The organism is Rhodanobacter sp. C03 (assembly GCF_002001175.1).
Taxonomy (GTDB): Bacteria; Pseudomonadota; Gammaproteobacteria; order Xanthomonadales; family Rhodanobacteraceae; genus Rhodanobacter.
Genome location: NZ_MUNT01000001.1, coordinates 1,266,914 through 1,377,755, shown reverse-complemented (window position 1 = coordinate 1,377,755; position 110,842 = coordinate 1,266,914). Strand labels below are relative to the sequence as shown.

The following is a 110,842-nucleotide window of genomic DNA, read 5'->3' as shown; positions in this document are numbered from 1 at the left end:
ACGATAACTTCTAGCTCGATAGCTATCGGATTTGACGAGCTTGTTACGTTGGTCAATAGGTATTTGTCTGCATACCGGCAAGATGCCTAACCATTCGTTCAAGGCGGACGGCTTCGCCGCCGCTTAAGTCTAGCGTTAGCCTTCAGAGACAAGCAGAGGTACTCCGTGGAGCCTTTTATATCTGAGCTGCTCAACGCGTTGGGCAAGAGCATCGACTCTACGGATGTTCAAGCATTGATTCGGCGCTACGAACTGACAGATGAATACAGCGACCCGCCTTTCCGTCACTATGTTGGATCGAGTGCCCAAGGCATCGATTTGCTCTTTGAAGATGGTCACCTTATTGCCGTACAAATTTTCACAGAAGCGACCAAGGACTTCGCGGCATTTGAAGGACCGCTACCATTCGGAATTCGCCGAGACATGAGTCAGTTACAAGTACATGAGCTACTCGGCCAAGCGATCGAGGCGGATGAATTCGACAGCAAGTTCGCTGTTTCGAGCACAGGGGCAAAATTAGTAGTCAATTACGGGGGTGCTCTTTCGGTGCGGTATTTGAATATCCTGGCGCCGAAGCAAGCCTGACGAAAAACAGGCTAACAATTCGCTCAAGGCGGACGGCTACGCCGCCGCTTAACTCCAGCGTCAGGCCACAACGTGAGATTCATATCAACTTTGTGCAAACAGCTAAATTACCGGCCACAAGGCCATCACTGAAAAGGAGAACACTGTGAACGAGTCCGTTCGCCTCAAGTACCTCCGAATTGCGTTGGTATTAGTTGGTATCACATTTATCGCTGGCATCTATCTGTTGATGATTGTCTGGCCATCCGGCTGGACATGGCACACCGGTCATTCCGATTACCCCCTGATGATCGTGGGAATTTACGCAACGCTCGGCGTATTTTTGCTTCTGGCTTCCCGCAATCCTCTGGCTCATCTCAGCCTCATTTGGTTCACGATCTGGTCAAGCGTCGTGCACGGCGCAATCATGGCTTTCCAAGCATTGGCCAGCCCCATGAATCACGGTCATCTCATGGGAGATGTTCCTGCGCTTTTCATCGTGGCGGCCGTACTCGCAGTGCTGACCCCCAGAGGCCAGAACGCGGTTCTTCGTCAAGCGGCCTAACAGTTAAATCAAGCCGAACCCGCTTCGCGAGTCGGCTTGATTCAAGCGCCAAGCCACGGGGGGACACCCACATGAAGCGTACGTGGACAATCATTGGGGTCGGCAATGTGGCTGGCAGCTTCAAATGGTACCAGTCGCTCTTTGGCCAACCGGCGACAGCTCCGGCGCATGACGACTTCGGGCAAATCCTCGATTCGGATGGCACGGTTTTGCTCTGCCTTCACGAGTGGGGTGCCCACGGGCATCCTTCCTTGTTGAGCCCCGATCACGGGAAGCCTGGCAACGGCCTCATCCTGTTTTTCCGTGTGGACGATTTGGACATGGCGCTGCCAAGGGCACGCGCGCTCGTCAATAGGCTTGAAGAGGAGCCCCACATGAATCCGAACACAGGAACCATGGAGTTCTCGCTCCGCGATCCGGACGGGTATTACGTCATGATCAATGCACTCTCCGCGGTCTGACTATTCATTCAAACCGACGCCGCTTCGCGGCGAGGTTCAACTGCAGCCCACGTCCCAGGTGCAACGATGTCGACATTGAGTAATGCGTTTACGTTTCGGGGCGGTTGTCACTGCGGTCAGCTCCGTGTGGCCTTTTCAAGCGCACTGGATCCGGCAAGCATTATTCCTCGAGCCTGCGACTGCTCGTTCTGTCAAAAGCACGGTGCCGCCTACGTTTCCGATCCGGCTGGGCAACTGTCCGTCATCATGCAGAACCCAGATGCGCTGCGTCGGTATCGGCAGGGATCAAATACTGCCGAATTCCTGCTCTGCGATCGATGCGGCGTGCTGGTCGCCGTCGTCTTTGAGCACGATGCTCGCATTTACGGAGCTGTCAACGCACGATCCCTGGAAGGGCCAACCGGCTTTGGGTGCGCGGTCCCGGCTTCGCCGCAACTGCTGGCCCCTGGCGAAAAGGTCGTTCGATGGTCGCAACTGTGGGTTCCGGATGTCGAGCTGGTCACGTCTGGCACCTGACCATTCGTTCAAGGCGGACGGCTTCGCCGCCGTCTGGCTCCGGCGTCAGGTGTCATTGGCAACCTTCCAACCCGGCGGAGACGAATCATGAAGTCACCACCTTTGACTGCCACGTCTGATTCAAATATCGAAAAGCGACTTGCCGAATTTATCGACAAGTTCGATCCTGCCAACGCCAGACTCATCCGGCAGTGTCGAGTCGAGCTTCGCAAGCTCATGCCCGCAGCCATCGAGTTGGTCTACGACAACTACAACTTTTTCGTCATCGGCTACTGCACCACTCCGCGGGCTTCCGATTGCATCGTTTCCATTGCAGCGGCAGCCAACGGAGTCGGCATTTCTTTCTACCAGGGTGCCACGCTGGCCGATCCGGACAGGTTGCTCCAGGGCAGCGGAAAGCAGAACCGCTTCATTCGTGTGCCCAGTGTCAAAGCCCTGCGCTCACCCGAGGTACTGGCACTTATCAACGCGGCCATCGCACAAACCAAGGTCCCACTTCCGCCCAAGAGCGCGGTGCGTACAGTCATTCAATCGGTTTCCGGCAAGCAGCGCCCGCGGCGCAAGCCTGCAGATGCCACATAACCGCTCGGTCTGGCGGGCCGCTACGATGTGTCACCGTAAACTACCAGTCCACGCGGCAGTGGCCGCTTGCCTCAAGCGCCAGGCCTCACAACCAACCATCTGATCGGGGGAAGCCATGGGCACGACCGTTTTCGATGACTTGAAAGTGCACGTGAAATTCAAGCTCTCCGCACTCTGGGCAGCCTTGATGTTCTGCTACATCTATGGGGACTACTTTGGACTCTATGTGCCTGGAAAGCTGAAAGGCATGTTGGCGGGTGCCGGGCCAATCGGGCCGGTGAGTCAGGGCACCTTGGTAGCCACTGCGGTTTTATTGGCGGTTCCAGGCATCATGGTTTTTCTTTCGCTGGCGCTGCCGCCCAAGCTGAATCGCTGGCTCAACATTGTCCTGGGCACGTTCTACATTGTGATCATGCTCATGACCATGCCAGGGACATGGTCGTTCTACATGCTCTTGGGCATCATCGAGATCGTACTCGGCGCATTCACCATCTGGTACGCGTGGAACTGGCCAAAGCGAGTCGCGACATGATGCCAGTGAGGCCTGACAACTCGTTCAAGACGGACGGCCATGCCGCCGCTTGATTACTGCTACTGGTGCCGCACCACTTAAAGAGGCTGCCATGCATTCATCTCGTCTTTGCGCTCTTTTAATCGATTGCCGTGTATCGGATGTTGATCAGGCCGCCAGGTTCTGGGCCGATGCGCTGGGCCGCGAGATAGATTCCGGCCATCCAGGGACTCGCGGCAATTACCGCATGCTGGCAACACCTCCCGACGAACCTATTGTCCAGATTCAGCGCGTCGAGCATGAGAGCCGGGTTCACATCGACATCGAGACCGACAACATCCCCGCAGAAGTGGCACGACTGGAAGCGTTGGGAGCACACGTGGTTGATCGCCTGGAACGCTGGGTGGTGATGCAGGCTCCGACCGGGCAACGGTTCTGTGTTGTACGCGTTCAACGCCCGGGATTTCCAAAGAACGCCACACGCTGGGATTGAGGAGTTCTTGCCGTGATGAAAGCGGTGCCCAATAAAAACCACTCCCTGTTGTGGTTCGGCCCCATCGCCGCCCTGCTCCTTTTTACGGGCATTTTTGCAATCGGGTTGATGACTCCGGGCTACAGCCACATCCGGCAAACCGTCAGTGAACTGGGAGAAGCTGGTTCCCCAGGACGGATCGTCTTCAGCGTCCTGCTTTCGATCGTCGCGGCATGTCTGATTGTCTTCGCTGGCGGTGTCGCTCGCACGCTCCGGGAGGCGGGATATTCCACGCTTCCCGCATACTTTGTTGGCGCCATGGCCATTTCTGCAGCGGGCGTAGGGATCTTTGCCTACCCGCATCCGCTGCATAATGTCTTCGGCATGTCCGAACTGGCTGGTTATCAAGCGCCACTCGTGGCCGCACTGGTTTGCAGAACAGCTTCGAACGCAAGACAGCTCACCAGGTTTTCGATCGTCATGTACGCTCTGGTCATGTTGGCCATTGCAGCCAACCTGACAACTTTGGATCGGCATGGAGATCTCTGGGCACACATCCGGCCGTTTTACGGCGTTGTGCAACGACTCCTTTTCGCAGCATGGTTTTTCTGGTGTGCAGGATATGCGGCGCTGCTCATGCGTATGCGTCGGCCGGGCTGACGCGTCATCCTCCTTGCCGTTTCGGATGAACTGAATCGAGGTCACGGATATGGAAGACACCAAACGACGGCTGCTCTGGCATGGCATGTTGCTGTTCCTGTTCGGCCTGCTCACAGGCCTGGTAGAACAGAAATTCGACAATCCGCGCATGGGCCTCGCTGCACATCTGGAAGGGATCATGAATGGAACCTTCCTGGTGGCGCTGGGCGCGGTCTGGGCGGAAGTACGACTGTCGCCGCGATTGAAGACTGTGGCGTACTGGAGTGCGCTGTATGGCACCTATGCGAATTGGGCAGTTACCACTTTGGCGGCGATGTTTGGTACGGCGGCCATGTCTCCGATTACCGCCGCAGGCCACAGTGCGCAGCCGTGGCAGGAAAGCTCCGTGACGTTTGGCTTCATGAGCGTCGGCATGGCAATAATTGCCTCATCCGTCCTCATCTTGAGGGGTCTGCGGCGGACTGCGGTACGGTGATCGCGGTAACCCTCGAAGCGAGGAAGCGTGCCGACCGCCCTTCATCGCCACAAGCAGCCATGGCCGACGGTGTGGCTCAAGCGAAAAACATTCAATCAGCGCCTTTATCGGAGTCGTCATGGATCGCCAGAAAAACTACTGGTTTCCCGCCAAGCGCTACGGCTGGGGATGGAGCCTGCCAACATGCTGGCAAGGTTGGGCAGTTCTCGTCGCCTACGCCGGCTCGGTGGCGCTGATCTTCCATTTGCTGCCACCGGCCACCCACCATGCCGCCTTCCTGGTCGGCATGGCAATCTCAACTGCCGTGCTTGTCATCGTGTGCTGCCTCAAGGGGGAGCCACCCGCATGGCACTGGGGGAATGATGATCGCGGCTGACATTTCCTCCACAGGCGCGCCCCTGCCCTGAGCTGGCGGGCCGGCATCTTCAGCCGACTACTCCGCACAGTTTTTCCAGCAACTCGGCCTGCACGTTGCGGGCAGGCTCGCCGCTGGCCACTGGCGGCCGCAGGTACTGGCCGTCGGCCTGCAGCAGCAAGGCGCTGGTGTTGTCGCCGAGGTAGAGATCCAGTGTATTGCGCACGCGTTGTTGCAGTTTCTTGCCTTCGAGCGGGAACGCGGATTCGACGCGGCGATCGAGGTTGCGTTCCATCAGGTCAGCGCTGGACAGATACAGCTGCCCCTCGCCGTCGTTGGCAAACCAGTAGACCCGGCTGTGTTCGAGGAAACGGCCGATGATCGAGCGCACGCGGATGTTTTCGGAGACGCCTTCCACACCGGGACGCAGGCAGCAGACGCCGCGCACGATCAGATCGATCTGCACGCCGGCGATGCTGGCCTTGTACAACGCACGGATCACCTTCGGTTCGGTCAGTGCGTTGACCTTGATGATGATCTGCGCGGGCTTGCCGGCGGCGGCGTGCGCGGTCTCGCGCGCGATCAGTTCGAGCAGCGCCTTCTTCAGTGTGAACGGCGCATGCAGCAGCTTCTTCATGCGCAGCACCTTGCCCATGCCGGTGAGCTGGCTGAACAGCTTGTGCACGTCCTCGCACAGCGCCTCGTCCGAGGTGAGCAGGCTGTAGTCGGTGTACAGCCGAGCGTTGCCGGTGTGGTAGTTGCCGGTGCCCATGTGCGCGTAACGCACCAGTTCGCTGCCTTCGCGGCGCTGGATCAGCATCAGCTTGGCGTGCGTCTTGATGCCGACCACGCCGTAGATCACCATCGCGCCGGCCTGCTGCAGGCGCGAGGCAAGCGTGAGGTTGGACTCCTCGTCGAAGCGTGCGCGCAGCTCGACCACCGCGGTCACTTCCTTGCCGGCGCGCGCCGCGTCGACCAGCGCATCGACGATTTCCGAATTCGCGTTGGTGCGATACAGCGTCTGCTTGATCGCCAGCACCTGCGGATCCTTTGCTGCCTGACGCAGAAAATCCACCACCGGCGAAAACGATTCGTACGGATGCAGCAGCAGCACGTCCTGCTTGCCGATCACCTGGAACAGATCCTCGACGTGCTTGAGCACCTTCGGCAGCACCGGCGTGAACGGCGGATATTGCAACTTCGGATAACCCGCCTCGCTGGCGATGCGGAACAGCCGTGCCAGGTTCACCGGGCCGTTCACCTCGTACAGCTCCGACTCGGCGAGGCCGAACTGCTTGAGCAGGTAGTCGGCCAGATCCTTCGGGCAGTTGTCGGCCACCTCCAGCCGCACGGCGTCGCCGAAGCGGCGCGAGTACAGTTCGCCACGCAGCGCCAGCGCCAGATCCTCGACATCTTCCGGATCGAGCGTGAGGTCGGCGTTGCGGGTCAGCCGGAACTGGTAGCAGCCGAGTACGGTCATGCCGGGAAAGAGTTCCTCCGCATGCGCATGGATCATCGAGGACAGCAGCACGTAGTTGTCGCCACCCTCGCAAATTTCCAGCGGCAGGCGGATCAGCCGCGGCAGCACACGCGGGGCCGGTACGATGGCCAGGCCGGAATCGCGCCCGAACGCATCGATGCCGTCCAGCCGCACGATGAAGTTGAGGCTCTTGTTGACCAGCAGCGGGAACGGATGGGTCGGGTCGAGCCCGATCGGCGTGATCAGCGGCGCCACCTCCTCGCGGAAATAACGGCGCACCCACAGCTTCTGTTTGTGCGTCCACTGCGTGCGGCGCACGATGCGGATGCCCTGCCCGGCCAGCTCCGGCAGGATGCGCTCGTTGAGGATCGCGTACTGCCGCTCGATCTGCTTGTGCGCGATCTCGCTGATCTCGGCCAGCGCGCGGCGCGGCGGGATGCCGTCCGGCCCGATCAGCTCGTGATCCAGCGCGATCTGGCCCTTCAGGCCGGCGACGCGGATTTCGAAGAACTCATCCATGTTGCGCGAGAAGATCAGCAGGAACTTCAGCCGTTCCAGCAGCGGCGTGCGCTCGTCCAGCGCCTGGTCCAGCACGCGGATGTTGAACTGCAGCTGGGACAGTTCGCGGTGGATGTACAGCCGGCTGTCGTTGAGATCCACCGACGGCGGTGCTGGCAAGACATCGTTGGCGGCCGGCGCCGAGGTATCGGTCGGTGAAGTCTCGCGAATGATGCGGCTGTTCATCGGTACAAATCCAGGATCCGGTCGGAAAGGTCGCGCGTGCGGAAGGCAGTTATAGCAACAGGCATGCTAACTCCCTGTCGACGCAGTCAGGCGCATATGACAGCGCAAGTGGGTACCTAGCCCAGCTTGCCAGCCTACTTTGACAACGCAGTGACCGTACCCGCGAGCAAACCGAGCATGCGTTCAAGCGTCGACCATGCCGTGGGCCATACGCTCGTGCGACGCCAGATAACGACTTGGCGCGGCGCCCAAAACCCGCCGGAACGCCGCGGTGAATGCGCTGGCGCTGCTGTAACCCAGCTCGACCGCGACCTGGGTGATTGATTCGCCGCCGCCCAGCCGGGTCAAGGCCGTCAGCAGGCAGGCCTGCTGGCGCCAGGCACTGAAACTCATGCCGGTCTGCTGACGGAACAGCCGGGTGAAGCTGCGGCGGCTCATGTCGGCCTTGTGTGCCATCGCGTCGATGTCGATTTCCAGCGCCGGCGCAGCGATCAGGGCACGGCACAGTCGGGCCAGTCGTGGATCGCGCGGCAACGGCGTGTTCAGCGCCAGCGTAGGCATCGCCGCGATCTCGTCCAGCAGCAGCGCCATCACCCGGCCATCGCGCCCCTCCAGCGCGTACTCGGCCGGCAGATCCACCGCCTCCAGCAGCAAGGCATGCAGCAACAGCGAAACGCCGATCACCCGGCAATGTCGCGGCAGCTGCGTGGAAGCCTCATCTCTCACATAGGCACTGCGGGTGGATACGGTGCCGCTCATGCGCACCTCGTGTGAAACGCCGGCCGGAATCCACAGCGCACGACGCGGCGGCACCACCCAGCTGCCTTCGTCGGTGATCACGGTGACCACGCCGGTGGCTGCGTACAGCAGCTGGCCACGCTTGTGGGCATGACGTGGCAGCACGTAATGCGGCGGATAGTCGTTGCCGGTAAGCACGACATCGCGTGGGGTGTCTTCGTAATGGGTGACGCGTGTGTTGCGCATGATGAGCGGCGGATTGGCCCGAATTCGACGAAAGTTGACCCACCGATGCATGCGGGCCGATGTCGACCACTCTAAAGTGGCGCTCCTGGCGATGCAATACGCGCCAGCCCTTCTCCCATCCCCGAGAGTTTTCCATGGATACCCGTGTCGACGAGGCGGCCCTGCCGGCTCAGTCAACAACCCCACCGATGGCGCAACCTGCACATCACGCCGAGGGCACCGCCTTCGGCGTGCTTGGCGGCATCAGCTTCGCGCACATGCTCAACGACATGATCCAGTCGCTGCTGCTGGCGATCTACCCGCTCCTGAAAAGCGATTTTCACCTGAGCTTCGCCCAAGTCGGTTTGATCACGCTGACCTACCAGCTGACCGCCTCGATGCTGCAGCCGCTGGTCGGCATGGTCACCGATCGCAAACCGATGCCGTACTCGCTGCCGGTCGGCATGGGCTTCACCCTGTGCGGCCTGTTGCTGCTGGCAGTGGCACCGAACTTCCCGATCCTGTTGGTCGCCGCCGCGCTGGTCGGCACCGGCTCGTCGGTGTTCCACCCGGAATCCTCGCGGGTGGCACGGATGGCCTCGGGCGGCCGGCACGGCCTGGCGCAGTCGCTGTTCCAGGTCGGCGGCAACACCGGCGCGTCGCTGGGACCGCTGCTGGCCGCGTGGATCATCGTGCCGCACGGGCGCGGCAGCGTGGCGTGGTTCTCGCTGGCGGCCCTGCTCGCGATCGTGGTGCTGCTGCAGGTCGGACGCTGGTATGCGCAGCATCATGTCGCGCGCAGCAAGTCGGCGGCGCGGCACCTGACGGTGGTGGCGCTGTCGCGCAATCAGATCATCGGTGCACTGGCGATCCTCGGCCTGCTGATCTTCTCCAAGTATTTCTACCTGGCCAGCCTCAGCAGTTATTACACGTTCTACCTGATCCACAAGTTCGGCGTATCGGTGCAGAGCGCGCAGGTGCACCTGTTCGTGTTCCTGTTCGCGGTGGCGGTCGGCTCGCTGATCGGCGGTCCGATCGGCGACCGCATCGGGCGCAAATGGGTGATCTGGGTATCGATTCTCGGCGTAGCGCCGTTCACCCTGCTGCTGCCGCACGCAAACCTGATGTGGACCGGTGTGCTGACCGTGATCATCGGTCTGATCCTGGCCTCGGCGTTCTCGGCGATCCTGGTCTACGCGCAGGAACTGATCCCCGGCCGCGTCGGCATGATCTCCGGGCTGTTCTTCGGTTTCGCCTTCGGCATGGGCGGTATCGGTGCGGCCGTGCTCGGCGGGCTGGCGGATGCGCATGGCATCGAATACGTCTACCGGTTGTGTGCGTATCTGCCGTTGATGGGGTTGATCACGGTGTTTCTGCCGAATATCGAGAAGCGGGCACGCATCTGAGATTTGTTGCGGGAATGACTTCGGAGCGCCTCGGGCCAACCCGTTTTTGTTGCCACCCGCCCGTTTGTCGTCATCCCGGCGAAGGCCGGAGGAGCTTTTCAACAGCGAAGCTGGTCATCGCTTTGCAGCGGTGGCATCGGGCACCCATGGCTGCTGATCCAGCATCGCCATGATGCAGCCAACTAATTTCGCTATGGCAAAGCGATTCCGGCCTTCGCCGGAATGACGATAGTGGGAGGTTTCAGCGTGCGCCAATAACCACCGGCTCCGGCTCCAGCTGTACGCCGAACTTCTCGCGCACACCGTCCATCACCCGCTGCGCCAGCGCCCACAGTTGCGGCCCCGTCGCGTTGCCGTGATTGACCAGCACCAGCGCATGCCGGTTGGAAATGCCGGCATCGCCTTCGCGGATACCCTTGAAACCGGCGGCTTCGATCATCCAGGCCGCGGATACTTTGCAACGGCCGTTAGGTTGCGCCCACACAGCCAAGCCGGGATGCTCACGCTTGAGCGCATCAGCCAGCGCAGCGTCGACGATCGGATTCTTGAAGAAACTGCCAGCGTTACCGATGACCGATGGGTCGGGCAGCTTGCTGGTGCGCAGGTGCACCACCGCTTCAGCGACATGGAACGGTGCAGGCTTGTCCACGCCCATCCGCGCCAGCTGTTCGTTGATGCCGGCGTAATCGGTGCGCAGTGGACGGTTGCGCGGCAACACGAAGCGCACGGCGGTGACGATGTAACGCCCCGGCTCGTGCTTGAACAGCGAGTCGCGGTAGGCGAACGCGCAGGTCGCATGATCGAGCGTCACCACGCGGCGTTCGTGAATATCCCACGCTTCCACACTTTCAATGAACTCGGCCACTTCGCAGCCGTAGGCGCCGATGTTCTGGATCGGCGCGGCGCCGACGGTGCCGGGAATCAGGATCAGGTTTTCCAGGCCGGCGTAGCCCTGGCCCAGGGTCCAGCGCACGAAGTCGTCCCAACGCTCACCGGCGGCCACGGCGATGCGTGCACTGTCGCCGTCGCTTTCCACTTCCACGCCGCTTGTGGCAAGCGTTTCGACATGGACGCCACTTGTGGCAAGCATTTCTTCTACAAAGACGCCACGGGTTGCCATGGCCAGCACGGTGCCGTCGAAATCGCCGGTGAACAACATGTTGCTGCCCTCACCGAGCACCAGCAACCGGTCGTTGCGCACGGCCGGGAAGTCGAGCAGCTCGGGCAGCTTGCTGGCATCGCGAATCTCCGCCAGCAGCTTCGCCCGCGCGGCCACGCGCAGCGTGTTGCGATTGGCCAGCGAGGCGTTTTCGATGAGCGTATAGCCGCCCATGTCGACCTGTTCAACCGGCATGGGCATCTTCGCGCTGGCGACGGATTTCGTTGACGCATTCGGCGACCAGCTGTGGCCCGCGATAGATCAGGCCCGAATAGACCTGCACCAGCGAGGCACCGGCGTCGAGTTTTTCGGCCGCGTCGCTGCCATCGAGGATGCCGCCTACGCCGATCAGCGGAATGCGTCCCTGCAGGCGCCTGTGCATGCCAGCGAGTACGGCGGTGGAGCGCTCGAACAACGGCTTGCCGGACAGTCCGCCGGTTTCGCCACCGTGCGGATCGTCGGCGACAGCGGTGTGGTCGATCGTGGTGTTGCTGCAGATCACGCCGTCGATGCCAGTGCGCAGCAGCACCTCGGCAATCGCATCGAGTTCTGTCTCGGTCAGATCCGGCGCGATCTTCAGCAGCATCGGCTTGCGCTGACCATGCTGCGAGCCGAGCCGCTCCTGTGCCTCGCGCAGCACCGAGATGAAGCGCTGCAGCGTGGCCTCTTCCTGAAGATCGCGCAGGCCCTGGGTATTCGGCGAAGAAATATTGACGGTGATGTAACTGGCGTGCTCGTAGACGCGGGTGAGGCAGGTCAGGTAGTCGTCGACCGCCTTCTCGTTCGGCGTCTCCTTGTTCTTGCCGATGTTGATGCCGAGCACGCCGTGATAGCTGGACTGCTGCACGTTGCGCACCAGCGCTTCGACGCCGCCGTTGTTGAAGCCGAGCCGGTTGATGATCGCCTCGTGCTGCGGCAGTCGGAACATGCGTGGCTTGTCATTGCCTGGCTGCGGCAGTGGCGTCACCGTGCCCACCTCGATGAAGCCGAAGCCGAGCGCATCCAGCGCATCAAGATGTTCGGCGTTCTTGTCGAGGCCAGCGGCGAGACCTACCGGATTCGGGAACGTGATGCCGAACGCCGTGACCGGCAGGTCGGCCGGCGGCCTGGCAACCCAGTGCGCGAAGTTACTGCGCTGGGCCACGCCCAGCCCGTACAGGGTGAGGTGGTGCGCGGTCTCGGGATCGAGCTTGAACAGCAACGGGCGCAGGTAGTCGTACATGGTCAGGCTATATGTCCGGCAAAGATGCGGGTGTCGTAATCGAAGCTTACCGTGCCGTGCTCGGCGCAGGCGTCGAACAGATCGCGCAGGGCGTGCAGCATCGGCTCATGTTTGGGGTGACCGGCCTGCGGCGCATAGGACGAGGACATCAACCTGCCCCGCAGTGCCTCGAAATCCAGCCGCTGGCCATGCTCGAAGCTGGCGCTGCCGCAATAGCCCGCACCAAACCAGGTGCGCATCCGCGCATCGTCGGCATAACGTTCGGCCACACTGGTGTAGTCGGTGCCATACATCTGAAGCAAGTCCTCGTAACCTTCGAGGAAGCGCGTGCCTGTCAGCCAACGCGAGTTCCACCAGATCGCCGCCAGTCCACCCGGCCGCAGGATGCGCGCGAACTCACGGCGCGCCGCGTCCTCATCGAACCAGTGGAATGCCTGCGCCACTACAACCAGATCCACGCTGGCATCGGCGAGCCTGCTGGCGGCAGAACTGCCATCGACGGCATCGAAACCTGCGTATGCCTGCAGCCAGTGTTCGGCGGCAGCACGCATCTGTGCGTTCGGCTCCACCGCCGTCACGCGATAGCCCGCATCGAGAAACATTTTCGATGAGATACCAGTACCCGCGCCGATATCGGCCACCCGCCAATCGGCGTCGACGCCCTGCTTGCGCTGCAACCAGTCGAGCAAGGCCGATGGATAGTCCGGCCGGTAGCGCACGTAGTCGTCGACGCGATCGCTGAAACGCGCGGTGGAGTGCAGATCACTCATGCCATCGACTCCGCTTCACTCAGCCATTGAGCATCTGGCCGCCATCGACGGCCAGGGTCTGTCCGGTGATCCAGCCGGCCCAGGGCGAAGCGAGGAACAGTGCCACGTGCGCGACTTCCTCCGGTGTGCCGTAACGGCCGAACGGAATCTTCGCCAGCACGGCGGCATAGCGCACCGGATCCTCATGCCTGCAGCGATCCCACATGCCGTCGGCAAACTCGATCGAGCCGGGAGCGATGGCGTTGACGCGGATGCGCTGCGTAGCCAGTGCCAGTGCCTGCGACATGGTGTAGTGGCTCAGCGCGGCTTTCATCGCTGCGTAGGACGGGCCTGCCGGACGCGGGCGCAGCGCTGCGATGGAACTGGTGTGCAGGATGCTGGCGCGCACCGATTTCGCCAGATACGGCTGCGCCGCCCGTGAGGCACGCACGGCAGCCATCAGGTCGACATTGAAGTCGGCCAGCCACGCTTCATCGGTGTCGCCGAAACCGTAACCGCTGGCGTTGTTGACCAGCACGTCGATGCCGCCCATGGCGGTGGCTGAAGCTTCCACAAAGTCATGGATGGCTGACGCTTCGGCCAGGTCGCAGCTCTGTACATGCACGTCGGCACCGAGCGCAGTGATTTCATGTGCCACTTTGTCCAGCGCTGCGTGGCCGCGCGCACAAACCGATATCGCCGCTCCGGCCGCGGCGAATGCCAGCGCGATACTGCGGCCGATGCCTTTGCTGCCACCGGCGATGACCACACGGTAACCGCGAAAATCAAACGCTGTGTTCTGCATGAGGGCCGTCATGAAAACACATGCCAGTGCGGCCCAAGATGCAGGAACATGGCACCGAAAAGCAGCATCAGTACGACGACCGCGATGATCGCGATTGCCAGATGGATATAGCCAAGTACCAGCCCGGCGATGGCCATGCCATCACCTTCGATGAGGGTGCCCGCAGGAGCGCGCCGTATCTCGCTGCGTGCCAGGTGACCGCAGATGACGGCCACGATCGCGCCGATGAAAGGCAACAGGCACCAGGAAAGAATGCCGAAAACCAGACTCACCACCGCCAGCGTGCTGGTGCTGGAAGCGGGACGATACGCAGGTTGATAGCTCATCGTCGCTGCACTCGCTATGGAAACCGAGAAGGGTGCCGCACCGTATTGCTATCGATCACGGGTGGCAACACCACCCGTGATCGATGTGGATCACTTACAGATCGAATTTGATGCCCTGGGCCAGCGGCAGCGCGTCCGAATAGTTGATGGTGTTGGTCTGGCGGCGCATGTAGACCTTCCATGCATCCGAACCGGACTCGCGACCGCCGCCGGTTTCCTTCTCGCCACCGAACGCGCCGCCGATCTCCGCACCGGACGTGCCGATGTTGACGTTGGCGATGCCGCAATCCGAACCGGCCGCCGACAGGAACTGCTCGCCCGCGCGCAGGCTGTTGGTGAAGATCGACGAGGACAGGCCCTGCGGCACGTCGTTCTGCATGTCGATCGCGTCGTCCAGCGTCTTGAACGGCATCACGTAGAGGATCGGCGCGAAAGTTTCGGTCTGCACGACTTCATGCGAGTTCGCGATGCCAGTGACGATCGTCGGCAGCACGAAGTTGCCCTTGCGATCGGTCAGCGCCGCGCCGCCGGTGGCGATCGTGCCACCCGCGGCCTTGGCCTTCTCGACGGCGGCAAGGTAACCCTGCACCGCTTCGGAGCTGTTGAGCGGACCCATCAGCGTGGTCGACAGGTTCGGATCGCCGATCTTGCCCTCGACCTGCTGGTACGCCTTGACCAGGGTCTCCAGCACGTTCTGGTAGATCGACTCGTGCACGAACAGCCGGCGCGTGGTGGTGCAGCGCTGGCCGGCAGTGCCGACGGCGCCGAACACGATGCCCGGGATCGCCAGCTTCAGATCGGCGCTTTCATCGAGGATGATCGCGTTGTTGCCGCCCAGCTCCAGCAGCGAGCGGCCCATGCGCTGCGCCACGCGCTCGCCGACCATGCGGCCGACCTTGGTCGAGCCGGTGAAGCTGATCAACGGGATGCGCTTGTCGTCGACAAACGCCTGCGACAGATCGGTGCCGGCATCGTTGAACAGGAAGAACAGATCGGGGAAGCCGCCGGCCTTCAGCGCTTCGTTGCAGATGCGGATGGTGGCGACCGCCGACAGCGGCGTCTTCGGCGACGGCTTCCAGATGCAGATGTCGCCGGCGATGGTGGCCAGCATGGCATTCCACGCCCACACCGCGACCGGGAAGTTGAACGCGCTGATGATGCCGACCAGGCCGAGCGGATGGTACTGGTCGTACATGCGGTGGCCCGGGCGCTCCGAATGCATGGTGGCGCCGTACATCATGCGGCTCTGGCCCACCGCGAAGTCGGCGATGTCGATCATCTCCTGCACTTCGCCGTCGCCTTCGGGCTTGATCTTGCCCATCTCCAGCGCGACCAGCGAACCCAGCGCATCCTTGTGCTTGCGCAGCGCTTCGCCGCACAGGCGCACCGCTTCGCCACGCGCCGGCGCCGGCGTCGTGCGCCATACCTTGAAGGCGGCCTGTGCGCGCTTGACGATCACTTCATAGTCGGCGGCGCTGGACGCATGCACGGTACCGAGCACTTCGCCGTTGGCCGGGTTCACCGGCTGCAGCGCACCGGCGTCGGTGGTCTTGGACCACTCGCCCTGGCCGAGGTACGTACCGGACTGCTCGCCGTGGAGGCCGAGGGCATTGAGGATGGCGTGGGACATGGTGTCTCCTGGACTTGCATGGCGACAGGGCGCCATGGGGAATGGTAAACCGCCATTCTAACAGGGCGGCGGGGGACGCTCACAGTTGGGGGAGACACCGCCCCCACGATCCATGCGAAAATCCCGCCGCTGCCCTCGTAGCTCAGTTGGATAGAGCGGTCCCCTCCTAAGGGACAGGTCGGACGTTCGAATCGTCTCGAGGGCACCATTGATGAAGCACAAAGGCCGGCCATGCTGGCCTTTGTGCTTTCCGGTTCAGGAACTGCACGACAGCATCGAGCAGCCGGCCTTGTGCCGAGCCCAATCCGGACGCTTCTGCGCAAACGCCTCGCGGCCGGGCTGGTCGTCGTACGGATGACGCATCACGTCGAGCAGTTCGGCAATACCGCCGGGGTCACCCTGTTCGGCTCGGTCGATCGCCTGCTGCGCCAGATAATTGCGCAGCACATAGCGTGGGTTCGCCATGCGCATGCTCGCCCGACGTTGTTCGGTTGATTGTGGATCGGTGGCAAGACGGGCGACATAGCGGGCCAGCCAGTCGTTGAGTGCCGGCTCCGCTTCACGTCGTTTCGCTTCGTCGTAAAACGCATCGTTGAACAGCTCTGGCGTCGGTGCCTGTACGTCGATATCGGCCAACGCACGAAACCACAGTGTCATGTCGATCTCGGCTTGCTGCAGCAGCGTTTGCAGCGACTGCATCAGCGCCACGTCGTCATCGCGGCATTCGCTCAGACCGAGCTTGACGGCAATATTCCTGCGGTCGGCAGCCACATAAGCCGCCGCGTAGCGATCCAGTCCAGCCTGCAACGGCTCGACGCCGGCAAACAACGGTGCCAGCGCGCCGGCGAGGCGGCTCAGATTCCACCACGCCACATTTGGCTGCTGGCCAAAGCGGTAGCGGCGACGTTGCGCGTCGGTGGTGTTCGGCGTCCATTCCGCATCGAAGTTGTCGACCCAGCCGTACGGACCGTAGTCGATGGTGAGGCCGAGGATCGACATGTTGTCGGTGTTCATCACGCCATGCACGAAACCGACGCGCATCCAGTGCGCGATCATCGTGGCGGTGCGCTCGCACACTTGCGCGAACCACTCCGCATACAACGCTTCGCCCTGGCCGCTCAACTCCGGAAAATCACGGCGGACGGTGAAGTCGACCAGCTGCTGCAACAGCGCGTTATCGCCACGCGAGGCCGGCAATTCGAAATTTCCGAAGCGGATGAACGAAGGCGCCACGCGGCAGACGACCGCGCCGCGCTCCGGTTTCGCGTGGCCGTCGTAGAACATGTCGCGCACGACCAGCTCGCCGGTATCCACCAGACTCAACGCGCGCGTGGTCGGCACACCGAGGTGATGCATGGCCTCGCTGCACAGGAACTCGCGCACCGACGAGCGCAGCACCGCGCGCCCGTCCGCACCGCGCGAATACGGCGTCAGTCCGGCGCCTTTCAGCTGCAGCTCCCAGCGCTCGCCCGCGGCGTTGATCGTCTCGCCCAATGAAATCGCGCGTCCGTCGCCGAGTTGTCCAGCCCAGTTGCCGAATTGATGCCCGCCGTAGTTCGCCGCATACGGCTGCATGCCATCGAGCAACGTATTGCCGCTGAACAGCTGCGCGAATTCCGGCGCGGCGACCTCGGCCTCGCTGAAGCCCAGCGCCGCCGCCATCTCGGCCGAATATGCCAGCAGTTGCGGGGCCGCGACCGGCGTCGGGTCGACGCGTGAATACAGCGCCGCTTCAACCTGACGCAGGTGCGCGCCCAGCTCCGGATCAGCGGGCAGGTCACGCACGAATGCGTTGTCGAAGTGGAGATTGAACATGCTGCAACCTTGATGGGCCGATTGAGCTTATATCCGGGCGTGTATCGCCGCACACAAGGGCTGGACACGTTGTGATCCGCCTTGTCTGTAGGAAATTCTGTAGGAGCGACTTCAGTCGCGACGCTTCTTGTTTCATGAAGGAAGAGCGATCGCGACTGAAGTCGCTCCTACAGGGGGCGGCGCACGCCAACCGCATGGCGCTATAGTCGGCGCCGCCAGCCACCGCGAGAACCGCATGAACGACACACCGCCTGACAGCCTCAATGCCGACGCACTGCCCGAGGATGCACCCTACCTCGTCGCCACCACACGCTGGCTGGAGCGCGCGGTGATCGGGCTCAACCTGTGTCCGTTCGCCCGTGCGCCGCATGTGCAGGGCAAGCTGCGCATGCGGGTCAGCCACGCCCGCGATGCCGATGCGCTGCTGGATGACCTGTGCGGCGAACTGCAATCGCTCAACGCGCTGACGCCGGACGAATGCGAAACCGGCCTGCTGATCCATCCGTTCGTGCTGACGGATTTTCTCGACTACAACGACTTCCTCGATGTGGCCGATGCGGCGGTGCAGACGCTGGGGCTGGAAGGCGAATGGCAGGTGGCCAGCTTCCATCCGGACTACCAGTTCGCCGACAGCGCGAAGGACGACGTCGAGAACTTCAGCAACCGCTCGCCCTACCCCACGCTCCATCTGTTGCGCGAATCGAGCATCGAGCGCGCGATGGATGTGATGAGCGATACCGACAGCATCTACCGGCGCAATATCGAGACACTGCAAAAACTCGGTGTCGATGGCTGGCAGGCGTTGTGGCGCGACGCGAAGGGTTGAACGCGCCTGCTCGCAACGTGCAGTTCACATTCGCGTCGGGCGAAGCTGTCATGCTGACGAGTGAACAATCTCCCCGATCCCTACGCGGAAAGCGTCGATCCGAGCGTGCAATGCACGACCTGCGAAGCGGTCTGTTGCCGCCTCACCGTGGTGCTGATGCCCGAAGATCATGTGCCGACCTGGCTGATCCATCGCGACGAGCGTGGCCTGGAAACCTTGGCCAAAGGTGAGGACGGTTGGTGCGCTGCGGTCAATCCGAATACGTCGGGTTGCACGATCTACGCGGATCGCCCGGTGATCTGCCGAAAATTCGCGATGGGCAGCCCGAGTTGCCGCGACGAGCGGCACAAGTGGTTCGGTGACGCGATTCCCACCGCGGTGCATATGCTGTAGCGCTGCGTAGGGCGGGCACTGCCCGCCGTTCTGTGTCACGTCGTAGATCAAGAGCCGGCGGGCAGTGCCCGCCCTACGCGGCGAAGATCAACGCGATCTCGTCGGCATCGAGCGCACGCCATTCACCCAGCGGCAACTCGCCCAGGGTGAGTCCGCCGACCGAGATGCGCCGCAGCGTCTCGACGTGATTGCCGGCGGCGGCGAACATGCGACGTACCTGGTGATAACGGCCTTCGGTGACGGTGAGTCGCGCATGCCGCGGACCCAGCACCTCCAGCGATGCCGGCGCCAGCGGCTCCTTCTCGGTTTCCAGCATCACGGTGCCGCTGGCGAACAACGCGCCTTCATCGCCATGCAGATCCTGCGCCAGCGTGGCCTCGTACACCTTGGTCACCTGCGCCTTCGGCGAAATGATCCGGTGCAGCAATGCGCCGTCGTCGGTGAACAGCAGCAGGCCTGTGGTATCGCGATCGAGCCGGCCCACGCTGGACAGTACTGGCGTGCGCACGTTGTAGCGCGGTGGCAGCAGGTCATACACCACGCGACCAGGATCCTTGCGTGAGCAGGTGACGCCGAGCGGCTTGTTCAGCATCAGCATCAGGCCCTGCGGCGGATCGAGCGGCTCGTCGTCGACGCGGATGTGCTCATGCGGCACCACATCATCGGCGTACAGCACCTCACCATCGGCATCGGTGATGCGGCCGGAGCGGAACAACTGGGTCACATCCTTGCGGCTGCCATAGCCCAGGTTCGCGATAAGTTTGACCAGTTTCATGACTTGACCCGTTTCATTGCTGCACTCCACTTGCCTCGATCACCTTGAAACCCTCTTGCACCACCACGCTGCGTACCTCACGAAAGCGCGCCGTCAGTATCGCCTCATACGGCAGATGGCGATTCGCCACGATAAACAGCCGCCCTGACGGTTGCAGCGCGTCGGCCGCGCTGTTGATGAACGCCTGCCCCAGTGCCGGCAGATCGGCACGCCCCTGATGAAACGGCGGATTGCTGACAATGGCGTCGTAGCGCTGCGGCAGGCCGCGGGTCACGTCATGCCAGTGCACCGACACTGCCAGTTCGCGTCCGCTTGCATGCTGCGCCTTGACCAGATTGATCCGCGCCGGCTCCAGTGCGCGTGCCTCGGCTTCGTACAGGTCGATCGCAGCGACGTTCGGGCAGCGCGCGATGACCTGGCTGGCAAGATAACCGTAACCGGCGCCAAGATCGGCCACGCGGCCATGCAGGTCATCCGGCAGATGCGTGGCCAGCAACGCCGAGGCGCGATCGATGCGATCCCATGCAAACAGGCCGGGACGGCTGACGTAGCCATCGACGATCACGCGCGGCGCATCCAGCGCCAGCCATTCGCCCAGCAAGGTTTGATCGATCCCAGTCGCGTTCGGCGTGCTCCAGAACACCCGGCATTTGTGCTTGGACAGGTGTTGCACGGTGCCGGTCAGTTTAGCCAGATCCGCCTCGCCCGACTTGGCACCTTCGGCGTTCGGCATCGACGCCAGTACCGTGCCGCCCGGCGCCGTGTGGCGCAGCGCACGGGCGAACAACGCGCGCGCCTCGTCGCGCTGCCGCGGCGGCAGCACCAAGACCAGCGGAAACACTTCATCGGCTGCCGGCTCGCCCACGCGCAGACCGTTGCGCCCCAGCTCGTCGGCAAACGGCATGAAGCTCTGCTCACACAACCAGCCGGGCTGCGCCATTTCGCGCAGACGCACGCCCGCGCGCGCGCGCAGGAACAGCACGCGGTCGTCCGCCTGCAGCTGCAACTCCGACGATTCGAACGGAACAAACAAGGCCGCCAGCGCCGCCTCCGGCGCGGCCGCGAAAAAACCGGCAGCAGTCACGTCATTTCTTCAGCCATGAAACAGTGGCGGCATTGTACGTGGTGACCCGTCTGGATACTCGAAAGCTGTAAGCCTCTGCAACTGTCGTGGCATGCTTCAGGGAACCGGATACTGACGCCACAGGGAAAGCCATGAAGCACTGGAAAACTCTACCGATTCTGCTGTGTGCCTTGTTGTTCGTATCCGCAGCACGAGCACAGGAATCGCCACCCAAGGCCCAGACCCGCTGCGGCTGGTTCGACAATCCGACGCCAGGCAACGCCTCGCTGTTCGATCGCGATGGCGAATGGGTGATCGGCATCCAGGGCGGTCACCAGGCCGAGGGCGACTGGCCCGAATTCAGTGACGCCCAGTGAGTCGACACCAACGGACACCATGGGCATGGCTGCGCCTGCCTCGACGTCGTGGTCTCGGCGCACTCGCACGAGATCATCCGTATCGCGGCAGCCCGCGCGAAGGCCCTCAAGATCTGCCGCAACGACCATGCGTTGAAGGAACCGGACTGACACCCGAATCGGGCGCCCCGGATGGGGCGTGCTGCCGCCTTCGCATCGACAGGCGACGGCATGCATGCCGCGCCAGCTCAGCTGCCGCTGTGTGCGGTTACCGCATCCATGACCCGCGCCGAATACACCATCGCGGCGCCGGCATTCATCGCCACGGCCACACCAAGTGCCTCGGCGATTTCCTCGCGGGTGGCGCCGTGCTTCAGCGCCTCACCGGTATGCACGGTGATACAGCCATCGCAGCGGGTGGTGACGGCCACCGCCAGCGAAATCAGCTCACGCGTTTTGGCGTCCAGATGACCGGTTTTCTCGCCGGCACCGGACAGGGTCTGGTAACCCTTCAGCGTATCCGGGCTCAGCTTGCCGATTTCACCAATGCGCCCGATCAATTCCTTGCGGTAACCCAGCCAATCCAACATGGAAGTCTCCTCGCTGACGTGGCGACCGGACGCCGTGCCCGGCCGTGGTCGCCCATAGTGCGCCAGCGTGTCTGCGTTGGGTATCGGCGAATCAGTGTATGCCGACAACCGTCGAGGCAGCGGCCGGCAACTCCTCCAGCATCTGTGTGGTCAGCGGCTGGTAACCACCGTCGAAATGATGGCTGCCCTTCTTGGCGTGGACAGTTACCCAGGTCGGCAGGCCCGGTTCATCGCAAATGCTGTCGTCGCTGTCATCCAGGCCGTAGTAGCACACTGTCGGCGGCTGTCCCTGCAGTGCCTGCAACGGCGGCAGCGTATCGTAATGCCGGATCGGATTGACGTACTGCAGCAACGTCTTGACGTGCTCCTTGAACCAGCCCTGCTTGATCATGTAACCCTCGAGCTCGATCTCGAAAGTCGTATCCCGACTCGGTGACAGCAGCACCAGCTGGGTGATCCGCGCACGATTGGGCGGGCTGAGCTTGTCGATGATCGTTGGCAGCACATCAGCACCGAACGAGAACCCGACCAGCCAGATCCGTTTCTTTCCCCACGCGTCGGCGTATTTCGTCATCAATGCATCGAGCTGCTGCGCCGACTCTGCCGGCGTGCGCTCGCGCCAGTAGTACTTGAATGTGTTGACGCCGAGCACCGGAATGCCGCGATCGATGAACGCGATGCCCAGACGCCGGTCCAGATCGGCCCAGCCGCCGTCGCCGGAATAGATGATCGCCATGACATCGTCCTTGCCGGCCGGCGCTGCCACGCTGATGCTGCTGACCGGCAGCACCACGGTGGCCTGCTCCAGGCTGATGCGCGACCACGGGCTCCAGATCAGCAGGGCGCACACCAGGCCAATGCCAATGACAGCCAGCGTGATCCCTATCCTGCGTTTCATCGGCGCACCACCCCTGAAAGTCCGCCGGAGATCAGGCTGGCCACATTGGTCAGGATCATCGGCAACGCAATGCCGCCTGGCACCGCCATGTAGCGCGGCTCCCATTCCGGATCGAATTTGTTCTTGTAACGCTGCAGCCCGCGGAAGTTGTAGAAGCGCTCGCCGCGGCCGAACACCAGCGCACCGAAACGGTTCCACAGCGGTGCCTGACGCCGGTTATGCAGCCCGGCCAATGGCGCCATGCCGAGGTTGAACCATTGGTAGCCTTCGTCGCGCGCCCACTGCATCAGTTCCACGAACAGGTAATCCATGATGCCGCCCGGGCCATCGGGCACATGCCGCATCAGATCCACCGAGGCCTCCTGTTTGGTCTCGTTGAGGAACATGTTCGCGAACGCCACCAGCCGGTCACCCTGCCATACCACCGCCATCGGCGTGCGCACCAGATAGCGCGGCTCGAAGGCGCCGAGCGAGAAACGCTTCTCGCGCACATTCTTGTCGCGCAACCATGCGTCGGAGACTTCCTTCAGTCGTGGCAGCAGCGGCGCCACCGCCTCGGCCGGCACGATCTCCAGCCGCAGGCCGTCGCGGGTCAGCTTGTTCACCGTATTGCGCAGCACCTTCCTCGATTTGCCGTCGAGATTGAAGCTGTCCAGCCGCACGCGGGCCTCCTCGCCGATCTTCAGCAGGTTCAGGCCCACTTCCAGATACAGGTCCAGATCGGCCGGGTTCACCTGATAGAACACCGGCCAGCCACCGGCGTGTTCGCACTGTTCGAGGAACGACCACACCAGCTCGCGCCGGGCATCCTCGTCGATGCCGACCGGATCGCCCATCGCCACCCAGCTGCGACCTTCGGTATCGAACATCACAAAGGCCTTTTGATCCTGGCCGAACAACAAGGTCTTGTCGCCCATCAAGGCCAGATGCGCCTGCGCGGAAGGACATTGCTTGATCAGCGGCAACGCCTGCGCCAGCTCGGCCTCGCTGGGCGGCTCGTGTTTCAGCTTCTGCGGGCGGATCAGACTGGCCAGCGCAAACAGCATGCCCGCCGCTGCAGCCGCAACCAGCGCACGTAGCGCTCGTGGTGCACCGCCCTGATGAAGGCTGAATTCCCACCACAGGTCGCTGCTGTACTCGACATGCTTGTAGCTGAAAAACACCAGCCACGCCGCACAGCCCAGGATCGCCACGATCGCCACGATCCAGCCGATCGAGAAGCTGGTGCTGAACAGCGAGGCACGCCGATAGAACAAGCGGTGCGCCGGCGCCAGCGCCATCGCGAGCAAGGTGAGCAGGGTCGCCTCCTCGTAATCGATACCTTTCAGCAGCGAGAACACCGCGCCAGCCAGCAGCAACACCAGGGTCAGCCAGTAAGCCGCATCCAGCCGGCGCTGCAGACCGCGGGCAAGGATCAGCAGCAGCATGCCGATCACGCTGGCCAGCAGATGCGACACCTCCAGCACGGACAGCGGCAGCACGTCGCGCAGGATCGCCATACGTGCGGGGAGCGCGCGGGTCGCGCCGGAGAACAGCAGCACCGCACCGGAAACCAGGGTCAGTCCTGCGAAAAACGATGGCAGCAGGCCGGTGAACCACGGCGTCAGCAGGGATTTCTCGCGCAGGCCGCGCGCCTCGCGCTGCAACACCAGTACGGTGGCCGTACACAACGGCAGCAGGTAGTAGATGACGCGGAATGCCGCCAGTGCGCCGAGGATCGGCGCGGCCAGCGCCTCGTTGCCGGTGGCGCCGAAGCCGGCCAGCATCACCGCCTCGAACACGCCGAGGCCACCGGGCACGTGGCTGATCAGGCCGATGATCTGGGCAATCACGAAGATCGCCAGGAAGTGTCCGAAACCGTTGTTCAGCTCGTCCGGCATAAGGATGTAGAGCACGGCCGCCGCCAACCCCCAGTCGAACGCACCGACCAGGATCTGCCGCAGCGCGGTGGTCGGTGTCGGCAGGCTCACGTGCCAGCGCCACAACCGCAACGGCCGGCGCAGCACACGACCAGCCACCAGCCATGCCAGCGGAAGCAGGGTCAGCAGGATCCCGAACAGCTGGCTGAACCCCGCCAGCGGCAGATTCGGCGGCAGCGGCACCAGCAGCAGGGTCACGCCCGTCAGCGCCAGCAGACCCAGCCAGAAACTGGTGGTGCAGAACAGCACTACCCTGGCCACCTCACCGGTGGACAGGCCGTTCTGGATATAGAAGCGGTAACGGATCGAACCGGATACCAGCAGCGACATGCCCACGGCATTGCTGAACGCATAGCTGATGAAGGAGATCAGGGTGACCCGTCGCCACGACAGCCGCCGCCCGATCGAGGCCAGCGCAAAGCGGTCGTACAGCGTCATCACCGCATAGCCCAGCAAGGTGAACAGTGCGGCCAGCAACAGGCGCGTGCGCGAAATGCTCTGCACGTACTGGCGCACCTGGTGATAGTTCACTTCCTTGGCCAGCAGGTGCAGCGCCCACAGCGCGAGGCACAGCATGCCCACCGACAACAGCGGCCCAGCGAGCCTGCGCAGCAACACTGTGCGCTGGCTCGGTGGCGTCAGGGCATCCCCGACGTCTTGAACCTGCTCGACCTTTTCCTGCTCCACGCGACGACAAACTCCCTGGTAAAGATCGACTAGGTTGCCACATTGAAGCTGACTGGCAATCCGCGGCGAGGTGCGGAACCGTCTTTCAGGTGCTGCATGGCCCGGCGGCCGCTCCAGAGCGACCTCCCGCCGGGCATCACGCGCTATGCGTTCGTCGACCCCTGTCCCAGGCGACCGACCCAGCGGTACAGCAACACCATCACTGCAATGAACGCCAAGCCACCGACCCACAACGCCGGACCGTGCGCGAACGCATCGCCTACCAGGTCGAGCGGATAGTCCTTGCCGGAAAACGCGACGCCGGCGGCGATCGCCACGCCGAGCAAACCCTCGCCGACGATCATGCCGGAGGCGAGCAGCACGCCGAGTTGCTTGGTCGCCTCGGGGTTCTTCGACGTGCGGTCGGCGCGACGGTCGAACCACCAGCCGGCGACCGCGCCGACCACCACCATCAGCGTGCTCTGAGTCGGCAGGTAGATGCCCAGGCCCACCGCGAGCGGCGACAGATGCGCGGACTTGGTCGTGCGGCGCAGTACCTCGTCGATGATGATCATCACCACGCCAATCGCCCCGCCGATCTCGATCAGGCTCCAGTCGATGTTGTTCTTGATCACGCCCTGCGCCAGCGCCGAGATCAACCCGGCCTGCGGTGCGGGCAGTGCATTGGGCCGCTGCGGACCTGGCGCACCGACGAAGCCATAGGCGTGGTTGAGCAGGTCGAGGATCGGCGGAATGATTGCGGCACCGGCAATCACGCCGATCACCAGCGCCCATTGCTGCTTGGACGGCGTCGCATCGACCAGTTGTCCGGTCTTGAGGTCCTGCAGGTTGTTGTTGGCGATCGCCGCGGCGGCAAACACGATCGAGGTGATGAACAGGGCAAACGCCACCAGCGCGTTCTCGCTGCCGGCCGGCAGCGTCGAGCGGATGCCGAACACCAGCAGCAACGCCGCGCTGATCACCACGATGATGCCGATGCCCGACAGCGGGCTGTTCGACGAACCGATCAGGCCAGCCATGTAGCCGCATACCGCGGACACGAAGAAACTCATCAGCACCACGAAGATCAGGCCTGCCACCACCAGCGCCACCACGTGATCGCCCAGTCCATGGCCGGCGGTCGTCGCGAAGTTCGCGATCAGCCAGCCGATCGGCAGCATGCACACCAGCGAGATCAGGCCGACCTGTCCGATCGGGATGTCATGCTCGGTACGCGGCAACGAGGCGGCATTGCCGGCACTGCGCACGCGCGAAGCTGCCATGGCGGAGGTCAAGCCCGTGATCACCGGTTTGACCAGCTTGGCCAGGGTCCAGATCGCCGCCACGCCGATGGTGCCGGCGCCGACGAAGCGCACCTTGTGGCTCCAGGTCGCGTTGGCGAGATCCGCGATCGAGCCGGTCAGCGGCATCAGCGCGGAAAAATGCGGCACGCCCCAGCCCCAGCCGATCAGGGCGCCGACCAGCATCGCAATACCGACCCACAAGCCGACCAGGTGGCCGATACCGAACAACGCGAACGAGAGGAAGAAATCGAAGCCGGTCACGCCACCCTTGTCGCCACCGACACGGAAGTAGTGCACCACGTCGCCCGCAAATACCCGCGTCGCGACCACTACCGCAAACACCGCCGAGACGATCGAACCCCACAGCACGGCAAGCAGGCCGGCGCGATTCGATTCGGCCGCCGCCTCCGCGCTGATACCTTCGCCGCCGCCGGCACCGACCTTCAGCACTTCGGCACAGGCCACGCCCTCGGGATACGGCAGGTCGGAATTGGTCACCAGCGCGCGGCGCAGCGGTATCGAATACATCACGCCGAGGATGCCGCCCAGCGCGCAGATCGCGAACGAGGTCCAGTAATTGAAACCGGTCCACCAGCCGATCAGGATCAGGCCGGGCAGCACGAAGATGATCGAGGACAAGGTGCCGGCCGCCGAGGCGACCGTCTGCACGATGTTGTTCTCCTGCATCGTGGCGCCCTTGAAGTAGCGCAGGATGGCCATCGAGATCACCGCCGCCGGGATTGACGTGGCGAAGGTCAGGCCGGCCTTGAGGCCGAAGAACACGTTGGCCGCGGTGAATACCACGGTGATCACGACGCCGATGATCACGCCGCGTACGGTCAGTTCGTTGCGCGGCGTCGCGCTGGACATGGGCTGTGCACTCACGAATGGTTCTCCCCGACTGGATGCTGCTGCGGAAGATAGCGTGGAATGGCAACACGTGGTTACCCTTGACACGACAGGCTGAATCCCGACCGGACCCACGCACAAGCGTCAGAAGCCCAGTCGGCTCTCGAATCGCCGTGGCTCGCCGGACAGCGGATCGACAAACGCCAGGCTGTGCGCGAGCAGTTTCAGCGGATGCTGATAATCGTCATCGGCCTTTTCCGCCAATGTCGGATAAAGCGTGTCGCCCACGATCGGTGCACCAAGCGCGGCCATGTGCACGCGCAGTTGGTGCTTCCTGCCGGTGACCGGATGCAGCGCATAACGCCAGATGTCGCCGCCGCGTTCGATCGGCTCGATCCGCGTCTCGCTGTTCGGCTCGCCGTCGATCTCCTGCATGCGGAAGAACGGCTCGCCCGCGACGATGCGCGAGCGGTGCAGCAGCGGAAACGCCAGCACAGGCAGTGCCGGCGCCCATGCCTCGTAGCGCTTGTCGATCCGCCGTTCGCGGAACAGCGCCTGATATGCAGCACGACTGGCCGGGTTCGCGGAAAACAGCACCAGACCCGCGGTAAGCCGATCGATCCGGTGCAGCGGTACCAGGTCGGGATTGTCCAGCCGGCGAATCAGCCGTCGCAGCAAGCTCTGCTCGACAAAGCTGCCAGCCGGCGTCACCGGCAGGAAATGCGGTTTGTCCGCCACCACCAGATGTTCGTCCACATGCAGCACGGTTTCGACAAACGGGATCGGCAGCTCGTCCACGACTTCGCGGTAATAGTGGATGCGCAAGCCTTCCCGATACGGTGTGTGCGCCGTGATCGCGACACCCTGCCCGTCCAGCACCCGGCCACGCGCAATGCGGTCCAGCCATTGCGCGCGATTGATCGCGGCGAACTGCGCACATAGCCCATCGAGCACCGTCGACCAGGCACCGGCGGGCAGGTGCACGGTGCTGGCATCGGGATCGCGGGCGAAGGATGGGATGGGCGGGCTCATGGCTCCTGCCAGTCTAATGCGCGTCGTCAGGCTGCCTGTCGTCGGGAACGCGTAGAATGGTCGGCTGTTGTCTCAAGGCACCCCCATGGCCCTCAACTCCACCATCTACAAGGTCGAACTGCAGATCAGTGACATGGATCGGCATTACTACGCCACCCATGCGCTGACCCTGGCGCGGCATCCGTCGGAAACCGAGGAACGCCTGATGATGCGGCTGCTCGCGTTCGCGCTGTACGCGGACGAGCGGCTGGAGTTCGGCAAGGGCATCAGCGACGAGGATGAGCCAGCGTTGTGGCGCAAGGCCTACACCGACGAGATCGAGCTGTGGATCGAGGTCGGCCAGCCGGACGAGACACGCATCCGCAAGGCCTGCGGCCGTTCACGCCAGGTAGTGGTGATCAGCTATGGCGGCAACATGGCCGAGATCTGGTGGAACAAGGTCGGCGCATCGCTGGGTCGCAACAAGAACCTCACCGTGCTCGACATTCCGGCCGCTACCGTCACCGGACTGGTTGCCCTGCTGCAGCGTGGCATGCGCCTGCAGTGCCTAATCCAGGACGGTCAACTGCAGCTGATGAACGATGCCGATGCGGTAGCAGTGGATCCGTTGCGCCGCATGGCACCTGCCGAAACGGTGAGCTGACCCTGCTTCGTCGCGAACAAGGCGATCGCCGCTCGTGCCGTCACCATTTACCGGATAATCCCGATCCGAACCTGATCCACCCTCTATCCCGGAGTCATTCCATGCGCTGGTTGCTGTCCCTGCTCGCCGTCTTCGCCCTCGCCGCCTGTACCGCCGCCCCGCCGGCGCAAGCCACTGGAAGCGTGGACAAACTCACCGTGATCGACCAGAAGGTCGGCACCGGCGCCGAGGCGAAGGACGGCATGAAGGTGTTGGTGCATTACACCGGTTGGCTGTACGACGACAGCGCCAAGGGCAAGCACGGCAAGAAGTTCGACAGCTCGCGCGATCACGGCGAGCCGTTTTCCTTCATGCTCGGCCAGGGCAGCGTGATCGCCGGCTGGGATCAGGGCGTGGCCGGCATGCATGTCGGCGGCAAGCGCATCCTGTTGATTCCGGCCTCGCTTGGCTATGGCGCGAATGGTGCCGGCGACGATATTCCGCCGAACGCATCGCTGGTGTTCGAGGTGGAGCTGCTGAAGGTTGGTGACTGACCGACCCCATTGTTGTGTAGGAGCGACTTCAGTCGCGGTGCTTTTGGGATGTTGCGCGAAGAGCCATCGCGACCGAAGCCGCTCCTACAGCTCCTACAACAGCAGGAGGACGATCAATCTTCCTGCGCGGCTGCCTCGCGGCCCTGCTGGCGGATGATCGCTTCCTCACGGGCATCGATGATCGACTGCATCACGCTGTCCACATCGGCGATGCTCTCGTCAAACTCGAAGTGGCCGGTGAGTTCGCTGTCCGGGTGCAGCTCGCCCAGCTCGAACAGCGCCCACATTTCCTCGCCGTAATACGTATCCAGCAGTTCCGGCGCAAAGCGCGACAGGCTGATCGTGATGTTGCCCACGTCCCGGCGCAGCATCGCCCGCGCCGAGTTGTTGCCGGAGGCGCTGACCGCCTGCGGCAAGTCGATGATCACCGGACCTTGCGGCCCCACCAGCACGTTGTATTCGGACAGGTCGCCGTGGATCAGGCCGACGCAGAGCATCCGCGCCACTTGCTGCATCAGGAAGCGGTGGTACTCGCGCGCGGTCTCGGCCGACAGTTCCACTTCGCCCAGCCGCGGTGCGGAATGGCCGTCCGCATCGGTAACCAGTTCCATCACCAGCACGCCACTGAAGTAGCCATATGGCTTCGGCACCCGCACGCCGGCGGCGGTGAGCTGGTATAGCGCATCGACCTCGGCATTCTTCCAGGCGGCCTCGGCTTCCTTGCGGCCAAACTTGGTTGCCTTGCCCATCGCACGCGCCTGCCGGCTGCCGCGTACCTTGCGCCCTTCCTGATACTGCACGCGCGCCTGAAAACTGCGCTGCGCCATGTCCTTGTAAACCTTGGCGCAGCGGATGTCCTCGCCCGAGCGGACGACGTAGACGGAAGCTTCCTTGCCGCTCTTCAGCGGTCGCAGCACCTGGTCGATCACGCCTTCGTCGATCAGATCCTGCAGGCCCTTGGGGGTTTTCATGCGTGGGAGAGCTTCTGCGATTCGTGGAATAACGCCCATTATGGCCGATCGGCGGCCTTGCCCGGTCTTTCGCGGCGGCGTCCGGTCAGTTCGCCGCCAGCAAGCGATCCCGCGCCGCTGCAGCGATCTCGAACGAATGCCGTCGCGCCGCATGCTCGAACACATTGGCCGTGATCAGCAGCTCGTCCGGTTGGTGCCGGGCGATGAAGGCCTCGACGCCATCCTTCACGGTACCGGCATCGCCGACCACCGCACAGGCCAGCGCACGTTCAACCATCAGCTTTTCCGGCGGCGTCCAGTACGACTCGATATCGTCGATCGGCGGCGGTATCAGTCCCGGTCGGCCACGCCGCAGGTTGATGAAGCTCTGTTGCTGGGTGGTGAACAGCCGGCGTGCCTCGGCATCGCTGTCGGCGCCGACCACGTTGATGCCGAGCATCGCGTACGGCTGCGACAGCTGTGCCGATGGCCGAAAGTCGCGCCGGTACAGCGCCAGCGCCTCATCCATCGCGTCCGGTGCAAAGTGCGAGGCGAATGCGAACGGCAGGCCGAGTTGCGCCGACAACGTGGCGCTGAACAGGCTGGAGCCAAGCAGCCACACCGGCACCTCGATACCGGCACCGGGCACGGCGCGCACCTGCTGACCGGACGTGGCCGGCTCGAAATAGCCAAGCAACTCGACCACGTCGTGCGGGAACGCATCGGCGCTGTCGAAGTAGCGACGCAGCGCCTTCGCGGTGGGCTGATCGGTACCCGGCGCCCGACCCAGACCCAGATCGATCCGCCCCGGATACAGCGACGCCAGCGTACCGAAGGCCTCGGCCACCTGCAGCGGCGCGTGATTCGGCAGCATGATGCCGCCGGCGCCGACACGTATCGTCGAGGTGCCACCGGCCACGTGGCCGATCAGCACCGCCGTCGCCGCGCTGGCGATGCCGGGCATGTTGTGGTGTTCGGCCAGCCAGTAGCGCCGGTAGCCGAGGCGTTCGCCCAGCCGGGCCAGATCCAGCGTGTTGCGGAACGCCTGGGCGGCATCGCTGCCTGCGGTGACCGGCGCCAGGTCGAGGATGGAAAAGGGGATCATGTCGTGGTCTCGCTTTAACGAAGCCCCTGATCTGGGGGCTGTCATACCAATTGCCACCGTCCCAAGTCATGTAGGAGCGACTTCAGTCGCGATCGCTCTCCCTGCATGAAACCAGAAGCGTCGCGACTGAAGTCGCTCCTACAAGTCGCCCTACGGTTGCGGCGGCAGGCGTCTACAATGAGCCACCCTCGCTCCATGGCACCTCGATGACCGAACCGGTTCGCCTCGCCAAACGTGTCGTCGCGCTGACCCAGTGCTCGCGGCGCGAGGCCGAGCAATACATCGAAGGCGGCTGGGTGCGCGTCGACGGCATCGTGGTGGAAGAGCCGCAGTTCATGGTCGATACGCAGACCGTCGAACTCGATCCCGGCGCCAAACTGATTGCCACCGAACCGGCCACCCTGGTGCTGCACAAGCCAGTCGGCTACGACGCTGGCAGCGGCCCGAACCCGGCCAGCGCGCTGGTCACGCCGGAGACGCGATCACCCGACGATGCTTCCGGCGTGCGTCCGCTGAAGCGCCACCTGCAACGGCTGACCATACCGTTGCCGATGCCGACTCACGCCAGCGGCCTGCTGATCTTCACCCAGGACTGGCGCGTCACTCGCAAGCTCACTGAAGACATCGACCGGGTCGAACAGGAGTTCGTGGTCGATGTCGAGGGCGAACTGATCCCGAACGGTCTGGCCCTGCTCAACCACGGCCTGCGCTTCAACAATTACGCGATGCCGCCGATCAAGGTCAGCTGGCAGAGCGAGCAGCGCCTGCGCTTTGCGTTCAAGGTGCTGCAGCCGACCCAGCTCGAACCGATGTGCCAGGCGGTCGGCCTGAAGGTACTGGCGATGAAACGCCTGCGCGTGGGCCGTATCCCGCTGGCCAAACTGCCGCCCGGTCAGTGGCGTTATCTGGCTCCCGACGAACGCATTTGACGATACCCGGCGACGGCAACGGCATGTCTGGACTCTGCACAATGAGCACTGGATCGGCTTAAACTTCACCGCGCGTCATGCGTACCACATCACCTGATCAGACCACGGAGAACATCATGAGCAAGGGCATGGATTCAAAGAAAAGCGAGAAGAAAAAGCCGGCCAAGACCATGAAGGAAAAAAAGGCCGCCAAACAAGAAAAGAAAAAGAGCAAGTAATTGCCTCGCCTGCTCAGGCCAATACCGTTCAGACGAATGCGTGCCGGGCTGGAGCTATGCCACGCCCGGCACGGGATCGACACCAGGCCGATCAATACTGACCCATGTAATCACGCTTGCCGATCTCGATGCCGTTGTGGCGCAGCAGCGCATACGCGGTGGTGACGTGGAAGAAGAACTGCGGCAGACCGTAGCTCAGCAGATAAGCCTGCCCGTTGAAGCGGCGCTCCTTCGGTGTGCCAGGCCGTATCACAATCTCGCGCTGTGCAGCACCTTCAAACTGCGCTGCACTCAAACCGCCGACGAAATCGAGGCTGCGTGCAATCAGCCCGCGCAGTTCCTCGAACGTCTGCTCGTTGTCGTCGTACTTCGGCACCTCGGCGCCAGCCAGCCGCGCCGACACGCCACGCGCGAAATCGCAGGCGATCTGCACCTGCTTGCTCAGCGGGAACATGTCCGGGAACAGACGCGCATCGGTCAGCGCCCTTGGCTCGATGTTCTTTTCAGCCACATGCGCCGCGGCCTTGGCCAGGATCGCATCGAGACTGCCGAGCATCTGCTTGAAGACGGGAATGGAGCTGGTGTAGGTGGCGTCGGTCATGAGCTTTCCTGTGAGATGTCGATAAGTTATCGGCACAGTGTAGTCCCGGTTACCACATCGCCGATGCGGGGCTTCACATGCAGCTCATTCCATCACGCGAAACACCAGGCTGCAGCAGGTCACCGCACCTTCGGCCTTCTGCAATTCGGCGACCTCGACCCCGGTGACCTCGAAGCCGGCCTCAAGCAGCCGCTGCTGCGTGCGCGGAAAACTTGCCGGCATCAGCAGCGCGTCGCCAATGCGCAGCACGTTGGCGGCATGCGGTTCGCCGGGATCGACCTCGATGATGCGAAAGCTGGCAAACAGCTCGCGATCTACCCAATCCGGTTGTAGCAGCAACGTATCGTCGGCGACTTGCGTGACAGCGGATTTCAGATGCAGGCAGCCACGCGTCGGCACACCCCGCACGGCGTAGCCATGGCCGGCCAGCAACTCGCGCAACTGCGCGATGCCCTCGGCGTTGCTGCGCGCCGACTGGCCAACATATAACGTGCGACCAAGTCGCAGCACATCGCCGCCGTCGAGCGTACCCGGTGCATCGATCACCAGCACCGGCCGATAACGGCGCAGCACCTCGGCGACGCTGGGCACCTCGGCCCGGCGTGACAGCGCGCCGGGCCGGGTCAGCACCGCGACTTCGTCCAGCACGATCGCCGTGTCCTCGACGAAGACCGCGTCGGGCAGGTCCGGCTCGGCCGGCAGCGTCAACAGGCGGCAGCCGAGCGCCTCCAGCGCATGCTGGTAATCGTGATGCTGCGCGCTGGCACGCGCCACGTCGATCGCCTCGCGCGGCACATACGACAACTCGCAGTTGCCGAGGGTGGGGCTGACTTCACGGGTGACGGCAATCCACATGGCGAGTCCTTGGACGGTGCAATTCAGGAGTGACGAACACGCCAGGCGGCCAGCGCAGCCTGGTAGCGTTCAAGTGCGTCCGCGTAAACGTCATACACACAATGCACGCACCCCTCACCACAGCAATCGGCGGCGTCCGGCTCCGCCGGAGGCACCGGCGGCGGATCCGCGGAATCCTGCGCCAGCGAAGTGGATTCAGTGGGACTCACGGTGTTCCTGCCTGCATCGCGCCTGCGGCGGGTACGCCGCCTCGATGACCGATGGTGCCGCCAATCGCCGTCACAGCTCAAGCAGGCCGCGTGGTGAGCGCACCCGGCACGCGATGATTCCGGCGGTAGTTACTTCGCCACCGGCTTGCGAAAGCGGTAGATGAACTGGTCGGTATGGCCGCGTATCGACTTGTCGAACACCTTGATGGTGTGCGGATCGGCCGGATTGCGCAGCGCCTTGCTTTCACCGTCGAACACGAAGCCGGCCGCTTCCACCTGCTTCTTCACGATCGCCGGATCGATCCGGTGCAGCGTGTCGGTGTCGGCCATGCCGGAGCCTGTCGGAGCCACGTGATCGATGATCACCCACAGGCCACCAGGCTTCAGCGCGTCGAACACCTGCTTGTTGAGTACCGCAGGATCGACCTGCCCCATGAACTTGTCCGGATAGTCGTGATAGTTCTGCGAGGTAAACACCAGGTCGACCGGCTCGGGCGAGCTCAGCTGGTTCGCCGGCTGGGTCAGCACGCTGACGTTGGCGTAGTGCGGATCGGCAGCAAGCTTGCTCGAACCGGCCACATCGTCGGCATCCTCTTTCGCGTACTCATTCGGCCACACCGTATAGACGTGTCCCTGCGGTCCCACGACGGCACTGAACACACGCGTGAAATAGCCGCTGCCGGGAATCAGTTCCAGCACTTTCTGGCCCGGCTTGACCTCGGCAAATGTCATCACCGCCGTGATCTTGCGGCGGCCATCGTTGGATACATCGGCCTGCCGCGCGGGGTCACCGACCGCCCTGGCCACCACGGCAGCAGCGGCACTGGAATGCATGTTCGAAGTCTGGGCAAGCGCTACCGAAGGAAGCGCGAGGGCAATCAACACAGCAAGAACAGTCGGACGCATGACGTACTCCGCTCATGGACAAGGTGCCGCCGATTGTGCGCCCAAATAACCTGCGCGGCCCTGTGCCGCTTGGCATGGTGCAGTGAACCGGCTCGAGTCTCATGCTGGTTCGCAAGGCTGTATGCGCGCCGACACCTGACAGTGGCTGCTTATGCTGGTAAACAGGCACAATCGCTTTGCCGAAACGAAGACAGGAGCATCCATGCTGTCGCTTCACAGAGGAGTTCCCCTGGGCTGTGCGCTGCTGCTGAGCTGCGCAGCCACCACGAGCCATGCGCAATCGGCTTCGCAGTGGCAGGCTCGCCAGATCGAGGCCTCGCGCCAGTCCGAGCAGATCATGCAGGACGCCAACAAGCGCAAGAGCCTGCTGGCCCAGTATCAGGTGATGCGCTATGCCTATGCCGGCAACAAGGACGCTGCCTTCCATGTCATCTTCGGCCAGTACCTGAGCTGGTATCAGACCTTCATCGGCGACTACCCGGACGCCGCGGTCAGCTTCTCGATCAGGCAGCCGGCGGCGCCGGATGACCGCCCCTCACCGCTGGACAACTCCGACTACACCGCCCGTCCCGCGCTGGAGGCCATTCCCGAACTGGCCAAAAAATACCGTGCCGTGTTCTTCAACGAGGCGCACAACATACCGCTCACCCGTACACTGACCGTGCAGCTGCTGAGCAAGTTGCGTGCAGAGGGCTTCAACTATTTTGCCGCCGAAACGCTCTACCAGACCGACACCGGGTTGCAGGCACGCGGCTACCCGATCAAGGACAGTGGCTTTTACACCGAAGAGCCGATCTGTGCCGAAATGGTCCGCACCGCACTGAAGCTCGGCTTCAAGGTGATCGCCTACGAAGCACTCTCCAACGCCACTGGTGACGCGCGCGAAGCCGAACAGGCGCGCAACCTCTACAAGCAGGTGTTCAAGCAGGATCCGAATGCGCGACTGGTGGTCGATGCCGGTTATGCGCATATCCAGGAATCGGGCGTCTACCTCGGCGGCTCCTCCATGGCCGAGCATCTGCACAAGCTTTCGGGTATCGACCCGCTTACTGTGGAACAGACCATGCTGTTTCCGCATCAGTCTGGCGATGATGACCATCCTTATTACTCTGCGGTCATGCGAAAGCTGAAGCCGAAGATGCCGCTCGTGTTCCTGGACAAGAACGGCAAGCCCTGGTCGCTGCGCCAGGGGTATGACGTCAGCGTGTTCTTTCCGCCACAGGAAATGCAGCATGGACGGCCAACGTGGCTCAGCCTCGGTGGCCTGCGCGTGCCCTTTTTCATCGCCGGCGATCGCTGTGCACGCTCGTATCCATGCCTGGTAGAGGCGCGATATGCCGACGAAGGCGATGAGGCGATCCCAGCCGATCTGATGGTGCTCGATCCCGTGCCTCTGAATGCCGTGGAAGATGAACGCATTCGTTTCCACCAGGGCGCGCCTGTCAGCGATCTTTATCTGCGGCCGGGGAAATACAAACTGACCTACAGCGATCAAGACGGCCATCAGCTGTTCCGGCAGGACATCACCGTCCCGGACGGAAATCAAGCCACGTCATCCGACCACTCCGATCTGCCACAGGCATCGCCAAAGCCCGGGACTGCCACGAGTTCGGCGGGTCCGTAGGCTTCCGCTCGATCCTTCGATGGCCAAGGCCCAGGCGCACCGTGGACATCACTACTGTCCTGGGCAAGTTTCATGATCTGCGCGTATAACCAAGCGGATGCAGCCTGACGGGCAATGTCCAGCCCGATCAGCGCCGCGATCCGCTCGATGATCAACCGATGGGGAGCGATATCAGATGACCCGATGGAAAATCCGCCCGCTGCTGACACTGGCTGGTGTGCTTGCCACCTTCATGACTGCCGCTGCCACCGACCAGGGCAGTCACGACGATGGCGGCATGCTTGGCTTCGCTCCCGCCAATGCCACCGCGCAGCAAAGCCTGGAACAGCGCTTCGACGCCCAGCTCGATCCCGCCGATCAGCGCAGTTGGCTCAAGCAGATGTCGTCCGAGCCCAACCAGGTGGGCTCACCGCACGACAAGGCGAATGCCGAGTTCATGCTGGCGAAGTTTCGCGAATGGGGCTGGGATGCGCACATCGAGACCTTCAGCGTGCTCTACCCCACACCGAAAAAGGTGGCGCTGGAGCTGCTCGGGCCACACCCCTATACCGCCGTGCTGAAGGAGCCGGCTGTCGCCAGTGATGCCACCTCGGGCGCCGAGGGTGCACTGCCGCCGTACAACGTCTATGGCGGCGACGGCGACGTTACTGCAGCACTGGTATATGCCAACTACGGCATGCCGGACGACTACAAGGAACTGGCCCGCCGCGGGATCGACGTGCGCGGCAAGATCGTCATCACCCGCTACGGCGGCGGCTGGCGCGGCCTGAAACCCAAGCTCGCGCAGGAACACGGCGCGGTCGGCTGCCTGATCTATTCCGATCCGCACGACGACGGCTATGCCCAGGGCGACACCTATCCGCAAGGCGGTTGGCGCCCGGCGCAGGGCGTGCAGCGTGGTTCCGTGGCGGACATGCAGCAGTACCCGGGCGATCCGCTGACGCCCGGCATCGGTTCCACGCCGGGTGCCAAGCGGCTGGCGCTCAAGGACGCGAAGACGATCCTGAAGATTCCGGTCTTGCCGATCTCCTACGCCGACGCCACGCCACTGCTGCAGTCGCTGACCGGACCGGTGGCCCCGGCCGGCTGGCGCGGCTCGCTGCCGTTCGCCTATCACGTCGGCCCCAGCACGGCCAAGGCGCACCTCACCGTACTGTCGGACTGGGGCCAGAAACCGGTCTACGACGTGATCGCCACACTCAAAGGCTCCACCGAACCTGACCTGTGGATCGTGCGCGGCAACCACCACGACGGCTGGGTGTTCGGCGCCTGGGATCCGCTCGCCGGCAACGTCGCCCTGATGGCCGAGGCCAAGGCGATCGGCGGCCTGGTCAAACAAGGCTGGCGGCCACAGCGCACGCTGGTCTACGCCAGCTGGGACGGCGAGGAGCCGGGCCTGCTCGGCTCGACCGAATGGGCCGAGACGCACGCCGCCGAACTGCAGCAGAAGGCCGTGCTCTACCTCAACTCGGATACCAACGGCCGCGGCTTCCTCGATGCTGGCGGCAGCCACTCGCTGCAGCACCTGGTCAACCAGGTCGCGGCTGGCGTGACCGATCCGGAAACCCACGCCAGCGTGCGCGAACGCATGCGCGCGCACATGCTGGTCGACGGCTACGGCAAGGACGCGAAGCCCGAGGCCAAGGCGAACGCCAAGCTGGCAGCCGCGGGTGGCGACGTGCCGATCGAGGCACTGGGCTCCGGCTCCGACTACAGCGCGTTCCTGGAACATCTGGGCATCGCCTCGCTCGACCTCGGCTTCAGCGGCGAGGATGACGACGGCGGCATCTACCACTCGCGCTACGACTCGTTCGACCACTACGTGCGCTTCGGCGATCCCACCTTCGAGTACGGCGTGGCCCTGTCCAAGGTGGCCGGCCACATCGTGCTGCGTACCGCCGACGCCAACGTATTGCCGCTGCGCTTCGGCGATTTCAGCAGCACGCTCGATCGCTACGTGGGTGAATTGCACAAGCTGGTCGACGACACCCGCAAGGCCACCGAACAGCAACACCAGCTGCTGGATCTGCACGCGTTCACGCTCGATGCCGACCCGACCCGACCGCTGGCACCACCCGCACGCGACTCCGACGTGCCCGCGATCAATCTGGCCCCGCTGGACCAGGCCGCGAAACAACTCAAGCAGAGTGCGCAGGCATTCCAGGCTGCGTACGCCAGGCGCGCCAGCACCGGCTTCGATATGCCAGCCCCGCAACAGCAGCAACTGAACCAGCTGATGGGCAGCCTGGAGCAGGCATTGACCGATCCTGCCGGCCTGCCCGGCCGCGCCTGGTTCAAGCACTTCATCTACGCGCCCGGCATGCTCACCGGCTATGGCGTCAAGACCGTGCCCGGCGTGCGCGAGGCGATCGAGGCACGCCGCTGGGACGAAGCCAACCACTACGCCGTGCTCACCGCGAAAGTGCTTGACCGTTACCGTACACAACTCGACCAGCTGACCGCGCTGTTGAACCGATAGTCGCGAGAGCTGGCGTCAGGTTCGACCCAAAAGGGCGGCCCATGCATGGGCCGCCCTTTTGTCGATTGTTGCCTCGGCCAACCTGGATCGCTATAAATGACCCGGGGATACGACCGCGCATGAGGTGTGGTCGTGCATCATGACAGGGGAATCAGATGATGGATTTGCGACGCTGGATCATTGCGTTGTTGTTGCTGTGCGTTTCCGTTCTGCATGCGCAGGCGGTTTCACTTGCCGATCTGGCACGCCATGATCAATACAAGAGCGTCAAGATTTCCCCCGACGGGAAGTACCTGGCGGCGACTGCGATTGTCAAAGGCCAGACCGTAGTGGCGTTGATCCGTCTCGCCGACAAGAAGGGCAATCTCGTCAGCCCGCGCGAAGGGGATGACGTCATCGACTTCTGGTGGGCTTCGCCCACACGTGTGCTGTATACAGTGGGCACGCGCCAGGGTGGCTACGACTCGCCGCTGGCCACCGGCGAACTGTTCGGGGTCGACGCAGACGGCGGAAATCCGAAGTTGCTGTACGGCTATCGCAACAACAACATGAGTACCGGTTCGCACATTCAGAAGGCAGTCGCCGATCGCGGGTTCGGCGAATTCATAGCCTCGATTCCAGATGACCCCAACCATGTGCTGGTCGCGGTCAGCTCCTGGGATGCCGCCGGCACGGAAGGCATGCTACCCGTCCTCTACCGCATGGACGTGCGCGACGGTGGCATGGCACGCCTGCTTAACGCGCCGGCTCGCAACATGGAATTCGTCGCTGATCATCAGGGGCACGTCCGTTTTGCCTACGGTGAAGACGTCAACGGCAACGTCAAGGTGTACGCGCATCCGATCAATGGCGACGGCTGGCAGGTGGTGTCGAAACCCGATGACGAGCGGGCCTACCCGTGGGCGTTCAGTCGCGACGACAGCGTGGCGTACTTCACCTGCAAGGCCAGTGGAGGTGGATTCGGCATATGCAGCTGGGATCCGGCGAAGAACACCTGGACAACGGTCTGGAGCAACCCGAAGGCCTCCCCGAACGGCTTCGTCTACGGCATGGCTAAAGACGACATCATCGGAGTGAGCTTCATGGACGGCCGCCCGGGCATGTCCTTGTTCAATAGCCAGTCGGCAGACGCGACTACCCTGATCGCGCTGATGAAACAGCTGCCAGGCGAAAGCGTCCGGTTCGTTTCCGGAACCCTCGACGGCAGCCTCAGCGTCGTGCTGGCCGAAGCCGATGCCGATCCCGGCACGTTCTATCTTTACGACCGCAGTACCAACAAGCTGACTGGTTTGCTGGCGCGCGCATCGTGGATCAATCCGGAACAGATGGCCGGCAAGCAGCCGTTCGAATTTGCTGCGCGCGACGGCCTGGATCTGCACGGCTATGTCAGCTTTCCGCCGGGCAAGGAGAACGCCAAACACCTGCCGATGGTGGTGTTTGTCCACGGCGGACCCTACGGCGTAAGCGACAGCTGGGAATACGACAGCTATGTGCAGGTGCTGGCGACCCGCGGCTACGCCGTGCTGCAGGTGAACTATCGTGGTTCCGGTGGCTATGGCTACAACTTCGAGCAAGCTGGCTGGGGTGAATGGGGCGGCAAGATGCAGGACGATGTCACTGATGCCACTCATTGGGCGATCGCCCAGGGCATCGCCGACCCGCAACGGATCTGCATTTTTGGCGGCAGCTACGGCGGCTACGCGGCACTTGAGGGTGCGGTGAAGGAGCCTGATCTGTACAAATGTGCGATCGGCTATGTCGGCGTCTATGACCTGGCGCTGATGTACAAGCGCGGCGATATCCCGCAGTCCACTTCCGGCGAGAATTATCTCCGGCGCGTCCTCGGCGACGACATGAACGTATTGGCGCAACGCTCGCCGATCAATCAGCTTGATCACCTCAAGGCCAAGGTCATGCTGGTCGTCGGTGGTGAGGATCGCCGCGTACCATCGATCCAGGGCAGCAATCTGCACAATGCACTGCTGAATCGCCATGTCGCGCACGTATGGATGGACAAGCCCGGCGAGATGCATGGCTTCTACAGCGAGGCCAACCTGACCGAGTTGTATACGACGCTGGTGCAGTTCGTCGGTTCCAGCATTGGTCCCGGCGTGACTAAATAATGCGCGCGCAGCCTCGCACTGAACCGGCATGGATCAAGCTACGAGACAGCTCTAGCAGAACATGCCGGCGTATCAGGCGCTTACAGTAAACGCGCCAACACAGGTCTCAACAGGCCGACTACGCGATGTGATCGAGTAAAGGTGGCGACCGCATTGTCACCACAGGGGAAATATGGCGATGGTTTTGCGACACTGGATTGTTGCGTTGTTGTTGCTGCTTTTTGTCGCCGTGCTGCGCGCCGAACCAGTGTCATTAGGGGAACTGGCACGACACCCGGCAAGCCAGGACGCAAAAATTTCCCCCGATGGGAAATACCTCGCTGCCACCGCCGTGGTGGAGGGGCACAATGCGTTGGTGCTGCTCCCTGTCGCAGACATGAAGGCCGGCCGTGTTATCCGGCCCAACAAGAATGACGACGTCACCGATTTCTGGTGGGCTTCATCTACTCGCGTGGTATTCACCACAGGCAAGTCGAGTGGTGGCTATGACGCGCCTCTGGACTCCGGACTGCTGCTTGCGATCGACGCCGATGGTGGCAACACGAAGGTACTCGGATCTGCCAGATTCATTGCCACGATTCCGAACGATCCGGACGAGATACTGGTTGCAAGCCTCAAGGCCGGGACGGTGCGCGATGATGCAGCCAACAAACTGGCCTATTACCAGCCTTGGCTCGTCTCCAGGATGGATGTCCACAGCGGCAACATGGTGAGTATCACCACGGCACCCGGAAATATCTCGGAATTCATTGCCGATCACCAAGGTCGCGTTCGTTATGCCATTGGCGAGGATGCCAATGGCAAGAAAAGGGTGTTCAAGCATCTTCCTGGCAGCAACGGCTGGAATGAGATGCAGAAGGCCGAGCAGGACCAGTCCTATCCACTGGCGTTCAACAACGACGACAGCGTTGTGTACTTCAGTTGCCCCACCGCCGGTGGTGGATTTGCTGTATGCAGCAGTGATCCAATGGACGTCTCCCGGGAAACCGTCTGGAGCAACCCGACAATTTCAGCAACAGGGCTTTTGCGCGGCATGGCCGGTGACATCATCGGCGTGGATTTCGTGGATGGCCGTCCCGGTGCTGCACTGTTTGACAGCAATTCGGCTGACGCGAAGACCTTGGTCATGCTCATGCGGCAATTTCCGGGAGAAAGCGTCCGCTTCATTTCCGGAACTCGCGATGGCCAGCGCAGTATCGTATACGTCTATGCCGATGCTGATCCGGGCACGTTTTATCTGTACGACCACCAGGCCAACAAGCTCACCTCGCTACTGCCATGTGCTCCGTGGATCGATCCTACCCAGATGGCTGGCAAGCAGCCGATCGAATTTGCCGCACGAGACGGGCTGAAACTGCGCGGTTATGTAAGCTTTCCACCAGGGAGAGAAAGCGCGAAACACTTGCCGATGGTGGTGTACGTTCATGGTGGACCGTTCGGAATCTACGACACTTGGGATTTCGACCCTATGGTGCAGGCCATGGCGACACGCGGCTACGCCGTACTGCAGGTGAACTTCCGTGGCTCCGGTGGGCTTGGTGACAAGTTCATGGCCGCCGGATATCGCGAATGGGGCGGCAAGATGCAGGACGACGTCACTGACGCCACGCACTGGGCGATTGCGCAGGGCATCGCCGACCAGCAGCGCATCTGCATCTTCGGCGCCAGCTATGGCGGCTATGCGGCGCTTGAAGGCGCCGTCAAGGAACCGGATCTCTACCAATGTGCCATCGGCTACGTTGGCGTCTACGACCTGGCGCTGATGAGCTACCGTGGCGACGTTCCGCAGTCGGTCGATGGCGAAAGGTTTCTTGAGAAGACCCTCGGCAACGATACCAGCGCATTGGCCCAACGCTCGCCCATCAACCAGCTCGATCGGCTCAAGGCGAAGGTGATGTTGGTTGTCGGCGGCAAGGACGAGCGCGTGCCACCCGTTCAGGGCCGAAACCTGCATTCGGCCCTGCTGAAACGCAATATCCAGCACGAGTGGTTGTACAAGCCCAATGAAATGCATGGCTTTTACGACGAAGCCAACAACACCGAGTTGTACACGAAGCTGGTGCAGTTCCTTGCTGCCAGCATTGGTCCCGGTGTAACCACCACCCAGGCTAACAGCGGTAGCAGCGCAACCGTGCACTGACCTCGGCTGACACCATGCGATCCAGTCGAGCTCGACTGGATCGCATCTGCAGCACAATGCGCGTCGTCGCAACACGCTGCAGCAGGATAGGCAAACGGCAACGCTGACATGGCCGGGTATGCCTACCCAACTGATGGGCTACACGCAATCATCCCCGTTCTGGCAAAGTGCAGCGATCCGTTGCCTGCGGTCCGAGGGGAATCCAATCATGCGCGTGTCCATCCGGCTTTCACTTGTCACTCTGCTGGCGCTCGCTACGACCAGTGTTCTCGCGACAACCGATCCGAGCGGGTCGATGGGCTACGCCCGCGACCCTAGCCAGCCGATCGATCAGGACTATACCGACCAGATCCTCAAGTTCACCACCGACCCCTCGTTCAACTCGCCGCTGACCGATTACCTGCCCGCCTCGGCCAGCGTGCCGACGCCGGAGAAAGTGCTCGGCCATATTTCCGGCGCACCGAACTACCTGCCCTACTCGGCCGATGTCTACCGCTACTTCCGTGCGCTGGCCGCGGCCAGTCCGCGGGTGAAGGTGTTCACCATCGGCAAGACCGAGGAAGGCCGCGAGATGATCGCGGTGGCGATCGCCGACGAAAGCCTGCTGGCTGACCTCGACGCCAACAAGGCACGCCTGGCCAAGCTCGGCGATCCGCGCAGCATCAACATGGACGACGCCACCGCCGACCAGCTGATCGCGCAATCCACGCCGGTCTACTACATCACCGGCACGATCCACTCCACCGAGACCGGTGCGCCCACCGCGCTGATGGAACTGGCGTATCGCCTCGCAGTGGACAACGCACCGTACATCCAGCACATCCGCTCGCACGTGATCACGCTGATCACGCCGGTGGTCGAAGTGGACGGCCGCGACCGCCAGGTGGATCGCTACAACTGGCATCTGGCGCATCCGGGCGAGAACTACCCGCCGCTGATGTACTGGGGCCACTACGTTGCGCACGACAACAATCGCGACGCGATGGCGATGACGCTGAACCTCACCCGCAACGTGGCGGACACCTATATCGGCTGGCATGCGCAGGTGCTGCACGACCTGCACGAATCGGTGCCATTCCTGTACGACAACACCGTGGGCGACGGCCCGTACAACGCATGGATCGATCCGATCCTCACCGGCGAGTGGCAGCAGCTGGGCTGGGACAACGTGCAGCAGCTGACCAAGTTCGGCATGCCCGGCGTGTTCACCCACGGCGACTTCGATACCTGGAGTCCGGGCTACCTGATGTTCATCGCCGCCATGCACAACGGCATCAGCCGGCTGTACGAGACGTTCGGCAACGACGGCGCCGATACGGTCAAGCGCATCCTCGATCCAGCCGACTACCAGCGCACCTGGTACAAGCCGAACCCGCCGCTGCCTGAAGTCACCTGGTCGCAGCGCGACAACAACAACTACGAGCAGACCGGCCTGCTCACCGCGCTGAATTATTTCTCCGGCAACAGCCAGCTGTTCCTGAAGAATTTCTACTTGAAGAGCAAGCGCTCGATCGAGAAGCCGCAGGAAGCCGGTCCGGCCGCCTACGTGTTCCCGGCCGACGACAAGCGCACCGGTTCGCAGGCGCAGCTGCTGCGCATCATGCAGCTGCAGCATGCCGAGGTCAGCCGCCTGTCGGCGCCGGTCACGGTGACCCTGCCCGCGTCCAAAGGCGACGACGGCAAGGCCACCAAGGCCAGCTCGCGCACGTTTGCCGCCGGCAGCTACGTGGTGCGCATGGACCAGCCGTATTCGCGCATCGCCGACACGCTGCTCGATCGCCAGTACTGGTCGCCGAAGGATCCGCAGCAGCATCCCTACGACGACACCGCCTGGTCGATGGGCGACCTGTTCGACGTGCAGGTCGTGCGCGTGACCGACAACACGATCCTCAAGGCGCCGATGGACTCGGTCGGCCAGCCGGTCACGGTGCCGCAGGGGCTGGCCGCGATCGACATGTCCAGCGGGAAACTGCCGCGTATCGCGCTGATGCACACCTGGCTGGATACCCAGACCGAGGGCTGGTGGCGCATGGCGCTGGACAAGCTGCACGTGCCGTACAGCTACATCAGCACGCAGGACGTGGCCAAGACCAGCGACCTGCGCGCGAAGTACGACGTGATCCTGTTCGGCCCGATCGGTGGCGTCACGGCACAGCAGATCGTCGACGGCCTGCCGATGTGGGGCAACCCGATGCCGTGGAAAACCACCAAGCTCACGCCGAACATCGGCCACATCGACAGCACCGATGACATCCGCCCCGGGCTCGGTGCCAGCGGCCTCGCCAACCTCAAGCAGTTCGTAAGCTCCGGCGGCCTGCTGATCACCTCGGAGGACACCGCGAAATTCGCGATCGACACCGGCATGGCGCCGGGCGTGTTCGTCACGCCCACGCACAACCTGAAAGTTGTCGGCAGCGTGCTGCAGGCGAACTTCGTCGACCGCAAGAGCCCGATCGCGGCGGGTTACACCAGCGACGACCTCGCTCTTTACAGTGCAGTCGGCCAGTCGTTCACAGTGTCCAACCTGGTCATCGGCGACAACGGAATCCCCAGCGCAAAAGACTTCCAGCGTCCGACCGGACGCGGCGGTCCGCACGACACCGACACGCCCGAGGGCCGTGCCTCGGTCGAACCGCCGGCCCTGCCTGAGGCCAAGCCGTGGCAGGCGCTGCCGTTGAACGCCGAACAGATGCGCAACAACCCGTGGGTGATCCCGGCTGAGCAGCGTCCGCAGGTGATCTTGCGCTACGCCGACGCCGGTCACCTGCTGATTGCCGGCCTGCTCGATGGCGGCGACGAGATGGCCGAACGCGCCGCGGTGGTGAATGCCCGTTACGGCAAGGGCCACGTGCTGCTGTTCGCCAGCAATCCGATCTGGCGCGGCGAGACCATTGGCAGCTATCCGCTGGTGTTCAACGCCATCGTCAACTACGACCGGCTGGATGCTCAGACGTCAAAACCCTGATGCGACTGCAATCGTGTTGTGTCGTCTGAAGATGCGATCCTGCATCCCGTGACGAGCATGGGGTATGGTGCGATCAGTATCCACGGACGCTAGACTTGATCGAAGTAACCATGGGGAGCACACGGATGAAACGATGGTTGATGGGGCTGTTCTGCGTCTTGATGGCATGCGCGACCTGGGCCGAAAGTCCGGCGGAAGTCCGCAAGCAGGCCGAGGCGAGCATGCTGGTTACCGGGTCGATTGAAGTCATGCCGGACGGCAGCGTCCAGGGCTATACCCTCGATCATGCTGACCAGCTTCCGCCCATCGTCGTCCAGATCCTCCAGCAAAACGTGCCCACCTGGAAGTTCAAGTTCGACGATCAGCAGACAGTTGCCGTGAAGGCGAAGATGAGCTTGCGTCTCCTCGCCAAACGCGTCGACGACACCCACGATGCGATCAGCATCTCAGCCGCCCAGTTTGGTCAGGACGACAAGGTTCCCGGCGAAAGCATCAGCTACAAGACGAGGTTGCCGCCCCGTTATCCTGGCCTCGCCTTGCACTCGGGAGTCTCCGGCACGGTCTATCTGCTGCTGCGCGTCGGCAGAGACGGCCGAGTCGAGGATGCCGCGGCCGAGCAGGTCAACCTGACGGTCTACGCCAGCGGTCGTGACATGCAGTTGTTCCGCGACAATCTCGCCAGAGCCGCAATCACCGCAGCCAGGGAATGGACCTTCAACACTCCGACCATCGGCAAGCATGTCGCCGACGATTACTGGGTGGCGAAGGTGCCGGTCAATTTCGACATACGTCCACGTGGCACCTATAAAGACGTGCCGTACGGCAGGTGGCAATCCTATGTGCCGGGACCGCGCCAGCTGGTGCCGTGGGTCGAAAAGAAAAAGCTGCTGACCGGGGCCGCGGATGCGGTGCCTGATGGTGGCCTCTACCAGATCAACCAGGGCTTGCAGCTGACCACCCCGCTCAGCGGCGCCTGATTCCCGTATCCGAACCGGACAACGCCACCTGCGAAAACTGGCATCTCGTGCGCCGGTTTTCGCAGGTCATCCGATCAGGCCGTGTGAACGTCGACTTCGCCGGTGCCGGCTTACCCATAAATTCGTAGAAACCATTCAGACCGTAGTTGTGGATGGTCACGCGCTCATGCGGCGTGTTCCCGCGTGACGTGGGTTGAATGGTTGAACGTGGTATCGGTTTCGAACGCCCGCCACCACGGTGCCTGCAGAATGGAATCGGGTCGCACGGTTTCGCCCGGACGCGGCTGTACCAAGTGCACGCCCTGCTCCGCCGCCAGCGCGCGGGCGCGCTCGGCCGGCTCGTCCCAACGGTGCATGGCGAGATCGAACGTGCCCCAGTGCACCGGCATCATCGTGCGGCCGCGCACCAGTTGATGGGCAGCGATCGATTGCTCCGGCTGCATGTGCACGTCCGGCCATAGTTCGTTGTACGCGCCGCATTCGATCAGGGTGAGGTCGAACGGCCCGTAGCGTTCGCCGATCTCGGCAAAGCCCGCGTGCATGCCGGTGTCGCCGCTGAAGAACAGCCGCTCATGCGTACCCAGCACGGTCCACGATGCCCACAGCGTCGAGTTGCCATCGCGCAGGCCACGGCCGGAAAAGTGCTGCGCCGGCGTGGCAGCCAATGTCAGCGGGCCGAATGCCGCTTCCTGCCACCAGTCCAGTTCCACCACGCGTCCTGCTTCAATGCCCCAGGCGATCAGGCGTCGGCCCACGCCGAGCGGCGTGTAGAAACGCCCGACCTTGCTGGCCAGCGCGCGGATGGTGTCGCGATCCAGATGATCGAAGTGATCGTGCGACAACAGCACGGCATCGATCTGCGGCAGTTGCGCCACGGTCAGCGCGGGCGGCGTGAAACGCTTTGGCCCCGCGAACGGCAGTGGCGAAGCACGTTCGCTCAGCACCGGATCGGTAAGCAGACGCAGGCCGTCGATCTCGATCAAGGTGGTGGAGTGGCCGAGCCAAGTCACCTGCAGTGCCTGCGAAGCCGGGCCGCTCAGCACGTCCGCACGCACCGGCGTCACCGGCAGCGGGCTGCGTGGCTTGCGCCGGATGCCTCGATTTGCCCAGAACTCGCGCATCACCGCGCGCAGGCTGCCGGCGCGGGTGTCGGCTACATTGCGGAAGCGGCCGGCGCGCCAGGCAGTGGAACCGGCGTAGCTCGCGCCTGCAGGCGTACGACGCGCTGTCATGCGCCACGCCACAAGCGCGAGGCCAAGCACGGCAAGGATGAGAAGACCGGCTGTCATAAGACCAGTTGCCATCACGGGAAACTCCGTCAGCAAGTAAACGATGCCGTATACTTTATGCGACCACGCGAAAAAAGTAAACTGTTCCGTATACTTTCAGGAAGACCCGCCCTTGAACCGCAGCCTCAACAAGCGCACCGCCATGCTTGATGCCGGCATCGCCGAACTCGCCGAGCAGGGGCTGGCTGGCGCCAGCATGGAATCCATCGCCGGCCGTGCCGAGGTGTCCAAGCGCACGCTGTACAAGCACTTCCCGTCCAAGGACGCGGTGTTCGAGGCGGTACTGGCGCTGCTGATCGAGCGTGTCGACCCGCTCGGCAAACTGCATTACGACAAGCAGCGCGATTTCGCCGAGCAGCTGCGTGAGATCGCCGAACAGGAAATGCAGCTGATCTGCGATCCGGACTTCGTGCGGCTGAGCCGCGTGCTGATGGTCGAATGCATGCGCTCGGAAGAGCGCAGTCTGAGCCTGATGGCGCAGTTCGGCGAAAAGGAGAATGGGCTGTTCCGCTGGTTCAGCGAAGCCGGCGACGCCGGCAAGCTAGGCAAGCTCGACCCGCGTGCTCTCGCCGACCTGTTCGTGGCGATGCTGAAGTCAAGCGTCTACTGGCACTCGGTGATCGCCTGGCAGCCGGCACCGAACAAGGCCACGCAGAAGCGCGTCATCGACGAGGCCTGCCTCACCCTGATGAGCCGGCTGCAGCAGGTCCGCTCGCGCTGAGCGGGCCTGCTTTTCCCCTTGCTGCGGGGAGCGGGCGCCGGCACGGCGGCCAGCACCTTCCATCATTTCGTCGCGTTGGTGCCGGCTTTGTCGTGCGGCATCATCGCCTCGCGCTTGGCGCGAAACGGGCTGTCGGGATACCACGTCGGCCACACGCCGACCTGGCTCAGGTGCTGACCCAACTCGTACAACGCCTGGGTATCCTCGAGGATGCCGGAGTAATCCCAGTCCGGATTGAACACGTCGTTCGGCGTGTGATAGTGGTGCGCCGTATAGTCATCCGCCCCCTTCTGTCCGGCCGCCTTGCCGCCATCGAGCAGATCAAGTCCCGAGCTGGCCAGCATCGCCGGCACGCCGGCCTTGGCGAAGCTGAAATGATCGGAGCGAAAGTAGAAGCCGTTCTCCGGCGTGGTTTCCGGCGAGGTCACCCGGCCCTGCGTCTTCAGCACATCGGCCAGCATGTCCTCGAGTTGCGACTGGCCCTTGCCGATCACTGTCATGTCATGGGCACGGCCGATGATTGGCAGTGCATCGACCGCGATATCGGCCACCGTCTTGTCCAGCGGGAACACCGGCTTGGCTGCGTAATACTGCGAACCGAGCAGGCCCGACTCCTCCATCGTGGGCATGAAGAACAGCACGCTGCGCGGTGGCGGCGTTTGTTGATGGGCGAACGCATCGGCCAGCTCCAGCAGCATGGTCAGGCCGGTGCCGTTGTCGATCGCGCCACTGAAAACCTGATGCCCTTTGCGCGTGGGATCGGTGCCCAGGTGATCCCAATGCGCGGTGTAGATCACCGCCTCATCGGGCTTCGTGCTGCCCTTGACCATCGCCACCACATTCTTCGATTCGAGGTGGCCGATCTTGTTGCGCAGGCTGATCGATGCGGTGGCGTCCAATGGCACCGGTTTGAAGCCCGGCTGCGCCGCGGCCTTTTCCAACTGGCCAAAGTCGAGGCCGGCATCGGCGAACAAGCGCGTGGCGGCATCGCGGGTCAGCCAGCCGGCCACCGGCAGCCGCGGTGACGGATCCACGCTGGCCGGCAGGCTCAACTGCGGCCCGCTGCCGCTGTTCTGCAGCACGCTGAACGGGTAGCCGGCCGCCGCGTCGCTGGTATGCACGATGAAGCACGCGGCCGCGCCCTTCAGTGCCGCCTCCGCATACTTGTAGGTCCAGCGGCCGTAGTAAGTCATCGCGCGGCCGTTGAACAGTTTGGGATCACCGGTGGCGAAGCCGGGATCATTGACCAGCACGATCACCGTCTTGCCCTTCAAGTCGACGCCCCGGTAATCGTTCCAGTGCCAGTTCGGCGCATCGACGCCGTAGCCCAGGAACACCACCGGCGAGTTCTTCAGATCGACCTGGGCCTTCGCCTGCAGCGTCTCGGCCATCATGTCGGTGCGATAGGCGAACTTCGCCGGCTTGCCGTGCGCCGTGATGTCCAGCGTCACATCGGTATTCAACAACTGGGTGGAATCCGCCGGCACCGCCTGATACCAGGAACCGTGGTTGCCCGGCTGCAGGCCCATGCGCTTGAACTGCTCGACCAGCCAGTCCGTGGTGCGCTGGCCGCCGATCGTGCCGGGCTTGCGCCCGCCGAACGCATCCGAGCTGAGCGTCTTGTCGAACAGCGCGAAATCGGCGGCATTGATCTGCGGCGCCAGCGCGACCTCGACGGACGTCGGCTGGGTGGAAGTCGCTGGCGTCGCCGCCATCAACGAGCCTGCGCCGGTAGCCAGGGCGAACAGGAAAACGGTGGGCATGGCGCGCATCGGAGGACTCCAGCAGCCGGGGGACAAGCCGCTGTTTTAGCGCGACCATCCGCTGCTGTCCACGCATGTCGCCCGTGTCAGCGCGAACTCAGCTCGCCAAACTCATTGCCGAATGGTCAACCACGCTGACCCGGTTGCGGCCTTCGCGCTTGGCCCGGTACAGCGCCTCGTCGGCGTGGATTAGCATCTGACGCAGTTCGTAACCGGAATGCGCCACGCTGGAAACACCGAAGCTGGCGGAGATGGGAATGCCGGGAGCGTCCTCGCCCGCGGAAGCGGTGGCGATCGCCACGCGGATCTGCTCGGCGCGCACGAGAACCTGTTCCAGCGTGCACTCCGGCAGCAGGATGCCGAACTCCTCGCCACCGAGGCGGCCGAAGATGTCGGTCGAACGCAGATAGGTCTTGCACGCCTCGACCGCACGCAGCAGCACGCGATCGCCCACCGCATGGCCATGGGTATCGTTGACGGCCTTGAAATGATCCAGATCGATCAGAACAAGACAGGCACCACGTGATGATTTCCGGCAGTACTGCAACTGCAGCTCGGCCTCGTTGACGAAATGCTGGCGGTTGAAGATGCCGGTGAGACCATCGCGCCGGGCCAGTTTCATGAAGCGCAGCTGCGAGCGCTTGATCTTGTAGGTCCAAAAGGCGATCGACGCCAGCACGAGCAGCAGCAGCACGATATACAGCCGGCTGGCTACCGCGGCCTTTTTGGCGAGCGCCTGTTGCAGCGAGAGGATCTGGTTCTGCTTGTTCAGCGTGTCGATCTGCAGCTTTTTCGCCAGCAACTGCTGCTTGACGGTCTGGTAGGCCAGCGCCTTCGCACTGACCTCGTTCAAATAGCCCTTGTCAGCCGCCGTGTATTTTTCGTGATAGGTCAACGCGGCATCCAGGTCACCCTGCTGTTTGCTGATCAGATACAACAATTCATAGGCGCTGGTCCGCGACTTGGTGAACTCGTGCTTGACGCCACCATCAACCGCGGCGTGTGCGTACTGTTGCGCCAGCGCAGTCTCACCTTCGTCCCAGTACGCACGCGCCAGCGTGGCATCAAACTCGGAGGTCAGTTCCCCGTAGTCGATGCGCCGGACATCCGCATAGTTCTTCTGCAAAAGCTTGATCGCCGCGGACGATTGACCGTATTGAATGTCGAAACTCGCCACATAGAAGCGAACCGCGTTGGCGTAGAGGAATTCCGATGCCTTGTTGCAGGCATCAATGGCCTCGCGGGACTGCTTGCCGAATGTCGCGAACTTGCCGCTCTCATAGAGCGACTGGACCTGGATCATCCTGCCTTTGCAGTTACCATCCCCGACCGGATTTTCCCGAACCATCTGGGTCGCGTAGTTCAGGCCAAGATCGTATTGGCCAGCCTCGTTGTACAGGAACGCGGCAACGCCCAGCCCCTGTATGCGGGCATCCTTGTCGACAATCTGCGGCAGCTGGTCCAGCAACTGGCTCACCTGCGCAAACGCTTCCTCATAGTGGGATCCAATCGCAAGATTGTTCACCAGGGTCGTACCCGCGCGAAACCGCAACGTGGCATCCGTGGACTCCGCGATGACCGCGTTCAACAGCGGCGTGGCGGTTTCGTAATCGCCTTGATAACCGACTGCCCATGCCTGGAGGTAGCGCAGATGCATACGCTGCTGCGGGGAGAGCGTGGCCGCCTCGGCGCCGAGCCGCTTCATCAGTTGCAGGAACTCGGGATGATCCGACGTTCTGACGCTGTCCGCCTGCTTGAGCAGTTGCGCAGGGTCATCAGCGGTGGGCACGGCCGCAACGGCCGTACCCATCAGCATGGCCACGAGCAAGGTCCAGCCGGCAACGCATGCCCAGCGCTGGCTGCCCGAGCGAAGCATCGACTAGGCCGCCGCGATCACGGCGCGAAGCCCACTGTGCCCGGGGGCCTCATCCGGCTCCTTTGACGGAGTCTCCTCGTCCTCGTCGCCTTCCTCTTCATCCTCTTTGCCTGGCAAGTAAATAGCGCAAACAGGAGCTTGCCCCAGCAACGTTTCCAGCTGCGCCGGATCGTTGGCGAGAATGGCCGCCTGCAACTCCGGGGCAATCTCCGCACTGGTCAACGCCAGTTCCACTTCATCCTGCGATGCATGACGCAACTGCGCGTCCTGTCCCATCTGTTCCAGAAAATCGATCACGTCCGTCATTGCCTGCCCCCTGACAGTTGGTTGTTTGAAAACGCACCGCGATGGTCAAGAGATTTGACCAGATACGTTAGACCAAGGCCCCTATCCCCCTCGGATATGCCGAATTGTGGCATATCACAGGCGTCTGCCGGTGACAGCCGCATATTTCCTCAATATCGACGGCAATGATCGCCGGCTCGGCACGGCGTGCCACCACGCCATGCTCTTTCGGAAGTCCTATGCCGTTGGTTCAAGCAACGCAGCGCTCGAAAATCGAATGTCAGCGGCAAACGCCGTCACTCGCACCGGGAACTCGGCCGGTCAGGCACATTCCGGGTGATCGATCACGCTGACCCGATTGCGGCCTTCGCGCTTGGCCCGGTACAGCGCCTCGTCGGCGTGGATCAGCAGCTGGCGCAGTTCGTAACCGGAATGCGCCGTGGTGGAAACACCGAAGCTGGCGGAGATGGGAATGCCAGGAGCGCCATCGCCGGCGGAAGCGGTCGCAATCGTCAGGCGGATCTGCTCGGCCAGAACGAGAACCTGCGCCAGCGTGCACTCGGGCAGCAGGATGCCGAACTCCTCGCCACCGAGACGGCCAAAAATATCGGTCGAGCGCAGGCAGCTCTTGCAGGCCTCGACGGCACGCTGCAGCACGCGATCGCCCACTGCGTGACCATAGGTGTCGTTGACGGCCTTGAAATGATCCAGGTCGATCAGCACCAGACAGGCGTCACGTGATGATTTGCGGCAGTACTGCAACAGCAGCTCGGCCTCATTGACGAAATGCTGGCGGTTGAAGATGCCGGTGAGGCCATCGCGCCGCGCCAGTTTCATGAAGCGCAGTTGCGAGCGCTTGACCTTGTAGGTCCATAACGCGATCGACGCCAGCACTATCAGCAACAGCACGATATACAGCCGGCTGGCTTCCACGGCTTTCTTGTTGAGCTTCTGCTGCAGCGTGAGGATCTGGTTCTGCTTGTTCAGCGTATCGATCTGCAGCTTTTTCGCCAGCACCTGCTGCTTGACGATTTGATAAGCGAGTACCTTCGCGCTGAGTCGACTCACGTAGCCATCGTGGGCAGCGACGTACTTTTCAAGGTTTGCCAGGGCAGCATTGCTGTCGCCCGCCTTCTTGTCGACTTCGTAAAGTACTTGATAGGCGTTGGCCGTCGACTCCGAATACGGTCTGTTGGCATTGGTAGCCAAGGCGTTGTTGGCAAATTTCGTCGCAGAGGCGAGATCACCACCCTTCCAGTAAGCCTTGGCCAGCGTGGACTCAAACTCCGAAATTTGCGGTGGAAAGCCTGCACGCAGCACCTTGGGGTAGCTCGCTTGCAGCACATGGATTGCCGACTCAGAGCGCCCCTGTCGCATGTCGAAACCCGCCAGCAAGTACTGAAAGCTGAGAGAAAAAAGTGTATCCCCTGCCTTTCCGCATGCCACCGTGCCATCGCGGAGCTGATCGGCGGACAACCGCGTTCCGCCACTTTCAAACAGTGCATCGGATTTGTAGAACCAGCCCCTACATGCACTTGAAGCGTCAGTGCTTTCCTTGACCATTTGATCGGCATAACGAGTGGACGCATCGTATTGGCCGGCTTCGTTGTACAACTGCGCCGCAACACCGAGTCCCTGCATGCGGACATCGGTTTCCTTCATTTTTGGCAACTGGTCCAGCAACGGATTGAGCCTGGCAAAGGCTTCTTCATAGCGGGATTGGGCTACCAGCAAGTCGATCACAGTGGCACTGGCGCGAAACGCCAGAACGGGGTCCGTAGTTTGATCGGCAAGCGCAGTCAACGACGGCAACGCGGCGGCGTAGTTGCCCGCAAAGGCGATCTGCCGAGCTTCGAGGTAGCGCAGATGCAACTTCTGTTGCGGCGAGAGCTTCGTCGCGACCTCATCGAGTCGACCCATGAGCTCGTTGAACTCGGCGCGGTTGGAAGGCTCGACGCTTTCAGCTTGTCTAAGCAACTGCGCAGGATCGTTGGATGCAGGCGCAGGCGCAGCAACCGCGCCCGCTACAAAAAAAAGCAGAAGCGCGCGGCACGCGAATATCAACCTGTACCTGCCCGCCTGGTCCATGAGCTAGTCAGTGGTCGCAGGCGCAGGAACGGCAAGTTGTAAAACCTGGTCTTTAATCTCCATCCCTTCTCTTGTCCTTCTCCTTGTCCTTGTCGTCCTTCTTCTCCTCACCCTCTTTGCAGTTGCCGTCACACTCTTCCTGTTCCTCGCCTGGCTTGGCAGGGTTGATCAGGCAACAGAAGGGAACCTGCCCCAGCAACGCCTGCAACCCCTGCTCATCCCTGGCAAGGATCGCCACGCGCAACTCCGGATCAATCTGCGCCCCAGCCAATGCGACCGCCAGTGCGTCCGAGTCGGCATGACGCCACTGTGCGTCCTGGCCGACAGTTTCAAGAAAATCGATCACATCGAACATCGGTCATCCCCCTGATATCTGGATGGTTGAGAGCTGGCCATCTGGGCAATGGACGCTGCAGCGTCTTGCAGGCTCCTCGTCTTCCCCCGTTGCGTTCCTGCCGCATCGCCTTACGGCAAGCAGTGAGCCTTTTGCCACCCTGTCGCGCTGAAAATACACCATCGATCCGACATTGCACACGACAAATCGGAATTCATGGCTCCTGACCAGCCGTGGCCCGATCCAGCGCCGACAACCGCGCCCGGATCTCGTGATCGACCTGCATGGGATGCACGGGTGGCAGCACCATCGTATCGGCCATGCCTACCTCGGCCTGTGGCAACGAACCAAGCGGCAGCCGCTCGATCCGCGCGTGCTGAATCGGCAACGTCGGCGCGCGGTAGAGCGTTATCTCATGCTCCAACGGGTAGTCGCGCGCCAGCACATCGACCAGCACCTGCTTGTAAGCGGAGCCGGTGGAGAAGCGCGCCAGCGACTGATCACCGACCAGACCCACCTGCCACAGCACCAGGTAGGCGGTCGGGTCGATCCGGCGCTGGTAGAACAGCAACTGGCTGGCCTCGTAGTGCTGACAGCCATACGTGCCCGGATCGATGCCGAGATCGGCATACAGGCAATCCTCGGCGGAAATGCCTGGTTCCATGTGCGCTGGATAACCCTCGCTGCGGGCCACCTCGATCGACTTGTGCGGCGCCCAGGCGAACACACCGGGATGGCCGTAGAACACGCCGCATACTTTTTTGCCCGCACGCACCTCGGCGAGGATGGCATCGACCATCTGCCGGTAGGTCTGCATGCGCGACTTGCCCTCGTGGTAGTACGGCTGCAGGCTGCGCACGTCCGCGTGCATCTTGTGCAACCACAATTCCACGATGCCGTCTGAGAGTCCGGCAAACACCACGTCGGATTGTTCGATGTGGCTGCGCGCCAGCGGGCCGAGATGGGAGCCCAGCGTCATGCCCAGGCCTACGCAGACCAGACTTCCAGTGGAACGGGTTGCATCCATGGTGGGTTCGCTCATCGAATTCATGTAACGACAGCCTCGCCAATCAGCGGCCAGCGCCCGAGGATCTGGTATGCACCCTGCCCGACCACGTGATGGATCAGCACAAACTCCGCCACCGGCCAGGTCACGGATTCGACCGCCAGCTCCGGCAGCATCACCCCGTGGCTGTAGGCCAGCGTGACATGCGGGGTGAAGCTGCGTTCGAGGCGTGCGCCCTGTCCCGCCAGCACCAGCGCCTTTCCCAGTGTCTGCCACAGTTGCTGCAGCGGCGCGCAAGCCTCGGCGCCGTGCAGCACGCAGGGGGGTTCACGGCCGCGGAAGCTACTGGCGCTGTCCAGCGTCCAGTCAAACGCCGCGGCGCTTACCTGCTCGGCTGCGGCCACTGCGCCATCGACCAGACTCGGTCGCAGCGCGGCGTGGTCGCCCAGGAAATGCAGGGTGGCGTGATAGCGGTCCGGATGGATCCAGCGTGCGCGCAGTCCAGGGCGCGCCGCCTTGAGACCGTGGGCAACAGCCGCCAGCCGCTCGCGTGTAGCGTCGTCCGGCATCAATGCGAAGAACAACCGGTGGACTTCGGTCGAGGCGATGCCGCCGAGCAGATCGGACTGGTGGGTTTCGGGCAGGGTTTGTCGAATGGCCATGGATGCTATGTAGCGCGCTCGGAAGGCGTGGCTAGTGTTTCCTGGTCTGTTGTTGCTTCTGGCGCCCCTTCTTGAGCAGCCCATCGAGCACCAGCACACTGAGGCCGGGAAAGAAGCTGGCCAGCTTGCTGAGGAAACCGCGACTGGCCGGTAGCGTAATTTCGAGCGGCGCCCTGGTCAGTGCGCGATCGAGGATCGCCGCCACCACTTCCTGCGTGGTCAGCGAACGGCTGCCGGAGAACGTCAGCGCGGCCTGGTCGTAATCCACCTGCAGATCCAGCATCGGCGTCTGCACCGCGTCCGGACACACCACGGTCAGCTTGACTCCGCTATCGCGCAGCTCCTGCGCCACCGCCAGCGTATAGCCACGCACCGCGAATTTAGACGCGCTGTAAAGCGACAGGCCCGGGATCGCCGCGATGCCGGCGAGCGACGCGATGTTGACGATGTGGCCGTGGCCCTGCGCCTTCATCAGCCGCGCCGCCGCCCGCGTACCGTGGATGGTGCCCTTGGTGTTGATGTCGATATGGAAGTCCACATCCGCCGCGCTGGACTCATGGCAATAGCCGGGCTTGAGCACGCCGGCCACGTTGACCAGCACATCGAGCTGGCCCCAGCGCTGCTTCAGTTGATCGAGCAAGGCGTCCCATGCCGCCGCGTCACGCACGTCCAGCGATGCCATCCACAATTGTTCAGGCGTTGCAGCCGCAGCCTTCAGCGCCTCCATCGGCACCTGATTGATATCCACCGCGCAGACACGCTCGCCGCGCTGGAGCAAGGCTGTGGCCAGTTGTGCGCCGATACCGGAAGCCGCACCGGTGATCAGGAAATTCTTCATCGTTTCAGTTTCCTTGCAAGGTGGCCACGCCGCTTACGCACGCGTCGGCAGCTGCAACTTGCCGTAATGCAGATCGCCCAAGCTGACGGTGGGATGCGTGCGCGGGAACAGCCAGTGTCCCTGCGCTTCCGAACTGGGCGCCATGTTCGGGTAGCCGTCGAAACGTGGCGACGGCCCGGCGATTTCCTTCTCCTGGATCATCGAGATGTACTGGTCCACGCCGTACTCCACGGTGTTGCCGTTGAGGATGACTTCCGCGCCGGTATAGCGGGCGAACTCGGCCACGCCGGGCACGCGCGAATGCAGCGGTGCATACGCGTCCAGCGACACGCCGTTCTCGCTGGAGACATGGATGCCGCCATCGGTGGAGGCGACGATCGAATGGTTGCCCTCGGTGTGTCCCTTGGTACGCACCAGCGCCACGCCCTCGCCGAGAAAGACGTCGTGGTCGAGCAGCACCACCTTGTCCGCCGGCACGTGCTTGATGCCGTCCGGGCAATACCACTGGTTCTGCCACGGGATCAGCGATTGCGCGCTCTCCCACTCCTCGCGCATCACCAGCAGTTTCGCGTTGGGGAAGATCGCTGGCTGGTCGTCATCGCCCAGCCAGCGCGTCACCCGCTGCGTGTGCAAATGATCGTACGTGATGTAGTTGATGTCTTCGGGACGCAGGCCGATGCTGGCGAGGCAGTTCAATACGGTGTTGGTCTTCCTGAAGATCAGGCGTTCGACCATGCTCTCGAACGGGCCGCTCTTTTTGCCCAGCCGGGTGAAGAACGGTGTCTCCTTCTGGTGCTCCCAGTCCGATGGCGAGGCCAGCAGCGTCTTGATGCCTTCGGCCGACTGGAACTGGATCACGAACAAACGATTGACCAGGTGCAGATAGGGCGAGAACGAACTGAACGCATTGAGATAGGCGTACTTCGTCGGATACGGCACCCGCACCAGCTCGAACGAGCGATAGAACAGCACCTTCGACTGCGCCAGCAGTTCGCGACGGAAATCCTTGGCGGCCTCGCGCACGTTATGGATGCGCTCCATCGGCCGCGCAGCCTTGCGCGTGCCATCGAAATGCCTGCTGTCCCGAATGATGCCCATCCCGTCATTCCTGCGAATTGATGACCCGTGGATGCGTCAGCTGCGGACGCCAAACCCAAGTATGCCGGTGGAATGGGGCATGCTGTCTATAGCGCAGTCGTGCGATTTCGCGGATCAGGATATTCCATCGCTTTCGCCGAAACCGGCACAGCGAAACACCTCACGCCGGCGCGCAGTTTCCCCGGTGGCAACACCCATGGCGTACGATGGCCATGTTCACGCTCCTTCTTCAGCGCCCTGACGGCCCTCGTCACCGCACTCCCATCATCGCCTCGTGCCGGTTATCCGGCTGAAGCTCACACGGGAGCGCCCATGCCGGGCTATACCACCCGCGAACTCACAGTCTGCCTTGGCGGACACGACTATCGCATTCGCGCGCTGAGCGACCTGCAGCAGTTTGCCGATCCGCACCTGCACGCCGACCGCATCGGCATCTCGTCCGCCCAATGGAGTCTGTTCGGCCAGGTATGGCCGGCGGGCTGCGTGCTGGCCGAGGCGATGTGCACGCACGACATCGTCGGCAAACGCATTCTTGAACTCGGCTGCGGATTGGGCCTGTCCAGCCTGGTACTGCAGCAGCGCCGCGCCGACATCACCGCCAGCGACCATCATCCATTGGCCGAATCGTTCCTGCGCCACAACACCGCGCAGAACGAGCTGCTCGCCATCACCTACCGCGACCTGCGCTGGGAAGTACCCGACGCCACGCTGGGGCGTTTCGACCTGATCATCGGCAGCGACATCCTGTACGAAAGCGGGCATGCCGATCTGCTCGCGGCGATGGTGCTGCGCCACGCCCTGCCCGATGCCGAGGTGCTGATCACCGATCCCGGCCGCGGCAACAGCACTCCGTTCACCCGCGCCCTCGCCGAGCAGGGTTATACGGTCGTCGAACTGCGCAGCCGTTTCGATGCGCGCGATATCGCACCGTTCCGCGGCCGGTTGCTTAGCTATCGGCGTGGCGCGGTGATGGCTGATGGAATTCCGACGCGGCAGCATTGAATTGTCGAGCGTATTCGCTGTGCAAGCGATCCGACCTCCACTCGCGTGTTCCACTTCGATAACAACCAGCTCACATGCCGATGACGTCATCGCGACAAAGATAGGCATTGACCAAGCCTCGCCCGCGTGTCATCCCGAGGCGCGGGTTTTGCCACGCCGGAAACGGAGGGAGGCCCGATGAAAACCCGATACGTGTTCAGCACCCCTGACCTCTCGGTAGCACGCACCGCGATGCAGGCCGCTCGTGACGCTGGCATCGCCGACCGCGATGTCTCGCTGGTCGCCCGCGAGGACATCGAACTGCAACGGATCCCCGATCACCTGATGCAGGGACGCAATGATTTCTACCCCGCCGCGCTGCGCGGCGGTGCCTGTGGCGGCGGCACCGGCCTGCTGCTCGGGCTTATCGCCGTGGTCGTGCCACCGCTGGGCGTGACGCTGGCCGGCGCGGCTGCAATGACCGTGGCTGGCGCGGTATTCGGGTGCTGGATCGGCGAACTGGTCGGCTTCGAAGTGCCCGATGCGGTGAGCCGCAAGTTCAAGGCCGAGATCGCCGCCGGGCGCATTCTGGTGGTGATCGACGGCAGCAAGGAACAGCTAGCGACGGCTACTGCCACGATCGCACAGGCCGGCGCTACGCCACTGCCGTTTCACACGCATACTGTGTTGACCTGAATCGGCTCAGGCACTTACTCAAGCAGAAAGCCCTACTTTCGTCATGCCCGCAATTTCAGGCAGCAACCTCAGGCCTTCAAGCGATAGCCGGTGCGGAAGATCCACCACACGATGGCCAGGCAGAGGGCGAGAAACATCAGGGTCATCCCCATGCTGATCTCCACGCCGACGTCGGAGGCACCGTAGAAGCTCCAGCGAAAGCCGCTGATCAGGTACACCACCGGATTGAACAAGGTGACCTTCTGCCAGAACGGCGGCAGCATGTGGATCGAGTAGAAGCTGCCACCGAGGAAGGTCAGCGGCGTCACCACCAGCAACGGCACCAGCTGCAGCTTCTCGAAGTTGTCCGCCCAGATGCCGATGATGAAGCCGAACAGGCTGAAGGTCAGTGCAGTGAGCACCAGGAAGGCCAGCATCCACAGCGGATGCTCGATCTGGAACGACACGAACAACCGCGCGGTGGCCAGAATGATCAAGCCGAGGATGATCGACTTGCTCGCCGCCGCACCGACGTAGCCGGCGACGATCTCGATCGAGGACACCGGCGCCGACAGGATCTCGTAAATCGTGCCGACGAACTTCGGAAAGTAGATGCCGAACGACGCGTTGGAGATGCTCTGCGTCAGCAGGGAAAGCATGATCAATCCCGGCACGATGAAGGCGCCGTAGCTGACCCCGTTGATCGCGGTCATGCGCGAGCCGATCGCGGCGCCGAACACCACGAAGTACAGCGAGGTGGAGATCACCGGCGAGACCACACTCTGCAGCAAGGTGCGCCGGGTGCGTGACATTTCGAAGCGGTAGATCGCGCGGATGGCGTGGATATTCATGCGCGCTCCCTCACCAGGCTGACGAAGATATCCTCCAGCGAACTCTGGCTGGTCTGCAGGTCCTTGAAGTCGATCCCCGCCTCGCCCAGCCGCCGCAGCAAACCGGCGATGCCGGTGCGGTCGCCCTGCGCGTCGAAAGTATAGATCAGCGTGCTGCCATCGGCGGACAACTCCAGCTGGTAATCACCCAGCGTTTCGGGAAGTTCCTCCAGCGGGGTCTGCAGTTGCAGCGTCAGCTGCTTTTTGCCGAGCTTGTTCATCAGCTCGACCTTGTCCTCGACCAGGATCAGCTCGCCCTTGCTGATCACGCCGATGCGATCGGCCATCTCCTCGGCCTCCTCAATGTAGTGGGTGGTCAGGATGATAGTGACCCCGGTGGCGCGCAGCGAACGCACCATCTCCCACATGTCGTGCCGCAGTTCCACGTCGACGCCGGCGCTCGGTTCATCCAGGAACAGGATTTGCGGCTCGTGCGACAACGCCTTGGCGATCATCACGCGGCGCTTCATGCCGCCGGACAGCGTGATGATCTTGCTGTCCTTCTTGTTCCACAGCGATAGCTCCTTCAGCACCTTCTCGATATGCGCCGGATTGGGCGCCTTGCCGAACAACCCGCGACTGAAACTGACCGTGTTCCACACCGTCTCGAACGCATCGGTAGTCAGCTCCTGCGGCACTAGGCCTATCTTCGCGCGCGCCGCGCGATAGTCGCGCACCACGTCGTGGCCATCGGCCAGCACCGTGCCCTCACTGGGATTGACGATGCCGCAGATGATGCTGATCAGGGTGGTCTTGCCCGCTCCGTTCGGACCCAGCAACGCAAAGATCTCGCCTTGACGAATTTCCAGGTCGATCTGCTTGAGTGCATGAAAACCGGTGGCGTACGTCTTGCTGAGTTGCCTGACAGAAATGATCGGCTGCACGCAGTGTCCTTGGGGATAGCGGCAAAGGGAAAGCCGATGGTATGCCGGGCGCCTGTGCAGAGCCAGCCCGTCGACAATTTCCGGCGTGCGGCAAATCCGTCACCCAGACAAGCACACGGGCGCGCCGCCGGAGCTGCGCGCCCGCCCGATCCTTATAACGACTAACGACTAACAACCGCTCAATGCTGATGCTTGTTCGCGTCGCGTTGTTCGTCGGCAGCCTTGCCTACTTCCTTCTGGATCTTGCCGACGTTCTTTTCCAGCTTGCCGGCGACTTCCTTCGCCTTGTTGCCGGTAACCTTGCCGACCACTTCCTTGACCGTGCCCTTGACCTCGTGCTTGGTACCTTCGACGCGATTGCGATCCATTAGTTGATCTCCGGGGGATGGGGCCTGCGATATTGCAGACGACCCGAGATTAGAAGCTCCCCGGTCGACAGCCTGTGACCATGCTGTTGGCACATCGTTGCGTCGTTGTATGGGTTCAGTCATGTGATGCGGTCATCACACATGCGCTTGATTGCAATGCCCGCCTCGGAAACGGCTGCGCCTCGCGCCACGTTCACGGCAGCAGGCACACATTGTCTTCACGCCCGTAACCGTATCCAGCCGTCGGGCCAGCGTTTGGCGTTTGCTCTTACTTCGATCGGATCGATGCAAACGGCACGCGACGGCTAGTCTGGATTGCAGAACGGGGGTGGGCGAAATGGGATTCATGCTGCGACGTTCAGGTGTCACGGTTGCGCTGGCGATGGTCGTGCTGGTACTCGGCGCGTGCTCGTCGATGCGCAGCGACTTCGTCAAGCACCCGTCGAAGGCCTTGCCCCCGGCCACCGGCACGCCGAGCGGGCGCTACATCCATGCCGAGGTGGACCAGCATCTCGACCAGTCCGGCTTCCGCCTGCTCACGCTCAGCAACAACGCGCTGATGAGCCGCGTCGCATTGGCCGATCACGCCCAGCATTCGATCGATCTGCAGTACTACATCTTCAACAACGACGCGACCGGCCGCTTGATCGCGCAGCACCTGCTGGCGGCGGCGGATCGCGGCGTGCGCGTGCGCCTGCTGCTCGACGACATCAACGTGCACGATGAGATCGACATGCTGAATGCGCTCAACGCGCACCCGAACATCAAGGTCCGGCTGTTCAATCCGTTCCATACGCGCAATCCGTCGATGCTGTCCAAGACCACGCAATTCCTGCTCGATGCGCACCGGCTCAACCGCCGCATGAACAACAAGTCGTTCATCGTGGACGGCAATGTGGCGATCATCGGCGGCCGCAACATCGGCGACGCCTATTTCGATGCCGGCAACGACACCAATTTCCGCGACCTCGACCTGATCGCGATCGGACCGGTGGTGAAGGAAGCCTCGCATGCGTTCGACGAATACTGGAACTGCGATGCCGCCATCCCGGTGACCGCCTTCCACGGCAAGCGCGCCAGCCACTATGACCTGGCAAAACTGCGGGTGGACCTGACCCACGACGCGCGTGCGTTCGCGCAGTCGGACTATGCCCAGGCAACGCTGGACAAGCTTCCTGACGGCCCCTCCGGCGATCGCCCCGGCGCATGGTTCTGGGGACACGCCACGCTGGTCGCCGACCAGCCGGCAAAGATCGAGGCCGCCAGCGCCAGGGAAGAGCACTCACTGCGCATCGGCCCGCGGATCAAGTCGATGATCGACCAGGCGCAGCACGATGTACTGCTGATATCGCCCTATTTCATCCCCGGCGACAAGGGCACCCAATATCTCACCGGCCTCGTCGCGCACGGCGTGAGTGTCAAGGTGCTGACCAATTCGCTCGCCTCCAACGACGAGGCGGTCGTGCATGCGGGCTATTCGCGCTACCGGCGCGCGTTGCTCGAAGGCGGCGTCGATCTTTACGAATTGCGGCCCGCTCCCGGTGTCGAACAACCAGCAACCGCGAAGGGCACCTCCTCCGGTGTCAGCCTGCATGCCAAGGCGATCGTGGTGGATCAGCAGCAGGTGTTCATCGGCTCGATGAACATGGATCCGCGCTCGAAACTGTTGAACACCGAAATGGGCATCATCGTCGACTCGCCACCACTGGCGGTGGCCGTGACGCAGTTCTTCGACACCGCCACCCTACCCTCCAGCGCCTACCACGTGACGCTGACCGCACACGATTCGCCGCACGGCGGGCGCATGCAATGGCAGGACAGCGATGGCGGCAAGCCGGTGATCTACCACCACGATCCCGAAACCAGTGTGACGCGCCGACTGGAAGTGGATATATTCAGGCTGATGCCGATCGAGGGCATGCTGTGAGCGGCACTCGCGCTCGCCATGAGCACGAAACGCCACCCCTGCTGCACACGGCAGATTACGGGCTGGATGCATGAACAGGATATTGGCTGCACTGATGCTTTTCGCGCTGGTGGCAGCGCCGGCATTCGGCCAGCAGAACATCGAACAGCAGAAGATCGCCTATCTCATCGATTCGGTGGCCACCCTGCAGGATGCGACCTTCATCCGCAACGGCACCGAATACGATGCCGCGCATGCCGCCGACCACATGCGCCTGAAACTGCGCTTTGCCGGCAGCCGCGTGAAGACCGCTGGAGACTTCATCGCGTACTGTGCAACTGGCTCGTCCGTGTCCGGGATCAAGTACACGATTCACTTCCACGATGGCCACAGCGTCGATTCGGCCACGTTCCTGCGCGGCAAACTGGCCGAATACATGGCGAAAGCCGCACATCGGTCAGGTTGAGTCCGCCAGCGCCTGTGGTGCATCAGGACTTCACGCAGGAGGCCAAAGCCGGGTGATCGTTTCGAACCAACCACTCCCCGGCACGGTCTGTGCTTGGTTGAGCCTACCTTTGTCCGGCCACACGATGCACCGATGGAAAAGAACGCCTACGCGCCCCTGACGAATGTCATGGACCTCCTGCTCGACGCGATCTGCATGGTCGACGTTGAGGGGCGCTTTGTGTTCGTCAGTGCCGCATGCGAGCGCATCTTCGGCTACACACCGGAGGAAATGGTCGGCCGGCAAATGCTCGACCTGGTATTCCCCGCGGACCGGGCCAGAACCATCGAGGCGGCCTCCAGGGTCATGGGCGGGCACCTCCAGCTCCATTTCGAGAACCGCTATGTACGCAAGGATGGAAAGGTCGTCCACATCATGTGGTCGGCCCGCTGGTCGGAAGCCGACCAGCTGAGGATCGCAGTGGCGCGTGACGTGACCGAACTCAAGCGTGCCGAGTCCATGCAGGCCGCCTTGCATGGCATTTCCGAGGCTACCCACTCGGCCGAAGACCTGCTTGCGCTGTTCCGGCATATCCACCAGATCATCGGCGACCTGCTGCCGGCCACCAATTTCTTCGTCGCCCTCTACGACGACAAGGAAGATCAGCTGAGCTTCCCCTATTTCGTCGACGAACACGACGAAGCACCCATGCCGCGCAAGCTCGATTCCGGCACCCTCAGCGCGGAAGTCATCCGTAGCGGCCACGCATTGTTGTTGACACCGGATACCCGGATGACCCTGTCCGACCAGGCCGGCACCGTCGTCGGCAAGGATTCGCTGGACTGGCTTGGCGTTCCGCTCACCTCGCAAAAGGGTGTCATCGGCGCATTGGTGGTGCAGAGCTACTCCGGCGCGGTCCGCTATACCGAACAGGACAAGGTGTTGCTGCAGTTCGTCTCGGCCCAGATCGCCGCCGTCATCGAGCGCAAGCAGAACGAAACCTGGCTGCGCCACATCGCACGCCATGACGTGCTTACCGATCTGCCCAACCGAGGATTGTTCGATGACCGCCTGCGAACGGCGCTGGCCAAGAGTCGGCTGGACGGTGAGCGGCTGTCCCTCATCTACATCGACCTGGACCGGTTCAAGCAGGTGAATGACGGCTACGGCCATGCCACCGGCGACCTGCTGCTGCGGGAAGTCGGCCATCGCATCAGGCACTGTGTGCGCGACTCGGATACGGTCGGGCGACTCGGCGGCGATGAGTTCGTCGTGCTACTCAGCAGCATCAAGTTGCCGGAACACGCATCGATCGTCGCCGAGAAGATCCGCGCCTCGCTCAACCAGCCGTTCGAGCTGGCCGGACAGCGCCTGCAGATATCCGCGAGCCTTGGCGTCGCCGTCTTTCCCGAGCATGGCAACGAGAACAAGCAGCTGATCCGACATGCCGATGGCGCCATGTACCGCGCCAAGAAAATTGGCGGCAACCGGTTCCTGGTCGCTGACCCGCAAAACTCCGACGACGACAGCCGCTCAGGCGATGCGATCGGGGCATAAGGCGTAGCCCGGTTCGGCCTGGACCGGTCACAGAACTGACCCGCCCGCACATACCCTGGTGAGGGAGTCCTGCTCCCCAAGTCCGCTTGCGCTTCCTGAACCGTATGCACCCCGTTAGGGCCGTAGATACCGAAAGCTGCTTCATGTCGCAGGCCATCGTTCTCCGGCAGCCCACGTATTGCTTTAGATATTCTTACGATATATCTTTACATCACTCTCACGATATATCGGAATACCTCATGCGCATGCGCCAGATGCTTTTCAACGCTTTTCATCAGCACCATCACCATCACGGCCACGCCTTCGGACACGGCGAAGGCCCGGATGCCCACGAGCATCACGAACGCCATGCCGGCCCCTTCGGTGGTCGCCACGGCGGCGGCGATTTCTTCGCCGACTGGAACGAAATGCGCGGCGGTGGTGGCCGGCGCGGCGGTGGCCGCATGTTCGGCCACGGCGACCTCAAGCTGCTGCTGCTGGCTCTCATCGAACAGCAGCCGCGCCACGGCTACGAACTGATCCGCATCATCGAGGACATGTTCCACGGCCAGTACTCGCCCAGCCCCGGCGCGATCTACCCCACCCTCACCATGCTGGAAGAACTCGGCTACGCCGAAGTGACCAATGAACAAGGCGGCCGCAAGCTATACGCAATCACGGCTGCTGGCCGCACTTACCTGGACGAGAACCGCGAAGCGGTGGATGCGGTCACCGCGCGCACCGAGCACAGCGCCAGGATGGCGGCAAAGATGGCCGCGCCGATGAGCGTGCGCAAGGCGATGCATGCGCTCAAGCATGCCTTGCTGATGCGTGGCAGCGACTGGAACAAGGACGAGGCAAAGCGCATAGCCGACATCCTGGATCGCGCCGCCAGCGCCATCGCCAGCGGTGAACGCCGTGATTGAAACAGGCGGCGATCCCACCGTCACCTGATGCAGTCGATAGCCGAACGCTTCGGTTATCGACTCGCCTGACATCGCTGCATACCCACAGCAACAACGGCCACCGCCACCGCTCGCCCATTCGCCATGCGCGGATCGTGCTCAGCCTGTAGCCGGCACCTGTCCCAGATCCCAGGAGATCATGCCGATGACATCCCACATCCATCAAAGAATTCGCCACACCGTAGTCTTTCGCACGCTCGACGTGCTGCGCGTCGAGCGTCTGACTCCGCACATGCAGCGCATCGTTTTCGGCGGCGCGGAGTTGCGCGGTTTTATCAGCTCCGCGCCGGACGACCACGTGAAACTGTTCTTTCCCAACAGCGTCGGTGAAATCGTGCCGCCGGTGCTGGGGCCGAACGGCCCAACCTTTCCGCCAGATCGCGAATATTCGCCTATGCGCGATTACACCCCGCGCCGTCATGACGATGGACTCCACGAATTGACCGTCGATTTCGTACTGCACGGTGACGGCCCCGCCGCCACCTGGGCAGCGCAGGCCACGCCAGGTCAGCGGATTGGTGCCGGTGGTCCGCGCGGATCTTCCCTGGTCGCCGACGACTTCGACACCTATGTGCTGGTCGGCGATGAAACCGCCCTGCCCGCGATCGGCCGCTGGCTGGAAGAAATGCCTGAAGGCACCCATGTCGAGGTGCTGTTGGAAATTCCCGATGCAGAGGATCGCCAGGCGCTCCGCTCACGCGCCCATGTCAACATCCACTGGCTTGAACGCAACGGCACGGCAGCCGACCAGAGCGACTTGCTGGAGCAGGCCCTGCGTGCACTACACACGCCCATCGGCGACACCTTCTACTGGATTGCCAGCGAATCGCGCCGGACCCGCAACATGCGCCAGTGGCTCAGTGAAGAACGCGGCGTGCCCAAGGACTGGATGAAGGCCAAGGGCTACTGGAAAGCCAACGCGGACGACAGCGACGAAGACTAGCGAGTCGCCCTCAGCTCGTCATGCATAGCCACGCACTTGCGCTCGCTTGGCCGTGCCATCCTGTCCCATGCTTCTGCATGCTATCGGCACGGTGGCCGCGCGAGCATTCGCAACCATCTCGACAGATCATTGAGGCCGCCATCACGGCATCCGGCGTCAAAACAGGGTGAGTGCGATCGGGACGAGAATACCAGCGAGCAACAGGCCACCGACCAACTGTGGTTTGCGACTGAAGCGCCAGGCCATGTAGATCCCGGTCAAGGTGGAGATCAGCAGGCCCAGCGATACCAGCGCGAAGAATATCTTCATGGGCAGCAGGTTTTTCTTGGGCCTTGCGCCGGTATTGTCAGCCGGCTGACTCGATCCTCCCGGTGCACGCGTGTCCGATACCGCGATCGCCGGGGACGGTGCAACGGCATTCGCCTCGCCCGGACTCGCCATCGGCGCGCCCGCTTCCGCCGATCGCGGTCGTCGCACCGGCATCACCGTGGTCTGCTTCTTGTGCAGTTGCGCCATGCTCGCCAGCCACGCCGGCGGCGTATAACTGCTGCCGCGGGTGGTCTCGTGCAGGCTGAAGGTCTGCAGACCGCCGGTAATCGCGAAGAACAGCAGCATCGGCGCGGTAAATATGCCGAGGTAGAGATGAAGCTGACGGACGAATTTGAGGACCCGGTGGCCAATCGACATGAGAATCTTTCGCATTTGGAAAAATACGGACTGTAGCGGTTGTTCGTGCGGTAGCCAACTACGGCGATCCACGGCACCCGCTTTTTCAACGCGCTGCCATGTCGTTGCACCGCGCTGCGTGACTCTGATGCGACGGGACTTTCATGGAACAAGTTACTTGAGGTACACCTTGTCGACTCCCGTATGAACGGCTTTCGGCCAACCCGTGCATGCCGTCCTCCGAATCGGCGCTGCCCCGTTATCGTGTCCCAGTACCGTCAACTTCCAAGGGGTATTCCCATGAAACTGCACCTGCGTAGTCTTCCGACCCTGCGATCAGCCCTGCTGCGCCGATTGGCTCTGTGGATGCTGGCGGCCAGCTTCATGGCGGTCTCGTTCTCGTCTTTCGCAGGCGTGTTCGTCTCGGTCAGCATCGCCCCACCGCCACTGCCGATCTACGCCCAGCCGATCATGCCCGGCGCCGGTTATATCTGGACGCCTGGCTACTGGGCCTACGGCGATGGTGGCTACTTCTGGGTACCGGGCACCTGGGTGCTGGCTCCCTATGTCGGTGCGCTGTGGACGCCTGGGTATTGGGGCTGGAGCAACGGTTTCTACGTCTTCAATCGGGGCTATTGGGGACGGCACGTGGGCTTCTATGGCGGCATCAACTATGGCTACGGCTATGACGGCGTGGGTTATCGCGGCGGCTACTGGAATCATGGCCGCTTCAACTACAACCGCAACGTCGGCTACAACACCAACATCAGCCGCGTCAGCTACAACGGTGGCAGGGGTGGCTTGATGTCACGGCCTACGGCGCAGGATCAGCTCGCCACACGCGATCGGCACATGCAGCCACTGGCAGCGCAGCAGCAACAGGCGCGCATGGCCAGCCAGAATCGCTCCATGCGCGCTTCGGTCAACCATGGTATGCCGGCGATTGCCGCCACGCCGCGCGCAGGCGCCTTCAACACCCAACGTTCCGCCAGCTACGCACCGCGAAACAACAGCACTCAACGGGGAATGTCGTACAACCGTGCCAACTCGTATGCGCGCCCCACGCGCAGCGCAGCCGGCTATCAAGGGAACCCGCGGCCAACATCGGCGTCGTACCGCCCTGCCGCGCGTTCGTATCAACAGCCACGTCCGCAGGGACATGCTCAGCCCGCCCGTGGTGGCGGCAACCGTGGCGCGCGCAACGAGAAGCATTGATCCGCTCAAGTACGGATCAGGCTGACTGCATCAACGAAACGGGCCAGATTGCTCCGGCCCGTTTCGTTGATACCCCACGGAGGCGGGATGCTTCACTTTGGGTATCTGACGTCCCCGGGCTTCATGCCTGCCGGGCAGCTACCGACATACTTCATGTCCTTGATCATCACGTCTCCCGTCATGCCGGCAAGGCCAGGGGTGTACGTGGTGTGCGATTCGGAATGGGCTGCCGTGTCGCCCTGAAAGGTGACCACCGACTTGCTGTCAATAACCGTTTTGCCGACGGCGCAACGCATCTCCGCGGTTAACGTGTCGCCCTCGATATTTTCGCTGATCGGGGTGCAACCCTTCATGTTTTTGGCGAGAGACTCCGCGTGTTCATCAATCGCATGATTGCGACAGATCTCCGAAATGCTATCGGTTTTTTTGTTTCCAGGACTCGATATTTCCTGAGTATGGCTTTGCCAGAGGCCCTCACGCAGTGGTGGTGTGCTTGCTGCATGGGCGGTACCGATCGGCAGCGCGAATACCGCTATCGCGTAAACGAGCATCTTCATCATCGTTGCTCCTACATGATTTCATCGGCCGCCGTGCGCCAAGCTTCTCTATGGAGATAGAGGGAAAAGCTCTTGGCAATAACCCGAAGCCAGACGATTCTCCGCCCATCCTGGGGGCTGTCGGCAACTGGCCGAACGATTTAGGCCGATAAGCAGCAGGCAGTGCCGACGAGACTCGATGAAACCCGCACCCGGCAGACTCCAGGCAACCTGTTTCTCATCAAGCCTTCTTCAGGAAACAGACCTTCAGCACCAGACCCTTGATCTTGTCCGAGTTGCCTTCGATGTGCTCGCTGTCGCCTTCGACCAGGCGGATGTTCCGGATCACGCTGCCCTGCTTCAGGGGAATCGACGAGCCCTTCACCTTCAGATCCTTGATCACCGTCACCGTGTCGCCACTGCGGAGAGGGTTGCCGTTAACGTCTTTCACCAGCAGGCCTTCCTCACCTGCAGCCGCCGCGATCGGCCACTCGTGGCCGCAGTCGGCACACACGTAGCTGTCGCCGTCGGGATAGGTGTTTTCCATCGCGCACAGCGGGCAGGCGGGGATATCGGACATGGCTCGATCTATCAGGGCACTCCGGGGCTGCGAGTATATAGATCATCGCCTGCACTGGGCTGCCATCCGAAACGTGACCGGCCGATGGCCGCAGCCATCGGCTGAGGCGTAACATCACGAACCGGGGACCGCCGCTGGACGGCGGCACACAGGGGAATCCAACGGTGGCCGCTTGACTCTGTATGTATCCAGCCTGCTGATTGCCTGCGGCATCTGTTTCTTCGCCGGCATCCACGCCACGCTCGCGGGATCTTCGCGTGGTCAGGGCCGTGTGTATCTCGCGTTCGGTTGCCTCAGCCTGCTGCTCTCGATCTACCTGGCGCTGACCGCAGCGCTCTACCAGACCGATACCTTGTCGACGGCGTGCGCGCTGATGCGCGCGCAGATCACCTTCGCCTGCCTGATCTATCCGGCTGGTATCTGGTTCTTCGGTCTGTACACGGATCTCGCGCACTGGCGGCGCTGGGTGACGCTGGCCGTGCTTGTATTTGGCCCCCTGCTGGTGATCAACCTGGATTCGCCGTATAGCCTTCTATACACCAGCATCACCCCACGCTCGCCGTTGCTGCTGCCCTGGGGCGAGAGCGTGCAGCACTTTGCCGGCACCGAATCACCCCTGCTTACCGGCATCTACTACGCCGCGGTGGATGTCAGCTACCTGTGGGCGGTGTGCTGCTGCATCATGCTGTGGCGCCGGGGCCGTGGTGCGCGTGTCTGGTCGCTCACGCTGTACCTGATCGTGCAGGCCGCCGCGTCGGTGCATGCCGAAACAGTCAATCACGCCGGCGGACGTGGGTTGACCTTCGACTCACTGGCGTTCCTGGTGCTGGTACTGCTGATGAGTGGCGTACTCCGACGTGAGCTGCTGCAACGAACCCGTGCACTGGGGATCAGCCTCAGCGAACTGCGCAGCGAAACCCAGCGGCGGGAGGGCGTCGAGGCGGACCTGCGACACCTTGCCTATCATGATCAACTGACCCACCTGCCGAATCGCCACTACATGCACGAGCGTCTGCAGCATGCACTTGCCGCCACGGAACAGGTAGACGGCGCGCTTATCCTGTTCGATCTCGATCACTTCAAGACCATCAACGAAGCGCTCGGCCATGACGTGGGCGACGAGCTGCTGAAAGGAGTCGCCGCGCGCATCGGCGAAGCCGCCCCCGCCGATGCCTGCCTCGCCCGTTTCGGTGGCGACGAGTTCGCTCTGCACCTGCAGCCACTGGGTGGCACCGGCGAACCACCCGCTCATGCAGCCCTGCGCATCGCACGCGAGATCACGGCGCGGCTCGCCGTGCCGCTGCGTATCGGCAACCATGACCTGGTCGTCGGTGTGAGCGCCGGCATCACGCCACTGCCTGGCACGGCCCAGGATGTCGACCACGTGCTGCGTCAGGTCGACATGGCGCTATACCGCGCCAAGGCTGCCGGGCGGCACACCGCGGTGGTATTCGAGAGCGGGATGCAGGCGCAGGCCGATCGACGCCTGTTGCTGGAAAAGGGCCTCCGGCTTGCTCTCGACCGCGGCGAATTCGAACTGCATTACCATCCCCAGCTCGACATGCAGGGGCGCTTCATCGGCGCCGAGGCACTGCTGCGCTGGCGACACCCGGAACATGGTCTGATCGAGCCGGGCGAATTCATTCCGATCGCCGAGGAGACCGGCCTGATCCATCGCATCGGACGCGACGTCCTGCATCAGGCCTGCCTTGAGCTGGAAGCATGGCCAACCGCAGATGCCCAGGCCCGCATCTCGATCAACGTCAGTCCGTGGCAACTGTTCGCCCAAGACTTCGTGCGCACGCTGCAGGAAACGGTGGCATCGACGCGGGTCGATCCGCGCCGCATCACTCTGGAGATCACCGAGAACGCCTTCCTGCACGACCTGGACGATGCGGCCAGCAAGATTCGCGAACTGGATGCCGCCGGGTTCCAGTTCTCACTGGACGATTTCGGCTCCGGCTATACCTCGCTGGAAAGCCTGAAAAAACTTCCAGTGCGCGAACTCAAGATCGATCGCACGTTCATCGAGGTACTGCACGCCGGTTCGCCCGACCGGTTCATCGAGGCCATGATCGCCATCGCGCACCACCTCAAGCTGTTCGTGGTCGCCGAAGGCGTCGAAACCGAGGAGCAACGGGATGCACTTGCCGCACTGGGTTGCGACGCCATCCAAGGCTACCTGGTAAGTCATCCGCTGCCAGCACCAGCATTCCGCAGCTGGCTCGCGCAGCACGCCGACAGATCATTCGTCTTCGGCAGGTAGTTCGCCCAGATCCGGCAGGTCGGCAAGGTCGAGCACGCCAAGGCGCCGGGCAGCGACCGACGGCTCCAGCGGCCAGCGCGCGACCACCTCCTGGTGGCCCTGGCCGAAGAAGCTGCGGATCAGCACAAACTCACGCACCGTCCAGCAGATCGGTGTGATGGATTCCTGCATCGCGTCGATCGCATGACCATGCAGCAACGCGACATGCGGCAGGTAGCTGGAGACGCCACTCACCGACAGCCCAATGCGGCGCTGCGCATCGGCGATGGCCCAGCGCAGCTTCAATACCGACGCGCCGCTGACACTGTCCGTGCACAGTACAAACGGGAAGCGGCCGTCCTTGGCGCTGAAGCGCATGGCCGAATCCAGCGTGACGTCGAATGTACTGGCCCGTACCGTACCGGCGGCAGCCAGCAAGGCGGCTTCCAGCGATGGCAACATCCGCTCCGGTCGACCCATGGGACAAAGCGTCAGATGGTAGCTGTGGGCACCCACCGGTGTGCCGATCATCCGCGCTGATTTGCGGAAACGCTCGCTGACGCCAGCGAGCCCCGAACGAGCCTGCTCGTCCGGCAGCACGGCAAAGAAGAAGCTGATGCCGTCTGTTGGTTCACGTTGGATCGATGGGATTGGAATGAGCTGGGCCTCCGCGGCAAACACGCTGACGGCGGCCTGTGTGCGGCGACAATATTTGCCACGTCGCCATACCGGGCCAGCCTGCCACAGTCTAGCGCCGCTACAGGCGTGGGCGCGCCGTACCGGATCAGGCGCCAAGCAGGGCGCCCCTGGGGCAGCAGCGGTGCGTGCCGCACTTCGACCAGTCTTTGGTGGCTACACTGGATTTCCCGAAGAATGTGAGGATCGCGCGATGCGTTACCCATGGATAATCTCCGGAACAACTCTTGTTGCCGGTCTGCTGGCAAGCTCGCTCGCCATCGCCGGCACCACAGCAAGCCAGACTGGCTCTGCGCCAGACTCCGCTGCATCCTCAACCACGTGGCGGATCGGCGCCGTTGAAACACTCGCGGCGCAGCCGGATGCCGATGCTCTGGTCACCGCTGCCGGGCTTGCGCAGGATCTTTCGAATGGTGCGGAAAAATCGCTGGGCCTGCTGGACCGCGCTACCGTCGTCGCACCCCAGGCCGCGGATATCGGGCTGCTTGATGTGATCCAGTGCAGTACACAGCCCGGTTGCGAGGTGCTGAGTCGGGAGACCCGCGTGCGCGGCATCGATCCGCACAATGGCGATGTGTGGATGGCCGCGTTGCATGACGCCTCCACTCACGCGGATCAGGCACGCATCGACGAAGCCCTCGCGAACATGGCGCGCTCCACCCATTTCAATGTCTATTTTGCGTCTCTCGGACGACGCTTCATCGCCGGATTGAATCGTGTCCCCACCCCGCCAGGCGATCCGGCGGATCAGGCCAACACACCCGAGTCGCAACGGCAGATGCAGGCGATGAGCATGGTCGCAGCGCTGGCCATGCCGGCGCTGCAGGATCTGGTGCGAGTCTGCGAGCCTGGCACGGCGCCCAGCGATGGCCGGCGCAAGACGTGTCGTGATACCGCGACCTCGATGGAGCATGGCGACACCGTGATTGCGAACATGGTCGGCCTGCAGCTGCATGAGTGGAACGCCCGCGATGCCGACGACCGGGCCGAGGCCCTGGCGCAGCGCCGCCGCTTGCAGTGGCAGATGAATCAGCTGGCCACAATCACCGGAACTCCGGCGCTGCCGCCGACGAAAGAGGTCGCCAGCATGCTGGCGCATGAGCGCGAGGTCGACAGCATCGACGCGATGCTCGCCGACGCCGGCAAGCCACTCGATCCGCCGACAGACTGGCAGCCACCGCCACCGCAGCGCGTACGCCCTCCATCCACTCCATGAGCGTGGCCGAAATGGCGTGATCCGCGCAATGGCGGAAAAAACAAGCGACTGCTCGTGTACATGCGTGACCCGGGGCTATCGATCACCTCGATTGGATTCAGTTGTCTGCGGGCGGTGACGAAAAGGCCCAGCAATGCGCGGTGGCGTAATCAGCCCTTGTGCAGGAAATGCACGTGGATACCGTTGGCCTTGTCGTCGGTGCGGTGCCCTGCCCGACTCTCGGTGACCTGACACCACTGGCTCTCGACGCCAGTCTCGCAAGGCTTCTCCACCCGCACGCGCTCGCCTTGCTGGATCGGAAAAAAAGTCTCGATGACCATCGCATCATCGTTCTCCCAAGCCAGCATCGCAGGCTTCGAGGTCGCGGCTCCCCAACCAAACTCGATATGGATATGTCGCGGCGGGATAGCCCCGCGATTGTCGAGATGCCAGTCATCGGTCTTGTTCAACAGCGACACCAGCAACGGGTCGCTCCAGTCGACAACGTTACCCGGCGCCTTCGGGAAAGATTTTTGATCGGCCATGTGCGGAGTATCCCGTCGGGGACGAACCATTGAGCGTTCTGCTGATTTGCGGTCCGCCACGTCGGACCAATGCCGCCGGGGCTCGCACGCGCCGAGGTGCATCCCTGCAGCTGCCCAGCAGGCCGACTTGCATGCCATCTGAACATGCCTATCCGAACCGGCACGGCACGACTATAGCCTGCACACTCCAGCGCATCATTAGAGCCTATGGCCTATGCAAAGCATCGCTGCAAGCCTCCCCAGAGGAGGGCCAGCTCTTGCTGAGCCGGCTGGTTCGCTGAATGTGACTATGCCTGCTCGCCGTCAGGGCCGGCATGCCGGTTTTCGTCAAATTCGTCGGACGCGCCCGATGCGGAATCGCTTTGCCGCAAGGAATTCAATCGCTGGGGCCGGTGCAGGCTGCATAGCGCTGGCCTTCGACGCGGACGACCTCGCCACGCTTCTGCAGTTCGATGCTGGCGATGTAGTGCTCCGCAGAATCGAAGTCCACGCGGCCACGACCATTCACCGGCGGATGACCGGAACAGCTCACCGCCCACGCCAACGCCGTGCTGCTGCGGTGCTGGTCATTGCGCTGGCATGACGGGACAGTGGGGACGGCAAAGCTCGCGAACGAAGTCCATGGATCGGCCCCTTCGTCGATGCAATGCCATTCGATCGATGGCTTGCCGGGATGGCCATGGCTGAGCTTGCGCGTAGTGATCTTCCATAGCCCCGGCATGGCTCGGAAATCGGCGGAATCCGCATGCGCGAGCGGACTGCCAAACCCCACCGCGACGAACAGGGCCACGCTGAAACCATGGCGCATGACCGAACTGCGACGCAGGCGCCTCTCCGGCTTGATCAGGTTGTCGTTCACTGGCGTTCTCTCCCAAGATGGTTCGTGAGTTCCGGATACGCGAATGCCCTGCCTGCTGCTGCAGGCAGGGCATGATTTGCGCGGCAATCAGTCTCTGGTAGCCGCGACCGCGTGATCCGAGACGCCTGATCGCCCGAAATCGAACATGTTCATCAGGTTGCCGATCGCCGGCGAATTCACCGGCACATACGGATCGCTGGGCAGCGCGATCGGATTGGGCAGATTGTCGCGGCTACGTGACGAGATCGCTTCGTTCAGACCCCAGTTGGCCTCGACGAATTTGTCGAAGGAGACATGGTCGTAGTACGTGTGCACGACATGGCCGCCTTCGGAATAACGCGAGATCACCAGCAGCGGAATGCGCGTGCCGTCGCCGAAGAAGTCGATCGGCTGCACATAACCGGAGTCGTAGTAACCACCGCCTTCATCGAAGGTCACCATGATCACGGTGTCGTTCCACACCTTCGGGTTGGCCTTGGCCATCTCGACGATCTTCTTCACGTAGCCTTCGAAGAGTTCCAGCTTGGACGAGGACGGATGGCCATCCAGCAGTCCATCCGGCTTGGCGATCGATACCGCCGGCAAGGTGTCGTTCTGGATGTCGCTATAGAGGTCGTTGATGTCCTGGTTGTTCGCACGCAGCGCCGGATTGGTCATCACCTGGGTGGAATACAGGAACGGGTCGCAGATGTTGCAGAACGTGCCAGCCTCACCGTTTTCCTTGCCGTCGCCCCAGCCCTCACCGTAGTACTTCCAGCTGACACTGTGGCGGTTCAGCAGCAGGGCGAGGTTGTCCTGTTTCGTCGGCGGGATGGTGAACTGCTGGCTGCCCAGCGGCGCAGGCGTGCCGTCACCGAGGTAACCCGGGTTGTAGTTGTTCACCAGGTAATAGGCGCCCGGCTTGCAGTCGGTGCCGCGGAAGCTGCGATAAGGCAACGAGCGCAGATAACCCCTCACTTCAGCCACGCCCGGCTGCGTGTCGTCAGCGCAGTTGACGTAGGAGCCGCCACCGTAGCCGTCCTGCACGTACCAGTTGTTGGTGCCTGCCTGGGCGTTGGGGTTCTCGATCTGGTTGGCCGGCGGCATTACCGGATGGCCCTGCGCATCGGCGTAATAAATCGGACTGCCGAAGCCGAGCATGATGTGGTTGGCGCCGGTGCCGCCCATCACCGACTGGTGGAAGTTGTCGCTCAGCGTGTAGTTCTGCGCCAGCTCGGCGAAGTACGGCGCGTCACCCTTGGCGATGTTGAGGAACTGCATCGAGGTCGATCCCTCGCCGGTGGATTGCACGGTGAAACCTGCCGGTTGCGCGGCACCGTTGTTGCCGGCACCAATGGTGGTCTCGACCCATGGGAACAGGTCATTGCGGCAACCGCTGGGATTGTGTGCCGTTGCAGCCTGCGCGCTGCAGTCGAGCTGCTGCCACATCTGGAAGAAACGGTGCACCGGGCTGTTGGCGTAATCGTTGTAGCTGATCGACGCATGCATATCGACCGGCGCGTTCGGCAACTGCGTGGGGAAGCGCGTGTCGATGACGTCGTTGGGCAGACCGGTGCCGCCTTCGGCGAGTTCGACGTAGTCTTCCGTCGGCAGTCCGGGCTCGATGGCTTCCGCCTGTGCCGCCGAAGCAAGATACGCCTGCGTCGGAGCACCGCCGGTGTTCATCGCCGGCAGCAGCGCATACGGCGCTGTGTGGGTGGGTGCAACCGCAAACGCGCCGGTATTCGATGCCTGCCACTGGCGTGCGGCAGTCACGTTCGGTCCCGGCGTGCCATCCGCGTTGACGATGCCTTCGGACAGCAGATTGCGGATGCTCTGTCCGCGGGGCGGCGTATAGGTGGCGTAGACGTGATCGAAGGTGCGGTTTTCGCCGATCAGCAGGATGACGTGCTTGATCGGGGTAAGCGTGTCATTGCTGCGGTCACCCACATGACCGGGGTTATGCAGCGTGACGATGCCGCCGGGCAAACCTTGGCGATTGCGCGCGCTGGTAGCCGGCACGTTCTGGCGGAAGCTGGCGTCCTTGTCGGGTGGAGTGGTGCTCTGTGCGCTCACGATGCCGGCAAGTCCGGCAGCGAAGACGCCAACGACCAACGATTTGAGCCGCGTATGGCCGAACACTGTGCGCATGACTGGATCTCCTGCAGACACTTGGGTAAAGGCTGCCATCGAGTAATCCCCCTGATTACTGGCCTGCGCGCGAAGCGCGCCTGCCGGCCGTCGGCAGTCTGGTCCGCGCAGATGACATTGCGTTGGCACTCGCGCGACAACGCACGCGTCCTGCATGACAGTGCGGCTACAACACACCAGCATGTGCGTCAGCGCACAGCGCGTGCGTGACGATCAGGCCTGCGCCGGCAGCAATTGGTAGGGCCGCATCATTTCGTTGTCCTCGTGCTCGAGGTAGTGGCAATGCCACACATAACGACCGGGCTCGCCCTCGAAGCGCATCGCGATACGCGTGACCATGCCGGGATCGGCACGCACGGTGTCCTTCCAGCCCGCTTCGTGCGGTGGCGGTGGTTGTGCCGGGCCGGTGTATTTGACGGCACGATGCGCGTTCCAGGCGAACAGATCGAACGGACGCCGATCGATCACCTGGAAGCGCACCAGATGAAGGTGGATCGGATGCGCATCGCCGGTGATGTTGACGAAGCTCCAGGTTTCGGTCGTGCCCTGCCTCGGCTTCTCCGTGACCGGGTCCGACCACATCTTGCCGCCGAGCAACATCATCATCGGATTGCCGCCAGCATCGTCCTGCTCGCCTATCGTCAACAGACGATCATGCACGGCTGTCGCCGGATCGATACACGCGACCGGGCGCAACGTGGCTGGCAGCACGGACGTATCGCGCCGCCCACGGTCGCGCACACGAAACTCCAGGATCGCCTCGCTCTGGTGATGCAGCTGCACCGCCTGCCCCGCCAAGCCGGTGAAATCCACCACCACGTCGGCGCGCTCGGCCGGATACAGCTCGATCCGCGGTCGCTCCAGCGGGGCAGGCAACAGCCCCTGATCGCTGCCGACCTGTTGGAACGAATGCCCATGCGACAACGAGAGATCGAAAAAACTGGTGTTCGCCGCATTGATCAGGCGCAAGCGGTAACGTCGCGGCTCGACCTCGAAATAGGGAAAGAGCTTGCCGTTGCACAGCACCGCATTGCCGTGGCATTCCGACACCCACGGCGCCGATGGGTCATCGGAAACGGGGTAGTAAAGCTGGCCATCGCGCGCGATCAGCCGGTCGCACAGGATCAGCGGCAGGTCGTGATCCCCCGATGGCAGGCCGAGCGCCTGCTCGTCCGCGTCGCGGACATTGAACGCGCCAAACAGTCCGGCATAAATGTTGAGCCGGGTAATGCCCATCGCATGATCGTGGTACCACAGCGTCGCCGCATCCTGCACGCCCGGATAGTGAAACTGCGCCGAGCGGCCCGGCACATACCAGTCCTCCGGCCAGCCATCGCTGCCCGCCGGCACGCGCGCACCGTGCACGTGCGTCACGGCGCGCACCGCAGGCTTGGATTTTTCGGCACCGTGGATGTTGTGGTCGATCGGCAGGAAGTGCTCGGTCGGCAAGGCATTCACCCATTCGATCAGCAACGGCTCGCCACGCGTCGTCTCGAAGGTCGGACCCGGCGACTGGCCGTCGTAACCCCACAGCGGCGTGGGTGGCAGGTCGCGGTGCAGGCGCGCGCTGAAGGCACGCATCTCCATCCGGTAATACGGCAACGTACGGCCTGGATAGGCCGGATGCGCACGTGTCCCGCTTGCACGCGCGATCGGCGGCACCGGCAGGGGATCGACAAAGCGCGTCAGTGAAGTCGGATTGAGCAGTGGAACCTTCGGTGCTGCCAGCGTTGGTGCCGACATTCGGGCAGGCATTGCCATCGGCATCGTGCCTGCCGATGCCAGGCGCAACGCATCGGCAACGGCAAACCCGCCGATCAGGCTGCCGGCTCCACACAGGAAGCGACGGCGCGAAAGCGTCACGACCGACCATCCTGGCCGGCTTGGTCCACTGTGTCACGGACGCGGCCGCGCGCAACAGGGCGAGCACAGCAACAATATGTACATGTCATCCAGCCACCCTAGGCAATCCCCATGACAGACATGTGGCAACCCATCGCGCAATGCGGACCGGTCTGGTGGATGAAACGCGATCGGGTGATGATGCTGCGGACATGCCACGGAGCACACATTCATGACCACCCCCACCGTCCGCGCCATCACGGGCCCGGTGCCCTACACGGTGACACTGACCGACGGACTCGGACATGCCTGGCTGGCGGACGAGCCATCCGAGGTGGGCGGTGCCGACGCTGGCCCGTCGCCACACGGCTTGCTGCTGTCGGCGCTCGGTGCCTGCACCGCCATCACCTTGCAGATGTACGCGGCGCGCAAGCAATGGCCGTTGACCGCTGTTGGCGTCGAGCTGCGCTTCAATCCGGATGGGCCACCTGCTGCCGGCAACGACATCGCGCGTGCGATCACCCTGCAAGGGCTGTTGACCGACGAACAGCGTGAACGCCTGCTGCAGATCGCGAACATGTGCCCGATCCACAAGGTGCTGAGTGGCGAGGTGCGCATCGCCACGCAACTGGCAGCGGACAGCACAGGAAACCGCACATGACCCGCATCCTGGGCATCTCCGGCAGCCTGCGTGCCGGGTCCTACAACACCGCCTTGCTGCATGCAGCAACGACCCTGGTCGACAGCGGTGTCACGCTGGATGTCGCCACGCTGCACGGCATCCCGCTCTACGACGGCGATCTGGAGCAGCGCGAAGGACTGCCCGCCGCGGTCACCACGCTGAAGGAGCGCATCGCCGGCAGCGATGGCCTGCTGCTGGTCACGCCGGAATACAACAACGGCGTACCCGGCGTGTTCAAGAACGCGATCGACTGGCTGTCGCGCCCGGCCTCCGACATCCCGCGCATCTTCGGCAACCGTCCGGTCGCGCTGATCGGCGCTTCACCTGGCGGCTTCGGCACCATCCTCGCCCAGAACGGCTGGCTGCCGATACTGAAGACGCTGGGCACGCGGCATTGGTCCGGCGGCCGCCTGCTGGTATCGCGCGCGTCCAAGGTGTTCGACGAGCACGGCGAGCTGCAGGACGAAGCGATCCGCCAGCAACTCGGCAATTTCCTGCACGGTTTCGCGGCCTATATCGCAAGCTAGCCGCACTCGCGCCCATGCCGATCCACCCTGATATCGTCAAGCCAACCTCATGAATCCAATTGGGTTTTCCAGTTGGTCGCGCCGGCAATATCAAGGATCGGATGCCCAGGATCACGATCGCTGCCGGTCCATGGCCGGGGCGGCATGAACCGATCCCCACTTCCCCAGGCTGCATGCGTAACCCTGCACATGATTTGTCATAGACTCGGCCGTCGGCGATCGTAATGACATGCCAGACGTTGTTGTCATTACCCACGGTCGCCGCACCGATTCATGCCCTCGCAGGCATCCGATGCTGGCCGATGCATGCGACAACCGCGACATCGTGAGGAGGATACTTTCATGACTCACACTTCTCGTACCCATGTATACCGTCAGATCGCCATAGCCTTGTTTGCCGTGGCCATGACGGCATCCGCGCTGCCCACCCAGGCGCAGCAGTACTACCAACGCGGCGGATATCACGGACGGCCGGCTCCCCAGTACTACCGCGGCCATGATTATCGCCGTGGTGGCAACAACGGCGGCGCGCTTATCGCCGGTGCCTTGCTGGGCGTGATCGCCGGCACGGTGATTGCGAATTCGGCACAGCAACCGCCACCCGCCGTGGTCTACACGACGGCGCCACCGCCACCGCCGCCTGGAGTGGTTTACTACGACAACAACAACCCACCTCCGCCGCCACCCGATCCGAATGCACCGTATCAAGATTAAATGCCGCGACGCGCCCAGCCGGGCCGTCGTCGATCCGACCTTAGTGAATCGGAGCATCCAACCATGAAGAACGCCATTCGCAACCTTGCCGTACCCGCCTTGCTGTCGTTTGCCGTCCTCAGCAGCCCAGCCTGGGCGCAGCAGGCAGCAACGGCTCCCGCTGCGCCAGCTTCGAATGCGACACACACCATGCATCACGCACAAAAGCGCGCGGATGCCGTGGAACAACGCATCAGCGATCTGCACACCCAGTTGAAGATCACCGACGCGCAGTCGAAACAGTGGGACGCCTTCGCCCAGACGATGCGCGACAACGCCAAGAAGGCCGCCGACGCCTTCCGCGACCGCGCGCAGAAGCTTCCGACGATGAACGCCGACGAAGCCATGAAGTCCTATGCCGCACTCACCCAGCTGCATGCGGAAAACATGCAGAAGCTGTCTTCCGCGATGAGTGATTTGTACGCCGTGTTGTCGACCGACCAGAAGCAGACTGCTGACGCGATGTACCGCAATAACGGGCCGAAAGAACACAAGGCCATGCACAAGCACAAGGCCGCTGCCCCGGCGGCCGCGGGTTCTTCCGCTGCACCGGCTTCCAACTAGACCAAGCCCCCGGTTGAGAGCCAGGCATGGAGATCAACCGTCCAAACAGAAGGCCCGCCGGTTGGCGGGCCTTCTGTTTGGATCGCCGCGACAGATCTGCATGGCCCGTCGGCACGTCCAGCCGTTCTGCACGCAGGCCGGTCATTCCCGCAGCGTGCTGGTGAACTTCAGTCTGCCCGACCGCGTCGGGCAGACGCGCGACCTACCCTCACCGAGCCAGCGGAATCAATCCACCGGGCCGCCCGGGCGCGAGGTCCGGCGCCCCCTCCAGGCATAACCCGCCGCCAGCAGCACGAACCACAGCGGACTCACGAGCAGGGCCTGGCGGGTATCGGACTGCAGGCTGAGCAGGACCAGCACGAAGACGAAGAACACCAGGCAGACCCAGCACATGAACACGCCGCCAGGCATCTTGTAGTCCGACGCTTCATGCAGCTGCGGGCGCTTGCGCCGGTACGCGATATAGGCGAACAGGATCAGCGACCAGACGAACATGAAAAGTATCGCGGACAGCGTGGTGACCAGGGTGAACGCAGTGACCAGGTCCGGGATCAGGTAGATCAGGGCCGCCCCCAGCAGCAGGCAGAAGCAGGAGAACAGCAGGCCGCGTGACGGCACCGCCGCGCGCGACAGTCGGGCAAACGCCTTCGGCGCATGATTCTCCTCGGCCAGACCAAACAGCATGCGACTGGTGGAGAAGATGCCGCTGTTCGCCGACGACGTCGCCGAGGTCAGCACCACTAAGTTGATCAGGCTGGCGGCGGCCGGAATACCAGCCAGTACGAACAGTTCCACGAACGGGCTCTTGCCGGGCTCGACCATGCGCCACGGTGTCACCACCATGATCGCGAGCAGGGCCAGCACGTAGAAGATGATGATGCGCACCGGGATCGAGTTGATCGCCTTGGGCAGGTTGCGCCTCGGATCGGCCGTCTCGGCCGCGGTGGTGCCGACCAGTTCGATGCCGACGAAGGCGAACACTGCGATCTGGAAACCGGCGAAGAAGCCGCCCAGCCCCTTCGGGAATACGCCGCCGTCATTCCACAGGTTGGCCACCGACGCCGCGTGCCCCGACGGCGAGCGGAAACCCCACGCGACCAGGCCGAAGCCGGTCACGATCAACGCGCAGATCGCGATGATCTTGATCAGCGCGAACCAGAATTCCATCTCGCCGAACAGCTTCACCGTGGCCAGGTTCAGGCTCAGCAGCAACAGCACGCACAGCACCGCCGGAATCCACGGCGCCAGTCCCGGAAACCAGTACTGTGCGTAGGAGGCGATCGCGATCACGTCGGCGATCGCAGTGATGATCCAGCAGAACCAGTAAGTCCAGCCGCAGAAAAAGCCGGCCCATGGCCCGAGCAGGTCGGTGGAGAAGTCGATGAACGACTTGTACTGCAGGTTCGACAGCAGCAACTCGCCCATCGCGCGCATCACGAAGAACAGCATCACGCCGATGATCAGATAGACCAGCACGATCGACGGCCCGGCCAGACTGATCGTCTTGCCCGACCCCATGAACAGGCCGGTGCCGATCGCGCCACCGATGGCGATCAGTTGCAGGTGCCGGTTGGACAGGCTGCGCCTGAGGTGCTCGGGATGCTCCAGCGATGCCGTCATGGTGCGCGCCTTTGGCGTGTGGGATGCGCCAACATAGAAGAAACGCGGGCATACCGCCAATGGCGTATTACGGATCGTAAAAGCCACGCACTCGTCCCGCCGGCCGGAAAGCTGGTGCTTGCGCACTGCCGGGGGATGCGGTGCAATCGCTTGGCACCTGCATAGCCATGCAAATCGTCGCGTGGCGCGTCTCAGGCAATCGGGGATCACCATGTTCGAGAAGTTCAGCCCCCCGCGACGTACCGCGCTGGAGAATGCATTGCTGATCTGGACGATATTGAGCGTCCTCCTTGGCCTGTACACGATGATCGTGGCCCGACTGGACATTTACGGTGGCATCTTCGGTGCGATCGAAGGGTCTCTCCTCATGGGCGTGGCGCTTGGATGCGCAGGACTGCTTGTCTGGCACTTGCGCAAACCGACATCTCGCATTCTTTATTTCGGGATTGTCTACTGGGCATTGCAGATTGCGTCCGTGAGGCTGGGCGATATGCACTACGCCTTCAGCCTCGGGTTGAAATTCGACTATCGCGTCATCGATACGACAGACATCACGATCAAGATAGATCTGCTAGCCGGCCTGATCGCCTACCTGTTCTATGTGGCGGCGGACCATCGCGCCATAAGCGAGTTTCAGGCTTACCAGAACGCGCAGATTCAACCACCAACAACCCCTCAGAATATCCCGGCTTCAGAAACGTGAAGTCGTCTGTCGGCTCGAGATAAACAGCCAAAGACAATGACATGCGGTGACTGACATCTGTCACTCCCCGAGTCGCGATGTATCGGGTAGCGTGACACCGGCATGCGAGGCGCCCACTGCGCCCGTCATCCATGCCCACCATGGAACATTGCAAAAGGAATCTTGTGCCAAACCGCTTGAAAAAATTTCTCGGGACGATGCTCGGCATCGTGTTCGCACTGGCTATGGTGCTGGCCACGCTTGTCGCGTGGAAACGGCCGGACCGGGCGCTGCAGGTCGCCACCGCCAATGTCGCGCAGACGCTGTGCGCGGATGTGTTCGTTTCCGGCCTGGCAGCGGATCGGGTGTTTGCCGAGAACATCGCGCCGATGCAGGGCATGCACATCCTGCTGCCGCACCTGCGCTATGCCGTCGATACCGCGCAGCGAACCGTCACCGCGCAATGGCGTGGCCGCTTCACCAGCGTGGCGACCTACTACCCCGGCTACGGATGCGCGTTGCCCACGATGACCCCGGATGCGGCAACCCTGCAGGCAGCACGTGAAGTGGCATCACTCGCGGCAACCTCCGCGGCGCCGGTCGTCAACACCGACCCGGCCATCGTCGACGCGCTGGCACATGCTTTTGCGGAACCGGCCAACGGCCCGCGCCGCAACGTGCACGCGATCGTTGTGCTGCACGACGGCAAGCTCATCGCCGAACGCTACGCCACCGGCTTCGATCCGAACACGCCGCAACTCGGTTACTCGATGAGCAAGTCGGTGGTGAACACGCTGCTCGGCATCCTGGTCCGCCAGGGCAAGCTGGACATGCAAGCACCGGCACCGGTGCAGGCGTGGAAAGCAGCTGGCGATCCGCGTGGGCACATCACGCTAGACCAGTTGTCGCGGATGACCTCAGGACTCGACCTCACCGAGGACGACAGCGGCTTCGATCCGGTGTCCACTATGTTGCTCCTGAAAAAGGACATGGCCGCGTACGCCGCCAATGCCGCGCTGCGCATACCGCCTGGAACGCAGTGGGAATACACCAGCGGCAACACCCTGATCCTTGGTGGCGTCCTGCGCGACACCATCGGCGGCGGCGCGCCCGGCCTGATCCGTTTCGCGCACCGCGAGCTGTTCGATCCACTTGGCATGCAGCATGTGCTGATGGAATTCGACGGCGCGCAAACCCTGGTCGGCTCCACCCGCATTTATGCCTCCGCCCGCGATTGGGCGCGCTTCGGCCAGCTCTATCTCGACGACGGCATGCTCGACGGCCGCCGCATCCTGCCTGCAGGCTGGAGCGCCTATGTCAGCAAGCAGACGCTCGACAGCATCTACGGCTCTGGCTTCTGGACCAATACCGGCACCGAAGCGGACGGCAGCCACATCATCGCCGGCATGCCCGGCGATGCGTACTTCGCCTCGGGAATGAACGGGCAACGCATCGTCATTGTGCCGTCCAGACGGCTGGTGATCGTGCGGCTGGGTTCCACCCTCGATCCGCCGAACTTCGACATGCGTGGTCTGGTGCGACTGATCAACGATGTGTCAGCGGCGGTGCACTAGCACGCCACCTTCCTCGCCAGTCCTGCGTCCCACGACCCATTCCATTACCGATTCTCCAGTGACACGAATGATCTCTGCTTCGACGACAAACCAGCCATTCGGCAGCGCAGCGAAAATTGCCATCGTGCTGCAGTCGCTGCGGGAGGCCTGCGTGACTATGCTGGCAGCCATAGCCACACTTCTGTGCGCACTGGCAATCGCGCCGGGGCCAGGGCCGGTCGTGCTGGCGGTGGTGTTGAGCCTGTCGCTTTCGCGCAGCCATCTCGATCGTGATCTGCGTGGCCGCATCGAGGCGGCCATCGCCCTGCCAGTGGTCGGTTTGGTCGCGGTCGGCGTCGGCATGCTGTTGCATCGCGCACCATGGATTGGCGCGCTGGTCTTCGTTGCCGGCATGTTCCTTTCGATCTGGTTGCGCCGGTTCGGCCCGATGACGCGGCGAGCCAGCTCGTTGATCGCGCTGCCGTTCGTGGTGCTGCTCACTACACCGCATATCCGGGCGGACCCCACCAGCGCGATCCCGGCGTCGCTGGTGCCGATCCTCATTGCGTTGCTGGCGCTGCTGTGGGTGAGCGTGCTGCATGCGCTGGCCCGTCGCGTGCATTTTCTGCCGCCAGCGCGCATGCAGGAACATCCGGCGCCTGAACCGGCGCCGTCACGCGAGGGTTCGCTGCGTCCCATCGCCAGCACCCGGATGGCCATCCAGATGGCTGTCGCGCTGGCGATGTCCTTCGTGGTGGGCTACGTCTTTTTCGCCGAACGCTGGGCGTGGATCGTGCTCACCACGTTCATCGTCATCAGTGGCAACCGTGGCCGGCTGGATGTCGCGTACAAGAGCGTGTTGCGCGTACTGGGCGCGGCAGCCGGCACCCTGCTCGCCTTGACGTTCACCCTGCACCTCGGCTCGCACGACACCACCACCGTCCTGTTGATTCTCACCGCGATTTTTCTCGGAGTGTGGCTGCGCCCGCTGGGTTACGCGTGGTGGGCGCTGTTCGTCACCCTCGCGCTGGCCCTGCTGCAGGGCTTCTCGGGTTCGTCGGCACCACTCATCCTGTGGCCCCGCCTGGAGGAAATCGTGATCGGAGCGATCATCGGTGTCGCCTCCGCGTGGTTCGTGCTGCCCGTGCGATCGACCGCCGTGTTGCGGCGGCGGATCGCCGACACGCTGGCGATCCTCGCCGATGCGCTGGATCCGGCCACGCCAACGCGCCGGCCCGATGATTTCGTTGCAGCCATCGCGTCCGTGGAACAGGTCGCCCCGGCATTCCGGGCCAGCCGTCTGGTCACCCGGCACTTCCGGACCATGCAGCAGGCTGACTGGGTGGATGCGCTGGCGGCATGCCGGGATCCCGCAGTCGCACTGATCGAAAAAGGCGAGACGCCGGGCCTCGTACGCCGTGCTGTCGGCGCAGCGCGCAAGGCAATGCATGAGCCCACAGAGTTGCAGCAGGCGTTGCGAAACTTGTGCCGTTCGCTGGAAAACCATCCGGAGAGCACGGTTCGAGAACCCGAATAGAGTTCTCTGCTTGCTTCATCCCGCGAAGTGCCTGGTGCCATGGCACCAGGCACTTCGCTCAACCACCGCGCACCCTGTTCGTGGCCTAGTTCAACGGCTTGCGGAACTTGTAGATGAATTTGTCGGTTTTGCCTTTGATCGACTTGTCAAAGATCGCAAGCGAGTGATCGTCCCCGGGATTGCGCAGAACCTTGCTCTCGCCGACGAACTCGAAGCCGGCAGCAGTGACTTCGGCCTTTACCGACGCGGGATCGATTCGGTGCAGGTCGTTCGTCCTGGAGATGCCGCTGCCATCGGCGGCGGCATGGTCGAGCACCAGGAAAATGCCGCCAGGCTTCAAGGCATCGAAAACGGATTTATTGAAGTGCGCCATGTCCAGCGAACCCATGAAGGGATCATGCAGGTCGTGATAGTTCTGGGACGTCCATACCATATCGACGCGCTCGGGAAGCTTGATCGCGGCGATAGGCTGAACCAGAACCACCACGTTCGGATAAGCCGGGGTGCCTGCAAACGTCATCAGGCTTTGCAGCCTCTTCGGCGCAATCTTTTTCATTTCCGCTGGCTGCAGTGCGTAGACCTTGCCCTGGACACCAGCGATCTTGCTGAAGATGCGCGTGTAGTAGCCGGACCCCGGCATGAGATCAACGACCTTGTCGCCCGGTTTGACCCCAGCGAAGGCCAGCACCTCTTCGGGCTTGCGGTTCGCATCCTGGGTCTTGTCATCCGCTGGCCGGCCGGCATCGGCCACCGCACTGGCAATGTATGCCGGCACGTCCGAAGCCGATTTCGCCGGCACACCGGTCCATGCAACCAGAGCAGCAGCGGCAATCAAAAAACGGTGGAGCTTCATAATGATGACCTCCTGAAGTACGACTTGTGATCGAAGCAGTCTTTCCCGGCTCGCTAGATTAAACCTCAATGGACATAGTTGAGTGCCAGCGCCGGTGTGATCGTGGGGACCGTGCTGTGGTTGCCGAGAATCACGCGAGTGCCAAGCAGGACGCCAAGACTGGGAGTCCAGTTGTATTCGATGGCGGGCGCAACGCCGAACGCCACGCTGGAACCCGAGTTCAACCGGACTCCAGGCAATGGCAGCGTACTGCCTGCATCCACCACGTCATACCCGTTCACGCGGGTGTTGCTGTCGTGGCTGTATGTGGCATCGAGCGCGAGCACCCAGCGTCTTGTCAGGCTGTATTCCCATGCTGCATCCACGAAGACGGCATTGCCGGGCCTGGCGCTGCCGCGGAAACCATTCCCGGTGCCGTAGACACTCACGCCCTGCACGTCCGCCTTGTTGGAAAACGTCTTCGACACGTTGAAGCGCATGCGCACAATGCGGCCGTTGGGCAACCAGAAATAGGTCTGGGAGTTGATCGCCAAGGTGGTCGCATAGGCTCCGCCGCCGAACCCATTGCTCGGCCGCTGCCCCAACTGGTCGTACCTGCCGGTCGGCAAGGTCTCCTGCACCTGGATGGCCATCGTCGGCATCCAGCTGCCCTCATGGAATTCCGTCAGCCGGTACTGGGCTTGCACGCCGATATCGCCCAGCCCGACACCCGAACTATTCCGGCCATCGGCAATCCTGTTGTAACCCACGATGGGGATGAAACCGACCGTCAGGTTTTGTGCGAGCCCGTAAAGCATGTAAGCGCGCGATCCAAAGCCGTCCACGTGACTGGAATGCACATCGTAAACATAAGGCTCGACCAGGAAGTGGCCGGGCGGCAATGTTTCGGCCGAGTTGGCCAGCATGGGGCCGGTCCACCATGCATCGTCCCGGCTCTGACGTATCGAATACGGTGCGGGAGCAAGCTGCGAAGCATCGGCAATACCTACCGTGCCGGCCGCCTCATCCGCAAGCTCAGGATGAACGTTGGCTCCATCGACTTCCATGCCCGAATGATCGGTCCATGACGCGGCCGCACTTTCCTGTGCGTGACCAGGACCGGGCAGCGACACAGCCACCAGAATACAAAACAGAAAGCAGCTCCGGCACAGGTTGAGTGTGTTCATTTGCCCTTTCATTCGCCTGCCAGCAATAGTTTGCGCAGGGTAAGACCAAGTCGTGCGAAAAGTCGCAGGCGTTGGCCCCATGGTTCACCATACGTGTTCAGGGTAATAGCGTTGCATCATGCGGGCGACGTAATCGACCAGGTTCGGATGAGCCTCCGCCGCACGACGCAACGGCGTATCGAAGAACGGCGTGATGACGCAGGCGAGCACGCCGAAGGCGGTCGCATCCACGCCACCGGACGATCCGCCCATAAGGTAGGGCTTGTCGCCCAGCAACTGCGATAGCGCGTCGATCGAGTGTTTGCCCAGTTCGGCGATACGCGCGGGCGAATGCCGACCCAGCCCCTGCGCATGCAGCTCGACCGCCTTGCGTGCCTGCATGTCATGACGCAACTGCGCGCGGTCTGCTTCGGGTGCGCTATCGGCGAAATGCGCCGGGCCCTTGGCAAAGTTCTCCGGATCGATCCAGCGGAACCAGACCATGGCGAAGTAGAGATGATCCTCGAGCAAACGCTCGATCGCCCAGGACTCCGCCCGCTGGCGTGCGTCCAGACCCTCATCCAGATCCACCCCGTACTTGCGCTCGATATGCGCACGGATGAAGGTGGAATCGCTCATCACCTCGTCGTGGTCATTGATGAAAGGCAACTTGCCATTTGGTGCCTGCGGCGGAATGGCGGATGTCCTGTCATAGGCCAGACCAGCCATCTTCAGCTGCACCTCGGTCTTGATCACGAACGGGCTGGTATCGGGCAGACCGAAGCCGGCCCGGGTGGCGTACAGGGTGAGGCTCGATGAAGACATCGGCAGGCTCGGCGACGGGAGGTGTGCATAGCGTGCCCCGGGGCTGCTGACAACATCGTGTCAGCAGTGGTGGCCCGGATCCGCTGATTGCGTGTCGATTTCCCTCGATCCCGTTCGTCGTCAGGTAAAACAGCCCTTTCTTGATCCAGTGGTGACCCACGATGACCTTGAAGCTCTATGCCCACCCCTTTTCCTCCTACTGCCAGAAGGCCCTGGTTGCCCTGTACGAAAACGGCACTCCGTTCGAATGGCGACTGCTGTCGAACGAGAACCCTGAAGCACTGCAGGAATTCGCGGCGCTATGGCCGTTGAAGCGCTTTCCCGTGCTGGTGGATGCCGGCCGCACGATCACCGAGGCAAGCATCATCATCGAATACCTCGGCCTGCTTCATCCGGGGCCGGTGTCGCTGCTGCCTACGGATGCCCGCGCCGCGCTTGAGGTCCGCAGCATGGACCGCTTCTTCGACAACTACATCTCGACACCTCAGCAGAAGATCGTCGCCGATAGCCTGCGCCCGGAAGCAGAGCACGACGCGCGTGGCGTCGCCGACGCACGCGCGATGCTCGATACCGCCTACGGCTGGCTCGACAAGGTCATGGCCGACCGCGAATGGGCGGCCGGTGGCAGCTTCAGCCTCGCTGACTGCGGCGCCGCGCCATTCCTGTTCTATGCCGACTGGACGCATCGCATCGATACCTCGTTCTCCAACGTGATTGCCTACCGGAAACGGTTGCTTGCGCGCCCGTCGTTCGCGCGCGCCGTCGACGAGGCACGCCCGTATCGCCCGCTGTTCCCGCTCGGCGCGCCCGACCGCGACTGACCTTTCGCTCCCCAGGAGATTGACCATGCCCGACAGCCCCACTCTCGTCCCCGCCGCCGAAATGGCGAAGCGAAGCAGCATGACGTTCCCGAACGAAAGTGCCGACTATCGCCGTGCGCGCCATGCGTTGCTGGTCGAGGAGATCGAACTGCGCCGGCACATCGAACGCGTGGCCGAGCAGCGCCGCGCGCTGCCACCCGGCGGTGAGGTGACCGGCGACTACCGCTTCGAAGGCAAAGACGGGCCGCTCGATCTGGCCGGCCTGTTCGGCGACAAGCAAACCTTGGTCGTCTACAGCTACATGTTCGGTCCGCAGCGAGAGCGCCCCTGTCCGATGTGCACGTCGCTGCTGAGTGCATGGAATGGCGAGGCACGCGACATCGGGCAGCGCGTCGCGCTGGCGGTCGTTGCACGCTCGCCGATCGAACGTCTGGTCGCCTTCGCGAGTGAACGCGGCTGGCGCGATCTCAAGCTGTATTCCGATATCAACGGCAACTTCAGCCGCGATTACCACGGCATCGACAAGAACGGTGGCGACGATGCGGCATTCACCGTATTCACCCGCCGCGACGGCAGCATCCGTCACTACTGGAGCGGCGAGATGGGTTCCGAAAGTGCCGACCCCGGCCAGGATGCCCGCGGCGCACCCGACCTGATGCCGCTGTGGACCATCCTCGACGTGACACCCGAAGGGCGCGGCAGCGACTGGTACCCGAAGCTCGATTACCCGACCTGATGCCTGTATCCAGGTCAGCGGACTGAATGCGACCCAACGTGTAACTTCAGGCTGACAACCGATTCATCCCAGACGCGTTAGGTTGGTCTGTCCCCCCGAGACAGATCGCTGGACTGTCATGTCCATGAAATATTCCACGACGGTTTAGCGATGTGTCCCGGCCACTTGTATCGCCCTTGCAAGCAGCATGGTTGCTTCCCCTTGAGTGCACCCATCGCCATCGACAACCAGCAAACCGGCACCATCGAAAAATGGCTGCGTGGCGACATCGCGTGGATGCTGATCGTCTTGCTCATCGGCTTGACGGCGCGATTGCTCCACATCGAAAGCCAGCCGTTCTGGCTCGACGAGGCGCTGACCTACCAGCGCATTCATCTCGGCCTCGACGGCCTGATCGCCGACAGCTTCAGCAACCGGCACATGCCGAGTTATTTCCTGATGCTGCAACTGTTTTCGCAGTTCGACTCGGCCGACGCGTGGCTGCGGATACCGTCGGCGCTGTTCGGTGCGATGTCGGCCGGTATGGTGTTCGTCATCGCACGGCGCATCGGCGGACGCAGCGCCGCGATCGTCGCCGGACTGTTGATGGCGCTGTCGCCGCTGCAGGTGCAATACGGCCAGGAAGCGCGCTCGTATACGCTCGTCACCTTGCTGATCACCGTCGCGCTGTGGGGCCTGGTGCGGCTCGCACAAAACCCCGGGCGGGCTGCGCTGGATATTCGCCATCCCGGCTTCGATCGCCGCGGCTGGGCGGCTTATGTGATCGGCACGATCGGCGCGCTGGATGTGCTCGGCGATGCAGCGCCCTGGTTGATCGCCGCCAACGTGTCGCTGCTGCTGATCTGGTGCAGCCTGCGTCAGGAACAATCGCAGCAGCAGCGGACCAGCTTCCGGCGCAACTGGCTGCTGAGCGTAGCCATCATCCTGGTGTGCTGCGTGCCCTTTTACGGCGCGATTCTGGCGGCCAGCGATGGCCAGATGTTGCAGAAATTCGACTGGATCCCGCCGTTGAGCTGGAAAAATCTCCGGGTCGTCGCCAAGAGTGCCTATCTGATGCGTATGGCCGCCGTGGTGCGTTTCAGCGTGTTGCCTACGGCCGTACCGTTGCTCGGATTGCTGGTGGCGGTGCTGGGCGGCATCGGGCTGCTTCGCATGCGCGGACGGCTGGAAGGACGCGTCCTGCTGCTGGGCTTCGCGGTGTTGCCGCTGTTGCTGTTGGCCATCTCGCTGGTCAAATCCATGGTGCTGCCGCGCTATATCCTGTGGAGCGCCGTACCGTTCTTCGTGCTGGCCGGAATCGGCGCCGCTGCACTGCCCCGTCGGATCGTGCCCGCCGCGATTACCGCACTGTTGCTGCTGTGCGCAGTCAATCTTGCACCGGTCTACCGGACCGAAACCAAGCCGCGCTGGGACAAGGCCGCCGCCACGCTGGCCGCCAATGTTCGCCCCGGCGACACGGTATTCACCGGCGACCCGAACGCACCCACCATGCTCGCCGTGCTGCAACCCAGGGATGCAGCACCGATCGGCAACACCGCCCTGGTGACGCCGCGACTCGACGTGGCGTTGGCACGCTGGAAACAAGGCGGCCGCGTCTGGGCGGTGAACGGCCGCTCGGCGATGGGTCAGCGCGAGGAGCTGGACGCCTTCAAGACCCGCATTGCCGCCTTGGGCACCCCGGCCCTGGAAATCCCCGAAGGCAACGAAATCACCATCCTGATGTTCGCTGCACCTAAGAGCGGCACCTGAGCCAGGCTGCCATTGCTGAAAACGCGAGCCGGTCTTCCGCCGCCACTCTCAGCTACCCAGCTTCCTGGCGGCAGCCTGCTTGCGCTTGATGGCGCGAGCGCGGTCCGCGGACTGGACGTTATGCGCGCTGAGGATCGCGGGAAGCAGGCCGGGGAAGCGCTGCTCGATCTCCATGCAACGGCTGGTGTTGTGCATTTCCACACCGCGCCGCTCGCTATGCACCAGCCCTGCTTCGCGAAGCGCACGGAAGTGCTGTGAAAGCGTTGACTTGGGGATGCTGCGGTCGCTGACCTGCAGGAAGTTCGAGCAGATGCTGGTGCACGTCGCGCCGGCCAGTTCCGCATAGATCGCCACACGCACCGGGTCGGACAGGGCATGCAGGATGCCTTCCACGGTGATGTCTTCGATCGGTGGGTGAATCAGCGGCCTCATGGTTTTGATGGTAGCAGCTCTTGACATCTAGTTCTTTAGTTCATAAGTTACGAACTATAGAAGTATAGAACTCCACCCACGCACCACAGGAAATGTCATGAGCAAGCTCGCAGGTAAAGTCGCCATTGTCACCGGCGCATCCAAAGGCATTGGCGCGGCCATTGCCAAATCACTGGCCGCCGCTGGCGCGTCCGTGGTCGTCAATTACGCCTCCAGCAAGACCGGCGCCGATACCGTCGTCACCGAGATCGGTGCAGCCGGCGGCAACGCGGTTGCCGTACGCGGCGACGTCTCCAAGGCAGCCGATGCTCAAGCCATCGTCGACGCAGCGATCGAGCATTTCGGCCGGCTGGATATCCTCGTCAACAACTCCGGCGTGTACGGATTCTCCCCGCTCGAGAGCATCACCGAAGAAGACTTCCACCGGCACTTCAACGTCAACGTGCTCGGCCTGCTGTTGACGACCCAGGCTGCCAGCAAGCACCTTGGCGAGGGCTCCAGCATCATCAACATCGGCTCCGTCGTCACCCGCATCACCCCGCCAGGCAGTGCGGTGTACACCGGCACCAAGGGCGCGGTGGATGCCATCACCGGCGTGCTGTCACGTGAGCTGGGTCCCCGCAAGATCCGCGTCAACGCACTGAACCCGGGCATGGTCGAAACCGAAGGCACCCATGCCGCCGGCTTCATCGGTTCGGATTTCGAAACGGGCACCGTCGCGCAAACCCCGCTGGGTCGGCTCGGTCAGCCGAACGACATCGCCGCGATTGCGGTGTTTTTGGCTTCCGATGACTCGTATTGGCTCACGGGCGAACAGCTGCTTGCCGGCGGCGGCGTGCGTTAATCGGCAAAGGGCGCATTCCAACCATGGAATGCGCCCGAAACCGGAGCCGATATCGCGGCAATAGTTGCCCGATATCGACTGTTGTCAGCCTGCCGCTTCGCGACGAGGCAGTTTCCAGCCGGGTCGGACGAAATGGCAGGTATAGCCGTTAGGGTAGTGCTCGAGGTAATCCTGATGCTCGGGCTCGGCTTCCCAGAAGTCGCCCGCGGGTGCCAGTTCCGTTACCACCTTGCCCGGCCACAGGCCGGAGGCATCCACGTCGGCGATGGTGTCTTCGGCCACCTGCTTCTGCTCCGCGGAGGTGTAGAAGATCGCCGAGCGGTAGGCACTGCCACGATCATTGCCCTGCCGGTTCGGCGTGGACGGATCATGGATCTGGAAGAAGAATTCCAGCAGCATGCGATAGCTCAGCACCGACGGGTCGAAGATCACCTCGATCCCCTCCGCATGGCTGCCGTGATGGCGATAGGTCGCGTTCGGCACATCGCCGCCGGTGTAACCCACGCGGGTGGCGATCACGCCGGGATAGCGACGCAGCAGATCCTGCACGCCCCAGAAGCAGCCACCCGCCAGCACGGCACGTTCGCTGGTCATTGCACATCCTCCACCTGATTCAGATAATCCTCGTAACCCTCAGCCTGCATATCGTCGCGATGGACGAAGCGCAGCGAGGCCGAGTTGATGCAGTAGCGCAGGCCGCCACGATCCCGCGGGCCATCGGGAAACACGTGGCCGAGATGGCTGTCGCCGTGCGCCGAGCGCACTTCGGTGCGGATCATGCCGTGCGTGCCGTCGCGCAATTCGTTGACGTTGGCCGGCTCGATCGGCCGGGTGAAGCTGGGCCAGCCGCAGCCCGATTCGAATTTGTCGGACGAGGCAAACAGCGGCTCGCCCGAAACGATGTCGACGTAGATGCCCGGCGCCTTGTTGTCCAGGTATTCGCCGGTGCCGGGACGCTCGGTGGCACTTTGCTGGGTGACGCGATACTGCTCCGGCGTGAGCTTCGCGATGGCAGCGGGGTTCTTGCTGTACGTGTTCATGGGCTCTCCTGCTTCAGACAAAGGTCCCGGGGTTGAACCGATAACATGATCCAGACCGACAACGTCGCCGATAGATTGGAATAGTGCATAGATTGGGGTCAGCCAGGCGAACCCCAACCTGCACACTTTTGCATTACGCACCAGAGCGGCTCACGGTTACGTGCAAGGCATCCCGACGACACCATTGCGGCCCTTGGCCTTGGCCGCGTAGAGCGCGTGGTCGGCGACGGCGATCAGGGATTCCGGCGGCTGCCTGGGATCCGGGCGTGCGGCGCTGACGCCGATGCTGACGGTGACGTGGTTGGCCACGATCGAAGCGGGATGCCCGATAGCCAGCGCCTCGATGCGGCGGCACAAATCCACCCCAAGACGCTGCGCTTCGCTCAAGTCATGCCCCGGCAACAGGAGCACGAATTCCTCGCCGCCGTAGCGCGAGACGTGCGCCTGCGTGCCCTGGACAATCTCGGCGCACAGACGCGCCAGCACACGCAGGCACTCATCGCCGAACACATGGCCGCAGGCGTCGTTGAGCGCCTTGAAGCAATCGACATCGACCAGCAACAAGGCCAGAAACTCTCCGTCCTGAGCATGCCGCTCCCATTCCTGCGCCAGACGCTGGTCGAAGCTGCGACGGTTGGCGATGCCGGTAAGGCCGTCGCTCATCGACAGCTGCTCCAGCTTGCGGTTGGCCAGCTCCAGCTCGCGCACCACGCGCGCGAGGTGGACGGCGCCGGCGATCTGCAGCGCAACGGCATCGAACATCGCGCAGACTTCCGGCGTGAAGAAATCCGCGGAGGTGCTTTCGAGGTTGAGCACACCGTGCAGGTGCGCACGATGCCGGATCGGCACCAGATACTCGGATTTCACCCGACAGTTGCCGGGCACGTAATCCGCATCCGCTTCCACGTCGGCGATCAGTTGGGCCTCGCCGCTGCGCACGCAACGGCCTGAGGCACCGATCGTCACCGGCCATGGCAACTCACCAGGCAGGTCAAGCTCGATGCCCGACCAGACCTCCTGCACGAAATGCGTACCCTCGTCATTGAGCAGGATGATGCTGGCAATGGCCACCGGAAGTCGCCGCGCCACGCAATCGACAATCCGCTGCAGCATGGCTTCCAGCGTATCGCCCTGCAACGCCTCCATCGACACCTGCGCCAGGATCTCAGTGAGCATCGCGCGGCGGTCGGACGCACCACTCTCGCTCCACGGCGAGCGCCGCTGATGCGCGTGCTCGTCACCTGGAGTGGGATGCGTCATGGCTGTAGCTGGCCCGGGCATTTTTGGCCGAGTCTACGACGAGTCGCAGCGCTAAGGGGTCAAAAGGCCATACCGGGCCAGCTCACTTTGACCCCGCAGTTTGACTGACAAGGTTGGAAAGGAGCTCTGCCCCGTTACGTTTCGGAATCCATATCCTGGATATCACGCGCGACTAACGGTCGAAGGTGCAGCCTGACCGCCCACTTGGCAATAGTTCGTCCCTCTGGCAGTTCTTGATCTGTGATTGAGGTCTTCGCCGTGAATACTCGAGACGTATCCCGCTCCCAATCGTTATGGCATGTCAGCACATGGCCCGGCTTCATCGCCCACATCGTTCATCGACCGGCGAAGGAACCGTCGGATCAGACTGCTGTGCGCATGACCAGGCGACAGCAGTTGCTTGCTGCGCAGGACCTCAAGCGGCGAGAACAGCGTGAACTTATATTGGGGCAGCTGCGCTACATCAAGCCGAGAGGCCGCGGCAATTCGTGAGACACGTTGGTCCGGGATATCCGCGTCAAGACTGCACGGTTCGTGGTGGGCGCCGAGCAGGCTGTCGTCCATGTCATCCAGCATGGCTTTGCTCGTAACCGGTGAGGCACAGACATAGCTCGCCGCTCGAGATGGTGATGCCAGCTCTCGCGACAGGAGATCACTGAACAGGCAACGGCGGGATCGCCAGGCTGCGTTCTCTGTCGCCGGTAGCTCCCGTGAGCATGCTCGGTGGCAGATGCCCGACATCGCCAACGCTGATGACCTTGAAGCTGCCGTTGGTTTCGATGCGGATCTCAGTGATGCTGGCATTGCCCACCGACATTTCCAGCCACGCCTTGGTGTCCACGCCAAGCGCGCGCATGATCAGGTAGCGGATCACGTCGCCGTGGCATACGAACAGGTCGGTGCGCTCATGGCCTGTGGCAGGTTTGAAGTAGCGTGCGAATACGCGGTCGAGCTGGGCGCTGCACGCCGCCAGGTCTTTCGGCTTTTCATGAGCCATGATCTCGGCCCGCCGGGTGGGCGGCGTGCATTCGGCAAGATCGTCGACCACCTCGAAATGACGCCCCGGGAAATCGCCAGCGATGATCGCCGCTGTGTCGCGCGCGCGTTGCACCGGGCTTACATACATCGCATCGAAACGCGTCGGCAGGCCAGCCAGGCGTGCGCCCACCAACTGCGCCTGTGCCACGCCGATCGGCGCCAGATGCGGCCCCGGCTGGTCGCCTATGGCCGGATCCGGCACGTAATAGCCGTGCCGCACCAGCACGATGGTTCGCGCCGCGGGTGCCTGTCTATCCGCGCCATGTGCTGCGGCGGTCAGCAGTAGGCAACACAGGCTTAGCAGGAATCTGTTCATGGCCGCAGTATCGCGCAACTGCAAAACGCGCAGTGCCATTCAGAAAGCCGCAATGCGCTAACGCTGATTCGACCCTGCTCTGGAGAGGCTGGCCGCTATTTCGCCTGCAGCGTAGTCAGGACCTGCTGCGCATCCGCGTGTGCACCGTCCAGCGTCGTGCTCTTCAAGCCATGCTCGGCCTCGGTCAAAGCGGCGTGCAGTCTGGACTCACTGGCAGCATCGCCCTTGGCATCGACGATGGCACCCTGGCCCTGGCCCTTGCACGGGTCCGCTTCCTGGGCATCGAACTCCTTGCCGGATGGCCCGACCAGACAGTTGATGACATGGTGCAGATGCGCATGCACCGTCTTCAGATCCGCCGCGCCGAGCGCCATGCCGGCATGGGCGCTGGCCGTACCGACCTGCTTCGATACCGTACTGTCAGAATCCGCCGCCTGCGCGAGGATGGGCAGCGCGACCGCCAGCAAGCATATCGGCAACCACCGAATGAATTTCTTCGCCATGGCACAACTCCGGAGTAACGCGGCATGCGCCGCCGTCGCCACAGCATAGGCCCGTGCCGTTCAACGAAAAAGGGGTATCTGTTCCAGCTTGCACGATAGATGCTGAGAAGAGGACTTGACCAACTCATTATCATCGTCCAGATTCATCTCGATAAAGTGGACTCCGATCACGATTCCATTCTGGATGAACCCGCTTTTTGCTGCCGCCTTGGTAATGCCGCTTTCATTAAAAAAATCGCAATAACTTGCAGCTACCAAATAGCCACGATAGTGGTTAGCGTACGGCGGTCGCCATTGCATGGTGATACGGAGACGGGGACTCCGGGTTGTATTTTGTTTTGGGAATACCTTTGGATTTGGATAATCCAAGTCCGACGACCACTACACTTTGCTTCCAATGGGGAATATCTATGCAATCCAAGAAGATTTCTGGCACACGTCAGCTGCTCAAGATCGCGATTATTGCAAGTCTCGTTAGTGCTGCGTGGCTTCCATCGGCCTTTGCTGCACCTGCCGTCGAAAACGGCGTTGATCAAGCACAAGCCCCTTCGATGGTGCAGGCCCAGGCCATTCAAAGCTGGCACGAGGACATGGTCCGTATGGCGGCACCTTCGGAAGGCTGCTTTCAGGCCACGTTCCCCAGCATTCTCTGGAAACAGGTGGCTTGCACCCAGGTACAGCCATTTTCCCACCCATTGCCGCGGCGTCCTGATGCCTTGACGAGGTTTGCAGAGAGCGCAGGCACTGGTGGTACGCAGACCACCGGCAATGGTGCCGACTATGCCATTGAAGTTTCGGGGTTGATCAAAAGTGCCACAGGGACCTTTCCATCGGTCACCGGCGTAACCTCTGAAAAGGGCGTAGGCGTTGCGGCCTTCGGCGGCGGCGGCATTCTGGGACCGAACGAATACACGCTCCAGGTGAATTCGAATTACAACAAGACTACCAGCGCATGCAAAAGTCATTCGGGCTGCACGGTCTGGCAGCAATTCATTTATTCGCCGGATTACAGCACCAAAGGCAAGGCAGCCGTTTTCATCCAGTATTGGCTGCTCGGTTACGGCGGCAGCAGCTGCCCCAGCGGATTTGGCAGCGACGGCGCCGGTGATTGCTACAAGAACAGTTCCGCCGTAACGGCTCCGGATGTACCGGCCACCCAGCTGGCCAACCTCAAGATTTCCGGCACTGCCACGACCAGCGGCAACGACACGGTGGTGTTCACCAACGGCACCACAGCCTACACGCTCAGCGCAAAGGACAGCGTGCTGGATCTCGCCAGCGCATGGGACCAGACCGAGTTCAATGTCGTCGGCAACGCTGGCGGATCGGAAGCAGTGTTCAACTCCGGCTCGTCGATCACCGTGAATCTGGCAGTAAGCGATGGGAGTACTGCCAAGCCGACGTGCGCAGCTAACGCCGGCTCGACCGGTGAGAGCAACAACTTGAACCTGGGCAGCTGCACCGCCACCGGTGGATCATCGCCGTCGATAAAGTTTACCGAATCGAACTAAGCACACCAGTCGCGGTACGCTGAAATCTAGCTAGTAAGAGTGGTGGCCGAGGGGCGTATGCGCCCCTCGGCGTTTGTTCCAATGCCGGTCAGTGCTGTCAACGCGGACCAGAGTTACTTCCAGCGGTGCCCTTTTCCCGGCTGGGCTGATTAGCCGCGCCTATGCTCGTACAACGGCCGATGACGGCTTCGATCTCACGTTCGAAACGTGCCAGTGCAACGACTCCAGCTACGCAGTGGGTTACGATGCCGCCCCCTGGTCGCGTTGCGGCCAACTGCCACTGTCCCAGGAGATTGCCCGTCGTGTCGCATTATTCCGGCCCCCTGCTCACGCGTCCGATCGCCGAGGCACTGCTGGCCGCGCGCGATGCCAGTGCAGGCGAATGGACTGGCTCGCTGGACTTGGGGCGCTCGAACGGCAGCGCGGTGATGCAGGCTGACGCCTGGCAGTGGCGAGGCCAGCGCTATCCGTATCCGCCCAGGCTGAAGGACCGTACGATCTATGTCTGGGATCGTGATGAGTTCGCGCCGGTGTCGCGCTATGCCGGCTCACTGATCAAGCTGGTGCCCACCGAGTGGGGCGCGCCCACGTTCGAGATCGACGGCATCAAGATGCTACCCACCTCGAAGGAGTCGCCCTTCGAGGACGCGCGACGCAAGGTGGCCCTGATCGAACCGCGCGGCAAGGTGGTGCTCGATACCTGCGGCGGCCTCGGCTACTTCGCTGCCTGCTGTCTGGAGGCTGGCGTAGCAAGCATCCACTCGTTTGAGAAGAACGCCGATGTGCTGTGGCTGCGCACGCTCAACCCGTGGTCGCCGGATCCCGACGCGGCCGCCAGCGGCGGACGCCTGCAACTCACCCATGCTGACGTGTCGCAAACGATTGCGCAGATCGCTGATGCGTCAGTGGACGCGCTGCTGCACGACCCACCGCGCTTCGGTATCGCCGGCGAGCTGTACTCGCAGACTTTCTACGACCAGCTTGCACGCGTGCTGCGCCGCGGTGGACGCCTGTTCCACTACACCGGCAGCCCGAACAAACTCACCAGCGGGCGCGACGTGCCGCGCGAGGTGGAAAAACGGCTGGAGAAAGCGGGATTCAAGGCGCAGCTCGCGCTGGACGGCGTACTGGCGACACGGCGCTGAATGGGTCTCGCGAACGGAGACGTCTCAACCCGTCCTGGCTGGTCAATTTTCTTGACATTATGTCAGCTTTGTTTGACATTACGTTCAACATAGTTAACCCAAAGGCCAAATCATGTCGTCACTTGAGAAGCGTGCCTGGCTCGCCTTGTGGAGCATGTGCCCCGTCTATTGCGTCTATTTCGCGATCCAGATCGGGTTTCCGAACCTGCTGCCGACCATGCTGGAACGCATCGGCTGCCTCGCCGTGGTGGCCAGCATCCATGCCGTGGCTTACGTCAGCGGCCTGCTGATGATCAAGCGGCGTGAAGCTGGCGAGCCCTTCCTTGAAGACGAGCGCGACCGCGCGATCGACGGGCGCGCGACCCGCATGGCCTATTTCGTCCTGATCACGGGCATGATCGTTGTCGGCGTCGTCATGCCGTTCAACAACAGTGGCTGGAAGCTTGTCAACACTGCTCTGCTCGGAATCGTGTTGGCCGAGACGGTGCGCTACGCCCTGATCCTGATCGGTTACCGGCGGCCGCGCCTTGCCCACTGAATCGATGAGCAACGAGGTCCGCCTGCTGCGCTTCCTCGCGCAGGACATGACGCAGGCCGAACTGGGCAAGCGCGTAGGCCTTACGCGTCAGACCATCGCCGCGATCGAACAGGGGCGCTATTCGCCGTCGCTGGACGTCGCCTTCCGCATCGCCCATCTGTTCGGCAAACGGGTCGACGAAGTGTTCCACTGGCAACCCGGCGGAGCTGAAGGCAACGTTGCAGCGAACTCCGACGCTGGCTAGATGCTCGCGGTCCCATCAACACCTCGAAGCCTCCAATGACTTCGTCCAGGTGGGCATCCGTCCACGCACTTCTGGCGTATAAACAGGCTGGCCCATTCGTCGTCCCCAGGAGTCACACCCAATGAAGTCATTGTTGAAATTTGCAGCCCTCACCCTCGTCGGTACCGCCACACTTGCGTCGCCGGCGTTTGCCGCACTGAAGGAAGGCGCCCAGGCGCCCGATTTCACTGCACCGGCCTATCTCGCCGGCCAGCCCTTCACGTTCAAGCTCGCCGACGCATTGAAGAAGGGACCGGTAGTGGTCTATTTCTTCCCTGCCCCGCATACCTCGGGCTGCAACGTCGAGGCACATCTGTTCTCGGAAGCCATTCCCCAATTCACGGCGGCGCATGCCACCGTGATCGGTGTCACTGCCGGCAATCTCGACCAGCTTGCAGCGTTCTCGAAGGAAGCCGACCACTGCAGCGGCAAGTTCCCAGTCGCGGCCGACGAGGGCGCGAAGATCGCCAGGCAATACGATGCGTTGCTGCTGATGAAGCCGGGCTGGTCGGACCGCACCTCGTACGTGATCGCCCCGTCGGGGAAGATCACCTATGTCTATTCCAGCCTCAGCCCCACCAAGCATGTCGAAGAGACGCTGAATGCGGTGAAGGCGCTTGAGCAACCGGACAGCACCGCGAAATAATCGCAGACCCTAGGGATGGTCTGAGTAACTCGCCATCCCAGCGAAAGCTGGGATCCAGTGCCGTTGCAAGGTACTGAAGACGCTGGATCCAGCTTTCGCTGGAAAGACGGGCAAAGGCTCATTCAGACCATTCCTAAGACGGCGCAGAGACCACTTCTTCGAGAAGTGACCTCTGCGCCGCTGTCGCGATGGCGCTACCGACTTCGCCCTACTTGCGCGGCGCGATGATCTGGCTCAGGTAATCCGGCGTACCCTCGATGCGGACCAGATGCGGGTACTGCAGGCCACCGTGGTAATCCACGGGCACCGTGCGGTAGCCACCCTGGTACTTCAGCAGCAGCTGGATCGGCGCCTTGCTGTCCTTGGCTGACGCGATCGCGCCCTTCAGCACATCGCTCGAATAGTTCTGCCCGTTCACCGCGATCAGGGTGGCGCCGGTGCTGACGCCGGCCTTGAACGCCGGACCGTCCCAGCGCACGTCGTTGACCTCGCCCTTGTCGGTCATCGTCAGGCCGATCGACCAGGCGAAGTTGTACAGATGGCGGGACGGTTCCGGCCGGCTGTTGTACTGCTTCTCGTACCCGCTTTCCTGATCGGTGTAGACCAGCTTCCAGCCGGTCGCGGCGATGCCGTTCTCCAGCGGCGGATTGAGTGCATCGACACGCGCGCGCAGGAAACTCGCCCAGTCGTACTTGGCTACGCCATTCAGTGCCGCCACGACGTCATCAAAAGTGTAGGTCTTCGTGACGTAGCTGCCGTTGTCGACGCCGAAGAACGCGCTTGCGAAATCGTCCAGCGACTTGTGGTCGTCCGTCAACGCGCGCAGCTTGGCATCCACCTCCAACCACATCATCTGCCCGCCGCTGTAGTAATCCTCGCTCATCTGCCAACTGCGGTACGGCAGGCTCGAACGGCGGGCTGCGGTCGCGTCGTTGGTGGTGTCTTCCAGCGTGCGCCACTGGAAACCTTCGCGGTTGCGGCTGTAATTGGCTGCCTCCATGGCCAAGGCGTCGCGGAACTCCTGTGGCGTCCACATGCCGGCGCGCGCGGTCAGTATGTAACCCCAGTACTGCGTCTGGCCCTCGTACACCCACAGCAGCGAATCACCCATCGGCACGTTGAAGTTGGGCGTCCACAGATCAGCCGGACGGCGGAACTTGCCATTCCACGAATGGGTGTACTCGTGCGCCAGCAGGTCGCGACCCGGCGAGTTGTCGCTCCAGGCGGTGAAGTAGTCGGCGCCCAGGCCGTCCTCGCTGGACTGGTGGTGCTCCGTACCGTTGCCGCCCAATACATCCGACAGCGAGAACAGGAAGTCGTAATGGTCGTAGTGATGCGAGCCGAACAGCTTCACCGCCTGCGTCACCAGCGCGCGATGCACGTTCAACTGATCGGGTGTCATCTCCAGGTACTTCGGCGCGTCGGCGACGATGTCCAGATGCACCGGCGCGTCGCCACCCGGGTTGAGATCAACCCGCTTGAAGTATTGACCTGCGTAGATCGGCGAATCGACCAGGTTGTTGAACGTCACCGGCTTGAAGGTGGTGGTATCACCCGACTGCGAGGCCGTCTCCAGCGCGGTGCCGAGCTGCCAGCCATGCGCCAGCGTCACGCTGGGTGCGAAGGTGATACCGCGCGAAAAATACCCGGCCGGATACAGCGACACCTTGCTCCACTCCATGTCCATCATGCGGTCGGTGATCTCGAACCCCTCGTTGTCGGTGCGACCGGACATGTACTGAAATGTCGCATCGACAGTGGAGACGCCCGCGGGTACGTCGAGATGGAACGCGTACACGTTGTACTTGTCGCGCTTCCACATCAGCGGCTTGCCATTGGCACTGAGCTTGAGGCCGGCGAGCATGGCAATCGGGCCGGTTGGCGAGTGGTCGCCGGGAATCCACTGCGGGTACAGCAAGGTCAACGCGCCCGCCTGCACCGGAATCGTTTCATGGACGCGGAAGATGCCCTGCAACGTGTCGCTGGCATCGACATGAAGCGCGATCGTGCCAGCATAGGGCGTGTCTTGTGGCACAGGTACCTGGTCGGTTCGCGGCCCCTGCGCGCTTACGGCGCTTGTCGTGATGGCCATCGATATGGCTACGGCAAGACGTACAAGTGTGTGGCGCACGTCAGACGGCGACCGAGAGAGAGAGGCAACGTACATAATGAACTCCGACAGGCAGGCCCAAGGAATTCGCACAACTTAACATCGCTGCGAAAACTATGTAGCCCGAAGTATTTCTACTGCGACCGCCGCCCTATTCCACCCGCTTCCCGCCGCTGGCTGAGGCCAGGCGCAAAAAGGTTTCGTGCTGGTAGCGGCTCATGCGCAGCTTCTGGCCGGTATCCATCGTGACGACGTGGTAGCCGTTGAACCACGGATGGATGGCCTGGATCCGGCGTACGTTGATGATGGCCGAACGGTGGACCCGCGCGAAATGCCGTGGATCGAGTCGCGCGGCAAGCGCGCTCATGGTCTCGCGCATTTCGTGGACGCCGTCGGCCAGGTGGATCTGCACGGTGTTGCCGCTGGCCTTTATCCACACGATCTGATCGACGTCGATGAAACTGATGTGCTCGTCGATGCGCACGGGAAGGCGCTCGATGTAGTCGTCGCGCTGGCGCAAGGCATCAAGCGCCTGCAGGATCTGCACAGAGGCGGCCCCGCCCATACCCTCGCCGGTAGACAGCCGTGCCTTCACGCGCCGCAGCGTGTTCGCGAAACGCTCGCGGCTGAACGGCTTCACCAGGTAGTCCACCGCGTTCGCCTCGAACGCCCGCACCGCGTATTGCTCGAAGGCGGTGACAAACACCGTCGCGGGCATGCGCTCTGCGCCAATGGTCGCCACCACGTCCATGCCGCTCATCGCAGGCATCTGGATGTCGAGAAAGACCAGGTCCGGCGACTGGCTGCGTATCGCCTCGACCGCCGACACGCCATCACCGCACTCGGCCAGCAGCTCGATGTCGGGATCATCGCGCAGCAGGCGCACGATGGCACGGCGCGCGATCGGTTCGTCGTCCACGACCAGGGTGGCGATGCTCATGCGGACTCGACCTCGGGCGCATCGTCCGTTTCCTCGATCTCGCGAAACGGCAGGCGCAGCCGGCAGATCACGCCCTCGGGCCAGATCATCCCCAGGCTCACCTGCGCAACATCACCATACAGTTCGCGCAGGCGCAGTTCGGTATTCGACAGGCCGATACCATGCCCCGATGCGGATGCAGGCCCGGCCTCCAGCGTGCTGTTGCGGTTGCGCACATCGATGCACAGGGTATCGCCCTCGCGCCGGCTTTCGATCTCGATGCAGTCCACACCGATCCGCTTGCTGATCCCATGGGTAATGGCGTTCTCCACGATCGGCTGCAGAATCAGGCTGGGCACAGCGCAATCCAGCGTGTCCGGGGCGACATAGATCTGTGTGGTGAGGCGATCCTTGAAGCGGATGCGCTGGATGCCGAGGTAGAGGTCCAGCAGCACCAGCTCCCGCCGCAAACTGACTTCCTGGCCGTCGTAGTCCTCGAGGAAGGCACGCAGCAGGTCGCTCAGGCGCAGCAGCATGTCTTCGGCCGACAACGTGTCCTCATCCAGCAAGGTCGCAATCGCGTGCAGCGTGTTGAACAGGAAATGCGGCTGCAACTGCGACTTCAGCGCACGCAGGCGCGACTGTGCGAGCTCCGTCGCCAGCTGGCTCGCCTCGATCTCGCGGCGCGTCTTTTCGGCATGGAACTGCATGGCTTGCTGAATCGCAAACAGCGACCAGTAGGCCAGCAAGCCGGTGGCGAAATGCTGGCCGAGAAACTGCCTGACCTGCTCGTCGAATGAACCGGGTTCGAACGCCGTCGATACGAACGCGCCGATGAACATGGCCAGTAGCGTCACGCCAACGCTCGCCGGCAATTGCATGCCCAGCCCGCGCAGACGCACCGGCGACTGGATCGGATACTTCGCTGCCAGCCGGAACACCAACGGCGCCAGTGCTGCCCACGTGTACCACTCAATGATCGACCAGCGCAGGTAATCGAAGGCCGACCATGTCTTGCCGTTCATTGCGTCGTGCATGAAACCCTGCAGCGCAAACACCGCAACCACCGCCCCCCACAGACCAAGATAGCGGAGCAGACCGATCTGCGTGTTGCCGAGGCGAACCATCATCGTGGGGTGTTCCGTGGGTTGGAGTGGCCATCCTAGGTGCTGCGCACGGCGCTGAAAAGCAACGCCGCGACACCACTACGATTCATCACCGCGTTACGACGATTCGTCCCGAACCACTTTCGCAGCACAGCTCGATCCGGCCATATCACGGTGCCGACCGTGTGCGCACGAGCCACCGGCGGCACCTCACCTCAGCCGGAGCATCTCCATGAATACGACCCGCGCCACCATCCTAAGCACCATGTTTGCCGTCGCGCTTGGCAACCTGCTCGTCGTTCCATCGGCAGCCAGCGCCAACGCAGTACCCAGACCCGCGCGGCACTTCGATCTGGTGAACGCCACGTTCGACAGTGTCATGGCGCTCGCCATCACGCCCGCCGACCACGATGCTTTCCAGGATATCGCCCTGGGTGAGCCGCTGCAGGGCGGCCTGACTTCGATGACCTTCGATGTCCCCGCCGGCGGATGCCTGCGCGACCTCCGCGTCACCTTCCACGGTGGACGCACGCAGATCTTTCCGCGCATCGATGTCTGCCGAAGCAGTGGCCTGCGCCTGACGCCACACAACGGCGGCCCTAAGCCTTCCGGAGCTTGATCAACCCGGGATCAGAGTCTGAAGCATCCCTTCTTGGTCAGAACCATCACCCGGCATGTTCAAGGCCACAGACCATACGGTCGCGCCCCGCGGCCTTGGCGCGATACAGCGCCTCGTCCGCGCAGCGCAGCAGCTGTTCCGGCGATGCCGCGGCGGCAGACACGACGGCAGCGATGCCGACGCTGATCGTCACGTGTGGCGCTGCGTTCGAGGAGCGATGCTCGATCGCCAGCGCGCGCACGGCCTCGAGCATGCGGTGCGCGATCACAGCAGCTTCGCTGGCGTCGCACCCACCGAGCAGCACCGCGAACTCCTCGCCACCGTAGCGCGCGACAAGATCCACATCCGGGCGCAGCACCTTGGTCAGCGCGCCGGCGATGGCAGTCAGTGCGACATCGCCGGCGAGATGGCCATACGTATCGTTGTAGTCCTTGAATGCATCGACGTCGCACATCAGGACCGCCAGTGGCGCACCGCTCACCGCATGTTCGTCCAGGGCCTCGCGCAGCCGCTGGTCGAACGCGCCGCGATTTGCAATGCGGGTGAGGCCGTCAAGTGCGGCAATGCGTTTCAACTCGGCGTTCGCGTTGCGCAGCGCCTCGGTACGCTGCGCGACCTCGCGCGTCAGCTCGCGCTCACGCTCGCGCAGGCGCCACACGCGCAGCCGGTAGATCGCGGCGAGCAAGCCGATGACGATCAGTGCAACGAGGATGCGGAACCACCAGGTGGCATACCAGCGCGGCACGATCGTGAAAGCCACGCTGGCGCCGTCGGTGTTCCACACGCCGTCGTTGTTGCTGGCGATTGCCCGGAACACGTAGTCGCCGGGCGGAAGGTTGGTGTAGTAGGCAACGCGGCTGTTGCCTGCGTCGATCCAACCACGGTCGAAGCCCTCGATGCGATAGCGGTACTGCACCGCGGCAGGCGCCACGTAACTCATCGCGGCATAGTGCAGTTCGATACGCTCCACGTCGGGACCGATCCGGCCGATGTGGTCCGGAACCACGTCCTTGCCGTCCACCAGCACGCGCTCGA

Annotated in this window: 110 protein-coding genes, 1 tRNA gene and 1 pseudogene (1 of these 112 only partly in view); 53 read left to right on the top strand and 59 right to left on the bottom strand. The window is 62.8% G+C overall.

What is annotated here, in order from left to right:
- The first annotated feature begins 165 nt into the window (after nucleotides 1–165).
- The 10 genes from B0E48_RS05970 to B0E48_RS05925 all read left to right on the top strand — a co-directional run bounded on the left by B0E48_RS05970 (nucleotide 166) and on the right by B0E48_RS05925 (nucleotide 5,182).
- Nucleotides 166–585: a hypothetical protein gene (locus B0E48_RS05970; RefSeq protein ID WP_077516768.1), complete on the top strand. Its 420-nt coding sequence runs from the start codon at nucleotides 166–168 to the stop codon at nucleotides 583–585.
- Nucleotides 586–730: 145 nt separating this feature from the next.
- Entirely contained in the window at nucleotides 731–1,129 is a 399-nt protein-coding gene (locus B0E48_RS05965; protein WP_077516766.1) for a DUF6632 domain-containing protein, read from the top strand.
- A 71-nt stretch (nucleotides 1,130–1,200) separates the two neighbouring features.
- On the top strand, nucleotides 1,201–1,590 hold the full coding sequence (locus tag B0E48_RS05960) for a VOC family protein (RefSeq protein WP_077516764.1): 390 nt from the start codon (nucleotides 1,201–1,203) through the stop codon (nucleotides 1,588–1,590).
- Between the two features lie 66 nt (nucleotides 1,591–1,656).
- Nucleotides 1,657–2,106: an aldehyde-activating protein gene (locus B0E48_RS05955; RefSeq protein WP_077516762.1), complete on the top strand. Its 450-nt coding sequence runs from the start codon at nucleotides 1,657–1,659 to the stop codon at nucleotides 2,104–2,106.
- An 87-nt stretch (nucleotides 2,107–2,193) separates the two neighbouring features.
- Nucleotides 2,194–2,688: a DUF1801 domain-containing protein gene (locus B0E48_RS05950; protein WP_139350161.1), complete on the top strand. Its 495-nt coding sequence runs from the start codon at nucleotides 2,194–2,196 to the stop codon at nucleotides 2,686–2,688.
- A 115-nt stretch (nucleotides 2,689–2,803) separates the two neighbouring features.
- A complete protein-coding gene (locus B0E48_RS05945) occupies nucleotides 2,804–3,220 on the top strand; it encodes a DUF6326 family protein (protein WP_077516758.1) in 417 nt (138 codons plus the stop codon).
- A 91-nt stretch (nucleotides 3,221–3,311) separates the two neighbouring features.
- A complete protein-coding gene (locus B0E48_RS05940) occupies nucleotides 3,312–3,692 on the top strand; it encodes a VOC family protein (RefSeq protein WP_077516756.1) in 381 nt (126 codons plus the stop codon).
- 15 nt (nucleotides 3,693–3,707) lie between these two features.
- A complete protein-coding gene (locus tag B0E48_RS05935; RefSeq protein ID WP_077516755.1) occupies nucleotides 3,708–4,331 on the top strand; it encodes a DUF998 domain-containing protein in 624 nt (207 codons plus the stop codon).
- A 49-nt stretch (nucleotides 4,332–4,380) separates the two neighbouring features.
- Nucleotides 4,381–4,806 (top strand): hydrogenase, encoded by a 426-nt coding sequence (locus B0E48_RS05930; RefSeq protein WP_077516753.1) that lies wholly within the window; start codon nucleotides 4,381–4,383, stop codon nucleotides 4,804–4,806.
- Nucleotides 4,807–4,924: 118 nt separating this feature from the next.
- Nucleotides 4,925–5,182 carry a hypothetical protein gene (locus B0E48_RS05925; protein ID WP_077516751.1) on the top strand — a complete coding sequence of 86 codons (258 nt, stop codon included), beginning with the start codon at nucleotides 4,925–4,927 and terminating at the stop codon, nucleotides 5,180–5,182.
- A gap of 49 nt (nucleotides 5,183–5,231) precedes the next feature.
- Here B0E48_RS05925 and ppk1 read toward each other — a convergent pair whose 3' ends face one another.
- Together ppk1 and B0E48_RS05915 are read right to left on the bottom strand one after the other, a co-directional pair.
- Nucleotides 5,232–7,385: a polyphosphate kinase 1 gene (ppk1, locus tag B0E48_RS05920; RefSeq protein WP_077516749.1), complete on the bottom strand. Its 2,154-nt coding sequence runs from the start codon at nucleotides 7,383–7,385 to the stop codon at nucleotides 5,232–5,234.
- A gap of 183 nt (nucleotides 7,386–7,568) precedes the next feature.
- Entirely contained in the window at nucleotides 7,569–8,369 is an 801-nt protein-coding gene (locus tag B0E48_RS05915) for a helix-turn-helix transcriptional regulator (RefSeq protein WP_077517040.1), read from the bottom strand.
- 134 nt (nucleotides 8,370–8,503) lie between these two features.
- On the opposite strand from B0E48_RS05915, the gene B0E48_RS05910 reads away from it, so the two are divergent.
- A complete protein-coding gene (locus B0E48_RS05910) occupies nucleotides 8,504–9,754 on the top strand; it encodes an MFS transporter (RefSeq protein ID WP_077516747.1) in 1,251 nt (416 codons plus the stop codon).
- 241 nt (nucleotides 9,755–9,995) lie between these two features.
- On the opposite strand, the gene murB is transcribed toward B0E48_RS05910, so the two are convergent.
- From murB to B0E48_RS05880, 6 genes are all read right to left on the bottom strand, one after another.
- On the bottom strand, nucleotides 9,996–11,087 hold the full coding sequence (murB, locus tag B0E48_RS05905; protein ID WP_077517038.1) for a UDP-N-acetylmuramate dehydrogenase: 1,092 nt from the start codon (nucleotides 11,085–11,087) through the stop codon (nucleotides 9,996–9,998).
- Between the two features lie 10 nt (nucleotides 11,088–11,097).
- On the bottom strand, nucleotides 11,098–12,135 hold the full coding sequence (locus tag B0E48_RS05900; RefSeq protein ID WP_077516745.1) for a quinone-dependent dihydroorotate dehydrogenase: 1,038 nt from the start codon (nucleotides 12,133–12,135) through the stop codon (nucleotides 11,098–11,100).
- A gap of 2 nt (nucleotides 12,136–12,137) precedes the next feature.
- A complete protein-coding gene (locus B0E48_RS05895) occupies nucleotides 12,138–12,905 on the bottom strand; it encodes a class I SAM-dependent methyltransferase (RefSeq protein WP_077516743.1) in 768 nt (255 codons plus the stop codon).
- Between the two features lie 19 nt (nucleotides 12,906–12,924).
- On the bottom strand, nucleotides 12,925–13,701 hold the full coding sequence (locus tag B0E48_RS05890) for an SDR family oxidoreductase (protein ID WP_168170295.1): 777 nt from the start codon (nucleotides 13,699–13,701) through the stop codon (nucleotides 12,925–12,927).
- Entirely contained in the window at nucleotides 13,698–14,015 is a 318-nt protein-coding gene (locus B0E48_RS05885; protein WP_077442559.1) for a DUF4190 domain-containing protein, read from the bottom strand. Before B0E48_RS05885 ends, B0E48_RS05890 begins: the two co-directional genes overlap by 4 nt.
- A gap of 94 nt (nucleotides 14,016–14,109) precedes the next feature.
- On the bottom strand, nucleotides 14,110–15,645 hold the full coding sequence (locus B0E48_RS05880; RefSeq protein WP_077516739.1) for an aldehyde dehydrogenase family protein: 1,536 nt from the start codon (nucleotides 15,643–15,645) through the stop codon (nucleotides 14,110–14,112).
- A 131-nt stretch (nucleotides 15,646–15,776) separates the two neighbouring features.
- On the opposite strand from B0E48_RS05880, the gene B0E48_RS05875 reads away from it, so the two are divergent.
- Nucleotides 15,777–15,853, top strand: a tRNA-Arg gene (locus B0E48_RS05875).
- Between the two features lie 47 nt (nucleotides 15,854–15,900).
- Here the strand turns inward: B0E48_RS05875 and B0E48_RS05870 are convergent.
- Nucleotides 15,901–17,460 carry a YdiU family protein gene (locus B0E48_RS05870; RefSeq protein ID WP_077516737.1) on the bottom strand — a complete coding sequence of 520 codons (1,560 nt, stop codon included), beginning with the start codon at nucleotides 17,458–17,460 and terminating at the stop codon, nucleotides 15,901–15,903.
- A 235-nt stretch (nucleotides 17,461–17,695) separates the two neighbouring features.
- Here B0E48_RS05870 and B0E48_RS05865 point away from each other — a divergent pair, with 235 nt between their 5' ends.
- Complete coding sequence (locus B0E48_RS05865; RefSeq protein ID WP_077516735.1) at nucleotides 17,696–18,286, top strand: DUF1415 domain-containing protein; 591 nt, start codon at nucleotides 17,696–17,698, stop codon at nucleotides 18,284–18,286.
- 60 nt (nucleotides 18,287–18,346) lie between these two features.
- Nucleotides 18,347–18,679 (top strand): YkgJ family cysteine cluster protein, encoded by a 333-nt coding sequence (locus B0E48_RS05860; RefSeq protein WP_077516733.1) that lies wholly within the window; start codon nucleotides 18,347–18,349, stop codon nucleotides 18,677–18,679.
- 73 nt (nucleotides 18,680–18,752) lie between these two features.
- On the opposite strand, the gene B0E48_RS05855 is transcribed toward B0E48_RS05860, so the two are convergent.
- Both B0E48_RS05855 and B0E48_RS05850 read right to left on the bottom strand, forming a co-directional pair.
- Nucleotides 18,753–19,454 (bottom strand): pseudouridine synthase, encoded by a 702-nt coding sequence (locus B0E48_RS05855; RefSeq protein WP_077516731.1) that lies wholly within the window; start codon nucleotides 19,452–19,454, stop codon nucleotides 18,753–18,755.
- A 13-nt stretch (nucleotides 19,455–19,467) separates the two neighbouring features.
- The gene (locus tag B0E48_RS05850; protein WP_077516729.1) at nucleotides 19,468–20,538 is read right to left on the bottom strand and encodes a class I SAM-dependent methyltransferase; all 1,071 of its coding nucleotides are present in this window, start codon (nucleotides 20,536–20,538) and stop codon (nucleotides 19,468–19,470) included.
- A 131-nt stretch (nucleotides 20,539–20,669) separates the two neighbouring features.
- On the opposite strand from B0E48_RS05850, the pseudogene B0E48_RS05845 reads away from it, so the two are divergent.
- A pseudogene (locus tag B0E48_RS05845) lies at nucleotides 20,670–21,044 on the top strand (DUF4087 domain-containing protein).
- Nucleotides 21,045–21,121: 77 nt separating this feature from the next.
- Here B0E48_RS05845 and B0E48_RS05840 read toward each other — a convergent pair.
- The 5 genes from B0E48_RS05840 to B0E48_RS05820 form a co-directional block, all read right to left on the bottom strand.
- The gene (locus tag B0E48_RS05840; protein ID WP_077442551.1) at nucleotides 21,122–21,463 is read right to left on the bottom strand and encodes a carboxymuconolactone decarboxylase family protein; all 342 of its coding nucleotides are present in this window, start codon (nucleotides 21,461–21,463) and stop codon (nucleotides 21,122–21,124) included.
- Nucleotides 21,464–21,554: 91 nt separating this feature from the next.
- A complete protein-coding gene (locus B0E48_RS05835; RefSeq protein WP_077516727.1) occupies nucleotides 21,555–22,361 on the bottom strand; it encodes an AcvB/VirJ family lysyl-phosphatidylglycerol hydrolase in 807 nt (268 codons plus the stop codon).
- A complete protein-coding gene (mprF, locus tag B0E48_RS05830; RefSeq protein ID WP_254423863.1) occupies nucleotides 22,358–24,967 on the bottom strand; it encodes a bifunctional lysylphosphatidylglycerol flippase/synthetase MprF in 2,610 nt (869 codons plus the stop codon). Before mprF ends, B0E48_RS05835 begins: the two co-directional genes overlap by 4 nt.
- Before the next feature lie 143 nt (nucleotides 24,968–25,110).
- The gene (locus tag B0E48_RS05825) at nucleotides 25,111–27,120 is read right to left on the bottom strand and encodes an oligopeptide transporter, OPT family (RefSeq protein WP_077516725.1); all 2,010 of its coding nucleotides are present in this window, start codon (nucleotides 27,118–27,120) and stop codon (nucleotides 25,111–25,113) included.
- 123 nt (nucleotides 27,121–27,243) lie between these two features.
- Nucleotides 27,244–28,131, bottom strand: coding sequence for a pseudouridine synthase (locus tag B0E48_RS05820; RefSeq protein WP_077516723.1), 888 nt, complete (start codon nucleotides 28,129–28,131; stop codon nucleotides 27,244–27,246).
- Nucleotides 28,132–28,216: 85 nt separating this feature from the next.
- Here B0E48_RS05820 and B0E48_RS05815 point away from each other — a divergent pair, with 85 nt between their 5' ends.
- Together B0E48_RS05815 and B0E48_RS05810 are read left to right on the top strand one after the other, a co-directional pair.
- Nucleotides 28,217–28,774: a YaeQ family protein gene (locus B0E48_RS05815; RefSeq protein WP_077516721.1), complete on the top strand. Its 558-nt coding sequence runs from the start codon at nucleotides 28,217–28,219 to the stop codon at nucleotides 28,772–28,774.
- Nucleotides 28,775–28,875: 101 nt separating this feature from the next.
- Nucleotides 28,876–29,307 (top strand): FKBP-type peptidyl-prolyl cis-trans isomerase, encoded by a 432-nt coding sequence (locus B0E48_RS05810; protein WP_077516719.1) that lies wholly within the window; start codon nucleotides 28,876–28,878, stop codon nucleotides 29,305–29,307.
- Nucleotides 29,308–29,420: 113 nt separating this feature from the next.
- Here B0E48_RS05810 and B0E48_RS05805 read toward each other — a convergent pair whose 3' ends face one another.
- Nucleotides 29,421–30,278, bottom strand: a complete 858-nt coding sequence (locus tag B0E48_RS05805) for a PA4780 family RIO1-like protein kinase (protein WP_077516717.1) — start codon at nucleotides 30,276–30,278, stop codon at nucleotides 29,421–29,423.
- 85 nt (nucleotides 30,279–30,363) lie between these two features.
- Nucleotides 30,364–31,362, bottom strand: a complete 999-nt coding sequence (locus B0E48_RS05800) for an LLM class flavin-dependent oxidoreductase (protein ID WP_077516715.1) — start codon at nucleotides 31,360–31,362, stop codon at nucleotides 30,364–30,366.
- 206 nt (nucleotides 31,363–31,568) lie between these two features.
- Here B0E48_RS05800 and B0E48_RS05795 point away from each other — a divergent pair, with 206 nt between their 5' ends.
- Nucleotides 31,569–32,291: an rRNA pseudouridine synthase gene (locus B0E48_RS05795; protein ID WP_077516713.1), complete on the top strand. Its 723-nt coding sequence runs from the start codon at nucleotides 31,569–31,571 to the stop codon at nucleotides 32,289–32,291.
- 309 nt (nucleotides 32,292–32,600) lie between these two features.
- On the opposite strand, the gene B0E48_RS05790 is transcribed toward B0E48_RS05795, so the two are convergent.
- The 4 genes from B0E48_RS05790 to B0E48_RS05775 all read right to left on the bottom strand — a co-directional run bounded on the left by B0E48_RS05790 (nucleotide 32,601) and on the right by B0E48_RS05775 (nucleotide 35,080).
- Nucleotides 32,601–33,110, bottom strand: a complete 510-nt coding sequence (locus tag B0E48_RS05790) for a DUF1993 domain-containing protein (RefSeq protein ID WP_077516711.1) — start codon at nucleotides 33,108–33,110, stop codon at nucleotides 32,601–32,603.
- 84 nt (nucleotides 33,111–33,194) lie between these two features.
- Nucleotides 33,195–33,965: an arginine deiminase family protein gene (locus B0E48_RS05785; RefSeq protein ID WP_077516709.1), complete on the bottom strand. Its 771-nt coding sequence runs from the start codon at nucleotides 33,963–33,965 to the stop codon at nucleotides 33,195–33,197.
- Nucleotides 33,966–33,988: 23 nt separating this feature from the next.
- On the bottom strand, nucleotides 33,989–34,150 hold the full coding sequence (locus B0E48_RS05780; RefSeq protein ID WP_077517034.1) for an oxidoreductase-like domain-containing protein: 162 nt from the start codon (nucleotides 34,148–34,150) through the stop codon (nucleotides 33,989–33,991).
- Between the two features lie 153 nt (nucleotides 34,151–34,303).
- The gene (locus B0E48_RS05775; protein WP_077516707.1) at nucleotides 34,304–35,080 is read right to left on the bottom strand and encodes a class I SAM-dependent methyltransferase; all 777 of its coding nucleotides are present in this window, start codon (nucleotides 35,078–35,080) and stop codon (nucleotides 34,304–34,306) included.
- 202 nt (nucleotides 35,081–35,282) lie between these two features.
- Between B0E48_RS05775 and B0E48_RS05770 the strand changes: the two genes are divergently transcribed.
- The 6 genes from B0E48_RS05770 to B0E48_RS05745 all read left to right on the top strand — a co-directional run bounded on the left by B0E48_RS05770 (nucleotide 35,283) and on the right by B0E48_RS05745 (nucleotide 47,388).
- Nucleotides 35,283–36,704: a hypothetical protein gene (locus B0E48_RS05770; protein ID WP_077516705.1), complete on the top strand. Its 1,422-nt coding sequence runs from the start codon at nucleotides 35,283–35,285 to the stop codon at nucleotides 36,702–36,704.
- Between the two features lie 175 nt (nucleotides 36,705–36,879).
- On the top strand, nucleotides 36,880–39,183 hold the full coding sequence (locus B0E48_RS05765; protein WP_077516703.1) for a transferrin receptor-like dimerization domain-containing protein: 2,304 nt from the start codon (nucleotides 36,880–36,882) through the stop codon (nucleotides 39,181–39,183).
- A gap of 155 nt (nucleotides 39,184–39,338) precedes the next feature.
- Nucleotides 39,339–41,306 (top strand): alpha/beta fold hydrolase, encoded by a 1,968-nt coding sequence (locus B0E48_RS05760; protein WP_077516702.1) that lies wholly within the window; start codon nucleotides 39,339–39,341, stop codon nucleotides 41,304–41,306.
- A gap of 178 nt (nucleotides 41,307–41,484) precedes the next feature.
- The gene (locus B0E48_RS05755; RefSeq protein WP_077517033.1) at nucleotides 41,485–43,446 is read left to right on the top strand and encodes an alpha/beta fold hydrolase; all 1,962 of its coding nucleotides are present in this window, start codon (nucleotides 41,485–41,487) and stop codon (nucleotides 43,444–43,446) included.
- Between the two features lie 208 nt (nucleotides 43,447–43,654).
- Complete coding sequence (locus B0E48_RS05750) at nucleotides 43,655–46,411, top strand: M14 family zinc carboxypeptidase (RefSeq protein WP_077516700.1); 2,757 nt, start codon at nucleotides 43,655–43,657, stop codon at nucleotides 46,409–46,411.
- A 125-nt stretch (nucleotides 46,412–46,536) separates the two neighbouring features.
- Nucleotides 46,537–47,388 (top strand): energy transducer TonB, encoded by an 852-nt coding sequence (locus B0E48_RS05745; protein ID WP_077516698.1) that lies wholly within the window; start codon nucleotides 46,537–46,539, stop codon nucleotides 47,386–47,388.
- Between the two features lie 164 nt (nucleotides 47,389–47,552).
- On the opposite strand, the gene B0E48_RS05740 is transcribed toward B0E48_RS05745, so the two are convergent.
- A complete protein-coding gene (locus B0E48_RS05740; RefSeq protein ID WP_077517031.1) occupies nucleotides 47,553–48,620 on the bottom strand; it encodes an MBL fold metallo-hydrolase in 1,068 nt (355 codons plus the stop codon).
- Nucleotides 48,621–48,789: 169 nt separating this feature from the next.
- On the opposite strand from B0E48_RS05740, the gene B0E48_RS05735 reads away from it, so the two are divergent.
- The gene (locus B0E48_RS05735) at nucleotides 48,790–49,398 is read left to right on the top strand and encodes a TetR/AcrR family transcriptional regulator (RefSeq protein ID WP_168170294.1); all 609 of its coding nucleotides are present in this window, start codon (nucleotides 48,790–48,792) and stop codon (nucleotides 49,396–49,398) included.
- Nucleotides 49,399–49,460: 62 nt separating this feature from the next.
- On the opposite strand, the gene B0E48_RS05730 is transcribed toward B0E48_RS05735, so the two are convergent.
- The 4 genes from B0E48_RS05730 to B0E48_RS18005 all read right to left on the bottom strand — a co-directional run bounded on the left by B0E48_RS05730 (nucleotide 49,461) and on the right by B0E48_RS18005 (nucleotide 54,699).
- A complete protein-coding gene (locus B0E48_RS05730; protein WP_254423862.1) occupies nucleotides 49,461–51,170 on the bottom strand; it encodes a M28 family metallopeptidase in 1,710 nt (569 codons plus the stop codon).
- A gap of 88 nt (nucleotides 51,171–51,258) precedes the next feature.
- Nucleotides 51,259–53,037, bottom strand: coding sequence for a diguanylate cyclase (locus B0E48_RS05725; protein ID WP_254423861.1), 1,779 nt, complete (start codon nucleotides 53,035–53,037; stop codon nucleotides 51,259–51,261).
- A gap of 3 nt (nucleotides 53,038–53,040) precedes the next feature.
- Entirely contained in the window at nucleotides 53,041–53,343 is a 303-nt protein-coding gene (locus B0E48_RS05720) for a hypothetical protein (RefSeq protein WP_077516694.1), read from the bottom strand.
- Nucleotides 53,344–53,643: 300 nt separating this feature from the next.
- Nucleotides 53,644–54,699, bottom strand: coding sequence for a GGDEF domain-containing protein (locus B0E48_RS18005; RefSeq protein WP_254423860.1), 1,056 nt, complete (start codon nucleotides 54,697–54,699; stop codon nucleotides 53,644–53,646).
- 216 nt (nucleotides 54,700–54,915) lie between these two features.
- On the opposite strand from B0E48_RS18005, the gene B0E48_RS18000 reads away from it, so the two are divergent.
- Complete coding sequence (locus B0E48_RS18000) at nucleotides 54,916–55,452, top strand: hypothetical protein (protein WP_254423859.1); 537 nt, start codon at nucleotides 54,916–54,918, stop codon at nucleotides 55,450–55,452.
- A gap of 10 nt (nucleotides 55,453–55,462) precedes the next feature.
- Here B0E48_RS18000 and B0E48_RS05710 read toward each other — a convergent pair whose 3' ends face one another.
- From B0E48_RS05710 to B0E48_RS05690, 5 genes are all read right to left on the bottom strand, one after another.
- Nucleotides 55,463–55,765: a hypothetical protein gene (locus B0E48_RS05710; protein ID WP_077516690.1), complete on the bottom strand. Its 303-nt coding sequence runs from the start codon at nucleotides 55,763–55,765 to the stop codon at nucleotides 55,463–55,465.
- A 193-nt stretch (nucleotides 55,766–55,958) separates the two neighbouring features.
- Nucleotides 55,959–56,786, bottom strand: a complete 828-nt coding sequence (locus B0E48_RS05705) for an SAM-dependent methyltransferase (RefSeq protein ID WP_254423858.1) — start codon at nucleotides 56,784–56,786, stop codon at nucleotides 55,959–55,961.
- Between the two features lie 5 nt (nucleotides 56,787–56,791).
- Nucleotides 56,792–57,412, bottom strand: coding sequence for an RNA 2',3'-cyclic phosphodiesterase (gene thpR, locus B0E48_RS05700; protein WP_077516688.1), 621 nt, complete (start codon nucleotides 57,410–57,412; stop codon nucleotides 56,792–56,794).
- A 31-nt stretch (nucleotides 57,413–57,443) separates the two neighbouring features.
- Complete coding sequence (locus tag B0E48_RS05695) at nucleotides 57,444–58,250, bottom strand: SDR family oxidoreductase (RefSeq protein WP_077516686.1); 807 nt, start codon at nucleotides 58,248–58,250, stop codon at nucleotides 57,444–57,446.
- Between the two features lie 33 nt (nucleotides 58,251–58,283).
- Nucleotides 58,284–59,348 (bottom strand): hypothetical protein, encoded by a 1,065-nt coding sequence (locus B0E48_RS05690; RefSeq protein WP_077516684.1) that lies wholly within the window; start codon nucleotides 59,346–59,348, stop codon nucleotides 58,284–58,286.
- 312 nt (nucleotides 59,349–59,660) lie between these two features.
- Between B0E48_RS05690 and B0E48_RS05685 the strand changes: the two genes are divergently transcribed.
- Nucleotides 59,661–60,350, top strand: coding sequence for a methyltransferase domain-containing protein (locus B0E48_RS05685; protein WP_077516682.1), 690 nt, complete (start codon nucleotides 59,661–59,663; stop codon nucleotides 60,348–60,350).
- 177 nt (nucleotides 60,351–60,527) lie between these two features.
- Nucleotides 60,528–61,025 (top strand): hypothetical protein, encoded by a 498-nt coding sequence (locus B0E48_RS05680; RefSeq protein WP_077516680.1) that lies wholly within the window; start codon nucleotides 60,528–60,530, stop codon nucleotides 61,023–61,025.
- A 68-nt stretch (nucleotides 61,026–61,093) separates the two neighbouring features.
- Here the strand turns inward: B0E48_RS05680 and B0E48_RS05675 are convergent, their stop codons facing one another.
- The 3 genes from B0E48_RS05675 to B0E48_RS05665 all read right to left on the bottom strand — a co-directional run bounded on the left by B0E48_RS05675 (nucleotide 61,094) and on the right by B0E48_RS05665 (nucleotide 63,146).
- A complete protein-coding gene (locus B0E48_RS05675; protein ID WP_077516678.1) occupies nucleotides 61,094–61,855 on the bottom strand; it encodes an ABC transporter permease in 762 nt (253 codons plus the stop codon).
- Entirely contained in the window at nucleotides 61,852–62,778 is a 927-nt protein-coding gene (locus B0E48_RS05670) for an ABC transporter ATP-binding protein (protein WP_077516676.1), read from the bottom strand. Before B0E48_RS05670 ends, B0E48_RS05675 begins: the two co-directional genes overlap by 4 nt.
- A gap of 179 nt (nucleotides 62,779–62,957) precedes the next feature.
- Entirely contained in the window at nucleotides 62,958–63,146 is a 189-nt protein-coding gene (locus tag B0E48_RS05665; RefSeq protein ID WP_077516674.1) for a CsbD family protein, read from the bottom strand.
- A gap of 346 nt (nucleotides 63,147–63,492) precedes the next feature.
- Between B0E48_RS05665 and B0E48_RS05660 the strand changes: the two genes are divergently transcribed.
- The 3 genes from B0E48_RS05660 to B0E48_RS05650 all read left to right on the top strand — a co-directional run bounded on the left by B0E48_RS05660 (nucleotide 63,493) and on the right by B0E48_RS05650 (nucleotide 67,054).
- Entirely contained in the window at nucleotides 63,493–65,073 is a 1,581-nt protein-coding gene (locus B0E48_RS05660; RefSeq protein WP_139350158.1) for a phospholipase D family protein, read from the top strand.
- 70 nt (nucleotides 65,074–65,143) lie between these two features.
- A complete protein-coding gene (locus tag B0E48_RS05655; RefSeq protein WP_077516672.1) occupies nucleotides 65,144–65,518 on the top strand; it encodes a DUF5329 family protein in 375 nt (124 codons plus the stop codon).
- A 132-nt stretch (nucleotides 65,519–65,650) separates the two neighbouring features.
- The gene (locus tag B0E48_RS05650; protein ID WP_077516670.1) at nucleotides 65,651–67,054 is read left to right on the top strand and encodes a diguanylate cyclase; all 1,404 of its coding nucleotides are present in this window, start codon (nucleotides 65,651–65,653) and stop codon (nucleotides 67,052–67,054) included.
- 206 nt (nucleotides 67,055–67,260) lie between these two features.
- Here B0E48_RS05650 and B0E48_RS17995 read toward each other — a convergent pair whose 3' ends face one another.
- A complete protein-coding gene (locus B0E48_RS17995; RefSeq protein WP_254423857.1) occupies nucleotides 67,261–67,509 on the bottom strand; it encodes a hypothetical protein in 249 nt (82 codons plus the stop codon).
- Here B0E48_RS17995 and B0E48_RS05645 point away from each other — a divergent pair.
- Both B0E48_RS05645 and B0E48_RS05640 read left to right on the top strand, forming a co-directional pair.
- Complete coding sequence (locus B0E48_RS05645) at nucleotides 67,498–67,959, top strand: PadR family transcriptional regulator (protein WP_254423856.1); 462 nt, start codon at nucleotides 67,498–67,500, stop codon at nucleotides 67,957–67,959. The genes B0E48_RS17995 and B0E48_RS05645 overlap by 12 nt on opposite strands.
- Nucleotides 67,960–68,143: 184 nt before the next feature.
- Complete coding sequence (locus B0E48_RS05640; protein ID WP_077516666.1) at nucleotides 68,144–68,941, top strand: siderophore-interacting protein; 798 nt, start codon at nucleotides 68,144–68,146, stop codon at nucleotides 68,939–68,941.
- 156 nt (nucleotides 68,942–69,097) lie between these two features.
- Here B0E48_RS05640 and B0E48_RS05635 read toward each other — a convergent pair whose 3' ends face one another.
- The gene (locus B0E48_RS05635) at nucleotides 69,098–69,628 is read right to left on the bottom strand and encodes a hypothetical protein (RefSeq protein ID WP_077516664.1); all 531 of its coding nucleotides are present in this window, start codon (nucleotides 69,626–69,628) and stop codon (nucleotides 69,098–69,100) included.
- Nucleotides 69,629–69,907: 279 nt separating this feature from the next.
- Between B0E48_RS05635 and B0E48_RS05630 the strand changes: the two genes are divergently transcribed.
- Nucleotides 69,908–70,822 (top strand): YXWGXW repeat-containing protein, encoded by a 915-nt coding sequence (locus B0E48_RS05630; RefSeq protein WP_139350157.1) that lies wholly within the window; start codon nucleotides 69,908–69,910, stop codon nucleotides 70,820–70,822.
- 92 nt (nucleotides 70,823–70,914) lie between these two features.
- Here the strand turns inward: B0E48_RS05630 and B0E48_RS05625 are convergent, their stop codons facing one another.
- Nucleotides 70,915–71,382 (bottom strand): DUF3617 family protein, encoded by a 468-nt coding sequence (locus B0E48_RS05625; protein WP_077516662.1) that lies wholly within the window; start codon nucleotides 71,380–71,382, stop codon nucleotides 70,915–70,917.
- A gap of 217 nt (nucleotides 71,383–71,599) precedes the next feature.
- Nucleotides 71,600–71,938, bottom strand: a complete 339-nt coding sequence (locus B0E48_RS05620; RefSeq protein ID WP_077516660.1) for a zinc ribbon domain-containing protein YjdM — start codon at nucleotides 71,936–71,938, stop codon at nucleotides 71,600–71,602.
- A gap of 172 nt (nucleotides 71,939–72,110) precedes the next feature.
- Between B0E48_RS05620 and B0E48_RS05615 the strand changes: the two genes are divergently transcribed.
- Nucleotides 72,111–74,204, top strand: a complete 2,094-nt coding sequence (locus B0E48_RS05615) for an EAL domain-containing protein (RefSeq protein ID WP_077516658.1) — start codon at nucleotides 72,111–72,113, stop codon at nucleotides 74,202–74,204.
- On the opposite strand, the gene B0E48_RS05610 is transcribed toward B0E48_RS05615, so the two are convergent.
- The gene (locus tag B0E48_RS05610) at nucleotides 74,184–74,864 is read right to left on the bottom strand and encodes a 2'-5' RNA ligase family protein (protein ID WP_254423855.1); all 681 of its coding nucleotides are present in this window, start codon (nucleotides 74,862–74,864) and stop codon (nucleotides 74,184–74,186) included. The genes B0E48_RS05615 and B0E48_RS05610 overlap by 21 nt on opposite strands.
- Before the next feature lie 208 nt (nucleotides 74,865–75,072).
- Between B0E48_RS05610 and B0E48_RS17460 the strand changes: the two genes are divergently transcribed.
- Nucleotides 75,073–76,095 (top strand): hypothetical protein, encoded by a 1,023-nt coding sequence (locus B0E48_RS17460; protein ID WP_139350156.1) that lies wholly within the window; start codon nucleotides 75,073–75,075, stop codon nucleotides 76,093–76,095.
- A 149-nt stretch (nucleotides 76,096–76,244) separates the two neighbouring features.
- Here B0E48_RS17460 and B0E48_RS05595 read toward each other — a convergent pair whose 3' ends face one another.
- From B0E48_RS05595 to B0E48_RS05580, 4 genes are all read right to left on the bottom strand, one after another.
- The gene (locus tag B0E48_RS05595) at nucleotides 76,245–76,619 is read right to left on the bottom strand and encodes a hypothetical protein (RefSeq protein WP_077516652.1); all 375 of its coding nucleotides are present in this window, start codon (nucleotides 76,617–76,619) and stop codon (nucleotides 76,245–76,247) included.
- A 376-nt stretch (nucleotides 76,620–76,995) separates the two neighbouring features.
- The gene (locus B0E48_RS05590; protein WP_077516650.1) at nucleotides 76,996–77,478 is read right to left on the bottom strand and encodes a DUF3617 family protein; all 483 of its coding nucleotides are present in this window, start codon (nucleotides 77,476–77,478) and stop codon (nucleotides 76,996–76,998) included.
- 87 nt (nucleotides 77,479–77,565) lie between these two features.
- The gene (locus B0E48_RS05585) at nucleotides 77,566–79,608 is read right to left on the bottom strand and encodes an alkaline phosphatase family protein (protein ID WP_077516648.1); all 2,043 of its coding nucleotides are present in this window, start codon (nucleotides 79,606–79,608) and stop codon (nucleotides 77,566–77,568) included.
- A 213-nt stretch (nucleotides 79,609–79,821) separates the two neighbouring features.
- Complete coding sequence (locus B0E48_RS05580; RefSeq protein WP_077516646.1) at nucleotides 79,822–81,471, bottom strand: multicopper oxidase domain-containing protein; 1,650 nt, start codon at nucleotides 81,469–81,471, stop codon at nucleotides 79,822–79,824.
- A 211-nt stretch (nucleotides 81,472–81,682) separates the two neighbouring features.
- Here B0E48_RS05580 and B0E48_RS05575 point away from each other — a divergent pair, with 211 nt between their 5' ends.
- From B0E48_RS05575 to B0E48_RS05560, 4 genes are all read left to right on the top strand, one after another.
- A complete protein-coding gene (locus B0E48_RS05575) occupies nucleotides 81,683–82,111 on the top strand; it encodes an OsmC family protein (RefSeq protein ID WP_077516644.1) in 429 nt (142 codons plus the stop codon).
- Nucleotides 82,108–82,659, top strand: a complete 552-nt coding sequence (locus tag B0E48_RS05570) for an NADPH-dependent FMN reductase (RefSeq protein WP_077516642.1) — start codon at nucleotides 82,108–82,110, stop codon at nucleotides 82,657–82,659. Before B0E48_RS05575 ends, B0E48_RS05570 begins: the two co-directional genes overlap by 4 nt.
- A 342-nt stretch (nucleotides 82,660–83,001) precedes the next feature.
- On the top strand, nucleotides 83,002–83,373 hold the full coding sequence (locus tag B0E48_RS05565) for a hypothetical protein (protein ID WP_077516640.1): 372 nt from the start codon (nucleotides 83,002–83,004) through the stop codon (nucleotides 83,371–83,373).
- A 63-nt stretch (nucleotides 83,374–83,436) separates the two neighbouring features.
- Nucleotides 83,437–83,976, top strand: a complete 540-nt coding sequence (locus tag B0E48_RS05560) for a Spy/CpxP family protein refolding chaperone (protein ID WP_077516638.1) — start codon at nucleotides 83,437–83,439, stop codon at nucleotides 83,974–83,976.
- Between the two features lie 225 nt (nucleotides 83,977–84,201).
- Here B0E48_RS05560 and cycA read toward each other — a convergent pair whose 3' ends face one another.
- Nucleotides 84,202–85,596 (bottom strand): D-serine/D-alanine/glycine transporter, encoded by a 1,395-nt coding sequence (gene cycA / locus B0E48_RS05555; protein WP_077516636.1) that lies wholly within the window; start codon nucleotides 85,594–85,596, stop codon nucleotides 84,202–84,204.
- 211 nt (nucleotides 85,597–85,807) lie between these two features.
- Between cycA and B0E48_RS05550 the strand changes: the two genes are divergently transcribed.
- The 3 genes from B0E48_RS05550 to B0E48_RS05540 all read left to right on the top strand — a co-directional run bounded on the left by B0E48_RS05550 (nucleotide 85,808) and on the right by B0E48_RS05540 (nucleotide 89,368).
- A complete protein-coding gene (locus tag B0E48_RS05550; protein WP_139350155.1) occupies nucleotides 85,808–86,299 on the top strand; it encodes a hypothetical protein in 492 nt (163 codons plus the stop codon).
- A gap of 176 nt (nucleotides 86,300–86,475) precedes the next feature.
- Nucleotides 86,476–87,852, top strand: a complete 1,377-nt coding sequence (locus B0E48_RS05545; RefSeq protein ID WP_254423854.1) for a serine hydrolase — start codon at nucleotides 86,476–86,478, stop codon at nucleotides 87,850–87,852.
- Nucleotides 87,853–88,009: 157 nt separating this feature from the next.
- The gene (locus B0E48_RS05540; RefSeq protein WP_254423879.1) at nucleotides 88,010–89,368 is read left to right on the top strand and encodes an FUSC family protein; all 1,359 of its coding nucleotides are present in this window, start codon (nucleotides 88,010–88,012) and stop codon (nucleotides 89,366–89,368) included.
- An 85-nt stretch (nucleotides 89,369–89,453) separates the two neighbouring features.
- On the opposite strand, the gene B0E48_RS05535 is transcribed toward B0E48_RS05540, so the two are convergent.
- From B0E48_RS05535 to B0E48_RS05525, 3 genes are read right to left on the bottom strand one after another with little or no spacing between them, the layout of a single operon-like run.
- Nucleotides 89,454–90,290 (bottom strand): methyltransferase, encoded by an 837-nt coding sequence (locus tag B0E48_RS05535; RefSeq protein WP_254423853.1) that lies wholly within the window; start codon nucleotides 90,288–90,290, stop codon nucleotides 89,454–89,456.
- Nucleotides 90,287–91,468 (bottom strand): transporter, encoded by a 1,182-nt coding sequence (locus B0E48_RS05530; protein ID WP_139350154.1) that lies wholly within the window; start codon nucleotides 91,466–91,468, stop codon nucleotides 90,287–90,289. The genes B0E48_RS05535 and B0E48_RS05530 overlap by 4 nt, the downstream gene beginning before the upstream one ends.
- Nucleotides 91,469–91,471: 3 nt before the next feature.
- The gene (locus tag B0E48_RS05525; RefSeq protein WP_077516625.1) at nucleotides 91,472–92,191 is read right to left on the bottom strand and encodes a glutathione S-transferase family protein; all 720 of its coding nucleotides are present in this window, start codon (nucleotides 92,189–92,191) and stop codon (nucleotides 91,472–91,474) included.
- A gap of 161 nt (nucleotides 92,192–92,352) precedes the next feature.
- Here B0E48_RS05525 and B0E48_RS05520 point away from each other — a divergent pair, with 161 nt between their 5' ends.
- The 3 genes from B0E48_RS05520 (at nucleotide 92,353) to B0E48_RS05510 (ending at nucleotide 95,497) form a co-directional block, all read left to right on the top strand.
- Nucleotides 92,353–93,012: a glutathione S-transferase family protein gene (locus tag B0E48_RS05520; RefSeq protein WP_077516623.1), complete on the top strand. Its 660-nt coding sequence runs from the start codon at nucleotides 92,353–92,355 to the stop codon at nucleotides 93,010–93,012.
- Between the two features lie 25 nt (nucleotides 93,013–93,037).
- The gene (locus tag B0E48_RS05515; RefSeq protein ID WP_077516622.1) at nucleotides 93,038–93,748 is read left to right on the top strand and encodes a DUF899 family protein; all 711 of its coding nucleotides are present in this window, start codon (nucleotides 93,038–93,040) and stop codon (nucleotides 93,746–93,748) included.
- A 201-nt stretch (nucleotides 93,749–93,949) separates the two neighbouring features.
- On the top strand, nucleotides 93,950–95,497 hold the full coding sequence (locus tag B0E48_RS05510) for a glycosyltransferase family 39 protein (protein WP_168170292.1): 1,548 nt from the start codon (nucleotides 93,950–93,952) through the stop codon (nucleotides 95,495–95,497).
- A 48-nt stretch (nucleotides 95,498–95,545) separates the two neighbouring features.
- Here B0E48_RS05510 and B0E48_RS05505 read toward each other — a convergent pair whose 3' ends face one another.
- A complete protein-coding gene (locus B0E48_RS05505; RefSeq protein ID WP_077516618.1) occupies nucleotides 95,546–95,929 on the bottom strand; it encodes a helix-turn-helix domain-containing protein in 384 nt (127 codons plus the stop codon).
- Nucleotides 95,930–96,026: 97 nt separating this feature from the next.
- Between B0E48_RS05505 and B0E48_RS05500 the strand changes: the two genes are divergently transcribed.
- Nucleotides 96,027–96,773, top strand: coding sequence for a glucose 1-dehydrogenase (locus B0E48_RS05500; protein WP_077516616.1), 747 nt, complete (start codon nucleotides 96,027–96,029; stop codon nucleotides 96,771–96,773).
- An 84-nt stretch (nucleotides 96,774–96,857) separates the two neighbouring features.
- On the opposite strand, the gene msrA is transcribed toward B0E48_RS05500, so the two are convergent.
- The 6 genes from msrA to B0E48_RS05470 all read right to left on the bottom strand — a co-directional run bounded on the left by msrA (nucleotide 96,858) and on the right by B0E48_RS05470 (nucleotide 100,930).
- Nucleotides 96,858–97,367, bottom strand: a complete 510-nt coding sequence (gene msrA, locus B0E48_RS05495) for a peptide-methionine (S)-S-oxide reductase MsrA (protein WP_077516614.1) — start codon at nucleotides 97,365–97,367, stop codon at nucleotides 96,858–96,860.
- Entirely contained in the window at nucleotides 97,364–97,813 is a 450-nt protein-coding gene (gene msrB / locus B0E48_RS05490; protein ID WP_077516612.1) for a peptide-methionine (R)-S-oxide reductase MsrB, read from the bottom strand. The genes msrA and msrB overlap by 4 nt, the downstream gene beginning before the upstream one ends.
- Nucleotides 97,814–97,969: 156 nt before the next feature.
- Nucleotides 97,970–99,073 carry a diguanylate cyclase gene (locus B0E48_RS05485; protein ID WP_168170291.1) on the bottom strand — a complete coding sequence of 368 codons (1,104 nt, stop codon included), beginning with the start codon at nucleotides 99,071–99,073 and terminating at the stop codon, nucleotides 97,970–97,972.
- Nucleotides 99,074–99,364: 291 nt separating this feature from the next.
- Nucleotides 99,365–99,649, bottom strand: a complete 285-nt coding sequence (locus B0E48_RS05480; RefSeq protein WP_077516608.1) for a hypothetical protein — start codon at nucleotides 99,647–99,649, stop codon at nucleotides 99,365–99,367.
- Nucleotides 99,650–99,725: 76 nt separating this feature from the next.
- Nucleotides 99,726–100,427, bottom strand: coding sequence for a histidine phosphatase family protein (locus tag B0E48_RS05475; RefSeq protein ID WP_168170290.1), 702 nt, complete (start codon nucleotides 100,425–100,427; stop codon nucleotides 99,726–99,728).
- A gap of 95 nt (nucleotides 100,428–100,522) precedes the next feature.
- Entirely contained in the window at nucleotides 100,523–100,930 is a 408-nt protein-coding gene (locus B0E48_RS05470) for a hypothetical protein (RefSeq protein ID WP_077516604.1), read from the bottom strand.
- A gap of 410 nt (nucleotides 100,931–101,340) precedes the next feature.
- Here B0E48_RS05470 and B0E48_RS05465 point away from each other — a divergent pair, with 410 nt between their 5' ends.
- The 5 genes from B0E48_RS05465 to B0E48_RS05445 all read left to right on the top strand — a co-directional run bounded on the left by B0E48_RS05465 (nucleotide 101,341) and on the right by B0E48_RS05445 (nucleotide 105,053).
- A complete protein-coding gene (locus B0E48_RS05465; protein WP_139350153.1) occupies nucleotides 101,341–102,441 on the top strand; it encodes a hypothetical protein in 1,101 nt (366 codons plus the stop codon).
- Between the two features lie 302 nt (nucleotides 102,442–102,743).
- Nucleotides 102,744–103,586: an MnmC family methyltransferase gene (locus tag B0E48_RS05460; protein ID WP_077517018.1), complete on the top strand. Its 843-nt coding sequence runs from the start codon at nucleotides 102,744–102,746 to the stop codon at nucleotides 103,584–103,586.
- A gap of 217 nt (nucleotides 103,587–103,803) precedes the next feature.
- Nucleotides 103,804–104,124: a DUF2178 domain-containing protein gene (locus B0E48_RS05455; RefSeq protein WP_217317814.1), complete on the top strand. Its 321-nt coding sequence runs from the start codon at nucleotides 103,804–103,806 to the stop codon at nucleotides 104,122–104,124.
- Nucleotides 104,125–104,128: 4 nt separating this feature from the next.
- Nucleotides 104,129–104,368, top strand: a complete 240-nt coding sequence (locus B0E48_RS05450) for a helix-turn-helix transcriptional regulator (RefSeq protein WP_077516600.1) — start codon at nucleotides 104,129–104,131, stop codon at nucleotides 104,366–104,368.
- Between the two features lie 121 nt (nucleotides 104,369–104,489).
- Complete coding sequence (locus B0E48_RS05445) at nucleotides 104,490–105,053, top strand: peroxiredoxin (RefSeq protein WP_077516598.1); 564 nt, start codon at nucleotides 104,490–104,492, stop codon at nucleotides 105,051–105,053.
- 208 nt (nucleotides 105,054–105,261) lie between these two features.
- On the opposite strand, the gene B0E48_RS05440 is transcribed toward B0E48_RS05445, so the two are convergent.
- The 3 genes from B0E48_RS05440 to B0E48_RS05430 all read right to left on the bottom strand — a co-directional run bounded on the left by B0E48_RS05440 (nucleotide 105,262) and on the right by B0E48_RS05430 (nucleotide 109,212).
- Complete coding sequence (locus tag B0E48_RS05440) at nucleotides 105,262–107,220, bottom strand: M61 family metallopeptidase (protein WP_077516597.1); 1,959 nt, start codon at nucleotides 107,218–107,220, stop codon at nucleotides 105,262–105,264.
- Nucleotides 107,221–107,314: 94 nt separating this feature from the next.
- Complete coding sequence (locus B0E48_RS05435; RefSeq protein WP_077516595.1) at nucleotides 107,315–108,103, bottom strand: LytTR family DNA-binding domain-containing protein; 789 nt, start codon at nucleotides 108,101–108,103, stop codon at nucleotides 107,315–107,317.
- Complete coding sequence (locus B0E48_RS05430; protein ID WP_077516593.1) at nucleotides 108,100–109,212, bottom strand: histidine kinase; 1,113 nt, start codon at nucleotides 109,210–109,212, stop codon at nucleotides 108,100–108,102. The genes B0E48_RS05435 and B0E48_RS05430 overlap by 4 nt, the downstream gene beginning before the upstream one ends.
- Nucleotides 109,213–109,420: 208 nt before the next feature.
- On the opposite strand from B0E48_RS05430, the gene B0E48_RS05425 reads away from it, so the two are divergent.
- Nucleotides 109,421–109,807: a hypothetical protein gene (locus B0E48_RS05425; RefSeq protein WP_139350152.1), complete on the top strand. Its 387-nt coding sequence runs from the start codon at nucleotides 109,421–109,423 to the stop codon at nucleotides 109,805–109,807.
- 46 nt (nucleotides 109,808–109,853) lie between these two features.
- Here B0E48_RS05425 and B0E48_RS05420 read toward each other — a convergent pair whose 3' ends face one another.
- Nucleotides 109,854–110,842, bottom strand: the final stretch of a protein-coding gene (locus B0E48_RS05420; RefSeq protein WP_077516589.1) for a two-component regulator propeller domain-containing protein. 1,939 nt of this gene lie beyond the right edge of the window; 989 of the gene's 2,928 nt are visible here — the last part of the coding sequence; the start codon falls outside the window, past its right edge; the stop codon is at nucleotides 109,854–109,856.

Bases quoted from the DNA above. Each gene is read 5' to 3' on its own strand.
- B0E48_RS05530 (WP_139350154.1), bottom strand. From the start codon at position 91,468: ATGGGGCCAACGCCTGCGACTTTTCGCACGACTTGGTCTTACCCTGCG.
- B0E48_RS05835 (WP_077516727.1), bottom strand. From the start codon at position 22,361: ATGAAACGCAGGATAGGGATCACGCTGGCTGTCATTGGCATTGGCCTG.
- B0E48_RS05560 (WP_077516638.1), top strand. From the start codon at position 83,437: ATGAAGAACGCCATTCGCAACCTTGCCGTACCCGCCTTGCTGTCGTTT.
- B0E48_RS05910 (WP_077516747.1), top strand. From the start codon at position 8,504: ATGGATACCCGTGTCGACGAGGCGGCCCTGCCGGCTCAGTCAACAACC.
- B0E48_RS05925 (WP_077516751.1), top strand. From the start codon at position 4,925: ATGGATCGCCAGAAAAACTACTGGTTTCCCGCCAAGCGCTACGGCTGG.
- B0E48_RS05595 (WP_077516652.1), bottom strand. From the start codon at position 76,619: ATGGCCGATCAAAAATCTTTCCCGAAGGCGCCGGGTAACGTTGTCGAC.
- B0E48_RS05915 (WP_077517040.1), bottom strand. From the start codon at position 8,369: ATGCGCAACACACGCGTCACCCATTACGAAGACACCCCACGCGATGTC.
- B0E48_RS05765 (WP_077516703.1), top strand. From the start codon at position 36,880: ATGACCCGATGGAAAATCCGCCCGCTGCTGACACTGGCTGGTGTGCTT.
- B0E48_RS17460 (WP_139350156.1), top strand. From the start codon at position 75,073: ATGCGTTACCCATGGATAATCTCCGGAACAACTCTTGTTGCCGGTCTG.
- B0E48_RS05760 (WP_077516702.1), top strand. From the start codon at position 39,339: ATGATGGATTTGCGACGCTGGATCATTGCGTTGTTGTTGCTGTGCGTT.
- B0E48_RS05515 (WP_077516622.1), top strand. From the start codon at position 93,038: ATGCCCGACAGCCCCACTCTCGTCCCCGCCGCCGAAATGGCGAAGCGA.
- B0E48_RS05795 (WP_077516713.1), top strand. From the start codon at position 31,569: ATGACCGAACCGGTTCGCCTCGCCAAACGTGTCGTCGCGCTGACCCAG.
- B0E48_RS05585 (WP_077516648.1), bottom strand. From the start codon at position 79,608: ATGCGCACAGTGTTCGGCCATACGCGGCTCAAATCGTTGGTCGTTGGC.
- B0E48_RS05960 (WP_077516764.1), top strand. From the start codon at position 1,201: ATGAAGCGTACGTGGACAATCATTGGGGTCGGCAATGTGGCTGGCAGC.
- B0E48_RS05710 (WP_077516690.1), bottom strand. From the start codon at position 55,765: ATGTTCGATGTGATCGATTTTCTTGAAACTGTCGGCCAGGACGCACAG.
- B0E48_RS05755 (WP_077517033.1), top strand. From the start codon at position 41,485: ATGGTTTTGCGACACTGGATTGTTGCGTTGTTGTTGCTGCTTTTTGTC.
- B0E48_RS05720 (WP_077516694.1), bottom strand. From the start codon at position 53,343: ATGACGGACGTGATCGATTTTCTGGAACAGATGGGACAGGACGCGCAG.
- B0E48_RS05825 (WP_077516725.1), bottom strand. From the start codon at position 27,120: ATGTCCAGCGCGACGCCGCGCAACGAACTGACCGTACGCGGCGTGATC.
- B0E48_RS05790 (WP_077516711.1), bottom strand. From the start codon at position 33,110: ATGACCGACGCCACCTACACCAGCTCCATTCCCGTCTTCAAGCAGATG.
- msrA (WP_077516614.1), bottom strand. From the start codon at position 97,367: ATGACCAGCGAACGTGCCGTGCTGGCGGGTGGCTGCTTCTGGGGCGTG.
- B0E48_RS05485 (WP_168170291.1), bottom strand. From the start codon at position 99,073: ATGACGCATCCCACTCCAGGTGACGAGCACGCGCATCAGCGGCGCTCG.
- B0E48_RS05630 (WP_139350157.1), top strand. From the start codon at position 69,908: ATGAAACTGCACCTGCGTAGTCTTCCGACCCTGCGATCAGCCCTGCTG.
- B0E48_RS05565 (WP_077516640.1), top strand. From the start codon at position 83,002: ATGACTCACACTTCTCGTACCCATGTATACCGTCAGATCGCCATAGCC.
- B0E48_RS05470 (WP_077516604.1), bottom strand. From the start codon at position 100,930: ATGGCGAAGAAATTCATTCGGTGGTTGCCGATATGCTTGCTGGCGGTC.
- B0E48_RS05625 (WP_077516662.1), bottom strand. From the start codon at position 71,382: ATGATGAAGATGCTCGTTTACGCGATAGCGGTATTCGCGCTGCCGATC.
- B0E48_RS05690 (WP_077516684.1), bottom strand. From the start codon at position 59,348: ATGGGCATCATTCGGGACAGCAGGCATTTCGATGGCACGCGCAAGGCT.
- B0E48_RS05475 (WP_168170290.1), bottom strand. From the start codon at position 100,427: ATGAACAGATTCCTGCTAAGCCTGTGTTGCCTACTGCTGACCGCCGCA.
- B0E48_RS05435 (WP_077516595.1), bottom strand. From the start codon at position 108,103: ATGAGCATCGCCACCCTGGTCGTGGACGACGAACCGATCGCGCGCCGT.
- B0E48_RS05695 (WP_077516686.1), bottom strand. From the start codon at position 58,250: ATGAAGAATTTCCTGATCACCGGTGCGGCTTCCGGTATCGGCGCACAA.
- msrB (WP_077516612.1), bottom strand. From the start codon at position 97,813: ATGAACACGTACAGCAAGAACCCCGCTGCCATCGCGAAGCTCACGCCG.
- B0E48_RS05455 (WP_217317814.1), top strand. From the start codon at position 103,804: ATGCTGGAACGCATCGGCTGCCTCGCCGTGGTGGCCAGCATCCATGCC.
- B0E48_RS05500 (WP_077516616.1), top strand. From the start codon at position 96,027: ATGAGCAAGCTCGCAGGTAAAGTCGCCATTGTCACCGGCGCATCCAAA.
- B0E48_RS05730 (WP_254423862.1), bottom strand. From the start codon at position 51,170: ATGCGCGCCATGCCCACCGTTTTCCTGTTCGCCCTGGCTACCGGCGCA.
- B0E48_RS05635 (WP_077516664.1), bottom strand. From the start codon at position 69,628: ATGTCGATTGGCCACCGGGTCCTCAAATTCGTCCGTCAGCTTCATCTC.
- B0E48_RS05575 (WP_077516644.1), top strand. From the start codon at position 81,683: ATGACCACCCCCACCGTCCGCGCCATCACGGGCCCGGTGCCCTACACG.
- murB (WP_077517038.1), bottom strand. From the start codon at position 11,087: ATGGGCGGCTATACGCTCATCGAAAACGCCTCGCTGGCCAATCGCAAC.
- B0E48_RS05820 (WP_077516723.1), bottom strand. From the start codon at position 28,131: ATGAGCCCGCCCATCCCATCCTTCGCCCGCGATCCCGATGCCAGCACC.
- B0E48_RS05900 (WP_077516745.1), bottom strand. From the start codon at position 12,135: ATGTACGACTACCTGCGCCCGTTGCTGTTCAAGCTCGATCCCGAGACC.
- B0E48_RS05430 (WP_077516593.1), bottom strand. From the start codon at position 109,212: ATGATGGTTCGCCTCGGCAACACGCAGATCGGTCTGCTCCGCTATCTT.
- B0E48_RS05450 (WP_077516600.1), top strand. From the start codon at position 104,129: ATGAGCAACGAGGTCCGCCTGCTGCGCTTCCTCGCGCAGGACATGACG.
- B0E48_RS05930 (WP_077516753.1), top strand. From the start codon at position 4,381: ATGGAAGACACCAAACGACGGCTGCTCTGGCATGGCATGTTGCTGTTC.
- B0E48_RS05645 (WP_254423856.1), top strand. From the start codon at position 67,498: ATGTTCGGCCACGGCGACCTCAAGCTGCTGCTGCTGGCTCTCATCGAA.
- B0E48_RS05950 (WP_139350161.1), top strand. From the start codon at position 2,194: ATGAAGTCACCACCTTTGACTGCCACGTCTGATTCAAATATCGAAAAG.
- B0E48_RS05935 (WP_077516755.1), top strand. From the start codon at position 3,708: ATGAAAGCGGTGCCCAATAAAAACCACTCCCTGTTGTGGTTCGGCCCC.
- B0E48_RS05680 (WP_077516680.1), top strand. From the start codon at position 60,528: ATGAAAACCCGATACGTGTTCAGCACCCCTGACCTCTCGGTAGCACGC.
- B0E48_RS05785 (WP_077516709.1), bottom strand. From the start codon at position 33,965: ATGTGGATTGCCGTCACCCGTGAAGTCAGCCCCACCCTCGGCAACTGC.
- B0E48_RS05675 (WP_077516678.1), bottom strand. From the start codon at position 61,855: ATGAATATCCACGCCATCCGCGCGATCTACCGCTTCGAAATGTCACGC.
- B0E48_RS05750 (WP_077516700.1), top strand. From the start codon at position 43,655: ATGCGCGTGTCCATCCGGCTTTCACTTGTCACTCTGCTGGCGCTCGCT.
- B0E48_RS05870 (WP_077516737.1), bottom strand. From the start codon at position 17,460: ATGTTCAATCTCCACTTCGACAACGCATTCGTGCGTGACCTGCCCGCT.
- B0E48_RS05620 (WP_077516660.1), bottom strand. From the start codon at position 71,938: ATGTCCGATATCCCCGCCTGCCCGCTGTGCGCGATGGAAAACACCTAT.
- B0E48_RS05425 (WP_139350152.1), top strand. From the start codon at position 109,421: ATGAATACGACCCGCGCCACCATCCTAAGCACCATGTTTGCCGTCGCG.
- B0E48_RS05810 (WP_077516719.1), top strand. From the start codon at position 28,876: ATGCGCTGGTTGCTGTCCCTGCTCGCCGTCTTCGCCCTCGCCGCCTGT.
- B0E48_RS05855 (WP_077516731.1), bottom strand. From the start codon at position 19,454: ATGAAACTGGTCAAACTTATCGCGAACCTGGGCTATGGCAGCCGCAAG.
- B0E48_RS05955 (WP_077516762.1), top strand. From the start codon at position 1,657: ATGTCGACATTGAGTAATGCGTTTACGTTTCGGGGCGGTTGTCACTGC.
- B0E48_RS05890 (WP_168170295.1), bottom strand. From the start codon at position 13,701: ATGACGGCCCTCATGCAGAACACAGCGTTTGATTTTCGCGGTTACCGT.
- B0E48_RS05805 (WP_077516717.1), bottom strand. From the start codon at position 30,278: ATGAAAACCCCCAAGGGCCTGCAGGATCTGATCGACGAAGGCGTGATC.
- B0E48_RS05540 (WP_254423879.1), top strand. From the start codon at position 88,010: ATGCTGGCAGCCATAGCCACACTTCTGTGCGCACTGGCAATCGCGCCG.
- B0E48_RS05800 (WP_077516715.1), bottom strand. From the start codon at position 31,362: ATGATCCCCTTTTCCATCCTCGACCTGGCGCCGGTCACCGCAGGCAGC.
- cycA (WP_077516636.1), bottom strand. From the start codon at position 85,596: ATGACGGCATCGCTGGAGCATCCCGAGCACCTCAGGCGCAGCCTGTCC.
- B0E48_RS05440 (WP_077516597.1), bottom strand. From the start codon at position 107,220: ATGTACGTTGCCTCTCTCTCTCGGTCGCCGTCTGACGTGCGCCACACA.
- B0E48_RS05570 (WP_077516642.1), top strand. From the start codon at position 82,108: ATGACCCGCATCCTGGGCATCTCCGGCAGCCTGCGTGCCGGGTCCTAC.
- B0E48_RS05650 (WP_077516670.1), top strand. From the start codon at position 65,651: ATGGAAAAGAACGCCTACGCGCCCCTGACGAATGTCATGGACCTCCTG.
- B0E48_RS05840 (WP_077442551.1), bottom strand. From the start codon at position 21,463: ATGTTGGATTGGCTGGGTTACCGCAAGGAATTGATCGGGCGCATTGGT.
- B0E48_RS05660 (WP_139350158.1), top strand. From the start codon at position 63,493: ATGCTGCGACGTTCAGGTGTCACGGTTGCGCTGGCGATGGTCGTGCTG.
- B0E48_RS05740 (WP_077517031.1), bottom strand. From the start codon at position 48,620: ATGACAGCGCGTCGTACGCCTGCAGGCGCGAGCTACGCCGGTTCCACT.
- B0E48_RS05945 (WP_077516758.1), top strand. From the start codon at position 2,804: ATGGGCACGACCGTTTTCGATGACTTGAAAGTGCACGTGAAATTCAAG.
- B0E48_RS05895 (WP_077516743.1), bottom strand. From the start codon at position 12,905: ATGAGTGATCTGCACTCCACCGCGCGTTTCAGCGATCGCGTCGACGAC.
- B0E48_RS18005 (WP_254423860.1), bottom strand. From the start codon at position 54,699: ATGCGACAGGGGCGCTCTGAGTCGGCAATCCATGTGCTGCAAGCGAGC.
- B0E48_RS05655 (WP_077516672.1), top strand. From the start codon at position 65,144: ATGAACAGGATATTGGCTGCACTGATGCTTTTCGCGCTGGTGGCAGCG.
- B0E48_RS05775 (WP_077516707.1), bottom strand. From the start codon at position 35,080: ATGCGTCCGACTGTTCTTGCTGTGTTGATTGCCCTCGCGCTTCCTTCG.
- B0E48_RS05480 (WP_077516608.1), bottom strand. From the start codon at position 99,649: ATGCTGGATGACATGGACGACAGCCTGCTCGGCGCCCACCACGAACCG.
- B0E48_RS05665 (WP_077516674.1), bottom strand. From the start codon at position 63,146: ATGGATCGCAATCGCGTCGAAGGTACCAAGCACGAGGTCAAGGGCACG.
- B0E48_RS05505 (WP_077516618.1), bottom strand. From the start codon at position 95,929: ATGAGGCCGCTGATTCACCCACCGATCGAAGACATCACCGTGGAAGGC.
- ppk1 (WP_077516749.1), bottom strand. From the start codon at position 7,385: ATGAACAGCCGCATCATTCGCGAGACTTCACCGACCGATACCTCGGCG.
- B0E48_RS05865 (WP_077516735.1), top strand. From the start codon at position 17,696: ATGAACGACACACCGCCTGACAGCCTCAATGCCGACGCACTGCCCGAG.
- thpR (WP_077516688.1), bottom strand. From the start codon at position 57,412: ATGGCCATTCGACAAACCCTGCCCGAAACCCACCAGTCCGATCTGCTC.
- B0E48_RS05685 (WP_077516682.1), top strand. From the start codon at position 59,661: ATGCCGGGCTATACCACCCGCGAACTCACAGTCTGCCTTGGCGGACAC.
- B0E48_RS05525 (WP_077516625.1), bottom strand. From the start codon at position 92,191: ATGTCTTCATCGAGCCTCACCCTGTACGCCACCCGGGCCGGCTTCGGT.
- B0E48_RS05885 (WP_077442559.1), bottom strand. From the start codon at position 14,015: ATGAGCTATCAACCTGCGTATCGTCCCGCTTCCAGCACCAGCACGCTG.
- B0E48_RS05705 (WP_254423858.1), bottom strand. From the start codon at position 56,786: ATGAGCGAACCCACCATGGATGCAACCCGTTCCACTGGAAGTCTGGTC.
- B0E48_RS05725 (WP_254423861.1), bottom strand. From the start codon at position 53,037: ATGCTTCGCTCGGGCAGCCAGCGCTGGGCATGCGTTGCCGGCTGGACC.
- B0E48_RS05815 (WP_077516721.1), top strand. From the start codon at position 28,217: ATGGCCCTCAACTCCACCATCTACAAGGTCGAACTGCAGATCAGTGAC.
- B0E48_RS05445 (WP_077516598.1), top strand. From the start codon at position 104,490: ATGAAGTCATTGTTGAAATTTGCAGCCCTCACCCTCGTCGGTACCGCC.
- B0E48_RS05550 (WP_139350155.1), top strand. From the start codon at position 85,808: ATGTTCGAGAAGTTCAGCCCCCCGCGACGTACCGCGCTGGAGAATGCA.
- B0E48_RS05770 (WP_077516705.1), top strand. From the start codon at position 35,283: ATGCTGTCGCTTCACAGAGGAGTTCCCCTGGGCTGTGCGCTGCTGCTG.
- B0E48_RS05640 (WP_077516666.1), top strand. From the start codon at position 68,144: ATGACATCCCACATCCATCAAAGAATTCGCCACACCGTAGTCTTTCGC.
- B0E48_RS05880 (WP_077516739.1), bottom strand. From the start codon at position 15,645: ATGTCCCACGCCATCCTCAATGCCCTCGGCCTCCACGGCGAGCAGTCC.
- B0E48_RS05940 (WP_077516756.1), top strand. From the start codon at position 3,312: ATGCATTCATCTCGTCTTTGCGCTCTTTTAATCGATTGCCGTGTATCG.
- B0E48_RS05520 (WP_077516623.1), top strand. From the start codon at position 92,353: ATGACCTTGAAGCTCTATGCCCACCCCTTTTCCTCCTACTGCCAGAAG.
- B0E48_RS05465 (WP_139350153.1), top strand. From the start codon at position 101,341: ATGCAATCCAAGAAGATTTCTGGCACACGTCAGCTGCTCAAGATCGCG.
- B0E48_RS05745 (WP_077516698.1), top strand. From the start codon at position 46,537: ATGAAACGATGGTTGATGGGGCTGTTCTGCGTCTTGATGGCATGCGCG.